General features: G+C 65.6%; 94 protein-coding genes (1 of these 94 only partly in view). 57 read left to right on the top strand and 37 right to left on the bottom strand.

Features of this window, described 5'->3' with window-relative positions:
• The 4 genes from OG804_RS03415 to OG804_RS03400 form a co-directional block, all read right to left on the bottom strand.
• Positions 1-1,929, bottom strand: the 5' portion of a protein-coding gene (locus OG804_RS03415; protein ID WP_328393755.1) for a potassium transporter Kup. The gene continues 9 nt to the left of window position 1, outside the view; the window shows 1,929 of its 1,938 coding nt (coding positions 1-1,929); its start codon is at positions 1,927-1,929; the stop codon falls past the left edge of the window.
• Positions 1,930-2,133: 204 nt separating this feature from the next.
• The gene (locus OG804_RS03410; RefSeq protein ID WP_328393753.1) at positions 2,134-3,576 is read right to left on the bottom strand and encodes an MFS transporter; all 1,443 of its coding nucleotides are present in this window, start codon (positions 3,574-3,576) and stop codon (positions 2,134-2,136) included.
• Positions 3,573-3,812, bottom strand: coding sequence for a helix-turn-helix domain-containing protein (locus tag OG804_RS03405; RefSeq protein ID WP_328393751.1), 240 nt, complete (start codon positions 3,810-3,812; stop codon positions 3,573-3,575). Before OG804_RS03405 ends, OG804_RS03410 begins: the two co-directional genes overlap by 4 nt.
• Positions 3,813-4,157: 345 nt before the next feature.
• The gene (locus OG804_RS03400) at positions 4,158-4,766 is read right to left on the bottom strand and encodes a LysR family substrate-binding domain-containing protein (RefSeq protein WP_328398213.1); all 609 of its coding nucleotides are present in this window, start codon (positions 4,764-4,766) and stop codon (positions 4,158-4,160) included.
• A 483-nt stretch (positions 4,767-5,249) separates the two neighbouring features.
• Here OG804_RS03400 and OG804_RS03395 point away from each other — a divergent pair, with 483 nt between their 5' ends.
• Together OG804_RS03395 and OG804_RS03390 are read left to right on the top strand one after the other, a co-directional pair.
• Entirely contained in the window at positions 5,250-5,492 is a 243-nt protein-coding gene (locus OG804_RS03395) for a hypothetical protein (RefSeq protein ID WP_328393749.1), read from the top strand.
• Positions 5,493-5,726: 234 nt separating this feature from the next.
• On the top strand, positions 5,727-6,182 hold the full coding sequence (locus tag OG804_RS03390) for a GNAT family N-acetyltransferase (RefSeq protein ID WP_328393747.1): 456 nt from the start codon (positions 5,727-5,729) through the stop codon (positions 6,180-6,182).
• A gap of 111 nt (positions 6,183-6,293) precedes the next feature.
• On the opposite strand, the gene OG804_RS03385 is transcribed toward OG804_RS03390, so the two are convergent.
• Positions 6,294-7,067, bottom strand: a complete 774-nt coding sequence (locus OG804_RS03385) for an IclR family transcriptional regulator (protein ID WP_328393745.1) — start codon at positions 7,065-7,067, stop codon at positions 6,294-6,296.
• A 541-nt stretch (positions 7,068-7,608) separates the two neighbouring features.
• Between OG804_RS03385 and OG804_RS03380 the strand changes: the two genes are divergently transcribed.
• From OG804_RS03380 to OG804_RS03325, 12 genes are all read left to right on the top strand, one after another.
• Positions 7,609-8,517 (top strand): hypothetical protein, encoded by a 909-nt coding sequence (locus tag OG804_RS03380; RefSeq protein ID WP_328393743.1) that lies wholly within the window; start codon positions 7,609-7,611, stop codon positions 8,515-8,517.
• Entirely contained in the window at positions 8,510-9,334 is an 825-nt protein-coding gene (locus OG804_RS03375; protein WP_328393741.1) for an MBL fold metallo-hydrolase, read from the top strand. Before OG804_RS03380 ends, OG804_RS03375 begins: the two co-directional genes overlap by 8 nt.
• A gap of 42 nt (positions 9,335-9,376) precedes the next feature.
• Positions 9,377-11,023, top strand: a complete 1,647-nt coding sequence (locus OG804_RS03370) for an ABC transporter substrate-binding protein (RefSeq protein ID WP_328393739.1) — start codon at positions 9,377-9,379, stop codon at positions 11,021-11,023.
• A complete protein-coding gene (locus OG804_RS03365) occupies positions 11,014-12,141 on the top strand; it encodes an ABC transporter permease (RefSeq protein WP_328393737.1) in 1,128 nt (375 codons plus the stop codon). Before OG804_RS03370 ends, OG804_RS03365 begins: the two co-directional genes overlap by 10 nt.
• A gap of 10 nt (positions 12,142-12,151) precedes the next feature.
• The gene (locus tag OG804_RS03360) at positions 12,152-13,069 is read left to right on the top strand and encodes an ABC transporter permease (protein ID WP_328393735.1); all 918 of its coding nucleotides are present in this window, start codon (positions 12,152-12,154) and stop codon (positions 13,067-13,069) included.
• Positions 13,066-13,902 (top strand): ABC transporter ATP-binding protein, encoded by an 837-nt coding sequence (locus OG804_RS03355; protein WP_328393733.1) that lies wholly within the window; start codon positions 13,066-13,068, stop codon positions 13,900-13,902. The genes OG804_RS03360 and OG804_RS03355 overlap by 4 nt, the downstream gene beginning before the upstream one ends.
• Complete coding sequence (locus tag OG804_RS03350; protein ID WP_328393731.1) at positions 13,899-14,675, top strand: ABC transporter ATP-binding protein; 777 nt, start codon at positions 13,899-13,901, stop codon at positions 14,673-14,675. The genes OG804_RS03355 and OG804_RS03350 overlap by 4 nt, the downstream gene beginning before the upstream one ends.
• Before the next feature lie 68 nt (positions 14,676-14,743).
• Positions 14,744-16,468 carry a carbon-nitrogen hydrolase family protein gene (locus OG804_RS03345; RefSeq protein WP_328393729.1) on the top strand — a complete coding sequence of 575 codons (1,725 nt, stop codon included), beginning with the start codon at positions 14,744-14,746 and terminating at the stop codon, positions 16,466-16,468.
• A 7-nt stretch (positions 16,469-16,475) separates the two neighbouring features.
• Entirely contained in the window at positions 16,476-18,644 is a 2,169-nt protein-coding gene (locus OG804_RS03340; protein WP_328393727.1) for an FAD-dependent monooxygenase, read from the top strand.
• Positions 18,641-19,408 (top strand): maleate cis-trans isomerase family protein, encoded by a 768-nt coding sequence (locus tag OG804_RS03335; RefSeq protein WP_328393725.1) that lies wholly within the window; start codon positions 18,641-18,643, stop codon positions 19,406-19,408. The genes OG804_RS03340 and OG804_RS03335 overlap by 4 nt, the downstream gene beginning before the upstream one ends.
• Positions 19,409-19,428: 20 nt before the next feature.
• Positions 19,429-19,755, top strand: coding sequence for a Dabb family protein (locus OG804_RS03330; RefSeq protein ID WP_328393723.1), 327 nt, complete (start codon positions 19,429-19,431; stop codon positions 19,753-19,755).
• Complete coding sequence (locus OG804_RS03325) at positions 19,752-20,417, top strand: isochorismatase family protein (RefSeq protein WP_328393721.1); 666 nt, start codon at positions 19,752-19,754, stop codon at positions 20,415-20,417. The genes OG804_RS03330 and OG804_RS03325 overlap by 4 nt, the downstream gene beginning before the upstream one ends.
• Before the next feature lie 240 nt (positions 20,418-20,657).
• Here OG804_RS03325 and OG804_RS03320 read toward each other — a convergent pair whose 3' ends face one another.
• Entirely contained in the window at positions 20,658-22,073 is a 1,416-nt protein-coding gene (locus OG804_RS03320) for a serine/threonine-protein kinase (protein WP_328393719.1), read from the bottom strand.
• 615 nt (positions 22,074-22,688) lie between these two features.
• On the opposite strand from OG804_RS03320, the gene OG804_RS03315 reads away from it, so the two are divergent.
• From OG804_RS03315 to OG804_RS03300, 4 genes are all read left to right on the top strand, one after another.
• Positions 22,689-25,574, top strand: coding sequence for a helicase-related protein (locus OG804_RS03315; protein ID WP_328393717.1), 2,886 nt, complete (start codon positions 22,689-22,691; stop codon positions 25,572-25,574).
• Positions 25,575-25,577: 3 nt separating this feature from the next.
• A complete protein-coding gene (locus tag OG804_RS03310; protein ID WP_328393715.1) occupies positions 25,578-30,164 on the top strand; it encodes an Eco57I restriction-modification methylase domain-containing protein in 4,587 nt (1,528 codons plus the stop codon).
• Between the two features lie 163 nt (positions 30,165-30,327).
• Positions 30,328-30,924 (top strand): hypothetical protein, encoded by a 597-nt coding sequence (locus tag OG804_RS03305; protein ID WP_328393713.1) that lies wholly within the window; start codon positions 30,328-30,330, stop codon positions 30,922-30,924.
• Complete coding sequence (locus OG804_RS03300; protein ID WP_328393711.1) at positions 30,921-32,366, top strand: hypothetical protein; 1,446 nt, start codon at positions 30,921-30,923, stop codon at positions 32,364-32,366. Before OG804_RS03305 ends, OG804_RS03300 begins: the two co-directional genes overlap by 4 nt.
• A 174-nt stretch (positions 32,367-32,540) precedes the next feature.
• Here OG804_RS03300 and OG804_RS03295 read toward each other — a convergent pair whose 3' ends face one another.
• Positions 32,541-33,224 (bottom strand): GDSL-type esterase/lipase family protein, encoded by a 684-nt coding sequence (locus OG804_RS03295; protein WP_328393709.1) that lies wholly within the window; start codon positions 33,222-33,224, stop codon positions 32,541-32,543.
• A gap of 11 nt (positions 33,225-33,235) precedes the next feature.
• Positions 33,236-34,672 carry a helix-turn-helix domain-containing protein gene (locus tag OG804_RS03290; protein ID WP_328393707.1) on the bottom strand — a complete coding sequence of 479 codons (1,437 nt, stop codon included), beginning with the start codon at positions 34,670-34,672 and terminating at the stop codon, positions 33,236-33,238.
• Positions 34,673-34,734: 62 nt separating this feature from the next.
• On the opposite strand from OG804_RS03290, the gene OG804_RS03285 reads away from it, so the two are divergent.
• Together OG804_RS03285 and OG804_RS03280 are read left to right on the top strand one after the other, a co-directional pair.
• The gene (locus OG804_RS03285) at positions 34,735-35,085 is read left to right on the top strand and encodes a hypothetical protein (RefSeq protein WP_328393706.1); all 351 of its coding nucleotides are present in this window, start codon (positions 34,735-34,737) and stop codon (positions 35,083-35,085) included.
• 67 nt (positions 35,086-35,152) lie between these two features.
• Complete coding sequence (locus OG804_RS03280) at positions 35,153-35,476, top strand: hypothetical protein (protein ID WP_328393704.1); 324 nt, start codon at positions 35,153-35,155, stop codon at positions 35,474-35,476.
• Positions 35,477-35,633: 157 nt separating this feature from the next.
• Here OG804_RS03280 and OG804_RS03275 read toward each other — a convergent pair whose 3' ends face one another.
• Entirely contained in the window at positions 35,634-36,806 is a 1,173-nt protein-coding gene (locus tag OG804_RS03275; protein ID WP_328393702.1) for a molybdenum metabolism regulator, read from the bottom strand.
• 219 nt (positions 36,807-37,025) lie between these two features.
• Between OG804_RS03275 and OG804_RS03270 the strand changes: the two genes are divergently transcribed.
• Positions 37,026-37,472, top strand: a complete 447-nt coding sequence (locus OG804_RS03270; protein WP_328393700.1) for a DUF4265 domain-containing protein — start codon at positions 37,026-37,028, stop codon at positions 37,470-37,472.
• Between the two features lie 67 nt (positions 37,473-37,539).
• Here OG804_RS03270 and OG804_RS03265 read toward each other — a convergent pair whose 3' ends face one another.
• A complete protein-coding gene (locus OG804_RS03265) occupies positions 37,540-38,058 on the bottom strand; it encodes an Imm21 family immunity protein (RefSeq protein WP_328393698.1) in 519 nt (172 codons plus the stop codon).
• Between the two features lie 474 nt (positions 38,059-38,532).
• Here OG804_RS03265 and OG804_RS03260 point away from each other — a divergent pair, with 474 nt between their 5' ends.
• The 7 genes from OG804_RS03260 (at position 38,533) to OG804_RS03230 (ending at position 46,808) form a co-directional block, all read left to right on the top strand.
• Entirely contained in the window at positions 38,533-38,781 is a 249-nt protein-coding gene (locus OG804_RS03260) for a hypothetical protein (RefSeq protein ID WP_328393696.1), read from the top strand.
• 43 nt (positions 38,782-38,824) lie between these two features.
• A complete protein-coding gene (locus OG804_RS03255) occupies positions 38,825-41,110 on the top strand; it encodes a DEAD/DEAH box helicase (RefSeq protein WP_328393694.1) in 2,286 nt (761 codons plus the stop codon).
• A gap of 376 nt (positions 41,111-41,486) precedes the next feature.
• A complete protein-coding gene (locus OG804_RS03250) occupies positions 41,487-41,858 on the top strand; it encodes a hypothetical protein (RefSeq protein WP_328393692.1) in 372 nt (123 codons plus the stop codon).
• Positions 41,855-44,416 carry an ATP-binding protein gene (locus OG804_RS03245; RefSeq protein WP_328393690.1) on the top strand — a complete coding sequence of 854 codons (2,562 nt, stop codon included), beginning with the start codon at positions 41,855-41,857 and terminating at the stop codon, positions 44,414-44,416. Before OG804_RS03250 ends, OG804_RS03245 begins: the two co-directional genes overlap by 4 nt.
• Before the next feature lie 208 nt (positions 44,417-44,624).
• Positions 44,625-45,752, top strand: a complete 1,128-nt coding sequence (locus OG804_RS03240; protein ID WP_328393688.1) for a hypothetical protein — start codon at positions 44,625-44,627, stop codon at positions 45,750-45,752.
• Between the two features lie 58 nt (positions 45,753-45,810).
• The gene (locus OG804_RS03235) at positions 45,811-46,374 is read left to right on the top strand and encodes a hypothetical protein (protein WP_328393686.1); all 564 of its coding nucleotides are present in this window, start codon (positions 45,811-45,813) and stop codon (positions 46,372-46,374) included.
• Positions 46,356-46,808, top strand: a complete 453-nt coding sequence (locus tag OG804_RS03230; RefSeq protein ID WP_328393684.1) for a hypothetical protein — start codon at positions 46,356-46,358, stop codon at positions 46,806-46,808. Before OG804_RS03235 ends, OG804_RS03230 begins: the two co-directional genes overlap by 19 nt.
• 62 nt (positions 46,809-46,870) lie before the next feature.
• Here OG804_RS03230 and OG804_RS03225 read toward each other — a convergent pair whose 3' ends face one another.
• Complete coding sequence (locus tag OG804_RS03225; RefSeq protein ID WP_328393682.1) at positions 46,871-47,677, bottom strand: DUF3048 domain-containing protein; 807 nt, start codon at positions 47,675-47,677, stop codon at positions 46,871-46,873.
• A gap of 295 nt (positions 47,678-47,972) precedes the next feature.
• Between OG804_RS03225 and OG804_RS03220 the strand changes: the two genes are divergently transcribed.
• From OG804_RS03220 to OG804_RS03210, 3 genes are all read left to right on the top strand, one after another.
• On the top strand, positions 47,973-48,305 hold the full coding sequence (locus tag OG804_RS03220; protein WP_328393679.1) for a WXG100 family type VII secretion target: 333 nt from the start codon (positions 47,973-47,975) through the stop codon (positions 48,303-48,305).
• 418 nt (positions 48,306-48,723) lie between these two features.
• The gene (locus OG804_RS03215) at positions 48,724-49,494 is read left to right on the top strand and encodes a hypothetical protein (protein WP_328393677.1); all 771 of its coding nucleotides are present in this window, start codon (positions 48,724-48,726) and stop codon (positions 49,492-49,494) included.
• 89 nt (positions 49,495-49,583) lie between these two features.
• Positions 49,584-50,285, top strand: a complete 702-nt coding sequence (locus OG804_RS03210) for a hypothetical protein (RefSeq protein ID WP_328393675.1) — start codon at positions 49,584-49,586, stop codon at positions 50,283-50,285.
• A 225-nt stretch (positions 50,286-50,510) separates the two neighbouring features.
• On the opposite strand, the gene OG804_RS03205 is transcribed toward OG804_RS03210, so the two are convergent.
• Complete coding sequence (locus tag OG804_RS03205) at positions 50,511-50,636, bottom strand: hypothetical protein (RefSeq protein ID WP_328393673.1); 126 nt, start codon at positions 50,634-50,636, stop codon at positions 50,511-50,513.
• A 545-nt stretch (positions 50,637-51,181) separates the two neighbouring features.
• Here OG804_RS03205 and OG804_RS03200 point away from each other — a divergent pair.
• From OG804_RS03200 to OG804_RS03190, 3 genes are all read left to right on the top strand, one after another.
• Positions 51,182-51,322, top strand: coding sequence for a hypothetical protein (locus OG804_RS03200; RefSeq protein ID WP_328393671.1), 141 nt, complete (start codon positions 51,182-51,184; stop codon positions 51,320-51,322).
• 644 nt (positions 51,323-51,966) lie between these two features.
• Positions 51,967-52,284: a hypothetical protein gene (locus tag OG804_RS03195; RefSeq protein WP_328393669.1), complete on the top strand. Its 318-nt coding sequence runs from the start codon at positions 51,967-51,969 to the stop codon at positions 52,282-52,284.
• 129 nt (positions 52,285-52,413) lie between these two features.
• A complete protein-coding gene (locus OG804_RS03190; RefSeq protein WP_328393667.1) occupies positions 52,414-52,692 on the top strand; it encodes a hypothetical protein in 279 nt (92 codons plus the stop codon).
• A 63-nt stretch (positions 52,693-52,755) separates the two neighbouring features.
• Here the strand turns inward: OG804_RS03190 and OG804_RS03185 are convergent, their stop codons facing one another.
• From OG804_RS03185 to OG804_RS03165, 5 genes are all read right to left on the bottom strand, one after another.
• Positions 52,756-53,298 carry a Pycsar system effector family protein gene (locus OG804_RS03185; RefSeq protein ID WP_328393665.1) on the bottom strand — a complete coding sequence of 181 codons (543 nt, stop codon included), beginning with the start codon at positions 53,296-53,298 and terminating at the stop codon, positions 52,756-52,758.
• The gene (locus OG804_RS03180) at positions 53,279-54,424 is read right to left on the bottom strand and encodes a hypothetical protein (protein ID WP_328393663.1); all 1,146 of its coding nucleotides are present in this window, start codon (positions 54,422-54,424) and stop codon (positions 53,279-53,281) included. The genes OG804_RS03185 and OG804_RS03180 overlap by 20 nt, the downstream gene beginning before the upstream one ends.
• Complete coding sequence (locus OG804_RS03175; RefSeq protein WP_328393661.1) at positions 54,421-56,244, bottom strand: hypothetical protein; 1,824 nt, start codon at positions 56,242-56,244, stop codon at positions 54,421-54,423. The genes OG804_RS03180 and OG804_RS03175 overlap by 4 nt, the downstream gene beginning before the upstream one ends.
• A 527-nt stretch (positions 56,245-56,771) precedes the next feature.
• Positions 56,772-57,533, bottom strand: coding sequence for a hypothetical protein (locus tag OG804_RS03170; protein WP_328393659.1), 762 nt, complete (start codon positions 57,531-57,533; stop codon positions 56,772-56,774).
• Between the two features lie 110 nt (positions 57,534-57,643).
• The gene (locus OG804_RS03165; RefSeq protein ID WP_328393657.1) at positions 57,644-58,372 is read right to left on the bottom strand and encodes a Crp/Fnr family transcriptional regulator; all 729 of its coding nucleotides are present in this window, start codon (positions 58,370-58,372) and stop codon (positions 57,644-57,646) included.
• Positions 58,373-59,572: 1,200 nt separating this feature from the next.
• On the opposite strand from OG804_RS03165, the gene OG804_RS03160 reads away from it, so the two are divergent.
• Together OG804_RS03160 and OG804_RS03155 are read left to right on the top strand one after the other, a co-directional pair.
• Complete coding sequence (locus tag OG804_RS03160) at positions 59,573-59,938, top strand: hypothetical protein (RefSeq protein ID WP_328393655.1); 366 nt, start codon at positions 59,573-59,575, stop codon at positions 59,936-59,938.
• A 915-nt stretch (positions 59,939-60,853) separates the two neighbouring features.
• Positions 60,854-62,344, top strand: coding sequence for an HNH endonuclease signature motif containing protein (locus tag OG804_RS03155; RefSeq protein WP_328393653.1), 1,491 nt, complete (start codon positions 60,854-60,856; stop codon positions 62,342-62,344).
• A gap of 81 nt (positions 62,345-62,425) precedes the next feature.
• Here the strand turns inward: OG804_RS03155 and OG804_RS03150 are convergent, their stop codons facing one another.
• The 4 genes from OG804_RS03150 to OG804_RS03135 are packed head-to-tail and all read right to left on the bottom strand — an operon-like array spanning position 62,426 to position 70,531.
• The gene (locus tag OG804_RS03150; protein WP_328393651.1) at positions 62,426-66,478 is read right to left on the bottom strand and encodes a TIGR02680 family protein; all 4,053 of its coding nucleotides are present in this window, start codon (positions 66,476-66,478) and stop codon (positions 62,426-62,428) included.
• On the bottom strand, positions 66,475-67,731 hold the full coding sequence (locus tag OG804_RS03145) for a TIGR02678 family protein (RefSeq protein WP_328393649.1): 1,257 nt from the start codon (positions 67,729-67,731) through the stop codon (positions 66,475-66,477). Before OG804_RS03145 ends, OG804_RS03150 begins: the two co-directional genes overlap by 4 nt.
• A gap of 25 nt (positions 67,732-67,756) precedes the next feature.
• A complete protein-coding gene (locus tag OG804_RS03140) occupies positions 67,757-69,289 on the bottom strand; it encodes a TIGR02677 family protein (RefSeq protein ID WP_328393647.1) in 1,533 nt (510 codons plus the stop codon).
• Positions 69,290-69,334: 45 nt separating this feature from the next.
• Positions 69,335-70,531 carry a TIGR02679 family protein gene (locus OG804_RS03135; protein ID WP_328393645.1) on the bottom strand — a complete coding sequence of 399 codons (1,197 nt, stop codon included), beginning with the start codon at positions 70,529-70,531 and terminating at the stop codon, positions 69,335-69,337.
• A 409-nt stretch (positions 70,532-70,940) separates the two neighbouring features.
• On the opposite strand from OG804_RS03135, the gene OG804_RS03130 reads away from it, so the two are divergent.
• Together OG804_RS03130 and OG804_RS03125 are read left to right on the top strand one after the other, a co-directional pair.
• Positions 70,941-77,297, top strand: a complete 6,357-nt coding sequence (locus tag OG804_RS03130) for a DEAD/DEAH box helicase (protein WP_328393643.1) — start codon at positions 70,941-70,943, stop codon at positions 77,295-77,297.
• On the top strand, positions 77,297-79,519 hold the full coding sequence (locus tag OG804_RS03125) for a 3'-5' exonuclease (RefSeq protein ID WP_328393641.1): 2,223 nt from the start codon (positions 77,297-77,299) through the stop codon (positions 79,517-79,519). The genes OG804_RS03130 and OG804_RS03125 overlap by 1 nt, the downstream gene beginning before the upstream one ends.
• 403 nt (positions 79,520-79,922) lie before the next feature.
• Here the strand turns inward: OG804_RS03125 and OG804_RS03120 are convergent, their stop codons facing one another.
• Positions 79,923-80,792: a LysR family transcriptional regulator gene (locus OG804_RS03120; RefSeq protein ID WP_328393639.1), complete on the bottom strand. Its 870-nt coding sequence runs from the start codon at positions 80,790-80,792 to the stop codon at positions 79,923-79,925.
• 123 nt (positions 80,793-80,915) lie between these two features.
• Here OG804_RS03120 and OG804_RS03115 point away from each other — a divergent pair, with 123 nt between their 5' ends.
• The 11 genes from OG804_RS03115 to OG804_RS03065 all read left to right on the top strand — a co-directional run bounded on the left by OG804_RS03115 (position 80,916) and on the right by OG804_RS03065 (position 92,099).
• Complete coding sequence (locus OG804_RS03115) at positions 80,916-82,253, top strand: LLM class flavin-dependent oxidoreductase (protein ID WP_328393637.1); 1,338 nt, start codon at positions 80,916-80,918, stop codon at positions 82,251-82,253.
• A 243-nt stretch (positions 82,254-82,496) separates the two neighbouring features.
• Positions 82,497-83,864 carry an ABC transporter substrate-binding protein gene (locus tag OG804_RS03110; protein ID WP_328393635.1) on the top strand — a complete coding sequence of 456 codons (1,368 nt, stop codon included), beginning with the start codon at positions 82,497-82,499 and terminating at the stop codon, positions 83,862-83,864.
• Complete coding sequence (locus OG804_RS03105; RefSeq protein WP_328393633.1) at positions 83,861-84,973, top strand: ABC transporter permease; 1,113 nt, start codon at positions 83,861-83,863, stop codon at positions 84,971-84,973. The genes OG804_RS03110 and OG804_RS03105 overlap by 4 nt, the downstream gene beginning before the upstream one ends.
• The gene (locus OG804_RS03100) at positions 84,970-85,905 is read left to right on the top strand and encodes an ABC transporter permease (RefSeq protein WP_328393631.1); all 936 of its coding nucleotides are present in this window, start codon (positions 84,970-84,972) and stop codon (positions 85,903-85,905) included. The genes OG804_RS03105 and OG804_RS03100 overlap by 4 nt, the downstream gene beginning before the upstream one ends.
• Positions 85,889-86,677: an oligopeptide/dipeptide ABC transporter ATP-binding protein gene (locus OG804_RS03095; protein ID WP_328393629.1), complete on the top strand. Its 789-nt coding sequence runs from the start codon at positions 85,889-85,891 to the stop codon at positions 86,675-86,677. Before OG804_RS03100 ends, OG804_RS03095 begins: the two co-directional genes overlap by 17 nt.
• Complete coding sequence (locus OG804_RS03090) at positions 86,674-87,732, top strand: ABC transporter ATP-binding protein (RefSeq protein WP_328393627.1); 1,059 nt, start codon at positions 86,674-86,676, stop codon at positions 87,730-87,732. Before OG804_RS03095 ends, OG804_RS03090 begins: the two co-directional genes overlap by 4 nt.
• Complete coding sequence (locus tag OG804_RS03085) at positions 87,729-88,859, top strand: LLM class flavin-dependent oxidoreductase (RefSeq protein ID WP_328393625.1); 1,131 nt, start codon at positions 87,729-87,731, stop codon at positions 88,857-88,859. The genes OG804_RS03090 and OG804_RS03085 overlap by 4 nt, the downstream gene beginning before the upstream one ends.
• Before the next feature lie 3 nt (positions 88,860-88,862).
• On the top strand, positions 88,863-90,005 hold the full coding sequence (locus OG804_RS03080) for a CaiB/BaiF CoA transferase family protein (RefSeq protein WP_328393623.1): 1,143 nt from the start codon (positions 88,863-88,865) through the stop codon (positions 90,003-90,005).
• The gene (locus OG804_RS03075; RefSeq protein WP_328393621.1) at positions 90,002-90,715 is read left to right on the top strand and encodes an enoyl-CoA hydratase/isomerase family protein; all 714 of its coding nucleotides are present in this window, start codon (positions 90,002-90,004) and stop codon (positions 90,713-90,715) included. Before OG804_RS03080 ends, OG804_RS03075 begins: the two co-directional genes overlap by 4 nt.
• A complete protein-coding gene (locus OG804_RS03070; RefSeq protein ID WP_328393619.1) occupies positions 90,712-91,305 on the top strand; it encodes a hypothetical protein in 594 nt (197 codons plus the stop codon). The genes OG804_RS03075 and OG804_RS03070 overlap by 4 nt, the downstream gene beginning before the upstream one ends.
• Positions 91,302-92,099, top strand: a complete 798-nt coding sequence (locus tag OG804_RS03065; RefSeq protein WP_328393617.1) for a lysophospholipase — start codon at positions 91,302-91,304, stop codon at positions 92,097-92,099. Before OG804_RS03070 ends, OG804_RS03065 begins: the two co-directional genes overlap by 4 nt.
• 98 nt (positions 92,100-92,197) lie before the next feature.
• On the opposite strand, the gene OG804_RS03060 is transcribed toward OG804_RS03065, so the two are convergent.
• Positions 92,198-92,506: a DUF6802 family protein gene (locus OG804_RS03060; RefSeq protein WP_328393615.1), complete on the bottom strand. Its 309-nt coding sequence runs from the start codon at positions 92,504-92,506 to the stop codon at positions 92,198-92,200.
• A 214-nt stretch (positions 92,507-92,720) separates the two neighbouring features.
• Here OG804_RS03060 and OG804_RS03055 point away from each other — a divergent pair, with 214 nt between their 5' ends.
• Positions 92,721-92,927 (top strand): hypothetical protein, encoded by a 207-nt coding sequence (locus OG804_RS03055; RefSeq protein WP_328393613.1) that lies wholly within the window; start codon positions 92,721-92,723, stop codon positions 92,925-92,927.
• Positions 92,928-93,157: 230 nt separating this feature from the next.
• Here OG804_RS03055 and OG804_RS03050 read toward each other — a convergent pair whose 3' ends face one another.
• The 11 genes from OG804_RS03050 to OG804_RS03000 form a co-directional block, all read right to left on the bottom strand.
• Positions 93,158-93,772: a TetR/AcrR family transcriptional regulator gene (locus OG804_RS03050; RefSeq protein ID WP_328393611.1), complete on the bottom strand. Its 615-nt coding sequence runs from the start codon at positions 93,770-93,772 to the stop codon at positions 93,158-93,160.
• On the bottom strand, positions 93,772-94,620 hold the full coding sequence (locus OG804_RS03045; protein WP_328393609.1) for an oxidoreductase: 849 nt from the start codon (positions 94,618-94,620) through the stop codon (positions 93,772-93,774). The genes OG804_RS03050 and OG804_RS03045 overlap by 1 nt, the downstream gene beginning before the upstream one ends.
• Positions 94,621-94,672: 52 nt before the next feature.
• Positions 94,673-94,882, bottom strand: coding sequence for a hypothetical protein (locus tag OG804_RS03040; RefSeq protein WP_328393607.1), 210 nt, complete (start codon positions 94,880-94,882; stop codon positions 94,673-94,675).
• A 389-nt stretch (positions 94,883-95,271) separates the two neighbouring features.
• The gene (locus OG804_RS03035) at positions 95,272-96,903 is read right to left on the bottom strand and encodes an ABC transporter substrate-binding protein (protein ID WP_328393605.1); all 1,632 of its coding nucleotides are present in this window, start codon (positions 96,901-96,903) and stop codon (positions 95,272-95,274) included.
• Between the two features lie 29 nt (positions 96,904-96,932).
• Entirely contained in the window at positions 96,933-97,757 is an 825-nt protein-coding gene (locus tag OG804_RS03030; protein ID WP_328398211.1) for an MBL fold metallo-hydrolase, read from the bottom strand.
• Positions 97,758-97,759: 2 nt separating this feature from the next.
• The gene (locus OG804_RS03025) at positions 97,760-98,611 is read right to left on the bottom strand and encodes a hypothetical protein (RefSeq protein WP_328393603.1); all 852 of its coding nucleotides are present in this window, start codon (positions 98,609-98,611) and stop codon (positions 97,760-97,762) included.
• Positions 98,612-99,275: 664 nt separating this feature from the next.
• On the bottom strand, positions 99,276-100,061 hold the full coding sequence (locus OG804_RS03020) for an IclR family transcriptional regulator (protein WP_328393601.1): 786 nt from the start codon (positions 100,059-100,061) through the stop codon (positions 99,276-99,278).
• Positions 100,062-100,759: 698 nt separating this feature from the next.
• Positions 100,760-102,490, bottom strand: a complete 1,731-nt coding sequence (locus OG804_RS03015) for a CocE/NonD family hydrolase (protein ID WP_328393599.1) — start codon at positions 102,488-102,490, stop codon at positions 100,760-100,762.
• Between the two features lie 131 nt (positions 102,491-102,621).
• The gene (locus OG804_RS03010) at positions 102,622-103,383 is read right to left on the bottom strand and encodes an SDR family NAD(P)-dependent oxidoreductase (protein WP_328393597.1); all 762 of its coding nucleotides are present in this window, start codon (positions 103,381-103,383) and stop codon (positions 102,622-102,624) included.
• Complete coding sequence (locus OG804_RS03005) at positions 103,380-104,195, bottom strand: enoyl-CoA hydratase/isomerase family protein (RefSeq protein WP_328393595.1); 816 nt, start codon at positions 104,193-104,195, stop codon at positions 103,380-103,382. The genes OG804_RS03010 and OG804_RS03005 overlap by 4 nt, the downstream gene beginning before the upstream one ends.
• Positions 104,192-105,811, bottom strand: coding sequence for an AMP-binding protein (locus OG804_RS03000; RefSeq protein ID WP_328393593.1), 1,620 nt, complete (start codon positions 105,809-105,811; stop codon positions 104,192-104,194). Before OG804_RS03000 ends, OG804_RS03005 begins: the two co-directional genes overlap by 4 nt.
• A gap of 123 nt (positions 105,812-105,934) precedes the next feature.
• Here OG804_RS03000 and OG804_RS02995 point away from each other — a divergent pair, with 123 nt between their 5' ends.
• The gene (locus tag OG804_RS02995; protein WP_328393591.1) at positions 105,935-106,612 is read left to right on the top strand and encodes a TetR/AcrR family transcriptional regulator; all 678 of its coding nucleotides are present in this window, start codon (positions 105,935-105,937) and stop codon (positions 106,610-106,612) included.
• Between the two features lie 196 nt (positions 106,613-106,808).
• Here OG804_RS02995 and OG804_RS02990 read toward each other — a convergent pair whose 3' ends face one another.
• Both OG804_RS02990 and OG804_RS02985 read right to left on the bottom strand, forming a co-directional pair.
• Positions 106,809-107,276: an NUDIX domain-containing protein gene (locus tag OG804_RS02990; RefSeq protein WP_328393589.1), complete on the bottom strand. Its 468-nt coding sequence runs from the start codon at positions 107,274-107,276 to the stop codon at positions 106,809-106,811.
• 31 nt (positions 107,277-107,307) lie between these two features.
• The gene (locus OG804_RS02985) at positions 107,308-107,709 is read right to left on the bottom strand and encodes an ArsR/SmtB family transcription factor (RefSeq protein WP_328393587.1); all 402 of its coding nucleotides are present in this window, start codon (positions 107,707-107,709) and stop codon (positions 107,308-107,310) included.
• Positions 107,710-107,793: 84 nt separating this feature from the next.
• On the opposite strand from OG804_RS02985, the gene OG804_RS02980 reads away from it, so the two are divergent.
• The 5 genes from OG804_RS02980 (at position 107,794) to OG804_RS02960 (ending at position 113,029) form a co-directional block, all read left to right on the top strand.
• Positions 107,794-108,675 (top strand): NAD(P)-dependent oxidoreductase, encoded by an 882-nt coding sequence (locus OG804_RS02980; RefSeq protein ID WP_328393585.1) that lies wholly within the window; start codon positions 107,794-107,796, stop codon positions 108,673-108,675.
• Between the two features lie 430 nt (positions 108,676-109,105).
• Entirely contained in the window at positions 109,106-109,534 is a 429-nt protein-coding gene (gene arfB / locus OG804_RS02975) for an alternative ribosome rescue aminoacyl-tRNA hydrolase ArfB (RefSeq protein ID WP_328393583.1), read from the top strand.
• A gap of 641 nt (positions 109,535-110,175) precedes the next feature.
• Positions 110,176-110,919: a class I SAM-dependent methyltransferase gene (locus tag OG804_RS02970; protein WP_328393581.1), complete on the top strand. Its 744-nt coding sequence runs from the start codon at positions 110,176-110,178 to the stop codon at positions 110,917-110,919.
• A gap of 213 nt (positions 110,920-111,132) precedes the next feature.
• The gene (locus tag OG804_RS02965) at positions 111,133-112,140 is read left to right on the top strand and encodes an acyl-CoA dehydrogenase family protein (RefSeq protein WP_328393579.1); all 1,008 of its coding nucleotides are present in this window, start codon (positions 111,133-111,135) and stop codon (positions 112,138-112,140) included.
• Between the two features lie 586 nt (positions 112,141-112,726).
• A complete protein-coding gene (locus OG804_RS02960) occupies positions 112,727-113,029 on the top strand; it encodes a hypothetical protein (RefSeq protein ID WP_328393577.1) in 303 nt (100 codons plus the stop codon).
• Here OG804_RS02960 and OG804_RS02955 read toward each other — a convergent pair whose 3' ends face one another.
• The gene (locus OG804_RS02955; protein WP_328393575.1) at positions 113,030-114,676 is read right to left on the bottom strand and encodes an MFS transporter; all 1,647 of its coding nucleotides are present in this window, start codon (positions 114,674-114,676) and stop codon (positions 113,030-113,032) included.
• 115 nt (positions 114,677-114,791) lie between these two features.
• On the opposite strand from OG804_RS02955, the gene OG804_RS02950 reads away from it, so the two are divergent.
• On the top strand, positions 114,792-115,286 hold the full coding sequence (locus OG804_RS02950; protein ID WP_328393573.1) for a MarR family winged helix-turn-helix transcriptional regulator: 495 nt from the start codon (positions 114,792-114,794) through the stop codon (positions 115,284-115,286).
• The last annotated feature ends 57 nt before the right edge of the window (positions 115,287-115,343 follow it).

Below are 115,343 nucleotides of genomic sequence, written 5' to 3'. Positions count from 1 at the left end.
GACCTGCGAACCCATGATCACGGTCCGCTCGCGGGGCAACCCGAAGTAGTCGGCGGCATCGGAGGTGATGAGGGAAGTGGTGATGAACAGGCGTTTTCGCCAGGCCGCCATGGTGTCCGCGTCGCCTTTCTTCAGTTCGATCTTGGACAGGAAGTAGGAGGCGTCGTCCACCGAGATCGGTCCTTCGGTGTGGGCCGGATCCAGCCCACGCAAGATATGCGGCACCTGCGGGGTTTCCATGTAGCCGTGAGAGACGGTGACGTGGATGATGCCGTCCTCGGTGTAGCCGAGCGCGTCGATGCGGACGCGGTCGGGTTCGGCGACACGGGGAACCGGGAGAGTATCCAGCGACAGGATCACGACGTGTTCGTGCAGTACATGGTTGTGCTCGACGTTGGCGCGCATCGCCAGAGGTGTGGTCCGGCTGCCGCGGTTGAGGAACACGGCGGTGCCGGGGACCCGGGTCAACGGTGGTTCACGGTCTCGGAGTCGATCGACGAACTCACGCAATGGCCCCTCGGCTTTCTCCCGTGCGGCGGTGACGACGACACGTCCGCGGGCCCAGGTGATCATCACGGTGAACGCGGTGACGCCGATCAGCAGCGGTAGCCACGCACCGTGCACCAGTTTGGTCAGATTCGCCGCCAGGAACAGTGCGTCGATGGCCAGCAGTGGGATCGCGCCCAGCAACACCAGCCACAGCGGGGTGCGCCATTTCGTGTGGGCCACATAGAAGAACAGCAGTGTCGTGATGGTGATCGTGGCGGTCACCGCCATACCGAAGGCGTAGGCCAATGCCGCGGAGGACCGGAAGGCGAAGACCAGCGTCAACACCGACACCATGAGCAGCCAGTTGATCCAGGGAACGTAGATCTGGCCGATCGTCGACTCGGAGGTGTGGGCGATGCGAAGCCGCGGCAGATATCCCAGCTGCACCGCTTGAGAAGCCACCGAGAAGGCGCCGGTGATCACCGCCTGGGAGGCGATCACCGTCGCGGCGGTGGCCAGCAGCACCAGCGGCAGCCGCGCCCAGCCGGGTGCGAGCAGGAAGAACGGGCCGCTGACCGTGGCCGGGTCGCCCAATATCAGTGCGCCTTGCCCGAAATAGCTCAGGGTGCAGGCGGGCAGCACCAGTCCCAGCCATCCCCGGGTGATCGCCTTGCGTCCGAAATGGCCCATATCGGCATACAGCGCCTCGGCGCCGGTGACGGCGAGCACGATGGCGGCGAGGGCGAAGAACGCGATGTGGAAATGCCCGATGGCGAAACTCAGCGCATACGTCGGCGACAGCGCCTTCAGGATCTCCGGATGATGGACGATCTCCGCGACCCCGAGCGCACCGATTGCCAGGAACCACAGGATCATCACCGGCCCGAACAGTCGCCCGACCGCGGCGGTACCGCGGCGCTGCACAGTGAACAGGGCGACGATGATCACCACCGTGATCGGAATGATCAGGCTCTCCAGGTCGGGTTCGACGATCTTCAGTCCCTCGACCGCGGAAAGCACCGAGATGGCGGGCGTGATCATGCTGTCGCCGAAGAACAGGGCGGCACCGAAGATTCCGACGCCGGCCAGCACAGCGGCCGCGCGGCGGCCACGCGTTCCGCCGAGACGCCGCAGCAGCGTGATCAATGCCATGATCCCGCCTTCACCATCGTTGTCGGCGCGCATCACCAGCGAGATATAGGTGAGGGTGACGATGACCATCACCGACCAGAAGATCAGCGACACCACCCCGTACACGTTGGCAGTGCTGACCGGTACGGGGTGCGGATCCTCCGGATTGAACACCGTCTGCAAGGTATAGATCGGGCTGGTGCCGATATCACCGAACACCACACCCAGCGCACCGACGACTATCGCGGCGCGCACCGGCCCGCGACCCGCGGTGTGCGTCGGCGAACCAGCCTGCGTCTCCGTAACCATGTGCCGTGCTCCTCCTCCGACCGGGCTCGCACCATATCGTGCCGTACGCACGTTCGGAGTCGGCATCCACACCGGACCGGACCCACCGGATACCGACCGCTGAAGACTCAGCATCACGTCGCGGGAAGATGAACCGCCACTCGCCGCAGTCGGTGGTCTCGAACGCCACGTCGGTCGGCTGGATCGTCAACTCGCACCGGGTGATCACCCCGCGTGGACTGCTGGTCGAGGCGGGGTGGCGCGTTGCTGGATGGAGCCGAGGGCGAGGGCTATCGCGATACTGCAGACGGTGAGGCCGGTGGCCGCCCAGGCGGCGGTGGTGTAGCCCTGCCCGTCGGGTGCGAAGTGCCCGGCCGGGGTGTACAAGGCGAGGACGAAGCCGCTGACAGCACTGCCGATGGAGAACCCGACGGATCGAACGACCTGGTTGACGCTCATGGCCGAAGCCGTTTCCGCAGCGGGGGTGACGGCGAGGATCGCCTGCGGCATGGTCGCGGAGAACCCACCGACCCCGAATCCGAGGACACCCATCGCCGCGACGGGCCAGGCCACACCCGATGTCCGGGTGGCGGCGAACAAGCAACAGCCTGCGGCGACCACGACACCGCTGGCGGTCAACAGCGCGGCAGGCCCGAGGCGCTGTTGTAGCCGCGGGACCACACGGCCGGCGAGAAACCCCAGCAGGGAGAAGGGCACCAACACCAATCCGGCCTCGAGTTCGGTCAGCCCGTAACCGTATCCGGATTGCGGCGGGGTCTGCACATAGCGCGTGATCAGGGTGAACAGCATGTACATCGCGATCCCGGAGACTCCCATGATCAGGTTCGCCCCGGCGACCGCCGGATGCCGCAACGCCCGCAGATCGACCAGCGGTCGCGGCGTCTGTCGCTCCACCGCCACCCAGCCGACGAGGACCGCGATCCCGGCGGTGAGGATCGCCGCGGCCACGAACGGGTGCGCGGTCCAGAGTGCAGTTTCGCTGGTGACCAGCAGTATCGCCACCAGGCCGAGCGACAGCAGGGCTGCACCCATCCAGTCCACCGCTTCGTCCCGGGAGGTCGGCGGTGCATCGCGGGGCAGTTGCACGATCGCGGCGATCAGTGCCGCTACGGCGACGACCACGCCGAGCAGATAGGCGGCACGGACTCCGCCTATCTGAGCCAGGAGTCCCGCCAGCGGATAGCCGACGCCGACGCCGACCGTGGAGGCCACCGACAACAGTGCGATCGTGCCGGGCGCACGCTCACCGAGATGCTGCCGGGCGGTGGCCATCATCAACGCGGTCAGACCGAGCCCGACACCCTGCACGGCCCGCCCGGCCAGCAGCACCGCGAAAGGTGCGGGAATCACGGTGGCCACACTGCCGACGACGACAGTGACAAGGGTGACCAGCACTACCGGTCGCCGGCGCCGATCGGACCCCAGTCGGCCCAGCAGTGGGGTGGCTACCGCTCCGGAGAGCAATGCGATCGTCAACGTCCACTGCGCAGCCCCCAGCGACACCTGGTAATCCTGAGCGACCGCGGTGATGAGGGGTGCGCCGAGACTGCCGATCGCGGCGACGACCAGCGCGATGAACAGCAGCGTGGCCACCAACGGAGTATTACCGGCCGACCGGGCGCCGACGGAGGTGGCCGAGGAGTTCACCGGTTGTTCTCCTCGGTCGGATGATCGAACAATCCAGCCTGGATACGAGTCAGGAACAGCTCTTTCTTCGTGCCGAACAGCCGGAACACATAGGTCTGAGTGATCCCGGCACGACGCGCCAACGCCTCGGTGGATGTCCCGTGCAGGCCTGCCCGGGCGAATTCCGCTGCCGCCCAAGCTGCTAACTGCTCTCGTCGTTGCTCCCGCGACATCCGCTCGATCGTCACTGCCTTCACAACGGCGAAGTTATCAGATACTAGTTACTAACTACAAACTAACGCAGGGTGTGCTGCGGGCCACCAGTTGCGCCAGGTCGGTGCGCATCCGACCGGGCGTCTCGACGGCCCGCTCGCTCGGGTGTCGACCAGCACAGTGTCGGCGGCGGCCATCGTGTCGGGACCGATGTAGTGCTGGTCGATGTGGTGCAGCGGGTCCCGAGTCAGGGCGTCGGTTCCGGAGACACAACCGGTGTGCGGCCGACGTTCACGAACTGCACCCACAGCAGCGCGGCGACGGCGACGCTCAGATCTGCGACGCGGACGCTGGTGTCCGCCACGTGGGCGAAGGGAAGCGATAACGCCCTAATCGCCGACGGCATGACATGCCTCGATCAGTGCGCGCAACTCTTTCCCGGGCGGCCGGGGCCGGACCGCGAGGAAGCTCGGCATCACAGGCTCGGGATTGCGCAGCGGCCGCCAGACCACAGTGGGAAATGACAGCTTGGCGGATTGCGCCGCGTAGTACACCGTCCAATTCGGCGCACCGTAACCGATGGCCGCCAATGTGTCCTGGTCGGTAGTGAATTCCGGACCGAAGACCGGGTCGAAACCGGCTTGCCGACAGCAACCGATTATCAGGTCGTGCAGCGCTCGGTTATTGGAATGGCCGACCACACGCAATGGCAGTTCGGCCGGCCACGCGACGTCGATCTCGCGCTCTACCGCCAGACTGTGCCGTGCAGGAATCGCCGCCACCAGTCGGTCCGACCACAAGGGAAGCAGTTCGAGTCCCAGCTCGTCGTGGGCGCCGCGCACCACCGCGGCGTCCAGTTCTCCGGACTGCACGCGTTTCATGCGCTCTTGCACATCGGCATTCACGAGTTCGAGGTGCGTATCCGGGGCCGAACGCGCGAATTCGATCAGGAGGTTTTCCAGTCGGGCGCCCAATCCGGTGCTGGTACCCAACCGAATCGTGGTAGCACGTTCGGCGCAGCAACCTCGAGAGCGTCGGCACGGATCTGCCGGAAGTCATCCGGAAGTTGGGTCTGCACCGGCCGATCGCGGTGGGTTCCTCCCTCGCTGCCATATTCGCCACCGAACTCGCGTTCTCCCACCCGGACCTGCTGAGTGGTGTGGTCGCGGTGGGTGGTACGGCCTACGGCGCGCAGGATGTGCCGCTGCCGCGGATAGTTGCCGATTTGCGGTACCGCCGGACTGAGTTTCTCAGCGAATGGGTGCCCCAATGGTATGCGCCGGGAACCTCCCGGACGCGCATCGATTGGACGATCCGCCAGATTCTCGATTCGAGCGTTTACATCGATGACCAGTTCTCTTGGCTTGCCACCTATGGTTATGATCCGCGGCCGCGTCTGCCCCGACTGCGTACCCCGATCCACTATCTGCACGGCAGTCTGGATACAGAGATCCCGGTGGAGGTGCCACAGGTGCACCGCTATGCCGACGGCAGCACCACTGCTCACCGGCCTCGCGTCGGCCGTGTTCTACCTCGGTGTCTCGGCTGCGCCCCTGGTCGGGCAGGCCGGGATGGCATGGTTCGGCGCACACTGGCTCGGCGCCGTCGGCGCGGTGTTCATCGCACTCGGCCTCGTAGCGGCGGAGGCAGCGCACGCCGTCATCCGCCGACGCGGGACCGACGAGGTGCCCGCGGCGCAGGCGCAGCCGTTACCGACCGAGTAGCGCACAGCCACCGACACCGCACAGAAAGCAGCCCAACCCGTTCTCACAGTGGGTTTCCGGCCCGCGGCGGCTCGAACAGATCGACCGGCGCACTACTGCGGCCCTCACCCCGGCCGCCGAGCTCGGCATCGAGTGTTTTTGAACAGTGCACGATGATCGCATAGCGTCCAGCACGTGCGTTGTTCCACTCTCGTCAGACCAGCCGCAGCGACGGACCAGGATTTCTTGTGGACGATGCTGTTCGAGGCGTCCCGCGCCGGCGACCAGGGGTATCACACACCCGACGACATCCGGTCGGTCCCGAAACTGGCCCGATATGTCGAAAACTGGGGTCGATCAGGGGACTTGGGTGTAATCGGTGAAATCGGTCAGCGCTCGGCCGGGGCGGCCTGGTTGCGGCGCTTTCCTCCCGAGGACGCTGGCGACACCTACATCGACGCCGACATTCCCGAGCTGGCGATCGCTGTCGACTCGACAGCACGGGGAACAGGGTTGGGAACGGCGCTGCTGACACGCCTGCTCGCCGAGGCCGCGCGCAGCTGTTCGGGGGTCTGCCTCAACGTACGCACCGATAACCCCGCCCATCGGCTGTATCGGCGACTCGGCTTCGTCGATATTCCCGGTTCACAATTGACCAACTGGGCCGGAACCACCAGCGTGAACATGGTGTTGCGGTTCCACCCCTGCTGATTTCGGGTTCACGGCCGTTATTCGGTCCGGGCTTGCGGCGAAGAGCTGGTTCTTGCGGTGCCGAAGGCAGGACACCGCACCTCAGGTGGGATGCTCCCACCGCCGACTCCGTCAGTATCCGTCAACGAGACGACCCGAGATCTCCTCCGCGGCGCCGATGATCAGCCGGGTCAGCTCCGCGCGACGTTGCTCGGTCAGCCTGGACACCGGCGCCGCGGTACCGACCGCGGCAATCGGCCTGCCCGCGCGGCGGATCAGCGCGGCGGTTCCCCAGATACCCTGATCGATCTCCTCACTGGACTGACTGAAACCGGCCTCGCGCACCACCCGCAGCGCCTCGTCGGAGATCAGCCGTCCATGCGTGGCTGCGAGTAGTGGCCGGGTCCGGTCGAGATACTCGCCCCGCTCGGGTCCGGGCATGGTGGCCAGCAGCAGCCGGGGGATGGAGCCGGAATGCAGTGCCATCGGCTGTCCCCGGTCGAACTGCAGAGAGACCGGGCGGGTGGATTCGACCCGGTCGACGCAGAAGGCGAAGTCGCCTCGGCGCCGGGCGACGAGGACGGTCTCGTCGACAGTGTCGCGCAGCCGGGTGATGATCGGGCGCGCGACTTCGACCAGGGTGTTTCGTGCTTCGTCGTGCGCCTCGGCCAGGGCCAGGACCTTGTCGGTGAGCCGGTAGCCGCCACCCGGGCAGGTCTCCAGAAAGCCTGTTTCACGCAGGATTCCGATATAGCGGTAAGCGGTCGATTGCTTGTACCCGAGGTGGTCCGCGAGTTCGGTGGCAGTCCAGACCGAGTTCGCTGCGGTGAACGCGCCCAGGGTGGCCAGAACGCGGCGTCCACTCTCCGCCCCTGCCACCTGACCGGACTCCCGAGGTCGAACCATGCTCATCCCCTCATTGCTGATTTTTCATTATGTGAGAAGAATACATGGAGGTTCGGTTGCGCGACAGCCGAATTCCGCACCAATTCCCAGCCCCCACTTCGAAGACATGAACCTCGCCGCAGCCTCGAGCAACCGACCGCCCAGTTACCGCCAGCATCGCACAGAGAAAGCTGTCTACCAGGTAATACTTCGAATCTTCCCGGGACAATCGAGAACTTCGAAGCGCGTTGCGGCGACAGGGACTCGCCGCAACCTCCACGAAACACGTGATTAACACCTCATCATCTTCTTGACGACCCCCCGCGCTTCACATAATCTCATTCCCACATTGCAGGTTCTTCTCTCTCACAATATGAGAGATGAGATTCGGGCTGGGCCGGCGGCCCGCAGCACCGGGCAGGCTCCGATCGGAGCGCCCAGCGTGTGAGTACCGCTCCCACAACAGCTCCGCCCCCTGAGATGTGACGGCCCGGTCATCCCGCGGCCGGTTCTCGGATGCGACTTTCGGGTGTCCCGGATGCCGCACAAGAAAGGACGATCCATGCCTACTCGCTCCACGACGGTGGCTGCTCCGGCAGTCGAGCTCGTACCGGACAGGCTCTACCGGCTGGGCGGTGTAGTGCCGATCGACGGCCGGCTGAGCTGGCGCCGCCCGGAGGTCACGGGATTCGAACCGATCAGCGCCTACCTCCTGCTCGCGGAGAACAACGCGCTCCTGGTGGGCACCGGGGTCAAACTGCATCGCGAGCTGATCATCGACCAGGTCCGCGAGCTTCTCGGTGACCGTGCGCTGCACCTCTACGCCGACCGCAACGAGGCCGACGAGATCGGTAATCTCGCGGCGCTCGTCAGCGAGTTCGACGTCGAGCACATCTGGTTCGCCGGTGCGGGCCATCTGCTCAAATGGTTCGAACACGACGACTTCGGCGGATCCGCACCGGGCGCCGACCGGGTGACCGTGCATTTCTTGATGCCCGCCGACAACCCGGGCCGGTCGCTGATCCGGGAGTTGAACCGCCCCAGCGAAGTGGCCTTCGATCCGGGCCACCAGTTGACACTCATGAACACGCGGCTGACGGTGCTCGGGTTCGCGTGGCTCTACGACCGCGGGACCAGGACATTGTTCTGCAGTGACTTCTTCTCCGAAGGCAAACTCGACACCCCCGACCGCTCCCCCGTGATGTCCGCCGACGAGCGACTGACTCTCGACGAGGTACGCGATCACATCCACACCCGGTTCGAGTGGATGGCCGACGCGGATACCGGGCCGCTGATCGAGGACCTGCACAAGTTCTTCGACGGCGTCGAGATCGACCGTCTCGCTCCCTACCACGGCACGGTCATCGAGGGCGCGGATCAGGTCCGTCGTCACCTGCGGATGGCACTCGATGTACTCGCCGCACCCGCCGCGGCCCCGACTTCGACGCAGGAGACCACCGACCATGCCTGATCTCGACGACCTGCTCGATGTTTTCGGCACCTACTTCGTCCACGAGCGGTTCCCGCGGCCGATCGCCGACGGCGTGCAATGGATCGGCGGCTGTTCCGCATTGTTCATGGACAAGGAACGCCAGGACCTCGTGCACTCGGCCCTGAACACCTACCTGATCACGGGGTCCGATAAGACCCTGCTGGTCGACACGGGACACCCGGGGTTGTGGGACACCTACCTCCCCGCGCTCGAAAAGGCACTCGGCGGACGCCCGCTCGACTACGTGATGCCCACCCACCCGGAGATCCCGCACGGTGGCTCGTTGTCGATGCTCTACGACGCGCATCCCGAAGTGAAGGTGGTCGGCGACGTACGCGACTACTTCCTCTACCACCCGTCGGTGCCGGATTCGGCGTATCAGGCGATGGCCCCGGGGACGAAGCTCGATCTCGGCGGTCGTGAGTTCGAGTTCGTCGACTCGGTGTTCCGTGACCTGCCGAACACGATATGGGGATTCGACCACGGATCCCGGGTGCTGTTCCCCGCCGACGGGTTCGCCTTCTTCCACTGGCACCGCGAGGACACCTGCGGTTTCACCGCCGAGGAGTCCGGTATCGCGCCGACCGCCGACATGTATTCGGTGATGACCGAGATCGTCAGCGGCATCGGGCATCTCGATGTCGAATCCCGGATCCAGTGGTTCATGGATCTGATCGAAGATTTCCGGCCGTCGATGCTGGCCCCCGCCCACGGCACGGTCGTCGCCGATATCCCCGTGGCATTGAACTACCTGACCGCGCTGCGCAATGACAGCCGCGCCGGCACCTCGAAGTGATCGGCCACCCCTTTCTCCGCTGAGCTAGACCAAGGACAATCCATGTACGCCAGAACTTCTCGTCGCGCCGGGCTCGCGGTGGCCGGTGCCATCGCCGCCGCGGCCGCGCTCCTGTTGTCCGCGTGTGGCGGTGGCGGTGGTTCCGCCACGGGCGGCGACCTGCCGGGATCCTCCACCTACGTGATCGCCATCCCGCAGGACTTCCAGGGCGTCGACAGGGCGAGCTACTCCAGTGAGGCTTCGAAGGTTCTCGCCGATGTCATGCAGAGCCGGCTGCTCGAGTTCGAGACCGACGCGAGCACACCCACCTCCTGCCTGTCCGAGGTACCCACCCCGCTGAAGCCGCAGACCGCGCTGGTCGAGAAGTGGGCGGTGACCCCGGACGGCCTCGGTATCGATATCACCCTCCGCAACGGAGTACTCAGCTCGGCAGGCAACACACTCACCGCCGAAGACGTGTCGTGGACCCTCGATCGGGCCGTGGCCATCGACGCCGGAGCCCAGACCCTGTTCTTCAAAGTCGGCGGCTTCGACCGGGCGAAACCCGTCACGGTGCTCGATCCGGCACATCTGCGGATGAACCTCGTCGCGCGCAACGCGATGGCACCGTATGTGCTGGCCAGCGTTGCGGGCATCATCCTCGACAGCGCCGATGTGCGTGCCCACGCCACCCCCGCGGACCCGTGGGGCAAGGACTATCTCACCGATAACACGGCCAACTTCGGCCCCTGGAACCTGACCGCGTTCACCTCCCAGCAGCTCACCTTCGACCGGAACCCGAACTTCACCGGCACGCGTGGCAATATCGACCAGATCCTGCTCCAGACCGTCGCCGACGCCTCGTCGCGGATCCAGCTGCTGCAGTCCGGGCAGGTGGCCGAGGTGACCAATCTCGACTACACCCAGCTCGAGCATCTCCGCGACAGCGACGCCGTCAACCTCGCCGAATGCGCCAACCCCGCCCGGGACTGGCTGGGACTCAACGCCGCCGACCCGATCGTCGGCAAACCCGAAGTACGGCAAGCGATCTCGTACGCCCTCGACCGGAACGCGATCAACCAGGCCGTCTACCGCGGGTTCGCCCAGCCGTCCGCGGGCGGACTGTCGGCCCAGTTCGGCGCACCGGCACCGAATCCCGACCCGTACACCCGCGACCTCGACAAAGCCCGGAAGTTGCTCGCCGCGGCGGGACATCCGGACGGTTTCACGCTGAATCTCAGTGTCTCCCCCGCCCAGCCCGGACCGCATTCGGCGAACCTCGCCGCGATCGTCCAGCAACAGCTCGGTGAGGTGGGTATCCGCGTGAACGTGGTGACCGTGCCGTCCGCGGTGCAGTTCCGTTCCGACGGCTTGGCGCACACCATGCAGTCCTGGCTGCTGGCGGAGACCCCGGCGTTCGCCAACGCGGGCTATTCCGGCTGGCTGACCAACGGTTGTGCGGGTCTGCAGAACTACGCCGGCTACTGCAATCCCGAGTTCGACGCGCTGACCGCCGAACTGATGGCCGACAGCGCCGGACCCGAGGCCCGGGCGACGACGGACGCCGTCGCCGCACTGATCGCCGCACAGCAACCCGCCGTATATCTCGCCGACCGCTCCACGATCAACATCCGCAGCGTCTGCGCCGAGCAAGTGCCTGCCTCTTCGTTCGGCACCGACTACACCGAGGCGAACACCCGATGCCAGTAGAGACCCAATCCGTATCCGCGACCTCCGACGGGACGGCAAGCACGACCGTACCCGGACTGTCTCCCGCGGAGCCCGCACAGGGCTCCGCGGGGGCGACCCGCCGAGTTCCGGTGTCGATGCTGCTCGGTCGGCTCGTAGCCATCCCGGTGTCCATCTTCGCGGTGGCGACGCTGGCGTTCTGGCTGGTCCGGTTGCCGGGCACCAACGCCGCGGCCGCGATCGGCGGCGAATACGCCGACGCGGAGGCCATCGCCCGGATCGAGGGAGAGCTCGGCTTCGACCGGCCGCTGTGGTCGCAGTACACCGATTTCCTCGCCGGCCTCGTTCGCGGTGACCTCGGTGCGTCGTATTTCACCCGCCGGCCGGTCTCCGAGGAGATCTTCGGACGGCTGCCGCTCGATCTCACCGTCGGTCTGCTCGCTCTCGTGGTGGCGATCATCGTGGGCGTCGGTATGGGAGCCGTGGGCGCCTATTACCGCACCCGACCCGCCGATCACACGACCAGGGTGATCGTCAGTGTGCTGCAGTCGCTGCCGGAGTATGTGTTCGCCCTCGTCCTGGTGTACGTGTTCTTCTACCTCCTCGGTGTGGCACCCGCCCCGGTCGGTCAGGTGTCCATGCGTACCGCAGTACCGGACGGCCCGACCGGGGTGGTGGTCATCGATGCGCTCTTGGCCGGCGATACAGCCACTTTCGGTAAGGCCGCGCAGCAGCTCGTGCTCCCGGTCCTGAGCTTCGGACTGGTGCTCTCCGCGGTCTTCGCCCGGGTCACCCGGACGAACTTCGCCACCGTGCTGGCGTCTCCGCAGATCCACTACGCGCGGGCGTGCGGACTGACCCCGCTACGGGTGTTCTGGTCGGCGTTCACGGTCTCACGAACCGCTGTTCTCACCACGATCGCTGTGATCACCGGGGCGATCATCGGTGGCGGCGCCATCATGCAGAAGATCTACAACCTCAACGGCGCGGCAGCGTTCGGCGTCGATTCCATCTTCAAGTTCGATCTACCCGTCATCCAGGGAATCGTCATCGTGCTCGGTGGCCTGACCGTGCTGACGTTCCTCGTCATCGACATCGTCATCCTGCTCCTCGACCCGCGCGTCCGTCACAAGTCCTGAGGCCTCCACCATGACCAGCCATAGCGGGGCGGGCACCGCCCCCAGCACTTCATCGGATACCACCGCGGCCGGCGGGGTTACCGATCCGGCCGCCGACCGCGCGGACCGGGCGCGGAAGAAGGACCGCCGCCGCGGACTCGCCGGCGCGTATATCGGCGCGGGGATGCTGGTGGCGCTCGCCGTCGCGGCGATCGTCTGCCGGTTCTTCCTCGACGCCGGCCGCATCGACCCGAAGTCGGTGCTCACCGCGCCCAGCGGCGAGCACCTGTTCGGAACGGATTCGGCGGGCCGCGACGTTCTGTTGCGCACTTTCGCCGCGGCCGCGGCGGATCTGCCGCTGGCTCTCGGCGGTACCGCCGTCGCCATGATCGTCGGTACCGCGCTCGGCCTGCTGGCCGGTTCGGGTGGCCGCGGCTCGGGCTACATCATGCGGATAGTCGACGGGTTCGACGCTTTCCCGCTGCTCATCCTGATCCTGGTGATCGTGCAGATCAGCGGTGGTGGCACCGCCATCCTGCTGGCGACCATCGCGATTCTCAATATCCCCCGCTTCATCCGGCTCACCCGCGCCGAGTCGATGCACCTGCGGGAGTCACGCTACGTGTTCTACTCGCAGGTGATCGGTACCTCGGTGTTCTACCGGCTGCGCACCCATATCCTGCCGAATATCTCGGGCACGATCCTGTCGCAGGCCAGTACCGGTGCGGCACTGGCCCTGTCGGCGGTCGGTGCGATGAGCTTCCTCGGGCTCGGTATCGCCCCGCCGATCCCCAGCTGGGGATCGATGATCCAGGCAGGGTCCGCCGGACTCACCACCGGCCAGTGGTGGCCTATCGCTTTCCCCGCGCTCGCATTGGTGTATTCGATCATCGCGTTGAACCTGATCTCCGACAGCCTCGACGCCCACTTCGCCAAGGAGGTCAAATGAGCACCGCCACAGCACCGCCGTTACTCCAGGTCACCGATCTGGCCGTCGAATTCGGCCGCGGCGACACCGCCGCCCGGGTCGTGCACGATGTGTCCTTCGAGGTACGCGCGGGCGAGTTCGTCGGCATCATCGGCGAGACCGGGTCGGGCAAATCCGTTTCCCTGCGGGCGGCGCTCGCGATGCTGCCCTCGACCGGCCGGATGGTCAACGGCCGGTCCCTGTTCCAGGGCCGCGATCTGCACGGGCTCGGCAAGCGCGGGCTGCGCGCGGTGAAGGGCAACGATATCGGATTCATTCCACAGCAGCCCTGGAGTGCGCTCAATCCCGTGCAGTCCATCGAGAAGCAGTTTCTCGCGGTCGGTCGTTCACACGGTAAGAGCAAAGCGTGGATCCGCGATACCGCGCGCCAGATGCTGCGCCGGGTGGAGATCGCCGACCCGGAGCGGGTACTGGCCGGCCACTCCGGCAATCTGTCCGGTGGTATGGCGCAGCGCGTGGTGATCGCCCTGTCGCTGATGCTGCAGCCCGATCTGGTGGTCGGCGACGAACCGACCACCGCATTGGACGTGACCGTGCAGAAGGAGATCCTCGATCTGCTGAGCCGCATCTGCCGGGAAGACGGCAAGGCCATCTTGATGGTCACCCACGATCTGGGCGTGGTGTCGACCTACTGCGACCGGATCTATGTCATGCGCGACGGCCGGGTGCTCGAGAGCGGATCGACCCGCTCGGTGTTCTCCGACCCGCAACACGAGTACACCCAGCTGCTGGTCGCGGCGTCCACCCGATACCTCGACGAACCATCTGCTGCGGCGAAAGCCGGTGTGGCATGAGCAGGCTCGAAGTTCAGCATCTGCACAAGGTCTACGGCCGGGGCGATCGGAGCGTCAAGGCCGTCGACGATGTCTCGTTCTCCGTCACCGCCGGCTCCACCCTCGGGCTGATCGGCGAGAGCGGTTCGGGGAAGTCGACCCTGGGCCGCATATGCCTGGGCGCCGAGGCCGCCGACAACGGCCGGATCGTGATGGACGGTACCGACTTCGCCACGCTGGACAAGGCCGGTCTCGCCCGGTGGCGCCGGCGTAGTTCGATCGTGCTGCAGGAGCCGGAGCTCGCGCTCAACCCGCGCAGGACGATCGGGCAATCGGTGTCCGAGCCACTGGATGTGCATTTCAGGGATATGTCGAAGGCCGACCGCCGCGCACGGGGTGAGCAGGCGTTCGAACTCGCGCATCTGAGCCCGGCCCTGTGGGACCGGTACCCGTCCGAACTCAGCGGTGGCCAGCAGCAGCGGGTCGGCATCGCACGCGCCATGGTGACCGAGCCCGACTTCGTAGTGCTCGACGAGCCCACCGCCTCGCTGGACCTGTCGGTGCGCTCGCGGATCCTCGACACCCTGTGCGAGGTCCAGGAGGCGATGAACGTGTCCTACCTGTTGATCACCCACGATATGTCGACTGTCTCGGCGCTGGCCTCCGACGTCGCGGTGCTCTACCGCGGACGCGTGGTCGAGGCCGGTCCGTGGCGTGAGGTCCGGCGGGACCCGCGTAACCAGTACACCCGCCGGCTGCTGTCGGCGGTGCTGACCGTCGATCGAAGTGTCTGACGGGCCAGGACAGTCGACCACCTACTTCGGGCAGTTCGCCCGTACAGCGGAAGGTCATGTGACACAGCATGAAAACACTGGACAGTTGTGAACGCGAGGGCGACGTCGTGCGCGTCGCCGCCGCGCAATTCTTCTCGGGCCCCGATGTCGCGGCCAACACCGAACTCTGTAGCGGCTACATTCACGCCGCCGCCGCGGCCGGCGCGCAATTGATCGTCCTGCCGGAGAACAGCAATCGGGTCCGGGACTATGCCGATCGCGCCGAATGCTTCGAACGCTGCGAGGAACTCGACGGCGAGTTCGTCACCGGTGTGCGGGCGGCCTGCCGCTCGGCGGGTATCCATGCCGTCGTCGGCGTGGACCTGCGCACCGCCACCGCACCGGAGGTGCGGATCGCCTCGGTCCTGATCGGACCCGACGGCGAGATCCGGCACATCCACCACAAAACCGTTCTCTGGGACTACGAATACACCCTGTTCGTTCCCGGACACCGGGCCCTCGAGGTGGTCGACACCGCGATCGGCCGGCTCGGCCTGCTGATGTGCGCCGATGGAATCGTGCCGGACGTACCGCGAGTGCTCGGCACACTCGGCGCCCAGATCCTGTGCAACTCCCTCAACTCCCGTGGCCCGGACGAGGTGCGGGTGCACGTTCCGCTCCGGGCCCTCGAGAACCATGTCTGGCATATCTCCGCCAACACCGTCGGCGGGCCCGCCGACGCCTACCCGTGGATGGGTGGCTCGCAGATCGTCTCCCCACGCGGTGAGGTGCTCGCCGCGGCCGGCGAGGTGCAGGAGGGGCTGGTCTGGGCGGATATCGAACCTGCCGCCGCCGACGACAAGAACGTTCCCGGGTTCGCCGATGTCATGGGCTGGCGCCGACCGGACCTCTACGGCGACCTGACGACCCCGCACGAAAGCCTTCCCGTCGCAACCATGCTCGGCCCGGACGACCCGGAGACTCCCGCCGAACCACTCGATGTGGCCACCCTGCAGGTGTCGTGGTTCCACAACCAGGACTGGACGATCACCCGCGCCCTCGGGCAGATCGCCCACGCGGCCCGCCAGGGCGCCACGCTAGGGGTGCTGCCGGAGCTGTTCTGCTTCCGGCCCGGCGAGGTCGCCGAGGATCCCGCGGCCGCCGCGGCCGTCTCGCGACGCGTGCTCGACAGGATCTGTGAGTCGGCGCGCGAGCACCGACTGTGGGTCGTCGTCCATCTCGTCGAACGCGCGGACACGGCTTTCCACTCGACCGCCTACCTGATCGATGCGGGCGGCGAGATCGCGTTCACCTATCGCAAGACCCACCTCGATGCTGCCGAATCCCGGTGGGCGACTGCGGGTGACGCGATCGAGGTGGCCCATACCGAGATCGGCTCCATCGGCTTGATGATCGGAAACGAGGTGTGGGTGCCGGAGGTGATGCGGCTGCTCACCCTGCGCGGTGCGGAGATCGTCGCCCACCCCACGAGCTGGGACCGTCCCGAAGCGGCGGATATGGCGGCGACCGAGCGCACCGAGGAGAACCGGGTGCATCTGGTGTCGGTCAACCGGCTCGACAGTCCCGCGAAGGTCGGCAGCCAGATCGTGCGGGCCGATCCGTTCGTCCCCGGACAACCGATCGCGTTGATGCGCTACCCGTCTGCCCAGTGGACCCGCCACGGGTTCGAGGAGCAGCTGATCCTGCGCCTGGACCTGCGCGAATCGCATAACAAGATGATGGGGTACCACCTCGACCCCGTCGGAACCCGGCAGCCGAAACTGTACGGCCCGTTGCTGACCGAGAAGGCGTGAGACGACCATGACAGACCCCGATACCGCCGGGATGAACACCGTGGTCGTGGCCGGTATGGGCCCGGTGGGAATGGTTGCCGCGCTCACGCTCGCACAGCTGGGCCACCAGGTCCTGGTACTCGAAGCCGGTAGTGGACTGTCCACCGAGGCGCGCGCCTCGACCTTCCACCCGTCCACCCTCGAACTGCTCGAGGAACTCGGGGTGGTCGACGCGCTGCACGAGGTCGGCCTGAAGGCACCGGTGTACCAGTACCGCGAACGCAGCGGCGCCGTGCTCTCCGAGATGGATATGGGGCTGCTCGCGGCGGAGACGAAGTACCCCTACCGATTGCAGAGTGAACAGGACAACCTCACCCGGATCATCCGCGACGTGCTGGTGACGATGCCCAACGTCACGCTGCGGTACTCCGCGCCGGTCGTCCGGGTCGAACAGGGCGATGCCCACGTGCGGATCTTTCTGCCCGATACCGATCGTGACCATCCGATCCGGGCCCGGTGGCTGGTCGCCGCCGACGGTGCGAGCTCCACGATCCGGAAGTCCCTGGGGATCTCGTTCGAGGGACGCACCTACGACGAGCGGTTCCTCGTCGCATCGACCACCCACGAATTCCGCGACGATTTCCCCGACCTCGCCTACGTGTCCTATATATCGGACCCCGAGGAATGGGGTGTGCTGTTACGGACACCGAAACACTGGCGGGCACTGTTCCCGATCCGCGACGACGAATCCGACGAGCAGGCGCTGGACTCCGCGTCGCTACAGGCACGTCTGCAGCGGGTCGCCGCACAGCCCGGCGCCTACGAGATCGCCCACGCGAACGTCTACTCGGTGAACATGCGTGTCGCCGCGACTTTCACAGTGGGTCATATCCTGCTCGCGGGTGACAGCGCCCACGTCAACAACCCCCTCGGCGGCATGGGGATGAACAGCGGTATCCACGACGCGTGGGCCGCCGCCCGGTGCATCGACGCCGCCCTCACCGGCACCGACGACACCCATGTGGGCCGGCTGTACAGCGAACTGCGCCGGGACGCCGCGCTCAACCATGTGCAGGCGCGCGCGCAGAGCAACTACGACGGTATGCGGCAATCGGATTCGGCGGCCCGCGTGGCACGGGCCGAATCGTTGTCGGCCCTGGACCGCGACCTGTTCGACAAACGGGAACATCAGCGGCGGGCCGCGATGTTCACCTCGCTGCGTATCACTCGCGGGCGACTCGCGCGGGAACTGCGTGCGGTTCCCGATGCGGCCCGCCCCGCCGGGCGGCGGCTGTCGGAAATGCTGTGCTACGGAACGGTCGCCGCGCCCGGCGTGTACGACGGTGTGACGGTTCGCGCGGCCCAGGCAGCAGGTTTCAGCGCGGCTTATGTCTCGGGCGCCGCCGTATCGGCTACCGCGCTGGGCCGGCCCGACCTCGGCTATCTGGGTCTCGCGGAGATGGCCGAGCAGGTGCGTCGGATGACCGCAGTCAGTGACCTACCGCTGATCGTGGACGCCGACACCGGCTACGGCGGAATCCTGCAGGTCGAGGAGGCGATGGCCCGATTCGAAGCGGCCGGGGCCGCGGCGGTGCAGTTCGAAGATCAGGTTGCGCCCAAGCGCTGTGGGCACCTCGCCGGGAAACGGCTCGTACCGGTCGAGGAGATGATCGCCAAGGTACAGGCCGCTGTGTCGGGACGGACCTCGGCGTTGGTGATCGCGCGCACCGACGCACTCGCGGTCGAAGGCGAAGCGGCAGCGCTCGATCGTGCCCGCGCCTACGCCGCGGCGGGTGCGGATCTCCTCTTCGTCGAGGGGGTGTATTCGGAGGGGGCGCTACGGCGGGTGCGTAACGCCGTCCCCGGTGTCCCGTTGCTGGTCAATCTCTCCGAGGCCGGTGATCACTCCGAGCTTCCCCCGACCGAAGTCCTCGCCGAATGCGGTGTGGCCTTGATGATCTACCCGGTCGCGCCCCTGCTGGCCGCGGCCGAAGCGGTCGCCGATACCTATCGCAGGATCCGCGCCACCGGTGCGTCCGGCCGCAGTGGTGCGCAGTGGCAGGCCCTGACCGAACTGCTCGGCCACGGCGATCGGCTGGCGGCCGCCGAGTGCGCCGCCGCCGCCGCGGACGCGTTGTCCGGTGATGCAGCCGGCCGTATCCCTTCCGGTATCGACGATCAGAGGAGCCTCGTATGACCGCACCGACCCTTACCGGCGCGGGCTCGCCCACCCGCAAAGGGCCCAAGTTCGCACTGATCATTCCCTCCACCAACACCTCGGTCGAGCGCGAATTCCACCGGCTACGCCCACAGGACTGCTCCTGGCACACCGGCCGGATCATGATCAACGCCGTAGCCCTGGACTCGGCCGACGCCTTCGGCAGGTTCCGGGAGAATCTCAACGCGGCACTGCCGTCGGCACTCGAGACGGTCATGACCGCGCAACCCGACTACGTCGTGATGGGGATGTCGGCCGAGACCTTCTGGGGTGGAGTGGCCGGCAACGCCGAGTTCGAAACGCGGGTGCGCGCGCTCACCGGGCTCGAGGTCACCACCGGAGCAACCGCGGCCGGCCGCGCGCTACAGGCGTTCGGCGCGAAGAAGATCGGTGTGGTCACCCCGTACCAGCCGGTCGGCGACGAGCAGGTGGTGGCCTACTTCACCGAACTCGGTTTCGAGGTCGCGGCCATCCACGGCTTGAAGTCGGCGTCCGCGACATCCATCGCCGACGAGACCCCCGGCGCCATCCGGGCGGCTTTCCTCGCTGTGGACGGCCCCGACGTGGACGCACTCATCCAATGCGGCACCAACCTCGAGGCCGTCGCGGTCGCCGCCGAGCTGGAGCGCGAGTTGGGCAAACCGGTGATCGCCATCAATGTCGCGACGGTATGGCACGCGCTGCGGGCCAACGGGATCGACGACAGGATCGTCGGTCACGGTTCGCTGCTCAAGCGATTCTGACGAATCGAGAAGGAGAAGTCGTGTTCAACCACGTGGGTCATCTGACACTGGTGCCCGAAGCCACCGACGCGCAGATCGAAGGAATCGCCGACGCGCTGCTCGCCCTCCCGGACCGGATCGATGGACTGGTCCGCGCCGAGGTCGTGCGCGATGCCGGACTGTCCGACGGTAACGCGTCACTACGCTTCCACCTGCGATTCGTCGGGCAACCGGCATGGGAGGCGTACCGCGCCCATCCCGCGCATATCGCCGTGATCAGCGACCACATCGCGCCGGTACTCGCCGCCAAGGCGTTCGTGCAGTACGACGACGACACGGTACGCACGCGCGAGACAGAGGTGGCATGACCGACGCCCCGCTCACCACGACGCTCGCCGCGGACGACGCGTTCGGGGGGCATCTCGAACCCGGTGCGCGACCGGCTCTCGTCGTCGTCGACCCGGCCCGCGCGTACACCGATCCGGCCTCACCGTTGTATGCGGGCGTCGAGGAGGCCGTGGCGGCCATGCTGGAGTTCCGCGAGCAGGCCGCCGCGACGGGAATTCCCATCTACCTCACCCGGGTCCGCTACGACCACGCCGATGACGCGCTCGGCGGACTGTTCTTCCGCAAGGTCCCGAGTCTGATGTGCTTCGTCGCGGGCAATCCCCTCGCGGAGTTCGTCGACGGTTTCGCACCACGCCGCGGAGAAACCGTCGTGACCAAGCACTACCCGAGCGCCTTCGCGGGCACATCCCTCGCGGCGTCGCTGACCGCGCGGGGAATCGACACCGTCCTGATCGCGGGCCTGTCGACCAGCGGGTGCGTCCGGGCGACCGCCCTGGATGCGCTGCAGAACGGCTTCGTCCCGATCGTGGTGCGCGACTGCGTCGGAGACCGCCATCGCGACGCCCACGCATCGAACCTGCGCGATATCGCCGCGAAGGTCGGCGAAGTCTATTCGCTGGCCCAAGCGTCCGATTATCTGAATTCTTTGTCAGGAGACGCCGGTCCAGCAGACTCGGCGTAGCACACCTGCGCTGGCCCAGCGGCGACAGCGCGGCGGCCGGCGGGCCAGAAGTTCGGCTATCCAGGGTCCGCGCACACGGGGTCATCGACATGACCTTCAGCCGGGACGGGGCTTGCGTGGCAGGGTCGGCGATATTCGACGCACATGTGTGGGTAACCGAGGAGCACTTTCCACAGCCCGGCGGACGTCCCTTGGCTGGTCGGGGCGCAGCGCCTTCTATGGTGGCCGCAGCCTGGGGGATCACGACCGGATAGCCGCTATGGTTTCCGCCAGCTCGACCACCCGACGATCCGAATCTCCATATCGCGCCTCCATGTGACCGCGCAACCGCACCAGGCGGTCGAGTGCCTCCGTTTTCCTGCCGAGGTGGAGGACGCATTCGGCGAGCCGCCGCTGGCAGACCATGACCTGGTCGTCGTAGGGGCCGCGCTCGGACGTCAAGTCATCGATGAGGACGCGATACAGGTCGGCGGCCTCGGCGTAGTTCTCGGATTCGAAACGCAGGCCCGCCAGCTCGACCCGAGCGTCCACCACGTCCGCGTCCCGTGCGCCCAGGACGGGTACCGCCGCGTCGACAAAGGTCTTGAGGTGCCGGATGGCCGGGTGGTAACGCGACTCGTCGGCGAGACTTCGGGCACGCTCGACCGCTCGGTGCAGGTCGCCGCGGCTCAGATCATCGGTGGGGAAACCCGTAGCCGAGGGCCGCTGTCCGACCTGGATCGTTTCGGGTGGTGTGAGCGCAGCGGAAAGGTCCGGTCCGGGAGCGGACGCGCTCACTGCTACGGCGTACATGCGGGCGGGACTGTCCACATCGTCGACCAATCCGCCGAGCTCGGCCGCATGGCGCATCAGTACCGCGTGGACGATATTCGCTGCGGCCGGTCGGCTTTCGGCCTTCTTCTCCAGCATGCACATGATCAGTCCCGCCATATCGGCCGGGATTTCGGGCCGTTCGTCCCGAATGTCCGGTGCGGCGGCCGACACTTGCTGATTCCACACCGTGTAAGCGTTGTCGCCGACGAATACACGTTCGCCGGTGAGCATTTCGTGCGCGACGAGTCCCAGCGCGTACAGGTCGGTCTGCGGAGTCACGTCCTGGGATTCGACCTGTTCAGGTGCCATGTATGCGGGTGTTCCGAGGGCCTGTCCCGTGGTCGTGTAGCGGCTGAGCCCTGAATCGAGTGCGACGGCGAGGCCGAAGTCGAGTACTTTCACGGTGCCGTTGTCGCAGAGCATGAGGTTGGACGGTTTGAGATCGCGATGGTAAATGCGGTGCCGGTGTGTTGCCGCGAGTACCGCGGCGATCTGCGCGCCGAGTGCCGCCACGGCGCCGACCGGTAGCGGGCCTCTGCGGGCGAGCAGATCGTCGAAGGTGACGCCGTCGACGAACTCCATGACGAGGAACGGGCGCGGTACCGGCTCCTCGGTGGTGCCGGCGTCGTAGATCGCCGGCGTACCCGGATGACTCACCGTCGCCATGAGTTCCGCTTCGCGCAGGAAGCGTCTGGTCCAGTCGGGGTCGGTGTCGAGGTTGGGCTGCGTCACCTTCACTGCGATCCGGCGTTTGAGGTTTCGGTCGAATCCCTCGTACACCTGGCCCATTCCCCCGGCGCCGACCTGGCGGATGAGTTCGTATCGGCCTCCTAGAAGCTGCACCGGCACCTCCGTGATCTGTCGAAACTAGTCGCTGGTCCCCGGCCGCAGCCGGCCGGTGGCCAGCCCCCGGTGCCCGAGGCGTACCAGATGCTCGATATCGGCGCGGCGTTCCCCCCAGCTTGCTTCGAGCCTACGGAGTCGCGCGAATTCCGCTGCGCAGCGACGCTGTTCGGCCAGCGGTAGCCGCGGGATCCCGACGGTGTGCAGGTCGATATCGCGACCCTGTTCGTCGTCGATCGCGGCGCGCAGAACGGCTGGTGGCCGCGGCAGGCGAGCACGCCGCCGTTCGCCCGCTCCTGTGCCTGAGCAACGACCGGCTCGAGGTCGAACTGCCGGGCAGCGATCTGCGGTACACACTGTCGGTCCCTGCGCTCGTGAAGCGGCTGTCCCGTCCGACGCGCAACGTCTGTCACCGCATGACCCGGGACCGGGTCGACGGTCTCGAGCGAGCGCTGGCGTCCGTGGGAATCGCTCCGCCTGGACACCTGCTGCCGACAGAATGGCCTGCCGGCGAACCGATCCCAAGATTGAATGGAATCGCGTAGAAACAAAAGAGGTGCCGCGAGCGGTACTAAGTTGATTCGTCCGGCCGTCCACAAATCAGGAGCACCCTCGATGACCCTCGTGCACCCGCGTGACGATCTCAACGTTGCCCCCGGCTCGATTGTCGTTGTCCGCGACGAGGAATGGCTGGTGACCTCCGCCGAGCAGGGGGCCGACGGGTCGCTGCTGCGGGTACGCGGCCTCTCCGAACTGGTCGCGGACACCACCGCGACCTTCTACGCCGCACTCGACGACATCCAGGTGTTGAACCCGGCCGACGCCGAGGTCGTCCCCGACGGTTCCTCCGGTTACCGCGACTCCCGCCTCTGGCTCGAAGCGCTCCTGCGCAAAACCCCGTTCCCGTACGGCGACCAGACGCTCACCGTCTCCACCCGCATGCTCGCCGATTCCCTCGGCTACCAGCGCGCCGCGGTCGCCAAGGCCCTCGACCCCCGCCTCATCCGCCCCCGGATCCTCCTCGCCGACGCCGTGGGCCTGGGCAAAACCCTCGAGATCGGCATGATCCTGTCCGAGCTGGTGCAGCGCGGCCGCGGCGAACGCATCCTCATCGTCACCCCCCGTCACGTCCTCGAGCAGATGCAGCACGAACTGTGGTGCCGCTTCGCGCTCCCGTTCGTACGCCTGGATTCGGCCGGTCTCCAGAAGGTGCGCCAGAAACTCCCCGCAACCCGTAACCCCTTCACCTACTACAAGCGCGCGATCATCTCGATCGACACCCTCAAAAGCCCCCGCTACAAAGCACATCTGGAGCGCCAGCACTGGGACGCCGTCGTCATCGACGAATCCCACAACCTCACCAACGTGGGCACCCAGAACAACGAACTCGCCCGCGTCCTCGCCCCCAACACCGAGGCCCTCATCCTCGCGTCGGCGACCCCGCACAACGGCCGCGAGGAATCGTTCGCCGAACTCCTGCGTCTCCTGGACCCCACCGCCGTCGCCGCCGACGGCTCGTTCAGCTCCGACGACGTCTCCGCCCTGCTGATCCGCCGCCACCGCCATCACGACGAAGTCGCCGCGGAGGTAGGCAGCGATTGGGCCGAACGCGCCGACCCCGTGCACAGCCTGGTCCAACCCTCGCGCGCCGAGGACGCGGTCGCCCGGGAACTCGCCCAGGTATGGCTGCACCCGAATACCGGCACCTCCCCGTACTCCGGCGAAGCGAAGTCCCTGTTTCCCTGGACCTTGGCGAAAGCGTTCCTCTCCTCCCCCGCCGCCCTACGCGAATCGATCGACCAGCGCTGCCGCAAACTGACGGAAAAAGGCGGCCCGCACACCCCCGAGCAGCACACCGAACTCACCGCCCTCGAAACCCTCACCGACCTCAACGACAAGGCATTCACCGAATCGGCCGGTAAACAGGCCGCGCTCATCCAACGGCTACGGGAGATCGGCGTAGGCCCCAAGTCTGATCTGCGCGCAGTGGTCTTCGCCGAACGCATCGCCACCCTGAAGTGGCTCACCGAAACCCTCCCCGACGCACTGGGCCTGAAACCGGAGAACATCGCCATGCTGCACGGCGGCCTCTCCGATATCGAACAGCAGCAGATCGTCGACAGCTTCAAACTCGAAACCTCCCCCATCCGCGTCCTCGTCACCGGCGATGTCGCCTCCGAGGGCGTGAACCTGCACGCCCAGTGTCACAACCTGATCCACTTCGACATCCCCTGGTCCCTGATCCGCATCGAGCAGCGCAACGGCCGCATCGACCGCTACGGCCAGCGCCGCCCACCCGTGATCTCCTCCCTGATCCTGGAACCCTCGGACCCCGAATTCTCCGGCGACCTCCGCGTCCTGTCCCGCCTGCTGGAGAAGGAGAACCAGGCCCACACCACCCTCGGCGACGTCGCCTCCCTGATGGGCAAACACAGTGTCGGCGAGGAAGAGTCCGCGATCCGCGATGTCCTGGCCCGCAAAACTACTCTCGACGATCAGGTCCGCAGCATCGACGACGTACTCGACGGCGACGATATCGACGCCTTCTTCGCCCAGATGGACCTCGAAGCCGACGAGGCACCCGAACTCCCCGAACAACCCCGCCAGAGCCTGTATCCCGACGACATCTCCTTCCTCGACGAAGCCCTGCGCGCCGCCTTCAACGACGTCCCCCACGCCGACCCCGCCGCCGGCGGCGTCGGCTGGACCGTCCACCGCGACCACGGCATCGCCGAACTCGTCCCCCCGAAAGACTTGCGCCAGCGCCTGATCCAGCTCCCGCAGAATTACCTCCAGCACGGCCGCGTCCTCGAACGCCTCAAACTCGCCACCTCCACCCAGGTCGGCGACGCCCAGCTCCGCGCCGCCAAACAGGGCAAGGGCATCGACAACACAACCTGGCCCGAAGCCCATTTCCTCGGCCCCCTGCACCCCGTACTCGACTGGGCCAGTGACCGCGCCCTCAGCGCCCTGGGCCGCAACCAGATCTTCGCCATCCGCGGCACCCTCGACGCCCCCGCCGTCCTGCTGATGGGCACCCTCATGAACCGCCGCGGCCAGCTCGTCTCCCGCGTCTTCTCCACCGTCGTCTTCCCGAACCCGGCCAGCCCGACATTCGCCCTCGTCAACACCCACTCCGACCTCGACTTCCTGCTCACCGACACCGGCCTGCGCCCCGGCACCGCCAACCCCGGCGCCCTCGAAAACCCACAACGGTTACGCGAGCTGATCCCGATCGCCGTCGACAAGGCCGGCGACTCGATGAAACTCGTCCTCGACCAGCAGGAAGCCACCGCCACCGAACGCCTCGCCGCCTGGCGCCGTCGCGCCGACCGCTGGTATTCCGCCGCCGAACAACTCGAACTGTTCGGCAGCCAGAAAAGCAAGGTCGACAAACTGTCCCGCCGGATCGCCGAAGAGCAGCGCCTCGCCGAATCCCTCGCCCCCACCCAGCAACTGGTACGCCCGCTGCTGGTGATCGTCCCCGAACAGGAGCAGTAACCCGTGGCTTCCTTCGATTCCATCGTCGTCGGCGAGGACTGGATCAGCGAACACTACTTCACCACCGATTCGGTGAAGGAGTCGTTCCACGGCAAGGTCATGGAACTCCGCAAAGGCTGGGACGCCGAAGCCAAGGAGGGCCGCGACACCGTCCGCAGCCGCTTCCTCACCGCCGCCCGCGACCTGCAAACCGCCCTCGCCGCCCTCACCGAAAACCCCGACGCCGCCCCCAAAGCTCACGCGCACCTCCGCACGGTCTTCGGCTACCCCGGCGAACTCACCGACTTCACCACCGAACGCGCCGGCTCCGACCTCCTCATCCCCGCCGCCCAACTCGCCGGCACCCCCGACATCCTCTTCCTCCAAGCAAACCCGGCCGACTCTCTCGAAGACCTCCTCGATCCCGACACCGGCCACCTCATCACCCCCGCCACCGAAGACGGCAAACCCATCGAATCCCTCTCGAAAGCCGTCTCCGCCGCCTTCCGCTCCGACACCCCACCGGCCTTCATCGTTGTCCAGGCTGGCCAATGGCACCTGCTGGCCGAAGGCGAGCGCTGGGCCGAGGGGCGTTACCTCGCCGTCGACCTCCTCGTGGTCGCCGAACGCAAGCACGAAGCCCGGGGTGGGGAGGTCGACCGAACGGCCGCGATCTTCGGCGTGCAATCACTGAAACCGGACGCCGACGGGAATATCTGGTGGGCCGGGGTGCTGGAGGATTCCGTCAAGCACACGGTCGGGGTGTCCAAGGACCTGCGCGAAGGTATCCGGCTCTCCATCGAAATCATCGCCAACGAGGTGGTCCGGCGGCGTCGCGAGCGCGGGGAAACGATGGACAGTGTCGACGCGAACGAACTCGCCAAACACTCGCTGCGGTTCCTGTATCGGATCCTGTTCCTGCTGTATGCGGAAGCGTCCCCGGAAATGCAGGTCCTGCCCACCGGGGCTGCCGAATACGAGGAGGGTTACGGTCTCGACCGGCTCCGCGAACTCACTCTCACCGAACTGGTCTCCCACCGTGCCCGCACCGGGACGCATCTGTACGAGTCGCTGAAAAAACTCTTCGACCTGGTCGACCAGGGGCACACTCCTGCGGTCCGCCAGAACATCACCGACGATCCCGCGCCCGGTCTCCAGTTCAATCCCCTCCGCGCCGACCTGTTCTCACCGAAAGCCACCGCACTCATTGACAAGGTGGGGCTCGGCAACGAAGCAACCCAGCAGGTCCTCGAACACCTCCTGCTCACCAAGGAGAGCAAGTCCCGCAAGGGTGCCGACCGAGGGTTCATCAGCTACGCCGAACTCGGCATCAACCAGCTCGGCGCGGTCTACGAGGGCCTGATGTCCTACACCGGGTTCTTCGCCGAAGAAGACCTGTACGAGGTCGCCAAGAACGGCGACCCGGAAAAGGGTTCCTGGGTAGTCCCGGTCGACCGCGCCGACCACCTCTCGGAATCCGATTTCGTCCGCGCCGAAGACCCCACCACCCACGAACTGAAACCGGTCGTCCACCGCAAAGGCACCTTCGTCTTCCGCCTCGCCGGCCGCGAACGCCAACAGTCGGCGTCGTACTACACCCCCGAAGTGCTCACCAAGTTCGTCGTCTCCCAAGCACTCGAAGAACTGCTCGACCAGAACGACACCCGCACCACTCCCGAAGAAATCCTCCAACTCACCATCTGCGAGCCCGCCCTCGGATCAGGGGCATTCGCTATCGAGGCTGTCCGGCAGCTCGCCGCCGAATACCTGACCCGCAAGCAGCACGACCTCGACAAACGAATCGAACCCGACCGATACCCGGTCGAACTGCAAAAGGTGAAGGCGCATATCGCCCTGCACCAGGTGTACGGGGTCGACCTGAACGCCACCGCCGTCGAACTCGCCGAAATCTCCCTCTGGCTCGACACCATGGTCGCCGGCCTCCAAGCCCCCTGGTTCGGCCTGCACCTGCGCCGCGGCAACTCCCTCATCGGCGCCCGACGGGCTGTGTACCAACCGACCCATCTCGCGAAGAAAGCCTGGCTGAAAACGGTGCCCGCGGATATCCCGCTGGGACAGGAGATCGGCGCGGGTATCCACCACTTCCTCCTCCCCGCCGACGGCTGGGGCGCGGTGGTGGATACCGCCGAAGCCAAAACCTACGCACCGGAGAAGCGAGAAGAACTCCGGTTGTGGCGCAACGATATCCGCAAGTTGCCGTCGAAGGGGATCACTCATCGGCTGACAGCGCTGGCGCAACGAGTGGAAACACTGTGGGAGCTGACACTACGACGGCTCACCATCGCCGAAGAATCCATCCGCCGCGACCTGCACCTGTGGGGTGGAGAACCCGTCGACCCCGGGCCCGGCGTCAAACGGGAACAGATCGAAGCGATCCTGTACGACGAGAACGGAGCCTACCGCCGACTGCGCCGGGCTATGGACGCCTGGTGCGCATTATGGTCCTGGCCAGTGACCACTGATGTGGCTGCACCGGACTGGGATCAGTGGGTCGGCGGGCTCGAAGCTTTACTCGGCATCGCGCCGAAAGCCGGGAAATTCGAGAAGTACGGGCAGATAAGTATCGCTGGAGATCTGACCTGGTACGAACTGGATTCTGCGGAGGACACAGACCGCACGTTCGCACAAGGGAAAACGATCGACGCGGCGGTCCGGGAGTTTCCTTGGTTGGGCATGGCGATGGATATCTCCCGAGGACAAGGGTTTCACCATTGGGAGCTCGACTTCGCTCCGGTATTCAGACGCGGCGGCTTCGATCTTCAGGTAGGTAATCCGCCTTGGGTACGCCCTGACTGGGATGAGGCGGCCGTGCTCGCAGACTTCGATCCCTGGTGGCAGTTGGCGAACAAGCCATCGGAGTCGGTCAGACGGGAGAAACTCGCAGAGGTACTGGCCGCACCCGCTCAGCGCACGACTTTCCTGGAGGAACGCACGAACCAGGCGGGACAGAACGAACATTTCGGCTCGGCAATCGACCGGCCCGTCCTCGACGGACTGCAGCCGGACATGTATCGGTGCTTCATGGAACGCACCTGGCGATCCACGGCCCCGGGTGGCATTGTTTCGCTGATCCATCCGGAAAGCCATTTCACCGAGTCGCGTGCACATACCCTACGCCGGGAAAGCTATCACCGGTTGCGGCGACACTGGCAGTTCCGCAACGAACTGCGGTTGTTCACAGAAATCCAACACACCCGCCCGTATGGAGTCCACATATACGGCGCGCACTCGGTGATTCACTTCCTACACGCCGGGGTTCTATACCACCCGGATGTCGCGGTCCGGTCATTGCGACACGATGGTAATGGCCCCGCTCCCGGCGTGAAAGACCCTGATGGTCGATGGGATACCCGCGCGCATGCCGAACGCATCATCGAGGTCACTGGAGCCGAACTCGCTGCCTGGGCCGCCCTAATCGACGAACCTGAAACACCCACCACTGAAGCGCGCATGCTGTATCCGGTGAACCGTGCCAGTTCCGAGGTGCTGGAAAAGATCGCCGCCGCGCCCCGCCTCGCAGGTGTCCGCTTCCAATGGACCGCGGGCTGGCATGAATCGGCAGACCGGAAGCGCGGATACTTCGAGTCCAGGTCCGCAGTCCCCAACTGCTGGGCAGACGTAATCCTGCAGGGCCCGCACCTGACGGTAGCGACTCCGATCAGTCAGCAGAGCAACCCAACGATGCGCGGCGGATTGGATTACTCACCGATCGATCTGGACACCATGCCCGAGGATTTCATTCCCCGAACGAACTATCAGTTGGCACGCCCAGCGCCAGAGTATTTGACCGCCTACCCACACTGGGATGACGAGCCGAGTTCAGGTTACTACCGGCTCGCCTGGAGAGAGATGTGTGATTCGGCAACAGTCCGCACTCTGCACACTGCAATTCTTCCCCCTGGACCAGCACACGTCGACGCTGTACGTTCGCTAACTGTCGAGGACGCCGCCGATCTGGCCTCAATCGCCGGCACCACGAGCTCTCTCATCGCCGATTTCTTGGTCAAAACGATGGGCGTAGGGCACATCAAGGTGTCGACCCTTGGCAAGATCCCACACCTGCGCGGCCACGTCCTCGAGCAGCACCTCATCCTTCGCACCCTCAGACTCAACTGCCTCGTCCGCGAGTACGCTCCTCTGTGGTCCGAACTCTTCGACCCAAGATGGCAACACGACTCCTGGACACCAGGACTGAATGCACATGGCCCATTCGGACTCTCACTGGGCGATGTCCAGCCCAACTGGTCAGCACATACACCACTTCGCAGCGACGCCGACCGGCGAATCGCCCTCATCGAAATCGACGCAATCGTCGCCGTCATGCTCGGCATCACCGCCGACGAACTCCTGACGATCTACCGAACCCAATTCCCCGTCCTCCAAAAGTACGAACGCGAAGCCCTCTACGACACAAACGGCCGCCAACTCCCCACCAAACTCGCCTCCGAATACCGCAAAAGGGGCACCCTCCCCACCTCCGACCTAACAGTCGATGGCATCACCTACGAAGAACCCATCAGAGGCGTCGACCGCGAACATGACATGCAAATAGCCCACGCCCACTTCTCCGCCTTAAATTCATCACTTTGAATAACTCGCTCGCCGTACGATTCCGAGCGCTCGACGAACTACGATAACCTATTTTCGACGCGGCCAAAATACTCTGAGTATTCGACTCGCAGACAATATTCAAATCAGAATCAACCTTATCCAATGAGGCACCGAACAACTCCGAAAGGTATATGCTTCTACTATGGCAGGGGAAACCGAGCACGCAAAGGGGGCGGATGGTACATGGCTTGCAAAGCGGTGGCTGGAGCGCACTACACGAGCCCAAGTTCGATGGGAACAGCCTGACCCCATCGCCGTACGGAAGCTAACCTTCGAGCGGCCCGGAGGAAAATTCTCCTTCGATATCGGAGGAAGCCTTGTTGGCGGCGAGGTCGATAGCCAGGACTTTTTTGCGGAAGTCAAAAAGTACAAGGACGCACAGGACCAACCTACCCTGTTCAGAGAATTTTTAGCTAAGTGTTATCGGGCTTATGAGCAACGGCCGGAGCGATGCGATAATTTCATGTGGATTACCTGGGCCCCGTTCAATTCGACAGACTGGTCGAAGCTTGATAAACCTGAAAAAGTCCAATCCAGTGTGCGAGAAAAATGGAAGTATAATTTTATATCCGAGGATGAAGCAATGAAAGCTGAACTCGACGGGTACACAATCAAAGAAGTGGCCGATCGAATATGGATCCTAGTCCTCTCAGATAGACAGGTCTACCACCTTTCCATGAGTGACGACCATCTTTCAGTAATTACACGGTATGAGACTCTAGAAAGGGCGAAGAGATGACTTCCGAGGCAGCCGCGAAGTTGAACAGCGCCTTCTTGATTGAAGACGGAAATGAATCGGTTCGGCGAGTAAAGGAAATTATCAATGATACCCTGGTCGTCGCCGACCCAACCGCCAGGATTGTAAACACTGAATACTTCAATCACTCTTACATTCCTGATCTCGTTTTGGAGTGGCCGTCTCGAGGTAGTAACGAAATCCGCAAAGTCTACCTCCGCCCTACCCAAAATCCAGCCAAGATTGAGTTAGACGTTAAAGAACACGCCTCAGAACATCCGATGTTTGTATTTCTCTCGAATCTGATACATATAGACGAAGCCTCCGTTGAGCACATCAGGTTTAATGGACTATCTGAAACTGCACATGAGTCAGAGACCCTTGTGACCGAGGTTGGCGCGTTTGAGCAGATGACACGACAATCATCCGCGCCTGGTTCTACGCTGCTACCTTCCTCGATCTTGCGAGGCGGGAGAGGTTTACTGGAGGAAGAGACCGCCGACGATACCGCGGCGATCGTTAGCCGTGGGTTCACCGGAGCAATGGAGGCCGATCGCGTTCCCACTGCACTGGCACTTGAGACGATAAGTGAGGTCCTCGATCGTGGCGTAGCAACCGAGATGACGTCAATCTTGGAGACGATGTGGATAGCCTCGGGCGGAGATCCATTACAGTTTCCGGGAGAGAACCGCAATATTGGCTTTGATATCTCGCCGGATAGGCTCACAGCCTTGCTCCGAACTGTCCCACAAGAGCTTGATTCCTTTTGGAGCCGCGTTGGCAGGAGCGTCTCGTTGGAGACATTCCGCACGCTACACCTGGTCGGTCAGCAGACAGCTTTACAATCCATCCTGTCGACAGCAATAAACCAACTTGCAGCTAGGACATGCCGCGTAGAGGGCACGATTCATGCGGATCAGGATATCGATCCGCTTATTTGGCAAGTTGAGGATGGGAACCTCTCCCTTCGCGGCCTTGGCCGGCAGGCCTGGGTTGGCCAACGAGTTAGCGACCTGCCAAATCGAACCAGAAGCGCTGACGTACTTCCTTCTCCGCAGCAATTGCTCAGAAGATCGAAGTCTTCGAGTATTCCGGTCACTTCTGTCGAACTGGTCGGCGGAGGACGAACTGTTACATATGGGTCTGCAGACAATGCAGATATATCCGAGGATGAATCGGTCGGGTCGTTCGATGATTTACTCGGACCTGATTCCGTCGTGAACCGCGCAACAGCATTGGCGGGCAGTGGTCAGCCTCTAACAATTGATTTTTCAGGCAGTATCTCCTTCGGAGCCCCAACTGCCCGATTCGCGCTGACTAGCCTTGTTTGGGTTACCTGGTCAATGACGCAAGATCAGTCCACTCAGCAGAGAGACACTCTTAGTAACTTCCTAGGCCCGTTTGAGTCTTCCAAGAATTACGATGCCGAAAGCGAGCCCTCTTGACCGGTCGCCATGATGTGGTCCACCGCTTGTGAGACCCGGTTATCGCGGTGGGTGCGGGTCGCAGCGTATCCCGCTCGGGTTCGGTAGCCAAGTGCGGAAAGTCCTCGGTGGTGGTTGTATTCGTGTTTCCAGTCCCTGACCACAACCCGGGCTCGGGGTGAGACTGCTGCACGGTCAGGTGGCACCGCCATCTGACCGCGCAACAGCCTCATTTCGCGCTATCTCTTTGGCAATCAGTCTTGCAAGCGGTTCGTGTGAACCACGGCTCAGATGCGCACCATCGCCACCCGCACAAGCGACAGTTGCCGCGTCCACGTACATAGCACGGCGCTTGTACGCAACACGGCCTATGGCCGCAGCGAGTTCGCGCGACTTGCGCGCGGAGCCAGCGTCGTATTCTGAACTTTGCTCGGCAAACGCCGGCTGGTCGGCATCCAGATGAATCGGACTGACCAGCAATGTCGCGGGTGCTCCGCCGGTGCGTGTCCAAGCAGTGCGCTCGATATCGTCGATATAGCCTTCGAGCGCGGTAGCGACAGCACCTACTTCTCGACCGAACTTGGTTTTGAGATCGTTATTCCCCAGCATGATTACCACCATGTCCAAGGGCGAGTGGCTGCGTAGGCATGGTTGGAAGTACGTGCGACCATTGCGATCCTCCCGATCTGGGTCGTTGAGATCGGTTGTTCGGCCGCCGAGGCCTTCCTCGAGAATGGCGTACTCGGTACCCAGTATTTGTTGCAGCCGCCCAGTCCAGCGCACGTCCACTGGCCATCGGCCGCGCTCTTCGGCAGGCTGACCGAAGGTGTTGGAATCACCGAAACACAGGATAGTAAATGCGGTTGGGTCAACGATCAAGGTCGAATTCCTTAAGCTCGTATGGATGAACCGAGATGGTCGGCCACTCCAAGAAGGCCACTCGCCTGAAGCCGACTTCGACGATTCATCAGTTCATTCGTCAGCTCGTGAGCCAGTGGTATGTGGCCCACGAATTCTGGCGCCATCGAGCACGCTCGACGAAGCGTATCCACGGCCCCTGCATCATCTCGGCTGCCGATCTGAGCATGGGCGACATTGATGAGCCGACGGCTCTGCAGTGTGGGCGGGATACCGGTATCACCGCCGCTGATTACACTCGCTAGCTTCAGAGCTTCACGCGGCCGATTCGCCGAAACCTCGTTGATGACACCGAAGCTAGCGGCCGAGGTGCGCCCGAACACATTGGACGCCTCAGGCCTCGTACCATAGTCGTCTTCTAGCTGCGTCCCGGCAGATTCGCACAAACGAAGGAATCTTCTCGCTTCGCCGTAGTCTCCCGTTCGAGAAGCTGCAAATGCGGCATAACAGAGAAGCTCGCCCCAGATCGCCATATGGCGCGGTGTGGCGGTGGACAATCGCGGTTCTATGCCAACAGCGGCCACCTCGGCATACGCGGCCGCATTGTCGTACAGTCCGCTTTTCGCCAGAATCCACGATTGTGATCCTTTAATCGCAGCCTGTGTCAGCTCGTCTCCGCTTTCTGCGGCTAACGCATCCGCACGCGCAAGCGCGAGGGCTGCCAAGTCCGCATGCGCCACGTATCCAAGAAGGTTGGCAGAGGCATGCAATAGTTGCGCGAGCAGAATATGTACCCGCCGGCGCCTCTCTCCGGTTGACTCCTCGGCGGCACTGTATGCGCCCGCCAAAACGGCAGGAAGCGTTCGCTCCATTTCGCCCAACCGAGCGGAAAAGAATAGATCCCAAGTGCCCGCTACCGCAGCCGCCATCTCGGCCTCTTTGACTGGCGGCGTATCTGGGATGCACCCCATAAGCAGCCGCCGCAAGGTCGAAATGCTGTCATCGCCGGAGCCTCTGCGCGAACCATCCGAGGCGCCGCCACTCGGCCGAATCATCACCATAGGTGACCGCGAGCAACCCGTCGGATCTCCCGCAGGCCGCGGGAATACGTCAGCTGACGCCTTTCGCTGGTCCTGGTCGAGCGCGGCCTCGAAACGCGCCCGCTGCTCGTCGTCGAGTCTCCTGCGGGCGGTGTCCATGCACTCGGAGTACTTCGCACCCAGCGTGATGTCCGCGCCCCTGCGCTCCCATTTGCCGACCGACTCTATCGAACAACCGATCCGGTCGGCGAACTGAACCTGCGTGTCCCGTAGCGCTGTGCGCAGCGCGGCGACCTCGATCCCAGTCCACTTGATAATCGTCATCTTTCGGCGTTCTCCCCTCCGCTGCGATACCGCCAGCGTACGGCCTCCGTACAGGTTCAGTGTGTCCTTCTGCCGCAAGAACACAGCAATGCTGAAACCAATCATTACCGCAATCCGCAGAGGCGCACGCTCGACTTTCGCCCCGACAGAACCCGGAGCCGACCGTTATGCCCGTTCCTTCAACCGAAACCACCGTCCGCGATCCGGCCTGCGTGGACCCGATCCCTTCCGGTACCGCCCCGATCGACGACCACCTGCGTCAGGAACTACCGAAACTCCCCACCAGACGCGCGCACAACCAGTCGATGGCGGCCACCATCCGACTCTGGCACACCCGCAACCGCGACCTCCTCGAGCGCGTCGCCGCCGGCCTCCGCCACCTCGACCACCCGGCAGCCTGCAAGAGCACCGACCCCATCCGCGGGCGAGCACACGCCATCCACCTGATGGCCGACCACACCGAACACAACTGCCCCCGCTTCCGGCTCGCAGCCCAGTACATCGAGGCCCAACAGTGACCGCCGAACCGTGGGCCTGCGGCCCGCTCCCGGTACGTCCATGTCGAATCGTGGAGGGGCAAGCACTGTGACGGAACCGGACGCACCGACACGGGCGGTTGCCCTCCTGCACAGCACCCACAACCCGGCCACCTATGAAGCACTGACGCGGAAATACCGGCTGGTCATCGTCCACACCGTCCACACGGATGCCGTCGCCGTCCTGGCCGCACTGATCGCCGTCCAGCACGCCCTGGAACACGCCGCGGACGCGGTCGTGATCCCCCACCTCGGCACCCTCGAACCCCGCACTCCGTGGTGGGTGGTCACCCGAGCCGCCGGCCTGATCACCGGAACGCAGGAGTATCCCCTGGGGTCGGCCATCACCACACAGCACCGGACCGAGCAGTGATCACGCTCGGATTCGCCATCGCGATCGGCCTGCCACTCGCCGTGCTGATCTTGGCGGTGACGCTGCCCGAACACCGGGACAAACGATGAACCATCCGCGTGCCGAGAGGGCGGGCACAGCCACCGGACGACCGGCCGCCCCTGTGACCGGCCGGCGGTCAGATCAGCTGTCGGATGTCGCCGCGGACTCGGTAGAAGAAGCCGCGCTCGGGCTCGTCCACGTCATCGACCACATAGCGGGCACCGGAACGCCACAGGTCCTTGGGGAACTGGACCTCCAAGGACAACACGTGATCAGGGGAGACGGCGATTACACACTGCTCGCCGTTCTGCAGCACGCATTCGACGACAACGCCGCTCCCGGCATCGGAGGTGACCTCGACGGTGTTGCCGGGCACCACGGCGGAGATCTCCGGAGCCGTCACCGACACCGTCTCGGGCAGCACACCCTGCTCGGCGTCGCGGAAGGCGGCCTCGCTGACGTCGAGACAGGCGAGGGTTCCGGTGGTGGTGACCAGGTACAGCTTGTCGTCGTGGTACTGCATGGAAGAGGCCGAGCCGCAGCCGGTGGCCCATTTCCACGCACCGCATCGCGACATGTCCCAGCAGTACACCGAGGAGCAGTCGTCCCCGGCGAAGACGCGGCCGTCGGGGGCGGTGGCGCAGGACTGTACCGGCGCATCGCACAGGTAGCCGATCCCCGCCCATTCGTTCTTGCCGACCACCTCGACAGAGTTGTCATCGGTGCCGGCATAGAACGCGTTCTCGTCCTGGCAGCCGGACAGGACCGCGCCATCGGTGTCCTCGTGACACACGCGGTATCCGGCTTCCAAGTCATATCCGGTGACACCGGCGGAATGCCCGTGGTAGACGGCGTGCGAGTCGATCTGGATCACCCCGCCCTCGTCGCCGGGATTACTCCACAGCAATTCCCCGTTCCAATCGATCGCGGTGATGACACCTTTCCGGTCGGCGACACAGAGGCGGCCTTCATGGATGTCGAGCGAGTAGACGTCGATCTCGGCCGGTATTTCGTAGGCGACTCGCGGCACCGTGCCGGACAGGTCATAGACCTGGTTGTCGGCGCACGCGGCGTAGATCCAGAAGCCATCGGCCACAACGCATTCGACTGCACTCGGCAGCCGGAATCGGCCGGTGACCACGCCCTCCGGCGTCACAGTGAACACGTCACCGCTCTCGGTGCCCACCCAACAGCCCCGTTCGTCCACGACGACACCGGAAGCGGCGGCGCCGGAATGAAAACTCCACAGCACCGGCGCGGACTTCACATCCTCGGACTGTTCGAAACCGATGTTGTTCCCGATTGCCATAGTTCGCCTCGTCGCTTCGTCGGATCAGAACGCGACAAGTTAGCAAGGGACACCGACATTCGGAAGCCGGTCACCTGGCCGGCTGCCCGTCAGAGGCCGGGGCGTGCAGCCGGCAAGATCCGGTGCTTCATCCGGGCTCCGAAGTCCGGCGCAGTAGATGCGGTGGATGATGGTTCGATGACCGACGTCCGTGACGACCATGTGAAGGTCCACTTCCGAATGGACATCGACGAGGACGGTTGGCCACCGGCTAGCGTCGAGAGCCTATGGGCGGTGAACCTCGTTGACGGTACGGCGCGGTTGGAGAATACGCCCTGGTTCGTCCGCGGAGTCGCCAACGGGGACATCGTCACCGTGGAGCTGGATGACGAGGGTGTTCTCTGGGCCGGGGAGACGGTCCAGCGGTCGCGGAACTGCACTATCCGACTGATCGTGCTGAAGGACGACGGCTCGGCTGCCGCCCGGCAGAGTGTGCTCGAGATCTTCCACCGCCTCGGCGCGACAGGCGAAGGCCTCGAGCGGTACCGGATGGTCGCCTTGGATGTGCCGCCGGAAGCGAACCTGTCGAAGATCCGCGAGCTGTTGGAACACGGTGAAGAAATGAAATGGTGGCACTGGGAGGAAGGGTGCGTTACCCCGGCATGGGCAGCCACAGCTCGAGGGTGAGGCAGCGGGCTCCGCGGCGATCAGGACAGTGACTTCGAAATGGCTTCGACCCTGCTGGATGGCGACCTCAGCGGGCTTCCGCTGACTCGGTGTCGCCGATGATCTGCTGGAGCCGAACAAGGATCATCCAGTTACCCGAGTCCCGGAGAGAAGTTGCCCGGACTCGGTAACTCCCTGGATCCAGGTCGACGAGGAGTTGATTGTCGGGCTCGATCTCTGCTCCCGCCCATGCCGAGTCGAAAAGCACGACGGGTTCTCGTACTTCCCAGACAAGGTCTTCGTCCGGATCCCACGTGATGTCTCGCAGTACTCGCCGCACCACGTCGGAGCCGGCTGCCGCCCCGCGCAGGAACACCCGCTCACCGGGGAGATAGGTCGTGCGAGCGGGTTGATCGCCGAGAACCAAGGCCTGCTGGGAGCCGATCGCGACCAGGCCGATGTAATTCCGCACCGAGCAGGCTCGGCCGTAATCGCCCCACGTCTCCACCGGCCCATCCATATCCTCGGCGCCGCCCCAGTGACCGAGTTCGGATTCAGGGGCGATGAGCAAAGGGCCTCCGGCGGAGTGAACCCAGGTGTATGGCATGACGGCTCGCTCGTTTCGTTCGGTCTGCTCGCTTGCGCTCACAATTGTCGACTACCGGTTCCTCGGGCTTCGGCCGACCACCGCACCGGCGGTCCCGGACGGCGCGCTGCGGGACAGCTGACCCCGGCCACGAACCGCTGCCATCAGATAAGTCGACGCTTCACCGGAGCGATAGCCGAACCGCCCGGTCCACCGTGATCGCGACAGCAGGCGGAGTAGTGATCACTACCTTCCCAGGAGGAAGATGCCGTGGAAACGCCTGACCCCAGCATCGCCGAACCGACCGAGTCGGTGATCGGCGTCGCCGAAGGCGCAATGCGCGACTACTAGATATACCCGGTCGCCATCAGGAAGAACCAGTGAGTGCGCGTAACACGAGATCGGCCGAGTACGAAAGCGTTGTGTCCAGTAGTGATCAGTAGAAACTGCCCTGGCACAACACAACTGATCACATATCATTCCGACCGGAGAAATATGCTCGGCTTCGCAACCATCGACAGACAGCCGTCCACCGACGCCACCGCAGTGTGGCTGACCACCCGTCTCGGCCCCGATCTCGTGCGCAACACCAATGCGGTAGTGATCCGGCACGACGACCCTGATCACGACGAGAAGGTCTGGGCGCTCACCGCCGACCGCTCGGTGGTCCTCACCGAGAACACCGAGCCGCCGATAACAGTCCCACCATTGCGGAATTCCCAGCGGGATTCGCCGACCGCGTGAAGCCGGAACCACTGAGCAGACGAAGAGAGCCTCGGTACGACACATGACTACCACCGAAAGCGCCGAACTCACCTTCACGGCGGAGTTCACCGAGGCACTCTCCCGCCTGCACCGCGGCGACAGCCTCTTCCTGACCGGCAAGGCCGGCACCGGCAAATCCACGCTGATCCGGGAATTTCTCGCCACGACCGAAAAGAAGGTGGTCGTAGCCGCGCCGACCGGTGTCGCCGCCCTGAATGTAGCCGGCCATACCATCCACAGTCTGTTCTCGTTCCGGCCCGATACCACTCTCGACGAAGTCCGCAGCGGCCGATACTTCCCTATACGATTCGCTCCCGTCCTGCGTGAACTCGACACACTCGTCATCGACGAAGCATCGATGATCAGGGCCGACCTGTTCGATAAGCTCGCCGCCGCGTTGCAACGGTACGGCCCGCGGCGCGGCGCCCCGTTCGGCGGAGTGCAGGTTGTACTGGTCGGTGATCTGTTCCAGCTACCGCCCGTCGTGCCGGACAGCGAAGCGGAATTCTTCACCACACACTACGAGTCGCCCTATTTCTTCTCCGCCGACTGCTACACGCGGGAGCGATTTCCGACCATCGAGCTGACCCGAGTGTTCCGCCAAGTCGGCGACGCGCGCCTGCTGGAGATCCTCGCCGCCATCCGCGCCGGCACCATCGACCCACCGCTGCTGGCGGAACTGAATACCCGAACCGAAGCGGACTTCCGGCCTCCTGTCAACGAGTTCTGGCTGACCCTGACCACCACCAACAAGAGCGCGGACCGACGGAACCGAGACCAACTCCTCCAGTTGGAGCAACCCGAAATCACCCATCGCGCTGCGGAAACCGGGCAGCTGGACGGTTTCGACCGGCCGACCGAACGGGAACTCGCCTACAAGGTCGGCGCGCAGGTCATGCTCCTGACCAATGACGGTATGGGCAGATGGGCGAACGACACGATAGGCCAGGTTGTCGCACACCGAATCGAAGATCGTAAACCTGTCGTCACGGTGAAACTGCCCTCCGGCGTCCGTGTGGATGTCCGTCCGCACACCTGGGAGATCACCCGCCCGGTCGTCGAGGCCGGTGTGCTCCACAGTGAGGTCGTCGGCACCTTCACCCAGCTACCGTTCCGGCTGGCCTGGGCCATCACGATCCACAAGGGACAGGGCCAGACCCTGGACCGTCTCGTCGTCGACCTCACCGGCGGAACCTTCGCCGACGGGCAACTGTATGTCGCGCTCAGCCGTTGCACATCGATGACGGGCCTGGTACTGCGGCGGCCCGTTGCGGCCAAGGACCTGAAGACCGACCTGCGGGTACGGCGATTCCTCGCAACAGGAGAGCGAGCCCCGGCCTGCCTGGGTCCGGTGTACCTGGGCGTCTGCACGGTCGGCGAACAAGGGTGGCGAGATCATCCGAGGCCGGTGGAAATCGCCTTGATCACCGACGACGGCAGCGAGATCACCACCCTGATAAACCCGGAACGCGATCTCGGAGCCGCCCGCGCGGACTACGCCATCGCCGCCGCCGACGTACTACTCGCACCGACCCTTCCGCTGGCCTGGGCCGCGCTCGCCCCGTACCTGGCCGGACGGACCCCCATCGGAGCAGATATCGACCACAACCTCCGCTACATCGACGCCGAACTCAAACGCAACGGTCTCGCCGTCGCCATGCCCATCGGCACCGACCTGAACCCGGCCGAACTCGCACCGGCGGACCGCGACCGCCTCGACGCACCTCGCGCCATCGACCGCGCCCGCGCCGTCCGCGATATCGTCGTGCGCCGGCCGGGGCCGCCGCCGAGTGCCGGCATATTCCCACCCGCCGCTCCTGTATCTGGATACTTGCTGTGCCGGGGCGGCGGGCCGGACTGTTTCCGCGCCGACGGCATACCTCCCGCGGACAAGACCAGCGAACAAGTCCTCGCCGAACACCTGCACGCCACGACCGCGAAGATCAGGCCCGACGACGACACCCGAGCTCTGCTACGTGACCTCGAACGTAGGCTCGGCTATCCCCTCCTGGCCCCCGAGCACGCCCAGACCTCGGACGATATCGCTGTAGTCCTGGTACCCGGCGCGCGGGTCTGTTTCACCGGAAGATTCACAGACGACACCGGAAACCTCTGGGACCGAACCGAGCTGGAGCTTCTGGCCCAGCAGTACCGACTCGTACCCGTCGCCACCGTCACCAAGACGAAATGCGAGGCGTTGATCGCCGCCGAGGTCGGCACGCAGTCCGGGAAGGCCAAACAGGCGGTCAAATTCGCGAAGCCGATCTTCGCTGCCCAGCAGTTCCTCACTTGGGCACAGAGCCAATAGCCGCATTGTGGCCGACCGCGTCGTGTGGCGTGCACCGGCACTCAGGAGTATCCCCTGGGGTCGGCAGTCACCAGACAGCACCGCACCGAACAGTGATCACGCGGATTCGTCATCGCGATCGGCCTGCCACTCGCCGTGCTGATCCTGTCAGTAACTCTGCCCGAACGACGGGAAAGCCATGAGCCATTGGCGCACCGGAGACGCAACCACAAGGCCCCTTACGTAAGAAGGCACCAGGTGTGCATCATTGGACCATAATGCACACCTGGTAACCATCTTCACGACTTGCGTTGTTCGGTAATGTCATTCGATGTGGCCGGATCTCTGAAGCCACTCGGTCGTCTACCGTGTCTACACGGTGTTGGGAGGAGCAGGCGTGGATCCGTTGACCGTTATCATAACGGCGTTGATCGCGGGGGCAGCTGCGGGTGGCCAGGATGCTGTATCGGCGGCCGTCCGTGACACTTATTCGGTTTTGCGGAACCGGCTCACCAGAGGAAGCGATCCCGGCGCTGTCGCAGTGATCGAAACGAACGAAACAGCACCGGGTTCCAGTATCGATGAACTCGAAGATATGCTGCGGCGCGCCCGGGCGGCCGAAGACAGGGAGTTGCGATCGGACGCGGAGGCTTTGTTGTCGCAGTTGCCGACAGGTCGGGTCGACGACGCTCGCAGCAGGATCGATCTGAGACATGCTCAGGGGGTGCAGATCGGTGATCACGGCGTCCAGCACAACAGCTTCGGATGAACAACGACGCTCGTGATACCGGTCCGTCAATATGTGGCGCGGCCGACCAGACCGACGCCGGTTCGGGCCAAGTGGATGCGCGGACAGCGCAGGGTGTTCAGGTCGGTGATCACAACACTCAGGTGAACTACCATTACCACGACACGTGCAACGGCAGTATGGCCCCGACCTCGTCGACGATGGTCACGGGTGAGCCGATCACAGCGGGCATTCCGCCGACACCACGTATTTTCGTCGGCCGTGAGCGCGAGCTGCAGCTCATTCTCGACGCCGCCGCCCAGGACACTCGACTGATGACGATCTATGCGATCGACGGCATGGCCGGGGTGGGAAAGACCGCCCTCGCCATTCGTGCAACCCACGAGTTGGCCAGCCGGTTTCCCGACGGCCGGTACTTCGTCGAGCTCCATTCTCACACTGTCGGCCAGAAACCGGCGAGTCCGTTTGACGTGTTGGGCGGGCTGCTCAGCAGGCTAGGTATGGATCCGCATGACATACCTGACGCGCTAGTCGAACGCCGGGATCTGTGGCGCCACCACACCGCCGACAAGGCAGCCTTGGTAGTCCTAGACGATGCCGCCGATCGTCACCAGGTGGAGCCGCTTTTGCCCACCGGTCCCCGCTGCCTGACGTTGGTCACTAGCCGCCGCCGGCTGATCCTGCCGGACATGCAACCCCTTGAAGTGAAGGCCTTTACCCCTGTCGCAGCTGCAGAGATGTTCCGCACCCTCGCTCACCGCCCCGACCATGCCGGGGAGTGGGCGGTGGCCGAACGAATTGCCCGAGTATGCGGGTATCTTCCGCTCGCCATCGGGCCGGTCGCCGGAAATATCGCCCATCACCCGGCCTGGACGGTCACCGACATAGCCGAGCACGCGGATCAGCTTGCCGCGGCGGCGGACCGATTGGCCGCCCTGGATCTACCCGGCGATCCGCGAGTGCAGGCAGCATTCAGACTGTCCTACGAGGCCCTCCCGAAATCTCGGCAACTGCTGTTTCGGCGGCTCGGTCTACACCCTGGCCCCGAACTAGAGGCCAACGCAGTCGCCGTACTTGCTGACGTTGACCCTGATACTGCCCGTCAGGAGCTGGAGGCACTCTACACAGATCACCTCATCGACGAAGTGGCACGGGGCCGGTACCGGTTTCACGATCTGCTACGCGAATTCGCCCACGCGCTCACACCTACGGACCCGGCGGCCGAAAACACACGGGCGGTCGGCCGACTGCTGGACTACTACCAGCAAACCGCAACCCCGGAGTACCGATGGGAACCAACCGCTCCCGATGCGGCCGCTACAGGGGATCTCGACAGGGAGAACTCCGCAACTCGACTGCGGTTGTTGACATGGATGCGTATCGAGCAGACAAATCTCATTGCCTGCCTGGACTACAGCGCCGATAGGGATCCGTCCCGGATGGTCCAACTAACCGCGGCCATGGCACCTCTGCTTATGGAGGACGGGCCTTGGCCTCTCGCCACACAACTACACCAGCGCGCCGCTGACGCCGCAAACCATCTCGGTAATCGCCTCGACGAAGCCAATGCCCTGAACAACATCGGCCGCATGCGTTGGGGCACCGACGACTACGAGGCCGCCGACGAAGCATTCCAGAAGGCCCTCGACCTCTACCGCCAGATCGGCAACGAACTCGGCGAGGCCAACTCCCTTGCTGACCTCGGCCGCGTCCGAAGGGCCCTCAACGAGTACAAACCCGCGGCCGAACTCTTACTGAAGGCCCTCGCCCTCTACCGTCGAATCGGCAGCCTTGTCGGTGCAGCCGACGTCCTCAACCTTCTCGGCGAGATCTGGGAGGCAAATGGCGGTCACGAGACCGCCGAGAAACTGTCTCGGCAAGCTCTCTCCTTCTACCGCAAGATCGGCATCCTCCGCGGCGAAGCAGAATCCCTCGACACACTCGGCCGAATCCGACAGGCCGCCGGAGATCACAAGGCTGCCAACGATCTATTTCGGCAGGCCCTCAAGTTTCACCGCCAAATCGGTAACCGGTCCGGTGAAGCCTACGCCTTGAGCAGCCTCGGCAAAGTCCAAGCGGACACCGGCAATCAAAAGGCTGCCGACGGACTGTTTCAGCAAGCCATCGCCCTTCATCGCCAGGTCGGGAATCCCTCCGGCGAAGCCAGCGCTCTGAGCTCTCTCAGCCATGTTCGATTGAACGCTGGCAGCTACAAGGCCGCCGAGGAGCCTGCCCGGCAGGCACTCGCCCTCTACCGCCGGATCGCTGACCGTCCCAGCGAGGCTCACATCCTTCATGTCCTCGGCTTCATCCGGCGCGGAACCCACGCGTATGAGGCTGCCGACGAGTTGTTTCAGCAGGCCCTCGGCCTATACCGCGAGATCGGTCACCGCGTCGGAGAATCCGACAGCATCAATCTTCTAGCTCAGATCCGACTTGACACCGGCGACTACGGAGCCGCCGTCGAACTGGCCGAGCGAGCCCTCGCTATCTATCGCGAAATGAAGAATAGCCGCGGAGAAGCCAACACCCTCAGCTTCCTCGCCCATGCACGTTCGCTCATGTCTGACAATCAATAATTGGCACGCGGTAACGGCCTCTGAGGTTCCCCCAGCCCCGGCCGGACCTCTCGCTCCCACGACATCGAAGTCGATAGCCGGAGCGGATATGATCTTCGGGTGTGCGCATGGAGGGGGAGCATGACCACCGCGAAGACCCATTGTTATGGTGTGTCGCACATGACCGGAGACCAGCTGCCGAGAGGTCGATCCGCGCGGGCGGCCCATCATGCCTGAGCTGTCGGTCGATCTGTCCGCACTCGCGGGGTTCCGTCTCGACATCGGGGATATCGGAACCATGTTCTCGACCAGCAGCACTCGCACGCTCGACGGACTCACCCTGCCCGCCAGCACCTCGGGACTGCTGGCCACCGTGACGCCCATCCTCACGGACTTCCGGACTGCGTTCGGCGTGCTACACGGGCAGGACCGGACCACTCTCGACGCCTACGCCACCAACTTGGCCGACAACGCCACCCGGTATCAGGCCACCGACGGATCCACCGGGCAGACCCTCGTCCAAACCGGTCAGCAGCTGACAGGAAGCACCGGCGCCACGGTCGAGGGCTCCGACGGTGGGGTCACCCGATTCACGGGATTGTCCTTGTCGGTCCCCACCATCGATAACGAACCCGCCTACGCCATCGCCCGAACCCTCACCAGCGTGGTCGAAACCATCGGCCCATACGACGACGTGCTCGGCAGTGCTATCGGGATGAGGCCGGCGACAGACTACCTCACGCCCCTTATCGGCGACTGGGAAGCACTGCAGGGCATCGCCATACGCATCCGCTCGCTGGGTATCACCGACTACCTCACCGCACAAAATCTCACCAACGGCGCCACCTGGCTACAGCAGTTCTGGACAGGGGACGCCGCCCGGGCTTTCGCCCTCACAACCACCCAGTTCGCACAAGCGGTGGATACTCGCAGTCTCGACCTCGACATCGTCGCGAAGATCGTCGAGTACGCCGGACGTGCTCTCGAACGCCAGGTGTACAACCTGGCTCTCACCCTGGCAGCCGCAGTCGTCGCACCCATGACCTTCCACAACATGACCCTGCCCCTGGCCTCGTGGGCAGGCTTGATAGACAAGCCGATCGACGAGTCCACACGCTCCGATATCACCGCGGCAGTCGACGACCTGAAACGCACAGCAGAATCCGGAAAGAATGCCGTGACCACACTCATCGACCACATCACCCGGGCCTTGAACTACCGTCCCGGGCAACCCGCACCCACCTACAATTCCACCGATTTCGACATCCCCGACAAGGTGACCGTCGATCTGGGCACACACCGCTACGGGTTCGGCGGAAACACGTGGTGGGAGGATTCCATTGCATCGGCCGGCTGATCCTGCGCTCCCCGCGGACCGTGCGGTCCACGGTTCGAGGACCGGTGTCATCGACAAGGTGCAGGCCGCCAGGTACAGCAATGACGCCGCTCTGGCTATGGGCTTTTTCAAGGCCAGGGGATTCGACTTCGCGGCGGATATCTTCTCCGCCTACCTCGACAACAATGGGCCGGACTTCGTCTACGAGATCAGTCCGTCCAACGTCGAACGGATCATCGCAACGAGCGGCGCGAGAGAACAGGTCGCCAAGTGCCTGGAAACAATCAAGGACCAGGCGCGGCGCGACCCCCAGACCGGAGTCACACGAGAGCTGACCTCACCATGGCTGGGGGCAGAGCCCGAGGAGGGCGATATCGGCTACGCGGTAGGGCATTACGATGTTGCTGTCGGCAGCGACACCACACTGTATTCAGAAGACGGTGGACTTCGCGCAGAGATCATCTACCGTATCTACATCTACGAGTTCTACAACTTCGACCACAAGAAGCAGGACACGTTCCGATTGAATATCGGAACGAACATCAACAACGAGATGCGGGAACTCGAAGAATTCGGCTGGGCCCGGAGTTTCCGTGTCCACGGTGAAGCGCCACGACTCGAGCGATGGATCGGAAAGCTTTGATGCACCGGATTATTCGACGAGCAGCCGTCGGTGTGGCGGCATGCATCGTTGTGTCGACTGTCGCGGGGTGCTCGACCGATGAGGAAGAGGCTCGCGACCTGGTTGAATGCGCCGGCATTTTCTTCCCTGAGGGGATGGATGCTTTGTGGTCGTGGACCGACAACGCCTTTCGCGAGGCAACCTCGGCAGCAGTAGTCGATATTCCCGCCGACTCGGTCGGTGAATTCACGCGGTTGTCCGGGTTCGGTCGGTTCGAGCCCGGAGTTCCTCCGTCGTGGCAGTCTTACTGGCAGGACAGCGGAATGGCCGACGTCCTCTCGGTCGATACGGGAAACGAACACTCGATCGACGAATACCGCGATCCACGCCGATACGTTGTCATCCATGACGGAGGCGGTGAAACGCGCCGGATCTTCGTGCGCACCGACTGCTGAACCTGGATCTACCGATCCGGTGATGGGGACTGCCTGTTGCCATGGTGGCAGCGCGGTCCCGGTTACCAGAGCTGCGCTGGAACCAGGACTGTCCAGACCTGCCCCGGCGCGAACGGGATGGCTGTCCCGGTGGGGGTCGTATAGCTTGTGCCTGCCTGTGGGGAGGGCCGGGACCACACGGCCGGGAACGATTGACCGTCGCGAAGTACGAGTGCCGGACCGCTACCGGTCGTCTTGGCCAGGGGTGAGACGCTGCCCGCGACATCGCTGACGGCCGAGTTTTGCACCTGCACACTCTGCAGCACGACCGTACTCGCCATGACCTGCCCGGTATCGGCCTCGGTGTAGGCAGCACCGTCCATGGACACCAGCCACCGCTGATGGACGGGTGACCAGTCGAAACCGATCACGGTGTCCTGATACCGCGCTTCCCGATATTGCGTGGGCTCGCCACCGGCGGGCGCAGGACCGAAGTGCGGTTGCGAAGACGCCGGCCAGCCGCCGCCTTCCGGCAGCTGATCCGAGCGGACGAACATGTTGTGCGGAGCGACGCGACTGTAGTCGCGGAAGTACGCCGCAGGTTGCCGCTCGGCCGAGGCGTTCAGGAGCGAGGACTGATCGACAGCGGCAACCAGCTCAGGAGCGGCACCAGACGATGCCAATGTCGGGTTGCCGAACTGGTCCAATAGCGTCAGATCCGTTTCCCGCGCGCTGCGGACAGGTCCGATCACGGGGGGTTTGTCGGCCGAGAACACGGCGGCCAACCGGCTCAAACCGCCCTCGACAGGCTCGACGTAGACCAAATCGGCAGCTCCGAGCCCTACCGGTGGCCGTGCCTCCGGGCTGTTGTCTATCTTCGCGACCAGCACAGACTCCCCTCCCCGGGAGGATGTGTCCGGAGGACCGCGCTCGGGCCGGGGGCCACTGCTGCATGCGAACGTCGCGCACATCCCCAGCGTCGTCAGGAACGCGGCTATCCACACCCACCATCGCTGTTGCATAAGGGTAACCCTTTGACACACCCAATCCTACGCCCAACTTGACCAGGGCAGGAGTGGCCGAGCCGACCCCTGGATGAGGCTTATGCCCCCGCAAGTTCACGAGACCTGATATGCGCACCGGACTCAGCAGGATCAGCCGTATGGTTTCTGCTAATTTCGTACCGTGGTCGACCCAGGGGGAAGCCCGAACTCAACTGATTCCATTACGGTCGTGCCTGACGAAGTGCGGGCGGTGGGACAGTTCGTCGCGAATATCGCCCGAAACTTGCGGTCGGGTCTGGATTCGGCCGGCACAGAGGTCGATGCGCTGCTCGCCGACGGGTGGCGCGGTGACGCATCCGTCGAGTTCGGCGGCGGCTGGACCGAGCTCCGCGACGGCGGCATCAAGATCCTCCAGGCTCTCGAGGGGATGGCCGCCGAACTCGGCGTTCAAGCTGCGAGTTACGAAACTACCGACGATTCCTATTCCCAGCAGTTCCCGAGTCTGAACCTATGAGTACCGAATTCACCGTCGACGTGAAACGCCTCGACGATCTCGTGTCCCGTCTGACCAACCTGTCCGGCTATCTCACCGAGCAACTCGACCTGATCGACGACAAGGTCGCCACCCTCGACGGAGCTTGGGAAACCGTCGCCGCCAATGCCTACCGCGACGCCCACCGCCTCTGGTCGACCGGCGCCCGTGAATTCGCGTACCGGCCTGGCCGATATCAGCGACGCGGCTCGCACCGCGCACACCCGCTACACCACAGCCGCCGAGGTCAATCGGAAGATGTTGCAGGGTGGGTGAGCCATGACCTGGGTCATCGACTCCGGCATGTTACGCCGCCGCCGGCAAATGCCACCTGCTGGCCGGAGATATCAGCCTCGCGCTGGGGCCGCTGCACAGCACACTGCTGCACGAATGTGGCGGGATGGCCGGCGACCACGAGTCATCCGAGGCTTGGACCACCGGCTACGACAAACACGCAGCCGAGATCATCACCCTCGCCGCGACCTTGGCCAATGCCCTGCAACGCTACGGCGATGTGCTGGCCGCCAACGGATACAACTGGTGGCACTCCAACCGTGCCACCGCCAGTGGCCCCGCGCCCGACCGCCCGACCGCCTCAGAGCCACTCTACGACTCCGGGATGGCGCTGCCGACTTCCGCCAAAGGCGACAACGGGCCCGGCCTGGACGAAGGCCCGATCACCGGACTTCTCAAAGAGGTCGGCAGAATCCCCAACGGCGATGTCACCGCACTCGGCAAGGCCAAAGACGCCTGGCAAGCGTTCGCCGATCACGCAACCGTCACCGGCGCGGCCACCCGGATCAGAGGCATCAATGCCGCCTTCGCCGGCAGCACCGACCCCAACATCACCGAGATCGAGAACAAACTGGCCACTCTCACCCAGGCCGCCGAACTCATGGCCCAGGCCTCCAAGGCCCTGGCCACACCAGTGGGCGAGCACCGGGACGCGCTCCAGCAGATGCGCGACGAGATTCAAGCCGCGGTCACCGACGCCGGCAAAGAGATGGCCGTCGCCATCGGCGTCACCGTCGCCCTTGTCGGAGTCGCAGCATTCCTCAGCGCCGGACTCGCTGCCCCCGCAGCCGCCGTGGCGGAGTCGCCGTCACCGCCCAGATCGTCACCACCACCGCCAACGTCATCAAGAACACGGTCACCATCAGCCGTCTGCTGATCATCTTCGGCTCGGTAGTCGTCGCCGGAACCGCCTCCGGCGCCTTCACCGCCATCCCCGACATCACCAACAATGCAATCAACGCTACGTTGGCCTCCATCGCGGCGGTGACCGTTCACACCGTCGAAGGAGACGAAGCAGCGAACAGCAGCGAGGACGACGCAGGCTCCACCGCTGCCGCCGCACCGGAAAATGCTGCCGAAGTCGAGTCGATCGTCAACTCTCGGACTGCCCCGGGCAAGACCGAGCCGCATCGGCAGATGGGAACCGACGAAGAGATTCGTGACCTCTATCAAGAGCTGACGAAAAATGGCGAAGCAATGGATGTGGGAAAGTACCCAGGTGAGGGAATGCGCCTGCCCGACGGAACAGAAATCCGCATGAGAGAGGGGAGTAAATCGGGCGGTGTTACGCTCGATATGTGGGCACCGATCGCAACGTTCGACGGGATGGTGGCGCGAATTACTCCTGACCACTACTCACGCGAGAACGTCTTGGCGGTACTTCGCGAACTCGCCACCAAGGGCTATATCCGATTCGGCGCGTTTCCGGGGGGAGGTCGGACGCGGGAACCCTGGGATGCATCCATAGATGAGTCAATCAACCGAATTTCGTACGGATACAACGATGTTCCCGGTTATTTGAGGTTATCTGACGAAGAGGTCGGATCCAACGAGGTATTCCGGGCAGATCTACTCGACGCAGGCGAAGAGCGACTCACGCGACTGGTTAACTCTTATGAGAAGTACGGGGATCCATGGAAAAATACGCACCGCCGTGTCCACGACTGAATTCGAATAAAGAAGCGGTGTCGAGGTTGCTTTTGGGCGATTCCGCTTCGCGGCACCATCCCTCCTCGGAGGGAGAGTGCGTGCAGACAGCGACGAACCTGGAATGCGAGGGCACTTCCTTCATCAATTTCCGGGACTTCGACTTCCTGCAGGGGGCAATCTCCCGCGGCAGTGGATCGATATCAAGCGGTTCACGATCACCGCGCCTCAGGTGATCGATGCGAACTACTCTCCGCGCTGATCGGCGATCAACATTTCCGTGACGACTACATCGGCGGCGTAGTGGACCCGGCGGGCACCCGCCACGGCCCATACCGGATCGACCGGATTACCCCGGACTCCTACACTCACGCCTCGGCCGACTCCGTCATCGCGCTGGTGACGCATTGGGTCGATCAGTGCGGTGTCGTCCCGGATGCGCTACGCCAGGTGATCGACCGGGAAGTACTCGGATCCCGCTCGCACTGCCACGGACATCGTCACGCTGCCCCGCCTCGACTCCTCGGCGGTCAACGACTACGGATTCATACACACCGAGTTCCATGAGATCGCCACGACAGGCGGGACGCTTCGACTCATTGTTGCCGCTGACGATTAGTGGGCGAGAGGGCTTCCAACCGCTCCCCACATAGGCTCGACGGCACGGCCGGTAAGACCAAGGAGACGCGATGGGTAGTACCCCGATTCAGCCGCGGCCGCTGACCGACCTCGAGGCCGCAGTCATAACGAAGATGTTGTCGGCGGGTCGGCACGGCTCTGCCGAATACCGTGCGCAAATCCCATATGCGCAGGTCGTATCGACCTGGGGTGCCGGATCGCCCAGCGTTGATGTTGAGGTACGCCCTGGCCCCGCCCCGGCGGGCGGTGTCACGGACGGGATCGTCGCGAACGGAGCTGTGACCGACCCCGTGGGAAGGCCGATCGGTGAGATCATCCTCTGGGTCGAAGCCGGCCGGCTGAGCGGGATCGAATACGCCTGGTATACCGACGAACGCCCCACACAGCTACCCGAGCCTGACCAGATCGATCTCGTGTAGTCCGGCAGTCCTCACCGGCGGTGACGCAGTCCTTCCGCCACCTGGTCGCCCCACGCAATGATCTCTTCCCCCGCCCGAGACGGGCCGTGAATTCGGGGGCCGCACTGGCATCGGACGGCGCGATCGTCCGCGTACGCCAGTTATCGCGCTCCGGCACACCGGTTGGACGGGCATTGCGATTCGGACGGCCGATCCCCTGCTCGAACCACGCGCGTCCTACACCAAGGCCATTACCCAATAGCTACAACTTCAAACGTACTGGCTTGTAACGTGCATCGCGCTCATCGCTATTACCCAGTGCTCAGCATGAATTGCGGTGGCCAATCCACTGCATAGCCGCCTGCACAACCCGAGGTACGCAACCATGACCGCCCCGCCCCTCCCGCCTTCACCGATGCCTCCCGGATCGACTCACGGCCTCTATCCGGGTTCACCGGCAGCACCGATCAGGCAGCGGAACACGCTGGGGCTCATCGCGATATTCGTCGCCGTGAGCTGACCGTTTCCGGCAGACCACACCACACCCAGGGCCTCCGCCGGACAGCGTCGGCCCCGGTCCGTCGATTCACGACCCAGTCAACTGGCTGCGGTCCGATCGCCGATGCCGGATTCGACCCTGCCGACCTATCGAAAGATTTCGGCCCATGACTCGCTCGACCACGACGATCACGATCAACGGCAACCCGGTTCAGATCAGTGACGAACAGATCTTCCTCGCCACCCGTGACCAGACCCCAGGAACGCCGCAGACCTATGCCGTGTTCGTCAACAACGCTCTCTGGCCGCCGACCCAACTCATCGGATTGGCCACCGGGGTGCCGGGAAGGTCCGGCGAGACCTATAATTACAACTCGCACGCCACGCTGAAAGCACTGAACGAGCTGGGCTTCGCCACCTTCGAGCGCGTCGAGTACGACACGCTGGGGACCGTAGTCGTGCGCGAAAGCCGGAAGCGCACCTAAGCGATGAGCCCCCAGTCCGTTCCGGGGCTTTTCATGCGCAGAACGCGCGCCGCGATGTGAAACTTGGCAAGACCGGCCTGCCGCGCCGGCTGCCAGGCTGCTAGGAGTGAATTGGGCATAGACATTGTCGTGCAGAACCAGGTACACCAGGCGATCGAAACGATCACCGGCCCAGCTGGATCGGCCCTTCCCGACATAGTTCTTCGAGATCCTAAGAAGCCTATGATGCAGGGAATCCATAAATATGCGGATACCATGTTCAACTCGTATCAGCTGCAATTCCTGCTGGAGGAGTTGAAGGATTTCGAACCGAGGAGCGAAGAGGAAATAGCGACTATTTCATCGCTGCGACAGGCGGCGGAGCTTGCGATACGAGAGCACGGCTACCTGTGGTTCAGCGGCGACTGAGAACTGTTCTGCCGATGCGGTTTCCGGGTAGAAGACAGTCGCGGGAATCGTGGGAGGTCACCGTCAGAGTGACGCCACGAAGGTGCTGCCGGTGGCGACGGCAGCGGCCAGGACTGCGAGTACCGCGAGGTTCGCGTAGCGGAACTTGCGGTGGGCGATCCGGGAATTCGTCCACACCTGGGCCGCGACCTGAGCCAGCAGCTCATCCGGGTCACGGGTGAGTGCGGCGAGGCGGTGCCGGTAGGTTTCAGCGGTCAGCCCCGGAGAACTCGCGATCGACCCGAAATACAGCAGGTTCGGCGTGGAGCCACGTAACGATGTCCGGGGCCAGAGCACACAGCCCGAACAGATTCCGGCGACGATCGCGGCGGCGCCGGCCGCGACCCCGCACCCGGCCGCGACGGCCGGTAGCGGGGTGCGGAACAGCACCACGAGAATCTGGCCCAGGACTCCCGCGGCGGCCAGCGTTGCGACGGCCTTCAGTTCGGCGTGCCGGATGAGTCCCTGGACGTGGTCGAGAATGCGCCAGGCCTGTTCCGCGTGCCGAAGATCGTCGGCGTCAGGGGCTCGGTCGCCAGGCAGCCGGTTACTTCTCCATGTCCACACTGTGCACCTCATCCACCGTTGACTCGCCGGCCTCCGCGGGGCCGGCTGCGGGAAGTTCGGCAGTGGCGGTGGTGACCAGCGCCGCGCGCAGGCTCTCGAAGAGATTGCCGAAGACGGTGTCCATGACTTCCGGATCGACCCCCACGGTATCGACCACTCCGCGGTTCACCATTGCCTCGAGTACATCCAGGTGCCGGCGGCGCAGCTCGACCGTTTCCGACCACCTCTTTTTCTCCCGTTCGGCCTGGTGACGGTCGACGGCCTGCCGGTGGTCGAGTAGCCGTTCGGTGAGATCGGCGGGACTCAGCTCCTCCCTCACCAGCGCGAGAATCAGCGCCCGCTCCGGATTCTCCCCGATCTGGTCCGCCAGCCACCGGACGGTGCCGGCTTCGACCTCGGCGAGTTCCCGTTTCCGACGTAACGTCTCGTCATCGATACTCGAACTCAGCCGCCGCCGCTTCGACCACAGCTCGTATTCGTGCTCCACCGTCCGCAGTGCGAGAGCGTGCTCGAAGTCGTCCGATTCACCGGCGAACGCACTGTCCCGGCGTAGCGCGCGGCGGCCGGACTCGGAAGTGGTCACTTCGGCCGGTGGCTGAATCGCCACACTCGAGACCGTGATCCGCATACCGGGTTCGGCAGGTGGATTCCGGTCGAGCAACTCCGCGATCTCGGCACCCAATCGGGCTCTTGCCGGCCCCACCTCGTCGACAGTAAGCCGATGTCCCAGCGCGGGTATCCCGGACAAGCTTCCAAGGTGGGCGGCGAGCGGCACTGCCGCATTGCTGCGTCCGTCGCGTACGACGGCCACCGGGTCGGTGACGGTGCACCGGAACATGACCCGCACCGTGAACATTCCGCCGTCACAAGCCGACACCCGAAGATCGACCTCCAGCGGTTTGTCCACGCTCAGATCGACGAGACTGACGTGGGTGGCGTCGAGTACGGTGCGATCGTTCGCACCCAACGCACCGTCGTCGAGAACGAAATCACCGTGTACCCGGTACACCAGCACTTCGTGGGCGGCGGGAAACAACAGCTCGTACTCGGTTCTGGTTCTGCGGCGCAGTCCGCGCCGGGATACTGGACGGAGCACGCTCTGGGCAGCAATGGGATACGGTCTCATGCCGGAACTCCTGACAGCGAGGGTTGGGTGAGCCGGGTGGTGAGCACGGCGTACAACGGCTCGATATCCGCATCCGCCGGTGCGCGGCCGCGTCGGCGGCGGAGCCGGGATTCGAGATCGCGGCGCAGCGCCCGCCGTTCACTGTCGCGGAGGGTAGCGGCCAGGGCATCGGCGAAGACGGCACATGAGTCCGCGGGGTCCACCGCGACCGCCGCGACAGTGGGGACGGCGTCGATCAGCAGGTCGAGACTTTCCGCCCGCTGCGGCCGGTACCGCAGCAGCGCGGCCCAGAGTTCACCGAGGATATCGGCGTAGGCGTGGTCGGCGCAGTGTACGACGAAGACCGCTGAATGCTCCGGGTACATCCGGGTGATCCCCAATATTATCCGGACGGCGGCCAGGACCCGGTCGCGCTCCGGTCGGCCGGGTGGGCATTCCCGTATTCGCCCGGCCAGCATCCGCAGGACACGAGACGCCGCGGCGGGTTCGCCCGATAGTTGTTCGAACAGTGCGCCCAGGGCGTTGCCGGGGAATCCTCGCAGCGCCGTGGTTCCCGAGATCAGCAGTATCTCCAGGCGGTCCACGGCCTCGACCGGATACCTTGTCCCGAGATCGAGAGCGAAGGCCAGAGTCGCCGACCACTGCGCGCGCCAGACTCCTGAGGCCACCCACTGGGTGGCGATCCGTAGTGCAACCGGGGCCTGGGCGTCGTCGCGACTCATCGCCATCAGCACCTCGGCAGCCATACTCTGGGTCCGCATCAACGAATATCCCGTGGACCAGGGCTCGAGGAAAGACCACCGGACCTCCGTCGGCGCCACGGCCGCCATCGCGACCACACCGTCCGCCAGGCAGGAAACGGTCGGGCCGGGCAGATCTGCGGATTCTGCGGCGATCTCGTTCAACCACTCCCGGACACCATCCCAGAATCGGGAGTCCCACCGCGCCCACAATTCCGCTGCGGTGTACCCGCGGTCGGCCGCCTCCCGAAACTGCACGATCTGGCCCTCGGCCACGTCCGTGGAACCGGCCGCGCCGACCCGGCCCGGCACAACGGTGATCAGGCCGCCGTCGGCTATGCGGACCAGCCGATGCTGTCGCGGCGGCCCATCCACAGCGCCGGGCTCGGCACCGGCCGCAGGGTCATGCGGCACCGTATCCTCGGCCAGTGGGCCCAGCAGCCGGACGCGCAGCAGGTCACCCAGCCGGCCGGACAGTTCTTCGAACTGCCGCAGCCCGCAACCTGCCAGGAACAGCAGCGCGGTGATCTCGGCCAGCGCGTCGAGGGAGGAACATCTCTCATCGAACCATGCGCGTACCCGCTCGCATGCGACGCTTTTCTCCTGCTCGACGATCACCTCGCCGGGCTCCGCACCCGCCTCGATACCGGCAATGACCTGTTTCCACACCTGCATCCCGAACCGCGCGGTGCCGGGTTCCCCGGCACATTCCAGCACCCGTTCGACACTCGGCTCGTCCAGCGCGGAGCTGCGCCGCAGGAAGAAGCGGAGGTCCGGGGGCTGCCATTCGATTGCCGGGACCGGGTCGACACGGCCGATCGTCCCTGGTTCGCCGATCACGACCAGATGTGCATCGGCCGCGCGCACGCGGTCGCGCAGGACGGTCCAGCCGAAGTCGTTGCGCGCGGACTCCGACCCATCACGGATATCGGCGAGATAGCCGTGCCCGCGCCGATACGGCTGTGTGCCGAGCTCGGTCAGGGACAAGGCCGGCGACAGGGTCTCCAGCGGACCGTCGGTGCAGTCGCGGAGCAGGCACAGCGCCCCGGCCCGGCGGCCGGCACCGGACCGCCCCGCCAAGACAACAATATGTCCGTTCGAGAGTTCGACGCGCGCCGCATGGTATCCGGCAGGCGGTGCATAGGTGCGCTGAACACCGGTGACAAGCTGTTCGTCCACCCTCCCGGTCAGCGGGGGACGGTCCCGGGTTCCCTGGGGAACCTCGGTGCCTCCGTGGGAGGCTCCGATCGTGCCGTGCTCGATATACACCGGCGCATTGAATACAGGACTGATCCGATGTCGGGTCAGGATCTCCGCTCCGAATTCGGTCGCCACAGATTCGTCGTGATCTGGGGGTACCGGAGCGCCGTCCTTCGCCTGCTCGCCCACCGGATCCGGGGATCCGGTGCTCCCGATCGTTCCGGTCCCCGTAGCAGAGTCGGGTTCCGCAACGCCTTCGGACCCGGCTGCGGGGTCCGGACCGGCCGAATCCGGTGGCCTCCCCCCATCGCGAGCTCCCGCGCCGGGCGCCGCGTGGCCGGCGGCCGGTCCCGCACCCACCGGACCTGGCGCGACACTCGGATCGGATGGCGCCTGCCGGTTCCCTGTCATCGCTGGACCCAAGAGTTGCCGATGGTGCCGTTCTCCACGGTCACCGAGCCATGGAAGGTGTTGTTACCGGTCTGCATATGGGGCCGATCACCGCCGCGCGAAGCCTGCCGGGACGGTTCCGGCGCAGTCGGGTCGCTATCGACATGAGAGGTGTCCGTCAGCGGCATCTCGTTGACGTCGTGCCCGGGAACAAAGAGGAACGCGTCGTCATCGAATTCCTTGGACCGCACTCGTACTCGGCGGAATAACCGCGGATCCAGATCGGTGTACCGCTGCACCACCGAATCCGCGAATACCGTATTGGACAGCACGACAACCAGGTCCGCGTCGTCGTAGAAATCCAGGGCGCGTTTGGCCTGCGCACAGTCCACCAGCCGGCTCACCGCGACGGTGGCCTGGCCGGACAGGCCGTTCTCGTCCTTGGCGACCACGCCGAAGTGGATCGCCAGTCGCAACCGTAGCCGCTGCGCACCCCGCAGACCATGATTGTGCTGGGCCAGCGCGGCGTTCAGTTCCCGGACGAAACCATCGATCAGGACCGGTTCCGCCGCGGCGACTGTAGCGGGTAGAACCGCCAGTTCACCGTCCCCCTTGTGCTGCCGGTCCCAGGCCGAACGATCCAGTTCGGCGCGGTCCGCCGCCCGATCCAGTACCCCGAAGATACCGGCCTGTATTGCCCGCTGCCGCTGATCGTTCGAGCTGCCGAACCCGCGGGCATCCACCGAAACCACCAGCTGCCGGCCGAAATCGCCACCCATGTTTCCACCACCGTTCTGTACGGGACGCGGTTCCGCGCTCCCAATCCCTTGCGCTTCAACAGTGGCAAGGCAAAGCCGGCCGAACACCCGAAAAATCGGCAATCCGCAGCTCAATCGGCATCGATATAGCGTTGCAGCCCAACGAGATCGGTCAGAACCAGGCTGCGGTAGCCGGAAATCACCAGTCCGGCCGCACGCAGATCACGCATCGCCAGCCCGATCGCGTCGGGCCGCGCACCGATGAGCGCGCCGAGTTCGGCCTGCGACAGCGCCACACCGAGATGATGGCCACCGCGGACCATACGACCGTGCCGCTGCACCAACTCCAGTAGGACCCGCGCCAGCCGGTTGGTTACCGGATACCCACCGAAATCGAGCTGCCGCCGGTTCGCCCATTCGAGCCGATCGGCCAGCATCCGGCACAGCACCTCCCATGCCTCCGAATGGGAGCGCAGGAAGTCGACGAAAACTCGGCCAGGGATCCGGTGGACAACAGCATCGGTACAGGTGGTGACCGTCGCCGATCGGCCGGCATCGCGCAGCGCCGCCAGTTCGCCGACGATATCGCCGCCGACCCGGATACCGAGCAGCGTCTCGGCCCCATTGGATGCCGTCGCGGTGACCTTGACACACGCGGTGGCGCCCGTGGGCCCCGACCGCAAAAGGAAAACCCGGCCACCCCGCTCGCCCTGGCTGATCAGGACTCGACCGGCGGGAACCCGGTGCGGCCGGGCCAGCGCCAGCAGATCGTGCCGGGAACGTTCGGTCAGCCCGGACACGAAGGTCCGGTCCGGCCAGTTCTCCCGGGTACCGCCCGTTCCCGTGGTTCGCACCGCCATCGGTTCCCCTCCTTCACCGGCCCGTACCACCTGACACGGCAGCCGTATCGCGCGCCATTCCGATACTTCTCTGTACACAAGAACTGTTGTGACAGCAGCTATTCCGAAACACTCGGCCCGGCGGTCACGGATCTGCACGACAGGACCTCGCCAGCGCATTCAGCCCACTTCGGGCGCCGAGCCCGGCTCATTCGACCTGAACCGAGCGCTCTGGCCTACACACATCAGGCGACGGAGGACCCGCGTCCGGCTCAGTTGAGACATCGATCCGATCTACCGCTATCAGCGAAAATGCGGTAGATTTCGAACTGCATTCGGGGGGATCGCAATGGGCGGTGGACTGGTCGGAACGGTCTCGTCGGTGGTGGGATCGATGGCGGGGGCCTGGGTATTCGGAAACCTTGGATCTCGGCTCGGCGAGGCTGTCTGTTGACGTCGGGAGCACACAGCTACTTTCCGCTACCAGAGCAGTATCGTAGTGGCTTGACCTGGATGGAACGCACCTCGTTCGTACTCGTGGGCGTTGCGTCGCTTTATCTGTTCAGCCTCGTAGTGCAAGGTTTCGGTTCGGAGCACACCGGCGGGGTCGTGAGCGGGTAACGATCGACGGCACCCGCGTGGGTTGCCGCGGTGGCGAACTGATTGCGGAGCACTCACTCGCCCACACGGCAACACTCACCCTGATGGCGTTATCGGGAGCGATGGTCGGGGTCCTGATCTGCCTCGGCTCCCCTTCCGAGGATGCCGTATTGCCGATGAACAGCGGCCAGCGGTGGATATTCGCCCCAGTAGCTGCCTGCTGTTCAGCACTGATGCTTGCCTATGCGGTGCTCTATGTTGCGCGGCAACGTTCACGTCGGCTAAGGCTGTCGCCGAGCGGGATACAGGTCCCGAAGGTTGTCTCGTTCCAGTCCGGTATCAAGTGGTCGGACCTGAAAAGCGTCGAAGCCGAACACCGAACGAACGCCACGGGAATCGTTCGATTTGGAATCCAGAGGCCGTCAGCCGTCCGAAGTTGTCAAGAACAGGATCTACGCCGAACGGCTGTCCATGGGCGCGGCAGCAACGTACTGGCTGATCCAGTTCTACCACCAACACCCCGAACTCCGTGCAGAGCTATCTGACCAACGGGCACGTGAACGCCTGCTTTCGTATGGGGTCGTAGAGCAGAAATAGAGGTTGAGGAGTCCGATGTGACCGATGATCCGTACGCCGGTTCCCGGCACCCGCGGTCCGATCGTGTTCCACCTCGCCTGCGGCGAACGACTGGAGATCGTCTACGACACCGAAGAACTCGGTGAGTGCATCACCGATCCGTGCTCTTTCGGTTGGATCTCGCACACCACCCGCCCGGCAGCGCTGGAGCACTGGCTCGAGTCTCCCTATCACTCCGTCGATTTCGGTGCGGATGAGGTGGACGGCCGCGCACTGGCGAAGATGATGGTCAACACCTTGCGCGACTTGGGCGTCGGCTCGCCGAAGGACCTCAGCCTGACCGACCGCGCACAGCAGGTCGGCGATTGCGACATCGAGTACTACAGCCTCACCCTGCAGGAGAATCCGTAAGCGCCCGGAGGAGGCCTGGTAGTTGAAACGCCTCGCCCTGACTTCGGCCGCAGTCGTTGTAGCGGGCTCCATCTCTGCTGTTTTTCTACTGGTTGCAGCTCCAATACCATCCATGCGTAGGGCGCTTCTGAAGGAACAGGATTCACCATGGTAGAAATCTGCATCGATCCTGAATCGGGCCCGGCAGCCCGGGACGGCCGTTGATCCCGCGAACGCCGGCAGGCCTCAGTCGCCGGACCAGGAATTTTGTCGAAACGCACGGGCTTCGTGTTCCGTGCCGGGATATCCGCCCGTACCGTGAGGCTTGGCTCGAGCATGGGATACCCGCCGCGGAGATCGATCGAGTCGTGGCTTTCCAAGAGTCCTGGGGAGGCCTCGCCCTGCCGCCGGCCCCCGCGTACGAGGGCGGACCGCGTGTTCTGGAGGCCGACGTCCCCGAAAGTCCGGGCACCGACGGGTGGTACTTCGGGGCGGGCGACGACCGAGTATCCATGGCCTACGGATTCATGATCGGGCCCGGTGGCGAATTCGGAATCGACGCCGACCGTTGGACCCCTCTGCATGCCGGCATACAGGGATGGGTGGAAGCTCTCGCACTGGCCTACCACGCCAATTATTGGGCCCAAACCATCACGAAGATCAAGGGCGAGGCCGTCGGACGTCTGAACCTCGACGGATTCGAACCGGTACCCGAAGTCCAGGGACTCACCGACACATGGTGGCGGGGCGAAGACTCACTCATCGCCATCTACAACGGTGAGGCTGTCGGCCTGCACGCGCCGCAACGCCGAGAAGCCCATATCTACGGCGGACTCGACGCATGGGTCTCAGCGGCCACTGATCCCGAGCGCCGTGGCGCAGTTGAGTCATCGACTCGCTCTACCGCTACCAGCGAAGATGCGATAGGGTTCGAACATGCATTCGGGGGGATGGGGAGAGGGTGGCGAAACCACCGGCGCACTGCACACGACGGTCACGCGTCTGACCACACTGCCACTCACCGCGCTGTCGGATGACGAAGTCCTCGCGGCTATACGGGAGGTGGAACGGTGCGCCCGGCTGCTGACTTCGGTGCAGCATCGCTTGCTGGTGGAAGCCAGTGAGCGAGCGTTGCCTGCCCGGCTCGGCGCGAAGTCGCTGAAGAACTTCCTGATGCAGACCCTCCGGCTGGCCGGCGCGGACGCCGGTGCTCGGGTGCATCAAGCAGCATGGGTTGCCACCTTCCACGACATGGCCGGTTATCCGGTACCGCCCCGATTGCCGCATACCGCAAAGGCATTGGCGGAAGGGGAGATCTCCGCCGACCACGCTCGCGGGATCGCCTCGGTGGTGAACCGGGTCCCGCGCGGTGCCACGCACCAGGACAGGGAAGCGGCGGAGCAGATTCTGGCCGAGTTCGCCCGCTCCGGTTCACCGGACGATATCGGCAGGATCGGTGATCGGATCCTCGCGTATCTGGACCCCGATGGCCGACTCACCACCAACACAGACCGTGCCCGGATGCGCGGCATCACCCTGGGCAGGCAACGCCCCGACGGGATGAGCCCTATCCGGGGAGAGATCGACCCGGTATTGCGGGCGCTGCTGGATCCCGTACTGGCCAAATACGCTCGCCCCGGCATGTGTAATCCCGACGACCCCGCCGGTCCACAGGTCGATGCCGATCGCGCCGACCCGGCCGCGCCCGCGGACGCCACAGCCCGCGACCACCGCACTCCGGCACAGCGCAATCACGACGCGCTGAAAACCCTTCTGCACTCCGGTGTCATCGCCGACCGGCTCGGGACGCACCGCGGAGTGCCCGTCGCGACCATCCTCACGATGAAAGTCGATGATCTGGAAAATGCCTCCGGGGTGGCGACCACCGCGACCGGTGGCACTGTGCCGCTGCGGGATGCATTGGCCTTGGCCGAACGGTCACAACCCTGGCTGGCGGTGTTCGATCATGCGGGAATGCCGCTGCACCTGGGGAGGGTGAAACGCCTCGCCTCGCCCGCACAACGTTTGGCGTTGATTGCCGCGCTGAAGGGCTGTTCTCGGCCGGGCTGCAACGCCCCGGCGAGCCTGTGCGCCGTCCACCACGTCCTCGAGTACCGCAGGAACGGGACTACAGACGTCACAAACCTGACTCTGGCCTGCGACTCCTGCCACGCGTTGATCCACGACGGGCCCGGCGGGTGGAAAACGAAGACAGAAGGGCCCCGGTCCCCGTATGCGGGACGCACCGTATGGATCGCGCCACAGCATATCGATCCGGAGGGGATCCCACGGATCAACCACAGACACCGGGCCGGGGAGCTCCTCGCCGAGACGCTCTTACGAATCCATGCCCGCGAGGAGCACGCCCGGCAAGGACACCGGCGATGGCTGCGAACGCACGCACCACCCGCACCTACCGCAGCGTGAATCCGGCGGCGAGTACCACGTGCCGCCGGTGACAGCGGGCTCGCGCAGCTGCCGAGGAAAACGGGCCGGCGCGCCTGTTCACTATTCAGGCGCGTCCGGAAGTAGATCGGGGATCAGCTTCCGGCCGTTCCAGGTGAACCGGGCCGTGGTCACGGCCTCGTCGCCGTCGCCGCCCACTATCTGGTGAATTGCGATACCGCTCAGCTCCTCGTATGTGCACCATTCGTGGTCGGAGGTGAGGACGAGGTCCAGGTCGAGCGCTGACAGCAGAGCGAAGATCTGACCACGGTTGGCGGCGTCGACACCGACGAACACTTCGTCCAGCAGGATCACCCGAGGCGCTTGTGGTGCGGCCTGGTAGTGGGCGGCCACGGCAGCGAACAGCGGTAGATGCAGGGCGATCGCTTTCTCGCCGCCGGAGAGTGCGCCGTGCAGTTTCTTGGTCAGCTCCTGGAATCCGTCGCCTTTGCCGCGGTCGATCTTCACCACGAAGTGATGCCAGGCGGTGTAGTCGAAAACCTGGGCAAGCTGCTGCTCCCAGCTGGTCGCCGTCCCGTCGGCTTTGGCTTCCTCGATGCGGCCGCGCAGGAAACGGTGCAGCGATTCGCGGTCCGCGTCGCCGAGGCCGGCCGGGTCCTTCAGCAGGAGGTCGCGGGCAGCTTTGGTGCCGGGTGGCAGGTCTTTGCCGACCTGCCATACCAGCTGGACAGCGACGTTCGAGGAGGTACGGACCTGCCGGAGGCGGGTGTTCATCGCGTCGACGAGTTCGTTGGCCTGACGGATACGGGCCGCGAGGTGCCGGCGGGTGTCACCGGTCAGCGTCCGGTCGAACAGCAGGCGTTCCTGTTCGGTGATTTCCTTCTTGCTCTCCTGCGCTTCCGCGGTGAGGATACGCAGCAGTTCGCTGCTGCCGACGCGGATTCCGTCGACCACGGCGGCGAATACCTGAACGTCCTCATCGGTTTCCAGATCGAGATCGGCGCGGCCGCCGAGCCCGGTGCGGCATTCGTGGACAGAGTCGTTGAGGCGGCGCGCGGCGTCGTTCAGGTTGGCGGGTTCGTACGGGATGGTGGGCCAGGCTGCCGCGACGAGCCGGGCCGCATCGAGCGCGGCGCGGACGCCGTCGGACGCGGACAGGGTTTTCCGGAATGCGGCGAGGTCGGGCAGATCGCTGTCGGCGGGCAGGCTGCCGACAGCGAGATGACGGAAGCGCCGGGCGTGCCGATCGCGGAACTCGGTGGCGGTGCTGAGATCGACAGTTTTGCTCTGGCAGAGCTTTTCGAGGCCGCCGATCTCGCCGGCAAGTTCGACGAGAAGCTGCCGATGCGCCTCGATACTGTCGTTGTACTCGTCGATCTTCCGCTCCAACCGGTTGATCTCGGCGAGCACGTCACGGTATTCGCGGCCGACCGACTGCTCGACGCCCTCGCATTCGGCCGCCGCTTCCCGGTGTTCGGCCTCGGCGCGTACCGCATTCTCCGCGTCTCGGGCGGCCTGGGTGGCCGAACGCTGGGCATGTTCGGCGCGCGTGGCGGTCAGCGCACGAGCGGAATCGGCGTCCCGGTGCGCGTCGAGCCAGGCCGTGGCCTGACCGTTGAAGTCTTCCAGCGCATCGCGCAAGGTAGTGAGCGCGGTGGTGTCGGTGGGTAGTCCGGTTTCCGCGGCCAGCGTCGCCAGAGCGTGCAGGACTTGTTTGACCGCGGTCTCCTTGCGAGAAAGGGTCGCGACTCGTTCCCGCACCTGGTCTTCGGCGGCTTTCAGATCCGATTCGGCGCGGATCAGCCGGCCCTCGGCCGCGGTCAGCCGGTCGAAGCCCGGGCAGCCGCCCACCTCGGACTCGAGCAGTTCCTGCTGCGCGAACAACCGCTGCAGCTGCTCGTTCGCGGCGTCGACCGCGGCATCATGTTCAGCGATCTCGTCGGTGAGCTCTCGGATGCGGCGCTGCCGGAACTGCTCCCGGACGGCGGCGCCGATATAGGTGGGCTGATCTTTTCCGGCGGTGCCGGTCAGGTTACCGAGCCGCCAGCTGCCGTCCGCGCCTACGCCGGCCACGGCGCCGGGCGGTACCTGCGCACCATAGGCGATAGCTGCCAGCAGTTTCCGGACAGTCTCCGGCGGTACCCCGGCGCCGGATACGGCGACCAGCACATCGGTCAGGTTCGTGCCGGCCACGGCCGTGAGCGCAGTGGGATCGGCGAAGATATCGTGGCCGTCCACCACCCCACCCGCGCTCACCCAGGCATCCAGTAGCCCCGCGGCTTCCAGCGCAGCCTCGATGCGGGCGGCGGTCGCGGGAGCGGTCGCTGGGGCGAAATCGATCAGCCGCCACAACGGGGCCCCGAGCATCCTGGTTCGATCGGTGGTACGCCATGCCGGTGCGGCCGGTTCGATATCGTGTTCCGCCCGAAGCCGGTCACGTTCGGTAGTCGCCGCGGCGCGCGCTGCGTTCACCGCGGCTTTCAGCTGCTCATGGGACGAGGCTTCTCTCGTGAGCTCCTGCAGACGCAATCTCGCCGCCCGGTTCACGGCGTCGACCAGGTGCGATTCGTGCTCGGCCAGTTCGACCAGTGTTTCGGGATGCTCGAATATCAGCACCTTGCATCCCTGCGCCCATTCCCTGATGCGGTCGCGCAGCACCTCGAGTTCGCGCTCGCGCTCCGCGGCCACCACAGTCACCTGCTGGTCGGCGGAGGTGGCCCGGGCGCGTCCGGTCTCCAGGGCTGATTCGGCGTCATCTCGTTCGCGCACAGCGGATTCGCGGGCACGCAGCACCCTCTCGACCTTGTCGAGTTCTTCGGTCCGGCTGCGTACCGCACCGCGCAACAACGGGCGCGCACCTTCTGCGACCGGGCGCTGCGTCAGTTCCCGGTACACGCTGGTCATTCCGGCCCGGTGCGCGGCATTGCGGGCTTCCTCGGCGGCCACCGAGGCGAGCTGCTCCAAGCTCTGCTGATCGTGCAGAGCCTGCTCATGTATTGCGGCATCGGACTCCGCGAGTGCCTGCGTGCTGTGCGCTGTGCCCGCGGCAGCCTCGGCTCGGCGCTGCGCCTGGCGCACCTGTGTGCGCAGCTCTTCCAGCCGCGAGCCCGCTTCGTAAGCCTTCGATTTCCGATGGCCCTCCAGCCGGCCCCGCGCTTGCCGCATGCCAGCAGTCTCGGCGGTCTTCGCCTGCTCGGTATCCGCTTGTTGCTGCACAGCATGCTCGTAGTCCTCGGCCGACTTCTTCGCGGCCGCCGAGAACTTGTCCATCTCGCTGGTCGCCGAGATCAGCTTGGCCGCATGTGCGCGCAGCACCCGCCTGGCGTAGGTCTGCTGATGCCGGGCCAGCGTCCGGGTCGCGGTCACTTCCGCGTCCAGCCGAGCCAGTCGTTCCCGCTGGGCGTCGAGACGCTCGAAACCTTCGGCGAGATCGGCGATATCGCCGTGGCTCAGCGGCGGCAGTGCACGGGACAGCAAGATCGACAGCAGCGACGGGTCGAGCCGCTGGGACAGTTTCGGCGTGCGCAGCTGCAGCAGTGCGGTGATCATCGCGTCGTAACGCTGCTCGCTCAGCGTGGGGAAGAGGGTGGCGCGCAGGGTCGACCGGTAGTGGCCGGCGTCGTCGTGCACCCGGCCCGGACCGTCGAGTCGTTCGCCCAGCGCAGCGCGGGTCAGGGGGCGGTTGTCCTGCGTCAGCTGCAACGAGCCGGCCGGGCTGTCGATCCCGACTCGCTGCCGGGTGGTGAAGTAGTCCGGGTGCACCGAGGTGGTGCGGCTGGTCGCCTGCAGTCGTGCGCCGCAGGTGAACCATTCCTCATCTGCGCCCGGGCAATGGAATTCGAGCCAGACATAGCCGACTCGGGTAGCACCGGGGTTGCCCTCCCCCATCATGTTCCAGTGCATGGTGCGTTCACCGGTGCCGAACGTGGACAAGCGGTTGGGGCGCAGGCTCGCGTCGAAAAGGAACGGCAGCAACAGTTCGAGCGCCTTCGACTTGCCGCTGCCGTTCGGGCCACGCAACAGCAACCGGCCCTCGTGGAACTCGAAAACCTCGTCGTAGTAGCGCCAGACATTCAGAATACCCGCGCGGGTAGGTATCCAGCGCGGGGAACGCTGCGCCTGCCCGGTTCCTTCGGGATGGACGGTGACCGTCACGGCGTGTCCTCACTGCTCTCGGTCGAGCGGATTCGGTCGACCCGGTATCGCGCCGCGGCGGGTAGCGGTGTCACCAGGCCTGCGGTGGAACGGCGGGCGAGTCCGAACGAGATCAGCACCGCGACGGCATCGCCGGCCAACTGCCGGGCACCGTCGTCACCGCGATAATTTTTCGCCCAGCGGGGGAACCTGGTCAGGATCTCGGCTGCCTTGCGCTGGAGCTGTTCTTCGGTCGCCGGACCGTACATTCCATCGAGGAGCAGCAGGGCGGCGACCTTGGCGGTGCCGGAGTCGTCCGGGAATTTGGTATCGGTCGCGATCGCCTCCGGATCCACCAGCAGAATTCCCTCAGCGCGCTCCTCCAGGACGAAACCGCCCTGATCCGCGGCGCGGCGGAGCAGCTGCCGGCCGGTGGGTGAGGCGAGGTAGGCGCGTTCCTCGGCGGTGAGGTCGTCGAAGTAGACGACCGGGTCGTCGACCAGGCGGCGGAATACCGTGTGCCGTAGCCACAGGTTGCGTTGGGCGTCCGAGTACCCGCCCGGATCGGCGTGGCGGCCCGGCCGCTCGCCCGCGAGGCCGTACCGCCGTTCCCGGGTGAGTTCGGTGAGGATATCCCCGAAATGCAAGGGCACCTCGTCCGCGGGCACGGCCAGCCGGGACGGTCCTACCGGCGTGGCCGGGAGCCGCAGCAGCAGGGTGGTGTCGACCCGGAACAGGACCTTCGCCTTATCGGAGTCCAGGAAGGCGTCGGCCGTGCCGTCGATCGTATCCAGCACACCCAGCGACTCGAGAAAGCGCACCACGTCCACGAATGCCATCCGCTCCGCGCGGCTGCTGCTGTCGAAATTCGCCAGCACCGGGTCTTCGGTGGTAGCGGCACGCACCCGGCCGGCGAGCAGCCCGATCGTGGTCACCGGTGCGGTGAACAATTCGGCTGCCACCACACACAGCAGGACATAGCGGCGGCGGTCGAACTCCGCACGGCTCGAACGGAGCCGGCGCGCCGGGCGGGTCGGGTCGGTGGCGCAGCGCACCTTGATCAACCGGGCATAACCCAGGCGGGGTTCCACCACTAGCGCCCAGCCGGTGTAGTAGTCGAACCATTTCGCGATCGGCTCGCGCCGCCGGCGGATCACATCGAATTCCAGTGGGGCGGCGCGTTCGGTGATCAGCGGTTCGGCGAGCAAGCGGCGGATACCGTGCGCGATTTCCTCGCGCTCGGCGATCACCAGCTGGTTGGCGAGTTGACTCATGCGCGGATTCCTGAACAGCCGACGATCATCCGGTTGCTTCGCTTCGCCGCGCGGGGGAGCCTGGTGCGGAGACTTCCACGAGATAGTCGGGACCACGGAACACTCCGTGCGGAGTGGTCAAGGTCGCGGTGGCCCCGTCCGGCGGCGGATGTAACACGATCTCGACCCGGCCGTCGCTGGTCCGGCCGCGCCGGGCGCCGTCGGATGTGGGAGATGCGCCCAGCGCCCGACCGAGGAGATCCAGCAGTCGTTCGAAAACGTCGTGGTCCAGCGCGTCGAAGGCCGACAGCCGGACCACGCCACCGGTGTCGAGCATGTCCCAGGCCGCTTCGAGCTGCGCACGTTCGGCGGCGGCGCGAGCGGCGCGGGCCGCTCGGACGGCGGCGATATCCCGCAGTGCGGCGGTCCGGCCGATGCGTTCGGTACGCCCGGCCGACCGCAGCAGCGGCGATACTTCCACCGCCGGCGCGGTATTCCAGGATTCGCTCGAACTCACCAGCTCGGGGTCGGGATGCGCGAGGTGCGCGTGCCGGGCAGGGGACAATCCGAAAGCAGTGGACCACAACCTGTTCAGGTCGTCCCGGTCCGGGAGCACTGTGAACCAGCGGGCCAGCTCACGGAAATCGGCGATCGCATTGCTCGAGCGGCGCCGAGATTCGGTGATCCGGTCGAGCACCTGCAACAAGCTGACGACCGCCTTCCGGCCGACATCACGTAACTGCTCGATCCGTGGTTCGGTGCCGTCTTCCGGAAGGAACCACGCGCGGATCCCGTCCCAGCGTGCCCGGCGTTGCGTCAGCCAGGCCGCATGCGGATCCGCACCGCCCAGCTGCGGCAGTTCGGCCCCGCGCAGGGCACGCTGATGCATCTGTGTCACGCCGTAGTCTTCGATCAGCCGGACTCGGGACGCGATGGTGCCGGACCGGAATTCCAGGTTGGTGAAGAATTCCTCGAGGTAAGCGACCGTGGCGCCTTTTACCTCATGGAAGACGGTGAAATCTACGCCCTCGGCGCGCAACAGCCGCTGTAGTTCGCCGTTGAACTGCTTGGTGTTGCCACGCAATGCCTCCAGGTGCGACTCCAGTTCGGTCAACGCCGTGTAGACCCGGCGGTCCGAGCCGGAGTCGAGTTCTCGCGACAGATCGGCCAGCCGGTCGGCGATCGCATCCAGGACGGCGGTCTGCAGCGCACCAGAGGAGGCGAGCATGGTCATCGCGTGGACCACGCCGGCGAATGCGGCCTCACCCTGACGGGTCACCGAGTACAGCAGATTACGCCGCTCGTATTCGACGGCCGTACGGTAGTTCTCCGCGTGATTCTGGATGACGCCCAGCAGTTTCCATTCACGCAGCTGGTCGAGAGCCGCGGTCAAGGTGTCGTCGTCGATCGGTTCGAGCCGGCCCACCGATCGCAGGCGTGCTCGTACATCGTCGATTCCGAGGGTTGTCTCCAGCCGGTCGTTCGCCTCGGCGAAGGCATGCAATACAGACACGTACAGGCCCGCCCGATCACCGCTGGTGAATCGGAACATTTCGGGAGGTACGCGGATCGGTTCCATCTGTTTTCCTCGGTGTACTCGGATGCAGTCCAGCGTAGTTGCGCATTACGGGGCGATATCGGAGAACAACGTGTCCGCGACTCGTTCCTCCGGTACCGCACGCCCCAGCCGGACCATATGGCCGGCCAGCTCCGGATCCCACGGCACGGGCTCGACCCTGCCCACGGGCGGGCCCTCCGGGACGAACGCCGCCAGGTAATCCGCGCTGGACATCCGCCAGGGCCGCGCACCCAGCCGGGCTACGAGATTGGCGGCGATCCGCAACCCGTCACCGTCGAAATCACCGTGGTACCACAGGCCGGCGCCGGCATCCGCGGCTTGCCGGAGCAACTCCACCGCGGCGCTGCTCGGCCACCCGGATATGCAGATCATCGGCGGGCAGCGGTCTCCGAAACGTTGCAGCGCCATAGCCAGAATGCTGGGATTCTCCACCACGAACACCCGCTCGGCCGCCGCCGGCCACCGCGGTGTGCGCCGCAGCTGTTGCAATGTCAGGACGGCCGCGGTACCCGTGCGGGCACAGGTACGCAGAATTTCGGGGACCGGCCCGGTCGCACCGTGCACCGGGACACCGGCCAGTAGCACTGTCGAGGACAGCTCGTCGTCACTGATACCCGCGCAGGCCCACAGCTGACGGAGTTCAGCGGCGCCGGTGGGAAGCTCCCGGTCGTACAGAATTGTCAGCGCGCGAACGATCATCGTCTGCAGCCGGTTGCCTTCGTCCAAGGCGTGCGGGTCACCCACCGTCGATTCGGCGAACACCGGCAGCGGCGAGCCGGTGGCGGGGATTGCACGCAGGACCCGCAGCGCACAGTCCAATTCCTGCCTGGTCCGCTCGACCGATCCGCCTACCAGACCGGCCCGCCGCATGGCTGCGGCCCACGCGCCCAGTACGGGCTGGGCGCGGATGACGTCGTGCCCGGCGAGCCACTCCCACAGCGCGGATCGCTCCGCGGCCGCCGCACTGCGCTCGGCGGCCCGGTTGCCGACCGGGCCGAGCAATTGTTCGACAACGGTCCGCCCATCGCATCCGATCCTGTCGAACAGCACATCGTCCAGGCGCGAAAGACCGATCGACCAGTACTCGCCGGGTAGCCTGACGTCCCCGAGCAGGTCGGCGACCGCGGTGCGCTGCGCGTCGGTCAACGGACCGACTTTGATCCGGTGCACCGGACGCCCCTCGGATATCCGCCGATGCAGCACTTCCCACACTGGCTGCAGGTCGGGTGACAGGCGGTGCACCGAATCGATTGTGTGCTTGTTCGCTGCACCATCCGGGGCTTCACATCCGCTGTCCATCGGTTCATTTTCCGGTACGAGTCACACCCAAGGTGGCCGCGCTACTCGTTGCACATCAATACGATGAATACCGCCCCGCCACACCGCCGTCGACTCAGATCTGCACCTGTAACTATTCGACGCACCGGAACGACCATCAGGTTGCCTCCTCGCAGCGTGTGCGCGGCGTATATCGACGCGGGGAGTGTGGATGTTTCCAGCCGGTGCGCAGTTCGGCCGGGAGGTAGCGATCGCGGGGCACCCGATCGGTACCTGAGCTAACATCCGAAGCGATGCCCGACGGCGAAACGACTGGTCAGCGGGCTGAGTATCCGCCCGACCCGCCGCGTCGACCGACAACTCAGGAGCATTTGTGGGGGCTCTCCTACCGACCTTGCAGGCCAACCGGCTGCGTGAAGGTTTGACCGATTACCTGGCGACCACCTTCGCGCTCACCGACCCGGATACCCAGGCCGCGCTCACCGATTTCGTCGGCGACGCCAAGGACGGCATGTTCAAGGGCCCCTACGTCCGGTTACGTCTGCCCTTCGCCCCGGCCCGCGGCAACTGGGGTATGCACCTGGATTGGCTGCCGGACGAGTTCGTACCCTACGGCCATCAGGCCAAGGCATTCGAGCGTTTGTCGACCAAGTTCCAGGCACGCCCCCAGCCGACACTGGTGACCACCGGCACTGGTTCCGGTAAGACGGAATCGTTCCTCATCCCGATCCTCGATCATGTCGTGCGCGCCAAGAAACAGGGCCTCGCGGGGATGAAGGCGCTGATCATTTATCCGATGAATGCGCTGGCCAACGATCAGGAACAGCGGCTGGCGCGGCTGATCAGCGCGCATCCGGAGCTGTCGGGTGTCACCGCGGGCCTGTACACCGGTGAACAGAGCTCCGGCGGGCGCACTCTGGTCTCGGCAGAGGGTTTGATCACGGATCGGCGGCTGATGCACGATTCGCCGCCGGATATCTTGCTCACCAACTACAAGATGCTCGATCATCTGCTGCTGCGCCCCGACCGTGCCGCGATATGGCGGCAGTCGGCGGAATCGCTGCAGTATGTGGTGCTCGACGAGTTCCACACCTACGACGGCGCTCAGGGCACCGATGTCGCGATGCTGCTGCGTCGTCTCGGGCTGGCCGTGAAATCGTATTGGACCGAATCGTCACAGGTCGCCGACGAAGACCGGGCACGGCCCCTGGGGCAGATCACGCCGGTGGCCACCTCCGCGACCCTCGGCGGTGGGGGCGAACCGACCGCCATGCTCGAGTTCGCGCACACCGTGTTCGGTGAGGTGTTCGGGGAAGATTCGCTTGTCGGGGAAACTCGGGTCGAGCTGCGGGACTGGCTGGCGGATCGCGATGCCGGGCTCGATCGCCGCTATGTCCCGATCGCCCCGTCCGCGGAGCAGGCGGTCGACGACCTCGACGCCTTCAGCAGCCGCTCCCCCAACAACGCGTATCTCGCGGCCGCGGTCCTCGCGACTCTATTCGAGCGCACCGGCGACGAGCACCCCACTTTCGCGGAGCTGGCCGCCGAACTGCGCCGCCTCGACGAGACCGAACAGCTGGATCTGCTGAAGAAGCACCACTGGTTCGCCCGGCTACTCGATCGCTCGACCGAGGCCATCTCCTTGGCCGAGCTGGCCGCGAGAACCTTGTCCGTGTCGTCGGCGGAACGCGATAACCAACGCGGCCGGGCGATCCGGCAACGGTACCTGGACTATGTTTTCGCGGCGCTCTCCCATCTGCGGGCCGAGATCGGACGTTCGGCGCTGAATGTCGATGTGCATCTGTGGATCCGGGAGCTGTCCCGGATCGATCGGGAGGTTTCGGCCAACACTCGGTTCCGCTGGGCCGATGACGGCGATACCGAGAGCGGCGGTGCCGAGTATGCGCCGGCGCTGTTCTGCAGGCATTGCGGACGCTCCGGCTGGGGTGTGCGGCTGGCACCCACCGGGTACGCGCTGGACCCGGACCAGTCTTCCGTCCGCACCCAGCACCTCTCCGGCAATGCCAGGATCCGTGCCTTGATCTCCGCTCCGGTCGAAGCGGAGCAGGACCCGCCGGTGCAGGATCTGCGGTGGCTGCGCATCGAGGACCGTGAGGTCGGCGACGAGGTACCGGATCCGGAGAGCACGGAGGTGCTGGAGGGGCGAGTGCTGCCTGTCCTCGTATTGCACGGGCCCGCGGCCGACGACGATTCCACGAAGGATGTGTGCCCGGCCTGTAATACGGCCGACGGGATCCGGTTTCTCGGTAGCGCGGTCGCCACCCAGCTCTCGGTGGCACTGTCGACCATGTACGGGGATGCCGAACTGGACGCCGACGAGAAGAAGGCGCTCATGTTCACCGACAGCGTGCAGGACGCCGCGCATCGCGCGGGTTTCGTCCAGGCCCGCTCGCACACGTTGAGCCTTCGGTCCACGTTGCGAAACGCGCTGGGCGAAAGGGTCACCGGAGCAGAATTGCTCACACTCACCGAACTGTGTGACGCGGTGATCGACCGAGCGGGCGACGACCCGACCCGGCGATACCACCTGCTCGCGCCCGATATCGTCGAGCGCGACGAGTTCGAGGCGTTCTGGCAGCTCGAGGCGACCGCGGCCAAGCGCCGGGAGGCGACGAAGAAGGTCCGGCGCCGGGTGCAGTTCGATATCGACCTGGAATTCGGACTGCAATCGCGACTCGGCCGCACCCTCGAGCTCACCGGGAGCGTGGTCGCCGAGGTCGATCTCGGCTCGCCGGGCAGAGTGGCCCGGCTGGGCGCCCACGCGCTCGACAACACCGAATACCAGTTGACGCTGGCGGATATCGACGCAGCGGCGATCAGCCGATGGGTCCGGGGCACGGTCGAACGGATGCGGATCCAAGGCGCGATCCGGCATACCTGGCTCGACGAATACGTTCGGCACGACGCCAACCGCCGCTGGGTATGGGGCGGCCGGCCGCGAAAAGCGCGCAATGAGGGTATGCCCGCATTTCCCAAGGGCCGCCCCGCTCCCGCATTTCCGGCAGTCGGTGCCCGCGCCGTTCCGGAGGGATTCGACGCGATCACTGCGCCTTCGTCGTGGTATGCACTGTGGGCGTCCCGGTGTCTCGGTGTCGCACCGTTCGACGGCGGATTCCTGGCCCGCTCACTGTTCGCCGTCCTCACCGACGAGCGCATCCTCACCACCGTCACCACCGAGAAAGCGCTCACCGCCTACCAACTGAGCGAGGACGGCATCCGGGTCGGCGCGCCGAGCCTGGAGGATCTCGAGGCGGGCCGGCACCTGCTGGTCTGCGGTGTCTGCCAGACACAGAATCCGGGTACCGCCGCAGTGGTCGATCAACTCGACGGAGCGCCGTGCCTGCTCAGCCGCTGCCCGGGCACCCTGCACCGCGCCCCGAGATCCGGCAACTTCTATCGCGGCCTCTACGACCGCTCGGAGATGAAGCGGGTGGTGGCGCGCGAGCACACCTCGCTGCTGCCGCCCAAGTTGCGCCAGGACTATGAGACCAAATTCAAGCAGCGCAGTGTCGACCCCACAGCACCCAACGTCCTGGTCGCCACGCCCACCCTCGAAATGGGTATCGATATCGGTGATCTGTCGACGGTCATGCTCGGCTCGCTGCCGCGTACTGTCGCCTCGTATCTGCAGCGGTGCGGCCGGGCCGGGCGTCTCACCGGCAATTCGCTCATCCTGGCCTTCGTCCGCGGGCGCGGCGAGCATCTGCCGAAACTGTACGATCCGACCTCGGTCATCTCGGGCGAGGTCCGTCCACCCGCGACCTTCCTCACCGCAGAGGAAATCCTGCAACGGCAGTACATCGCACATATCGTCGACCAGTTGGCGCGGCGGCCCGGCGCCCAGGATCCGATCGAGGCCCGCGCGGTCCTCGGCAGTTTCGACGAAGGCACGTGGATGGCCGGACTGATCGGACTGGCCGATCTGAAAGCCGACGAACTCGTCGAGGGCTTCCTGGACCAGTTCGGCAGCCTACTCCCAGAGGCACCCCGCGAGACGTTACGCACTTGGGCGGCACCGACAGAGCTGGGCGAGCCCAGCGCGATGGTTCGTCAACTGCGCGAAGCCGTGCACCGGTGGAACCTCGACGTCACCGAGATCACCGAGCGCCGGACGGCGGTCGACGCCGCGCTCCCCGAGTTCGAGCAGCGCGCCAACTCCCCCGCGGCCACCGACGACGACAAACGCGATCTGCGCTCGGCCCGGGCGACCTTGCGTCTGCTCGGCAAACACCTCCACGACCTCACTCGGGAACACTGGGTCGGCGTACTCGAACGCTACGGAATCCTGCCCAACTACACGCTCCTCGACGATTCGGTGACCTTGGATGTGGGCATCACCTGGTTCGATCCGGAGAGCAAGGAGTACCAGGGTGATACGGAGAGTTACCGCCGCGGCGCCCGGGTCGCGCTGACCGAACTGGCACCCGGTTCCACCTTCTACGCACAGGGCCTGGCGGTGAAGATCGACGCAGTCGACCTGGGCGCGGGCGAAGCGAATATCCAGCTCTGGCGGATGTGCCCGCAATGCGGCTGGGCGGGCAGCAGCGTGGCCGCGGAGAGCGCACCACCGCCGAGCCGATGCCCACGCTGCGGCACCGCAGCCATCGCCGATGTGAGCCAGCAGTTGCAGGTGGTGGAGATGGCGAAGGTGTCGGCGGAAGTGCGTCGCGACGAGGCCGCGATCACCGATGCCCGCGACGAACGCCAACGCGAAATGTATGCCGTGGTCACCGCAGCCGATATCGACCCGGACACTATCGCCCGCCGCTGGTTCGCCACCGAATACGACTTCGGCGCGGAATATCTGCGCCGGATCGATATCCGCTGGCTCAACCTCGGCAGGCGCACGTCGCAGGGCGGGCGGCGCACCATCGCCGGATCCGAGATCACCACGGGGCTTTTCCGCGTCTGCTCGGGCTGCGGACAGCTCGATCGCGTTGCCGGTCGTAACGATCCGCACGAACACCGCAGCTGGTGCAGGTACCGCAAGGCCGCCACCGAGGACCACGTCCGCGAGATCGCCCTGGCGCGCACACTCCGCACCCAGGCCGTGCTTCTGCACGTACCGGCCTTCCTGCGCTACGACTCGTTCGCCTACCCCAGCCTGAGCGCGGCGATCCTGCTCGGGCTGCGCCAGGTGATCGGCGGATCACCGGAGCATCTGGATGTCGTCGCCATCACCGATGCCCTGTACAACCGCAACCAGCAGGCCCTGCTCATCCACGACACCGTGCCCGGCGGAACCGGCTACCTCGCCGAATTCGCCGATCCGGAGAAGGTGTGGGCGGCGCTGCGCGCTGCCCGGGAAGTCCTGCACAAGTGTTCCTGCGCCGACGAAGCGCGGCTGGCCTGCCACAACTGTCTGCTGCCGTTCACCACACCGCACGAGCTCGACAAGGTCTCCCGCAGAACCGCGGCCAAGATCCTCGACTTCATCCTGGGCGCACAGGAGGCGGACCCCGTATGGGAGACGTGGCGGGAATCGATCGTCGAAGAGACACCGGCGAAACCGGCGGCGAGCTCGGAGTCTCCACTCGAGCGGGAGTTCTACATCGCCTTCCTGAACCGATTGCGCACCCTCGGGGCCACCATCAAAGAGACACCCGGCACTTACGCCAACAAGGCCACGATCACCGTCCCCGGTAGGAAGATTCGCACCTGGACGCTCACCCCGCAGGTCCAGATGGGCAACAGTGTGCCCGATTTCGAGCTGAAGACGACCGATCCGGAGATCCCGGTGATCGCAGTGTTCGCCGACGGGTACGCCTATCACGCCACGGCAGAAAACAACCGGATCGCTGACGATGCCCGTAAACGAGCGATTCTGCGGTCGGGTGGAGTTATGGTCTGGTCGTTCGGTTACGAGGACCTGCAACGGTTCACCGGGCAGAAGAAGCAGGTCGCGCCATCGTGGCATCTGGACAATCTGGCCAAACTCACTATGAAACAGGGCAATCTCCGGCCCGCGGTATTCGACCTCGTCAAGTCCGACCCGATCACCCAGCTGCTCTACTTCATGGACGAACCCGAACTCGAAGCATGGTCCACCGTCGGCCGCTGGTTGCCGTTGATGTTCATGCGCGACAGCCGCCACAAGGGTGACAGCGACGAACTGGCGAACTGGGCCCTGAATCTGCTCGACGACGCGAACGCGCAGATATCGGCAGGCCAGTACGCCTGCTGGTCCTACACCGACGGACCTCTGGCCGTCACCGCCGCCCTGCGCACGGACAACGGCACGGGTGCCGCGGTGCTGCTGCTCGACGACCGCGACGACGGGCGCGCGGTCGACCGGCGATCCGCCTGGCAGGAATGGCTGCGGCTGTCGAACTGGTTCGGGTTGTACGACGCCCACCTCGTCACCAGCCGTAATCTGCTGACCGATGAGACGCCCACGCCGACGACAACCACCGAGGCCGATACCTCCGACCTGAGCCCACAGTGGCAAGCCCTGTACGCCGACAGCATCTCCGATCGAGAGCGATCTCTCATCCGCGAGCTGGCGTCGGCCGGAACACCTCTCCCCTCACAGGGTTTCGAGACAGACGACGGGGAAGTCATCGATATCGCCTGGCCGGGGCCACGTGTCGGTGTGCTGTTCGATGATGTGGCGGCAGCCGCCGATACGATTGCCGACCAAGGGTGGACCATCTGTGGACCGGAGATCGCGCCGATCATGGCGGCCCTGACTGCGAACGGAGTGATGTGATGGCGAATATCGTCATGGCGAACCAGAACAAATCGCTTCGCGGCATCGACGGGTCTATCGCCCAGCGGGTGTTCGGCTTCCTGGAGAAGCTGCAATCCGACGATACGACGCCCGGCCTGCACATCGAACCGATGAAGGGTGCCGCGGACCGGCGAGTACGGACCGGCCGAGTCGACCTCAACCACCGCGCCGTGCTGTTCCGCGTAGACCCCAAAGAAGGAGGCACGACCTACGTCTACATGGGCACCTGGCCTCACGACGAGGCGAACTCCATCGCCGAACGCGCCATCCTGCGGGTCAATCCGGTCAACGGAATTCTGGAGGGCATTCTCACCGAACCCGGAGCGGGAACTGCGCCCGCCTCCCCCACCGCGCCGATCGAGGAAAAAGCCGGCGCCGACCGCGGATTCCTCGCCCAAGCGGGTTTCACCTTCGCCGCGCTCACCGAGCGGCTCGGTCTCGATCCAGCGATCGCCGAACGCGCACTCGCCGCCTCCGACGACTACGTGATCAACGATATCGCCGCAGATATCGGCGGCTGGCAGGCCGACGCGCTGATGGAGCTCGCCTGCGGAGCGGCGATCGATGAAATCCGGGAGAAGTACCTCTTTACCGACGTACCGGTCGATACCTCGGTGGACGAGGACGACCGGATCATGGAGGCGCTGGATCGCCCCGCCTCGCAGATCCAGTTCACCTATATCGACGGCAACGACGAGCTGCGCCGGGTCATCGAGGGCGGCGACTTCGCGGCCTGGCGGGTTTTCCTGCACCCCGAACAGCGCACCTACGCCGAGAAGGATTACCACGGGCCGTTCCGCCTCTCCGGCGGCGCGGGCACCGGCAAGACCGTGGTAGCCATCCATCGGGCGCGGAACCTGCTGCGCCGCAATCCGGACGCGCGCATCGTCTTGACCACCTTCAACAAAATGCTCGCCAAGAACCTCGAGGGCGATCTGCGCGCACTGGATCCCGGTATCGAGATCGCCGACCGGCCCGGCCGGCGCGGGATCTATGTCGAAGGTATCGACAAGCTCGCCAGCGATATCGTCAAACTGGCCGACGATATCGGCCCGGCGGTGGAAGCGGTACTCGGCGCCCGTACCGAGGTATCGACGGCCCGCACCAAGCAGGACCGGATGTGGCGGGAGGTGGTGGACTCCGTTGCCGGCGGGCTCGACCCACGACTGTCCACCCCGTGGTTCCTCGAAACCGAGTACACCTCGGTTATCCTCGCCAACAAGATCACCACACTGGAGCAGTACGCACGCATCGCCCGGCCCGGCCGGGGTGTGCGGCTGACCCGGCCCCAGCGGATCGCGGTGTGGAAACTCGTCGAGGCCTACCGGCGCCGGAGCCGAATGGACGACACCTTCAGCTTCCCCGAGGTGCTGGCCGTCGCCGCGGAACACCTGCGCCTGCGCGCGCACTCGGGAGCCGGCCAGCTCGCCGACCATGTCATCGTGGACGAGGCGCAGGATCTGCACGCGACCCATTGGCGAATGCTGCGCTCTTTGGTTGCCGAAGGCACAAACGATATTTTCATCGCCGAGGATTCGCACCAGCGCATCTACGGACAGCCCGTTGTGCTGGGGCGTCTGGGTATCAAGATCGTGGGTCGGTCCCGGCGGTTGACCCTCAACTACCGGACGACCGCGCAGAACCTGCACCTGGCCATGAGCATCCTCGACGGCGCCGACTACCACGACCTGGAGGAAGGCGAGGAGTCCACCGCCGACTATCGCTCGGCGCGCAACGGGCCGAAGCCCGATCTGCGCCAATACGATTCGTCCGGCGATGAACTTCAGGCAGTGGCGGAACAGATCAAGGAGTGGCTGCAGCCGGACAACGATGCCGACCGCGACACCATCGCTGTTCTCACCCGCAGCCTCAACGACCGCAACCAGATGGTGCGCGGACTCGCCGAACGCGGGGTCGAGGCCCGGGCTCTGGACGACAACCCGCCGGTCCCCGGATACGTCCAGGTCATGACGATGCACCGATCGAAAGGGATGGAGTTCTCCCGAGTGGTCCTCGCCGGAATCGACGAAGCCCATGTGCCCGCACGGGCCGGCCTCCACGGTGTTCCGGAGGAGGAGCGCGGCGAAGCGGACCTGCGGGAGCGGTCGCTGCTGTATGTCGCGGCGAGCCGAGCTCGTGATCAAGTGGTGGTCACCTGGAGCGGGCGGCGGTCCGAGCTGCTGGGCCGGTACACGAAGTAGCTTCCGCCGAGCCGATCACACCGCTGCACCTGTCCCGCAGCAGCGTCTTCGACATCGCCTCAGCTTGGCCTCGTCCAACCCGGCGAAAGACCACCTCACTGTTCACCCGGCGGACCGGCGTCGCGACGGCCGCGAGGGCACCGGCTGGTAAGCGGAGGAGCGACTACCTCGCCACCTGGTTCGGGATGAGTGCAGCAGATGGCTTCACAGCGATGCCGGCGCACATATTCGTCATATTCGTCGACTTCGAGAACTTCGCGCAGATTTGTGCCGACCCTGCGATTCTCCTGACAAGAGGTAAAATCGCGATGATTTGAACGAATTAATTCAGGTCTTCGGAATTCCCGTTCGGGGAATCGGGCTATTCGAATCATCATGATTTCATCGGCGGCCGCAACGGGACTCACGCTCCCGCGGCCAGCCGAAGCGGTGGTGAGAGCAGCGGGCGCAGTGCGTCGGCTGCAATCTTCGCCGTCGTAGCCGGCAGACCTGGCCGAGTGCCCACGGACAGGCGCAACGGCTGCGCGGCGGGGAGGTCGGCGCGCGGAACGAGCCCTTCCGGCGTCTGTCCGAGCGTGGCGAGCAGTGCTACTCCCACCCCGGTCGCGACTGCCGCATGCACGCCGCCCAGCTGGGGCGCCTCGGCGCGGATCGATGCCGGGAGATCGACCCCGGACAGGGTTTCCAGCGCGCGGCTACGCAGTGCGCAGGGGCTGTCGAAGGCGACGATCGGCACGGGATCCGGCCGCGGCGGGAGCTGCCAGCCCGGAGCGGAGTACCAGGTCAGCTCGAGTTCTCCGACGTGGATCGCACTCGGATCGTCGCTGTTGAGCAGCAATGCCAGATCGATGCGCCGGCTCGCGAGACCGTCACGTAGAGCCAGACCGCGGTCGATTCGGAACCGGCACGAGAACTGCGGGGCCGCACCTTCGAGCGCGGCCGCGAGAGCCGGCAACAGCTGCGCGGCAGCGTGCTCGGTGGACCCGATCGTGAGGGTGCCCGCGGTCTCCGTGCCGAAGCTGCGCAGTGCGTCGTCGTGCAGGTCGAGGATGCGCCGAGCCAGGGAGAGGAGTTCGTCGCCGTCCGGGGTGAACCGCGAGCCGCGGCCGTGCCGCTGCACGAGTTGCCGGCCGACCGCATCCTCCAGTCGGCGCACATGCTGGCTGACCGCACCCTGACTCAAGTGCAGATGTGTCGCTGCCCGCTGGAAGCCGCCGCAATCCGCGATTGCGACGAAGCTCCGTAACGGAGCAATGTCGAGGTTCTTCTGCATGATTCTTACGATTATGCACCCTCTCATTAGGAATCATGATCGTTCTCATCACGAATGCTCGTTGGATAGGTCGTGCCGATTCCCGTAATTTCGATGAGGCGGGAAACAATGGGACGGAGCGGCGTGCGAAGCAGACGGCAGATTCATTTGGGCGCCATCCCCTATGGAACGGGTGGCCCGGGCAGCCACACCCTCTGGCTGGATCCGGACATCCCCGGCGACGCGAGCGTGAACATCGACTGGTTCACCGATATCGCGCGACGTGCGGAGAGCGGCCTGTTCGATCTGGTGTTCATCGTCGACAGCCAGTTCATCACGCCGTATTCGCCGCCGCACTACCTCAACCGCCTGGAGCCGTTGACGCTGCTGAGCGCGCTGGCGGTGCAGACCAGCCGGATCGGCCTGGTCGGCACGGCGACGACGAGCTTCAACAGCCCGTTCAATCTGACGCGAAGGTTCGGATCACTCGACCTCATATCGCGCGGCCGCGCCGGATGGAACGTCGTCACAACCGGCGATGCGGGCACCGCACGCAACTACGGGCTCGACGAGCACTACGACTACGACACGCGATACGGACGAGCGCAGGAGTACGTCGAACTCGCTCGGGCACTGTGGGATTCCTACGAAGACGACGCCTTCGTACGAGACCGGGAGACCGGGCGGTTCCTCGACCGCGCCAAGCAGCACCGGCTGGACCACGACGGCGCCTTCTTCCGGGTCCAGGGTCCGCTCAACCTGGTTCGCTCGCAGCAGGGGCACCCCGTGATCTTCCAGGCGGGCGACTCCGACCAGGGGCGCGACCTCGGGGCGCGCGTCGGCGAGGGCATCTTCACCCACGCCGCCGACATCCCCGCCGGACAGGCGTTCTACAACGACATCAAGACCAGGGCGACACAGCGGTTCGGCCGCGATCCCGACCAGGTGCTGATCCTGCCCGGCGTACAGGTCGTGGTAGGCGATACCGACGCGGAGGCGCGGGAGATCGAGGCCGCGAACCACGCGGCGGACCACACGTTCACCGCGGCGCTCGCGGAGTTCGGCCGGCCCTTCGGTTGGCACGATTTCACGAACTACGATCTCGACGCGCCGTTCCCCGCCGAGGCGCTCGAACACGGTGAACGCTCCTTTTACACCCAGGCCAAGGCGATCACCGAACGAGCCCAGCGCAATGGATGGACCCTGCGGCAGGCGGTGGAGGCCACCCGCGAGCGGCGTAAGAGCGAGTTCGTCGGCTCCCCGGCGACGGTCGCGGACAAGCTCATCGAATGGTGGGAGGCGCGCGCGTGCGACGGCTTCAACATCGCCGTCGACCACCCCGCCAACTTCCACCGGATCATCGACGAGGTGGTGCCGATCCTCCAGGAACGCGGCGTGTTCCGCACCGAGTACACATCGGAGACCCTCCGCGGGCACCTCGGCCTGCCGATTCCGCCGAACCGATACAGCGTGGATATCTGACCAGTCCGGATACCCCGCCGCCGCCCCGAGAAGGAACCAGTCCTCCCCATGTCTCTCAGCGTTCAGCGGACCGACCGTTCCGCCTCCATTACCGTCAGCCGACGGGCGATGCTCCGCCTCGGCCTCGGTGCCGGTGCTCTTTTCGCTCTCGGAGCCTGCAGTGATGCGGGTGCCGGCTCCGTCGGTGGCGGCGGTCCGGGTACGGTCTCGTGGGCCTGGCAGTTGCCGACCACCTGGGATCCCGTGACCTCCTCCGCAGGCTCCGATGTCACGATGCTCGCCCTCGCCTACGACGCCCTGACCGCGCTCGACAGCGACGGCAACGCGGTCGGCTGGCTCGCCGAGCGGTGGGTCTACGACCACGACGGCACCCGCGTCACATTCACACTCCGCCCGGGGCTGAAGTTCTCCGACGGGTCGCCACTGGACGCCGCGGCGGTGGCCAAGTCCATCGAGCGGGGGCGATCCGCGCCCGGCTCGCTCATCGCCCCGCAGATCGCCGACATGAAAACTGTTGTGGCACGTGGCGACCGGGATATCGTCATCGATCTGACCGGCACCAACTATCAGTACCCGCTGCTGCTCGCCGGGAAGACGGGCATGGTGGTGAACCCCGCGGTGTTCGAGAAGGACGCGCAGGCCCTCGCGACCCGGCCCGCCGGGTCGGGGCCGTTCACGCTCACCTCCTACGTCGACAACGACCACGGGGAACTGCGGAAGAACGAGCATTTCCACCTCGCGGATCAGATCGGGATCACGCGGTTCCTGCTCTACCCGGCGGCCGATCCGGCGACCGTCGTCGCATCGGTGGCGTCGGGGCAGTACGACGTGGCGCGGATTCCGGCCTCGGGCATCAAGGCGGCCCAGGCGAGCGGTCTCGAGGTGCAGGTGCTCGACTCGATGTATGTCGCCGTGCTCGACGTCAACACGTCGAAGCCGCCGTTCGACAACCCCGCGGTCGTCGAGGCGATGAAGTACGGCATCGACCGCGAGGCGATCAAGCAGATCGCCAACTTCGGCATCGGCGACGTCGACTACCAGCCGTTCCCCGAGGGATATGTCGGCTACAACGCGGCGCTGGGAGGTGCGTTCGCCTACGACCCCGCCCGGGCGCGGAAGGTCCTCGCGGATGCCGGGCTTTCCGGCGGAGTGCGCTCCACATTGTCGGCGGCGGCCCCGATCCCGGCGGCGGTGGAGCAGATCCAAGCCCAACTCGCGGAGATCGGGATCGAGCTCACCATCGACCCCGTGCCGCGATCCCAGTGGACCCAGATCGTCTACCTCAACCGCGCGAAAGCCCTCGGCTACGACGGTTTCGCCGGCCGGGAGTCGCCGGTGCAGGCGTTCCAGGTCCTGTTCAGCGCCACCGGGCTGATGAACCCGGCGCGATCCAGCGACCCGGAATTGACCGCGCAGCTGGCGAAAGTCGCCGCGACCCCCACCGACGACCCGTCCTACCCCGCGGCTCTGCAGGAGGCGACGCGCCTCGCGGTCACCCGTTTCCCCAACACCTTCCTGTACGAGGTACCGAGCATTCTCGTCCGGCGCAAATCGCTCGCGCCGCTGAAACAGAACCCGAGTCTGATCCGCTGGGAAGGGCTGCCCGCATGACGGAAGCGACTGCGGTACACAGTGCCTCGTCGGCCGCACCGTGGCGCACGTCCATCGGCCTGTCGGCGGCCCCGCTACGCAGCTCGGCGCGCCTGCTCCTCACCTCGGTCACCGTGCTCGTCCTCGCGTCGCTGATCACGTTCGCACTGGGTGCGTTCAGCGACAACAACCCCGCCGCCGTGGTGCTCGGCGAGACAGCGACGCCGGACGATATCGCGCGGCTCGACCACGAGTTCGGACTCGACCGGCCGCTCGTGGTGCAGTACCTCAGCTGGGTCTGGAACGCGCTGCACGGCGACCTCGGGCAGTCGTGGTTCACCACGGTTCCCGTCTCCCAATCGATTCGGCTCGCGTTCCCGGTGGATCTCTCGATCGCGCTCTACGCGCTGCTGCTCGCACTCCTGCTCGGCCTCGGCGCCGGTGTCACTGCCGCCCACCGCCCCGGCGGGGTGGTCGATCGGATCATCACCGTCATCTGCTCGGTGCTGGCCACGATGCCGCCCTTCGTCATCGGCATCGCGCTGATCGTGCTGCTGGCGGTGAAGGCCCGTATCTTCCCGGCCGGCGGCTACTCGCCGTATGCCGTCGACCTGCTGCAATGGCTGCGCTACGCCACGCTGCCCGCACTCGCTCTGGGGCTCGAGGTTGCGGCGAATATCGCGCGCCAACTGCGCACCACCCTGGTGACCGCGCAGGCGGAGAACTACGCCGTCGGCGCCCATATGCGCGGATACAGCCGGGGCCGCGTGCTTTTCGGCCATGTGCTGCGCAACGCCGTCGCACCGACGATCGCCGTCGTCACCAACGCGCTCCCGCTGATCATCGGCGGGGCCGTCATGACCGAGAAACTGTTCAACCTGCCCGGGGTCGCCCAGTTGGCGTTGCAATCCGCCCAGCGGGGGGACGTGCCCGTCGTGCTCGGCACGCTGCTGGTCACCTCCGCTGTCGTCCTGCTCGGCACCCTGGTGCTCGGCGCGCTGCAGATCCTGCTCGACCCGGCCGCACGCCGCGGCACCGCCTTACGGAGCACCGACAACCGACAATCGCGCAGCTGGTCCTCGGTGCGACCGGGTGCGGGTGTCCCGCAGAACACAGGAGTCCGACGATGACGACCCTGCGCAGACTCCGCTCGATCCCCAGTGCACAGGTCTGCCTGATGATCCTGGCCGTGGTGGTATTCCTCGCCGTCTTCGGGGAGGCGCTGGCCCCGTACGACGCGCTCCGCCAATCCCCGCAGATCCTGCAGGGCCCCAGCGCCGGCCACCTGCTGGGCACCGACTACGTAGGCCGCGACGTGCTCAGTCGCCTGATGGCCGGGACGCGGCTGTCGGTCGTCGGCGCGGTGGAGGTGGTCCTCGTCGGGTTGTGCCTGGGCGTGCCCGCCGGCCTCGCCTCGGTGTGGGCGGGACGGGCCGGCGAGTGGTTCGCGCTGCGCATGGCCGAGACGCTGACCGTGCTCCCCTTCACCGTCTTCACGATCGCCGTGGCCGCGACCCTCGGAAACGGCATGAACCAGGCCATGATCGCGGTCGGGATTCTCTCCGCCCCGACCTTCTTCCGTATCAGCCGCGCCGTCGCCCTCGGCCTGCGCACCACCCAGTACGTCGAGTCCGCCGAGCTGATGGGTGCGTCCACCTGGTGGATCCTGCGCACGCATATGTGGAGCAAGGTCCTCCCGAACGTCGCCGTGGCGGCAGCGCAGGCCACCGGCGCGGCACTCCTGGTCATCGCCTCGCTCGCCTTCCTCGGCATCGGCGTCACACCGCCGGCCCCGACCTGGGGCGGCATGCTGGCCTCCGACCTCGGATACCTGGAACTGCAGCCGTGGGCGCCGCTGTTCCCGGGCATACCGATGCTGCTCACCGTCGGCGCCCTCAACATTCTGGCCGACTGCCTCCGCGAGGCGGGCTCCGATACACCCCGAGCACGGCGCGGACTGTTCACGCGACTGCTCGCCCGCAACCCGTCGCGCCCGACCGCGACCGCCGCGGTGAATCCCGCATTCCCCCCTCAGGAGTTGCACCGTGTCACTGCCCGATGAACCGACCACCGGCACCGACCACCCGGTTCTCCGCGTCGCCGGCCTGAACGTCGATATCGCCGACGGCCGACGAGCCCTGCGCGACGTCTCCTTCGAAATCCGGCGGGGTGAAACCGTCGCACTGGTCGGCGAATCGGGGTCCGGCAAAACGCTGACCTGCCGCGCCGTCCTCGGGCTGCTCCCGCCCGCCGTCGCGATCGAGAGCGGCACCGTCACGCTGGGCTCGGACGGGTCCGCGGTCGAACTCACCGGCGCCCGCCCCGCCACCTGGCGGCGGCTGCGCGGTACCCGGCTCGCCGCCGTCTTCCAGGACCCCGGCTCGTACCTGAACCCCTCGCTCACCATCGGCTACCAGGTCGCCGAGCAGTTGCGCGTGCGTGGGGGCCTGGCCCGTCGTGCCGCGCGGGACCGCGGCCGAGAGCTCTTGCGCGAGGTGGGAATCCACGATGCGGAGCGGGTCGATCGGCTGTACCCGTTCCAGCTCTCGGGAGGCATGCTGCAGCGGGTCCTCATCGCCGTCGAGGTATTGCGCAATGCGCGCCACCCGTACACGCAGGCCCTGCTGCGCGTCGCGTCGCTGGGCGACTGGTCGCGGCGCACTCTGGAGACGATCGACGGGCAGCCACCGGCCGCGGGCGAGGAGATCACCGGTTGCCGCTTCGCCGCCCGATGCGCGCACTCCGCGCCCGGCTGCGCCGACGGTGTGATCCCGTTGCGTGAGGTCGGTCCGGGACATCACGCACGGTGCATCCGGGAGCGGGTGGCCGCATGAGTACCGCGACCGCCGCGCCGCTGCTCCGGATCACCGACCTGTCCGTCACCTATGCGGTGCCGCGCCGGGGCGTGGGTCTCGGCACCGGCGCGGCGTTGCGCGACGCGAGCCTGGAGGTGTACCCGGGCGAGATCGTCGGGATAATCGGCGAAACCGGCTCCGGCAAGACCACATTGGCCCGCGCGACCGTCGGACTGACGGCTCCGGCAGCCGGCACCATCGAGTTCGACGGCCAGGACTTGACCACTCTGCGCGGCCGCGACCTGCGCAATTTCCGGCGGCAGGGCCGGATCCAGCTGGTATTCCAGGACCCCCTTCGCTCGCTCGACCCCGACCTCACTGTCGCGCGCCTCGTCGCCGAACCGCTCGAGGTGGCGGGCGGCCTCGACTCCACCGCCCGCCACGAGCGGACCGACCGCGCGCTGCGCGAGGTCGGGCTGGATCCCGAGGCGGTGCGTGACCGCCGCCCGCGCGAGCTGTCGGGAGGGCAGCGGCAGCGGGTGTCCCTCGCGCGGGCCATCGTGACCGAACCCCAGCTGCTCATCTGCGACGAGCCGGTCAGTGCCCTCGACGTCTCCAACCGCAACCTGGTGCTGAACCTGCTCGACCGGTTGCGGCGCGACCTCGGCCTCGCCGTCGTGATCATCGCGCACGACCTCTCCTCGCTCGCCGGTATCGGCGACCGGGTGGCCGTGTTCTACCGGAGCCGGCTGGTCGAGCAGGGCCCCCTGCACGAAGTATTGACGCGACCAGCCCACCCGTACACGGCCCTGCTGGTCGCGTCCGCGCCGAGTGTCGGTGAACAGTCGTCGATCCGGCCCGCCGACGTCCGGATCGACCGCGATGCTGCCGGTTCGGCGGACCCCGACAGATGCGTGTTCGCCGACCGATGCCGGTTCGCGTTCGCCGACTGCGCCACCCAGCCACTGCTGCTCGAGGTGGGTGAGCGCTGGTCCGCCGCTTGCCATATCGCTGCCCGGTGGCCCGACAGGACACCTGATAGCACCCACACCCGGCCGGGCCCCACCGGCTCACTCACGAAGGGCGACCGATGAGCTACGACGATATCGAGATCCTGGGCATGATCGGCACTGCCGACGCCTCCGAGACGCGGGCGGGCGACGGCGCCGTGATCGACCCCGACTACACGATCCGGTTCGCCCGTGCCCACGAGGACGGCGGATTCGACCGAGTGCTGATCGGGTACGGCTCCGGCTGGCCCGAGGGCTCCCAGGTGGCGGCCGCCGTGGCCGCCCACACCGAACGACTCGGACTCCTCGTGGCACACCGGCCGGGGGTCGTGCACCCCACGCTGGCCGCGCGCATGTTCACGACCCTCGACCAGTTCTCCGGTGGCCGCGTGGCCCTCAACATCGTCACCGGAAGCACCGACGCGGAGCAGCGCCGCGAAGGGGACTACCTCCCGCACGACGAGCGGTACGCGCGTACCGACGAATACCTCCAGATCTTGCGCGCCGCATGGGATACCACCGGGCCCCGCGACTTCGCGGGCGACTACTACCGATTCGAGGGTTTCCACCCGCACGTCCATCCCTACCAGGACAGACATCTCGATCTCTTCTTCGGCGGCAGCTCCCCGGCGGCCTACACGGTCGGCGCCCGGCACGCCGACACCTATATGCTCTGGGGCGAGCCACTGCGCGAGACAGCCGAGCAGATCACCACCATCTCCGACCGCGCGGTGGCGGCGGGCCGCGACCGCCGGCCCCGGATCTCGGTGTCGTTCCGGCCGATCCTCGGGGCCACCGACGACGCCGCCTGGGAACGCGCCCACCGCATCCTGGGAACCCTCACCGCCGGTGTCGGCGCGGCACACACACTGCGCGCCAACCAACTCCACCCGCACGGCGTCGCACCGCAGAACGCGGGCTCGCAGCGGTTGCTGGCCGTCGCTGAGAAAGGCGAGCTGCACGACCGATGCCTGTGGACCCCCACCGCGAAGGCGGTGGGCGGTGGCGGCAACTCCACCGCGCTGGTGGGTTCGCCCGAGACCGTGGCGGCCGCTCTCCTCGACTACATCGAGATCGGGGTGGACACCGTTCTGATCCGTGGGTACGACCCGCTGCAAGACGCGATCGACTACGGCCGGGACCTGCTGCCGCTGGTGCGGCAGGAGTTGGCCCACCGTAAGGCGACCCGTCCCGACCGAGCGGCGGTGTAGCGAATGCGACCGTTACACGGTGTGCGCGTCGTGGAATTCGCCCACGTCGCGGCCGGCCCGTTCGCGGGGATGCTGCTCGCCGACCTCGGAGCCGACGTGGTCAAGGTGGAACCGCCCACGGGCGACCAGATGCGCGCGTGGCCACCCTTCGCGGACGACGGTGACGAGCGGTTCAGCCACAACTTCGCCTCGGTCAACCGCAACAAGCGGTCGGTCGTCGCGAACCTGCGCGACCCGGATGACCTGGCTCGGGTCCGCGAGCTGGTCGCCGCCGCCGATGTGCTGGTGGAGAACTACCGGCCGGGGGTTCTGGACCGTCTCGGCGTCGGCTACGACCAGGTACGGCATCCCGGGCTCGTGTACTGCTCGATCTCCGGCTACGGACTGACCAGCCCGTTCGTCGACCACGGGGCCTACGACGTGGTGATCCAGGGGATGTCGGGACTGATGAGCGTCACCGGCGACCCCGACGGCGGGCCGGTGAAGGCAGGGGTCCCGGTGGGTGATTTCACGGCCGGGCTGTACGCCGCCTACAGCATCGCCGCCGTACTCCCCCAGGCCCGCGCCGAGGGCCGGTCCATCCGGCTGGACTGCCCGATGCTCGACTGCCTGATCGGCGTCTCGGCGCTACAGACCAGCGAGTTCTGGGGCTCTGGGGAGGAACCGGCCCGGCTGGGGACCGCACATCCCCGCAACGCGCCGTACCAGGGGTTCACCGCGGCCGACCGTGACTTCACCGTCGCCGCCGGCAACGATCGGCTCTGGGCGGCGGTCGCCGAGGTGGTCGGGGCACCCGAGTTGGTCGACGACCCTCGATTCGTCACCCAGATGGACCGGGTCGCGCACCACGCCGAACTGGCGGCGATCCTGCAGGACCGATTCGTGAGCGAGAAAGCCGGCCATTGGATCACCGAACTACGCGCGCGGGGCGTGCCGGCCGGACCGGTCAACTCGTTCGGCGACATCCTGTCCGGTGAGCACGTGCACAGCACCGGATTGGTCGGTTCGCTCGACGTCCCGGTCGCCGGGCCCACCCCGACCGTCGTCTTCCCGGTGCGGATCGAGGGCCAGGACGCACGTCTCGACCGAGCGGCACCCCGCCTGGGCGGCGACGACGACGTCTTCGACGAGTGGTGCGGCGCGTGACCCTCGCCGTGCATCGCGGCGCCGACTGGAAGATCCGGCTCGATCGCCCGGAGGCGGCCAACGCGCTGTCTCCCGCGCTCGTCGACGCCCTGCACGATCTACTCGACGAGGCCGCGGCAATACGCCCGGAAGCCCTGGTGCTCGAAGGAAATCCACGGCACTTCGCCGCCGGCTTCGATCTGAGCGGGCTGTCCGGCGAATCGGACGCGTCCCTCGCCCATCGATTCCTGCGGATCGGGTTGTTACTCGAACGCCTGGCCACCGCGCCGTACCTGACGGTGGCCGTGGTCGAGGGCAGCGCGGTCGGGGCCGGCGCAGACCTGGTCGCCGCATGCGATCACCGGCTCGCCGGACCGGACGCCCGCTTCGCCTTCCCCGGCGCACGTTTCGGTGTGGTCCTCGGGACCTCCCGCCTGCGCAGCATCACCGATCCCTCGGTGTTCCTGGGCGGCGACACGGTCGCCGCCGCGGCCGCGGGAGGACTGGTGACCGGTGCACCCGGCGACCTCTCCGGAATCCTCGAAACCTGGGCGCGCGTCGATCCGACGGCTCGGCCCGCGCTGCTGGCCGCGGCGCGGCCGGTGCACGACGCCGACGCCGCGCTCGCCGCACTGACCCGATCCGTGACCACGCCCGGCCTGCACGACCGCCTGACCGCATACCGACGGCGCGCCCTATCGCACCGATCCCACAGTGAGGAGCTGGAATGACCCGACCCCCGATCGTCTCGGTGCAGACCGACGTACCCGAGTTGGCGGCGTTCGCCGACACCGTTACGCACCTGATCGGCGATATCACCGACGAGCGCGCGCTGACCGCCGCCATCCGCGACGAGCTCGCCGCCGTACTGGCCGCCGGATTCGACCTGCCGACGGACAAGACGCGACCCGATCCCGACCACTACGTCATGTACCCGCTGCACGTCGCACCGGGCGGGGCCTTCTCCATCGCCAGTGCGGTATGGAATGTCGGCCAGGGGACCCCGGTGCACGGCCATGAAACGTGGGGTGTCGTCGGGATCCACCGCGGTACCGAGATCGAGACCCGGTTCCGGAAGCCGTCGGCCGAGAACACACCCCTCGTCGAAGCGGGCACCTCGGAGTGGACGACCGGTCAGGTGACGGTGTGCTGCACCACCGATGACGACGTGCACCAGGTGCGCTGCGGCGGCGACGAACCGGTGGTCGGAATACATGTGTACGGCGCCGACATCGGGACCTTGCCACGGCGGTCCTACAACCCGGAAACCGGTGCGGTGCACTGGTTCACATCCGCATGGGCGGAAGGAGCGACCGAATGACCACGAGGCAGACACACACAGCCGCCGGCGCCTGGGACGAACCCGAGGGCGCCACGCCACGCGGCACCGTCGTACTGCTCCCCGGGCGCGGTGAGACCGCCGCGTCGTACGCACGTCTCGGCCGTCGGCTCTCCGCCGACGGGTACCGGGTGCGGTACGTGCGGGTGGAGCTCGGGGACGTCGCCGGTGCCCGCGCAGCCGTCGAAGAGCTGTTGGCGGACGAGTCCCTGCCCGCACCCCGGGTCCTGCTCGGCTCGGACAGCGGTGCCGCGCTCGCGGCGCAGCTGGTGCCGGAGCTGCCCGTGGAAGGTGCTGTGCTGGCGGCGATCGCACTCCCGTCCGCGCTACAGGGCTCGGCGACCGCCGCGGTGGGGGCCGATTGGGCGGACGAGGTCGACGCCCGCACCGCGTGCCCGGTGCACCGCGCGGTGATATCGGCGGACGAGGAATTCACCCGCGGCGCGATAGCCTCGCCGGTGTCGTGGGAGACGGGCAGTGTGGGGGCGCAGGACCGGCCGACGCTCGCACTACACGGCACCGACGACCGCGTCACGCCGCTCGCTCCAGCGCTCGAGGTGTACGCGCAGGCGTCGCGCACCGATGTCCGCCTCGTGCAGGGCGGCCGGCACGACGTGCTCAACGATGTCGCACATCGTTCCGTCGCGGCGACGATCGTGCTGTTCCTCGAATCACTGAAACTGGGACCCGATGTTCCGCCGATCGTGACCGGGCCGGCTCGAACCGCCGAGTTGTCGACGGCAGCGGTTTCGCGGTCCGGGTCAGCCGCCTTGTAGCGCGCCGCAGGAGCCGGAGCGGATGACTTCGTGAACTGTGTATGTCGACCGGTGCGGACGTATCGGTGCCATCCCGCTCCGTGCGGCCGACGCCCCGATCACTCCCCCACTTTCCCCTGATCGGTCTGCCGCCAATCGCCCGTACCATCCGGATTGCGGTGGTATTCCCACGCCGTGTAGTCGCCGTCGTTCTCCACCACGCTCAGCCGGTCGGCGTAGCCGTCGAGATCGGTATCGGTCCAGACACTCGTCGAATCGGGGCCGGTGGTGACGAAGGTGTCGAGGATGCCGTCGACGACGAGGTCCTGGGTCGGTGATTCCATTTCCACCGGCCCCATGCCGTCCAGCGACGAGGACGCCTCGAAACCCGGCATACCGATACCGGGGAACTCTCCTGATGTAGGCATGGATTCTCCTGAGCTCCACTGGTGACCGCGGGAATATTCCGGTCCATCTTCCCATCCCCGACGCTACAGCGCAGCCCCGTTCCCGGGCAGGAACGGGGCTGTTGGCGACTATGGGGCACAAACCCGAGGCACTGCCCTCGCGAACAGCGAATCCTACGGCTGGTCAACATAATTCAGGAGCGAAACCGTAGTCTACCGCTCTAGACTTCCCGCCATGATGAAGCATCTGATCACTGGGGCGATGATCGCGGCCTTCACCTTCGGCGCGGCCGGCATCGCGGCGGCCGATACAACCGTTGGCTACTACCCCTCACAAGGGGCATGTGTGGCGAACGGGGTGAACAAATTCGGTGGAGAAGGGCTGGGCAAGACCTGGTTCTGCCGTCAGTCCGGTGACCAGTTCGAACTGTTCACTCGCTGACCGGAACGAACGCCTCCGCCACCCGGGCGGAGGCGGAACCGGCACCGAAGGGCTCGGCGGTGATCGATGAGCACAGCCGCGGTCACATCGTTGAACAGCAGGTTGGTCAGCCGTCGGCCGGTGAGCCGCTCATAGCGTTCGATTGTCTCGTCACGTGACGGCGGCCCCGGTGCGATCGCCGTGGTTGTCCGAGGTCCGGTTCGGATACTCCACCGTCCCTGCCAGATGTATCAGGCGGTCAGACCGGCGCTGACCAGCCAGATGTGTTCGCAGGTCGAGGATGCCTTCTGCAAATTCTCGCGGGACTCCTGCGAGGCGTGATAGAAGGTGCGCTCGATCATCCAGCACAGGGCGTGTGCCATCGCCGACGCTTGTTCCGGTTCGGTGCCCGCCTGAATGCCGGCTCGTTCCAGGACAGCGGCGATGGCTGTGATGAACAAGTCAGCGGTACGGCTCCACAGCGCGCCGATCTCCGGCACGGTCAGGGACAGGTCGATCGCCGCGCGCATGACCAGGCCGTGCTCGTTCCACAGCTCGACCGTGCGCCGCATGGCTGCCGCGATGGCCTGGCGCGGCTCATCGGCCTGCGCGGTGACCCGGGACCGCTCCCACAGGTGCTCAACCGTCCGGGCCACGAGCGCCGTGACCACTTCCTGCTTGGAGCCGAAGTAGAAGTACAGGGCGCCGCGTGTGATACCGGCACCCGCGGCGATGTCGCCGACGGTCATGGCGTCGTAACCCTTCTGCGCCAGCAGAGCTTCGCAGGTGTCCAGAATGGCCCGCTCTCGGACATCGCCCTTGCGTTCGGCGCCGCGTCGGCTTCGCGCAGGCTGGTGGCCGGGCATCAGAGCTGAGCACCCTCGGCGAAGTCGGTTGTACGGGAGAGCGTCTCCCATGCGCGAATATCCTCGTCCACGGCCGTACGTGCGGCGGTGACCAGTCGCAGAGCGTCCGAGCCCAGGACAAGGTGGGCCGGCGGCTGGTCTACCGACGTGATGTGTACGACGGCGTCCCCGGCCTTGGCCGGGTCGCCGAGTTGGTTCCCGCTTGCCTGCTGCCTCGCTGCGCGGATGGGGGTGAACAGCTCGGCGTAGTCGTCGATGGACTGCGCGACGCGTGTCATGGACCGTCCGGCCCAGTCGGTGCGGAAGGAGCCGGGCTCGATCGCCGTCACGTGGATCCCGAACTGCGCGACCTCCTTGCCCAGCGCCTCGAGAATGCCTTCCAGCGCGAACTTGCTGCCGCAGTAGGCGGACATGCCGGGCACGGCCATGAGCCCACCCATGGAGGTGACGGCCATCAGGTGTCCGCGGCGGCGCCGGCGCATGTGGGGCAGTGCTGCCTGCAGGGTGGCCACTGTCCCGAGTACATTGACCTCGAATTGCCGCCGCACCTCGGCCAGCGACGTCTCCTCGAAGGTGCCCTCCAGGCCGTAGCCGGCGTTGGCGATGACGACATCCAGAGCTCCGACGCTCTGCTCTACCTCGGTGATCACATTCGAGACGGCATCGCCGTCCGTCACATCCAGGATGCGGCCGTGAGCGTGCCCGGGTTCGAGCTCTTCGAAGGCCCGCAGGTCCTTTTCCGAGCGGACCGTACCGACGACGGTGTGCCCGGCGGCCAGGGCCGCCCGGGCGAAGGCACGTCCAAGGCCCGTGCTGACGCCGGTGATGAGCCACTTCTGTTCCTGCATTGTTCCTCCAGCCAGGACCCGGAAGGAGCCTGGTCACTCCCTCGCCAATATTCTACACAGCGTCGATTTTTATCATCGCCATGCAGATTATCGTCTCCTTGCGCTCGCCGCAGTGCCGACACCGATCGATGCCGCGCGAGAACGGGTCGAGTTCCGGTACCGGCGCGGCGCGGGCGCCGGTGATCCAGTCGGCGAGGTCGCGGCCGCGATGTTCGGTGACGATGCGGGCGAACCTGCTCACCAGCTCCGCGAGCGCGGTCATGTCCGGGCAGGTCGCCGGCAACTCGGTGCGATGAGCGTGCCGCTGCCCGCCTCAGCCCGCTGGGGCGGGGCCCTGCGGGCCCAGGCGACAACAACACTGATCAAGCCGTACTGAACCCTGGGTACGTCACGGAGTTCGCCGGGCGAGCTCCGGCACCCAGCTTTTCGGAGCCCTCAACGGACCTGCCCCGACCGCGACAGAGTCGAGTCCCGCGCGCAATGCCTCCATATCTACACCGAACGCCGTTTCCGGGACGTCGACCGCGTCAGCGAACAGACTCAGTCCTCCGTCGACGGCCTCGATCTGCCCGGTGACGAAATGGCTCGCCGCGCCGGACCGGCGAACCGCGGCACCGATGTGCGGGCCGTTGTTCGCCGGGCTCCGGTTGCTCAGCAGGCCACGACTGCCTTGGTGTAATCAGTTCCGAATGCGGCAGTCGGTACCGACTCCGCACACCGGCTGCGGACGCTGATCGTGGAACGGTCGATCAAATAGATCGCCGGCTGATCCCGATCGATGATCTGCGACAGTCTCTGTTGCTTCTGCGCCGCATCCGCGCTCTGCGAGTTCACCATCAGCTCGGATGCGACCGCATCGAGTTCTGGATTGCAGTAACCCATGTAGTTCTGCAGGCCGGCGCAGCCCGCCGTCAGCCAGGCCGAGTAGCCGGCGTTCGCGAAGGCAGGAGTCTCGGCCTGTAACCACGCCTGCATCTTGTGCGCAAGGCCGTCCGACTTGAACTGCACCGCGGAAGGCACGTTGACGATTTCCACCTTCAGGCCCACGTCGGCGAGCTGCCGCTGGATGAGGACCGCGAGGTTGGCGGAGTACGGACCGGGCTGAGCGGCCGACACACTCAGGCGGAAGCCGAACCCTTCGGGGACGCCGGCCTTCTCCAACAGCTCACGGGCCTTCACCTTGTCGGTCTCGTAGTTCGATCCTGCCTGCGTCGCGAACGCCTGGGACAAGCCGGACTCGGACGGACGCGCGAAATCGCGGTAGACGGCCTGTGAGATGGCCGTACGGTCGAGAGCGAGTGAAATCGCTGCACGCACCTCTGGCTTGCCGAGCACGGGATCGCTGCCGTTCAATCCCAGCCAGTCTCGCGCGGGCGATTGACATTGGACCAGACCGACCCCGCTGGACGACTTCAGCTGGGCCAGCTGCGAGTAGTCGAGACCGTTGGTCTCGGACACTTGGGCCGACTGGATCAGCTGAATACGGGTCGACGAATCGGAGACCGTCTTCAGTACCACTGAATCGATATTGCCGCGTTCCCCTGCATAGTTGGGGTTCCGCGAGAACGTCAGCTGCTGAGAATCGAAGCCGGTGAGATCCCACGGCCCGAAATTGGCGGTGTGGTCAGTAAGGTACTTCGTTGCCCACGGATCGTCGGCGGTGGCATTCGCCTTCGCAGCGGTGCTGTCGAGAATCAGTGCGGAGTTGCCGGCGAGGACATATGGCGATATGGCACTGGGCTTCGTGAGATTGAAGGTGAGTTCGGTCGGGCTCTTCACCGTTACGGTGTTCACTCTGTCGAACCCTCCGACGTTGAAGAACAGCGTCTGTGCGCCTGTGTCGATTGCCTTGGCGCGATCCATTGTCCATACGACATCGGCCGCAGTGAGGACATTGCCCTGCGCACTTCTCACGCCAGGCTTCAGCGTGATATCGATCCCCATACCGTCGTCTGTCACGTGCCACCTGTCGACGAGGGGCGAGCCGGCCTCGATCCGGGTGGGAACATCGGACATGCACGACGTGGGCGTCGTTCCGTCCGTCGCCAGTTCGAGCAACCGCGAATGCATCACGTCACCGATGGTTTTCGCCGCCTCACTCGAGTAGGACGCGCGGTCCACACCCTGAAAATCCTGAGGGATGGCATAAACGAATGTCGCCGACTCCGGTGCATCGCCGGATCCCGAGGTGGAAGTACCACCACAAGCAGTCGCGAACAGGCCGATCGACATGGCTGACGATACCCACACGAGTGCGCTCCAGCGGCGTCTATTGATCTTCATGCATTCTCCCGAATTTCCAGCTTCGCGCGCTAACGGCGGACGACGCTGGGGCCACTGATACTGATCTGATTCTCTTCGACGACTCCGATCGCACGCTCGGTGATCTCGATCTGCTGCGCACCCGCCTGGGGGGCGCCGTGCGCCGAACAGATCATCGAAACCGGATGCCTTCGGGTGAGGTCCCGGAATCGGGATACTCCCCCGGCCGTGTCGTGGTACTTCATCCCCACAAAGGGCAGCGCAAATCGGAGTATTCCGAATTCCACCGCATCGGAAGGTGTTTCACTCGGCAATAGTCCGCAGACGTCAGGCGAATGCTCATGGTAGTAGCCGAGACCATCGGCGGAGAACAATGCCTTCGCTCCCGTGTCGTACCCCCACATCGTGCCGCTGAGGTCGAACCACACTGGCGCCAGTGTGATGAATTCGCGGTCGCCCAGATCGAGTCGGTGCCCTGCCGCTGATCGCTGCAATCTCGCGGTTTCGATCTCCGGAAAGTACAGGTGGTATTCGCGAGTGTCACCGACCACCGTCGCGTTCGGGTAGGCGCGCATCAACCGCCCCAGATTGCCCGCGTGCGGAATCTCCTGGTGTGTCGGGAACACATAGTCGAGTGTTCGACCGTCGAGGGCCTGCTCGAGCTGTTCATGAAACGAATTCCAGATGGAGAAGTGGCCGGTATCGACGAGGAGAGTCCGCTCCGATCCGATGATCAAATAGCACGAGAGATGCTCGTGCCGGACATCTTTGCCGGCACGTCCCGGCCACGCGCCGCTGTTGGAGCACGCTCCCAGCCAGTGGATTCCCGGTACCACCTCGCGCGGCAACAGGTTGGACACCGGATATGCCGTCATCGTCACAGGTTCTCCTCTGTCCGGGCAATGAGTGAGGTGAGCGCGTCCCGGGTACGGCGAAACATCTCGGCCACTACGTCGGCACCGCTGATCACGCAACCGTGGACCGGCGCGATCCGGTCCACTCGGTACGCTGCCACGACCGCGTCGTAGGCTGCGAGCACCTCGTCGCAGTGCGCTCCTGGAATCCAGTTGAAGCGTTGGGGTATTTCCCTGGCAATTTCAGCAGCAGGCGGCAAAAGTGCGATATCGCTGCAGACCACGGCGGCGTTTTCGTCGTCGGTATGCACCCAACCGAAGAAGTCACTGCTGAAGAGAGTGGCCGACGATTCCTCGTAGGCCCATTGCGTCAGAAACATCTGCTTGACCGGCGCATCGATCCAATGGAAATGCAGATCTTCACCGAACGTCGTCTCCATCCCGTTCAGAGCGGGCACGATTTCGCGACGGCCGAGGAACGAACTATCTTGCATCTCATCGACGTTCGGGTCGCTGATCCACTCGAGAATGCCGCCGCCGCCGCCGAAGAGCAGCGCGGTGTTCTCTGCGTGGGCAAGAACGGTTCCGAGATTCCCGATGCAGTCCGGCTCGTTGCGCGACGGGAAGACCGAGACGCGCAGCTGAGGCGCCAACTGCCGGAGAGCTTGTTCGACCTGTCGACGAGCTGATCGGACTCCGGTGTCGAGGAACACGGCGTCGCGTTCGGTGACCAACACGAAGCAATTCAGCGGCTCCCACGAATCCTGAGAGTCGGCCGTCCAGGTCAGGTTTCGCCGACGTACCGAGATGCCGACCCGGTAGAGAAGTCCCGCACTCAATGCGAATACCGCATCGTCCAGGGATGAGAAAGCCACGTACCGGCCCCTTCTGTCCAAGGGCTGGAGAACCAGCCCATCCGCCGCCGCCTCGTTGACACCCTCGCCGACCACGAATAGGCAGCTACGGCACTCGACCTCAGCGCAATTCCCACATTGTGCGAATGCGAAATTCACTACGTGGAGGAACGTTAGAGAGGCTAGGTGCTCCCGTCAAGACCGGAAGCCACTTTCGAAATTTTGTAGCGTGTCGGTTACATGCCGATGCGGCGAGGCCCCGTAGCACCCCCACCTGGGCCATCGTGTGAGCTGCCCACGGAAGCTCCACTCACACACCAGCAACGCACGGAGCGACCGACATCAGGAGCTCTGCCCAGACGGGCACTACTCGGTCAGCTCTTCGGCCGCACCCGCACCGCTCTCGCAGTGAGGCCGCGTGCCACATGGTTCCGGCCACAGAGCGAACGCAGACACAACGAAGAGCCCCGTTCGCTACATCCCGATCAGGTCCGGGACGCAGTCAGCACGCTCAACCACGACGCTGATCGTCAGGTGACCCGAGAAGTCGGCGTCCGGACCTCACCGGCCGTCGTGAATCCCGCCCGGTCCGAGACCCGGATCCGGCGACGGCCTCATCCTCGATCGAACGCAGTGTTCCAGCCGACGCTCCGCTCACACGGGCCGTCGAGCAATCCTGGTGAACTCAATCGCTCGACGCCCAGTGCCGGTCCACCTCGACAGAAATCTCCTTCGCCGCTTGCCGAATCAGCTCGATCATCCGATCGCGGCACGCCTGATCCGAACGGAAAATGGGAGCGGCGGTGCCGACCGAGGCGATGACCGCACCTTGGGACGTGATCGCCGCCGCGCAACCCCAGATTCCCTCGTCGACCTCCTCGAAGCTCTCGGTCCAGCCCACCGCATGGGCATGATCGAGCACCTCGTCGGTAAGCATCGCGGTACGGGCCGCCGACAGGGTCGCAAGTACCGGTTCCAGGTAGCGCGCACGTTCGGAGGTGGACATCGACGCCAGCAATATGCGCGCGAGCGAGCCCGCGTGCAGCGACATCGCCTGACCGCGGTCGAACTGGAGGCGAACCGGGCGCCGGGACTCGACACGGTCGACGCAATATGCCGACGCGCCCCCACGCCGGGCGACGAGCACCGTTTCGTCGATCTCGTCGCGCACTCGGGTCATCACCGGCAGGGCGATCTCCGCGAGCGGCGCCTGGGCAGCCTCACAGGCCCCGGCCAGGCTCAATACGCGGTCGGTTACGCGATACGCGTTCTGGGACGCATTGTCGAGCAATCCCACTTCGCGGAGCAGGGCAACGTATCGATAAGTCGACGTCACCGAGAGATCCAGTTCGGAGGCCAGCTCGGTGACCGTCCAGGTCGGGCGCTCTTCAGTGAAGCACAGTAAGGCGGACAACAGCTTTCGACTGCTGCCGGCACCACTCACCTTGTTCTGCGGGCTGGGTGCTGCCATGCGGCGACTTCCTCTCCTCCGTAATCGTGTCGACTGCAGAAACACGAGAAGGCTCGATGAAACACCGCTCCCCCGATCCCACAATATGCAAGAGCCTACCCATACCGCGGCGCAATCTCCGCCCTCCGGTGGCCCACAACCGCCGACTCATCGCTCACATGATAGAAATAGTTCGACCATATCATGGGAATGGGCGCTCTTGACTGTCGCGGACGTCCCCCTCTCGGCATCCGATGGTCCGCCCCAGCCCATTTCTTCTCCGGCCGCGATGTCGCCGCGGCTGCGCGTAAGCGGTCCGGAGACGCCGCGGTCAACCACAGCACTCCCCCACCACGCCAGTTCGACCTCACCACCGCACCGGCCTTGTACCGATTCATCAACTGCAAAATCTCGTGGGAATCGGCTCATCCGAAGGCCGTGAACCCCATAGCACCCGCCAGCAGGCACCGCTGTCTCCAGCCGGTTGCCGGGAGCAGTTGGCACAGCAGTCGGCTTCGTACTCGACTGCTGGCGAGCAACGTCGTCGAGATTTCGCCGGAACTTGCGTTCCGGTGCTGGACGGGATGGTCTCCGGACCCGGGTCGCCGCTGAGGGGCCACTGGATACGATGTCGAGTGGTCGGTTGACATGCGCGAGTGCGGCGCCTGATACCTCTGGGAACCGGGGTCCGTCGGGACTCCGGTTCCCAGCAGGCCTGCTCAGTTGGTGGTGGGAATATCGACGTAGGTATCGGCGCCATGGTGGACGGTGATGATCCCCGCCGGGGCGTCGGAGGCGATCTTGGGTGCATCGCCGCCACTGAGCGTTATCCGAAGCTTTTCACCTGCTTCGAACTTCCAGTGGGTGTTGCCGAGGTCGATCCTGTACTGGACCGGCTTCCCGACCGGGACCGCGACGGTATGGTCGAGTCCTTCGCGCAGTTGGGCACGCAGGTATCCGGCCTCGATCGGCAGGACCTTGCCGTCGGGGGTGACGACCTCGAGTTTGCTGACGAAGTAGGTGTCAGCGGCCGTGGAGGACGCCCGCAGATTCAAGGTGACGGGACCTTCGACAGAGGTCTCCTTTTCGAAAGCCGGCAGGGTGAATGTGGTGCGCGGATCGACGGTTCCGTAGCGTCCGTGCTGGTTCGGCGGTAGCGACATCTCGGAGGCGGCCTGATTCTGGGACGGGTCGGTCGGCAGGGTGCCCGTGGCATCGACGGAGGGCCCGTCGTTGGGGTTCACCGAGTAACGGCTCTCCCCTGTGGTCGGTGCGGCGGTGGTCAGTGTTCCGTCCGCTGCCGGGAACAGGCGACGGGTCTGTGCGGCGACCGGGGGCCACTGGTCGAATTGTTCCCACTGCCCTACCGCGGCGTCGGAGGTGGATTCGTAGCTGAGCACATGCGAGGGTGGGAGCGCGGCCTCGGGACGGTCCAGGAGCCATCGGTCGAACCATTGCAGGACGGCACCGGTCGGGAGGGCGGCGTTCTCGGTACCCGCGACGCCCGGGATGGCGAAACCGACATTGTGCGTCCACGGTCCGGTGAGCAGCCAGGTCTGGTCGGGCCGTTGCGCGAAGGCGTCGAAGCTGCCTTCTTTGAAGATGTCGAAATATCCGCCGATGTGCAGGGTCGGCACTTGGACGTCACGGAGTTTATTGGTGGTCACGACCTGCTGCCAGTATTGGTCGAACAGCGGATTGTCCTGGAAGCTGGCCGCGGTACCGGCGTGGGCCTGCAAGTCGACGTCGGGGGCTTCGTTGGCCCACCACGACATGTTTCGCCTGGAGGGCACGCCGCCCGGGTAGATCCATTCCGAGTAGATATCCGTGGGCGAGACCATCGGGACGATCGTCGTGAGATGCGGGGGCCGCAGTGCTGCTGCGCGATAGGCGGTGATCGAGCCGTAGCTCGCGCCCATCTGAGCGATCTTGCCGTTGGAGGTGGGCTGGGCGGCCAGCCACTCGATCACGTCGTAGTTGTCCAGGGCCTCCTGGGGCTGGAACCAGCTCGGGTACTGCCCTGGTGAGTCTCCGGATCCGCGGACATCACAGACCAGCACGTCGTAGCCCCGCTCGGCGAAGTACCCGTCGGGCATCGGCGAAGCGGCGTCCTTGTTGTAGGGCGTGAACTCCAGGAGCATCCCCGGGTGTTTGCCGGGGTCGGGTTTTCCATCCTCGCCCGGCTGGGATCGCCTGCAGTTGAGGGCGGTACCGTCGCGGGTCGGTACCGCGACCACCGATTCGATGATTTCGAATTCGGCGGGCCGGTCGTAACTCAGCCAGTCACGCACGGCCTGGGGGGCCGGTGCGTCGACAGCTCGAACGGCCGGCTGTCCCGGTTGCGGGGAATCGGCTGTGGGTCCGCCGCCGTCGGACGAACACGCCGAGAGCGCCAGCGACAATGCGGTGATCGTCGCGCCGACTGTGTACAAAGCTCTTCTTCGAGCCATTTTCATTCCTTCTCAGGGTTGCTCGGATATCCGGACCTCGAACCGACCGTGTCTTCTGGCAGACGATCTGGGTGAGGTGCGGAGTACCGTTCGGTGCGAGGGCGACGCGTGGAAACAGTTTTCGATTCCATCTAGCGAATCGATGACCCGATACCCAGCCCTCCATCCACGTCGAGCACAACTCCGCTGACATATCCGGCGGCCGGTGAACACAGGTACGCCGCGGCCTCGGCGATATCGCGCGGATGCCCGGTCTTGCGTTGGGGCACTTTGGCGATCAGCTTCTCGCGGGCCGCGGTATTCATCGAAGCCAGCATCGGGGTTTCGATGAGGCCGGGCGCGATGGCGTTGGCGGTGATCCCCTGGCGAGCGGTCTCCAGGGCGAGCGTGCGGGTGAGCCCGACGATGCCCGCCTTGGCTGCGACATAGTTCGCCTGCCCGAAGTTGCCGCGCCAGCTCATCGACGAGAACGACACGATCCGCCCATATCCGCGTGATCGCATATGCGGTAGCACCGCTCGTGCGCAGAAGAAGGAGCCCGACAGGGAAACATCCAGTACCGCGTGCCAATCGGCGTCGTCGATATCCTCGATCCGATTGTCGCGGATAATGCCGGCGTTGTTGACAAGGACATCGACTCGGCCCTGCGTGTGGGCGACGTCCTCGACCCAGGCGGTGACATCGCTCGATGAGGTGACGTCCACGACATGGTTCAGGCAGGTGCCCCCGAAATCCTTCTCCAGGCGATCCGCGAGATCCCGGGCGGCATCCTCATTGACATCGGCGATGGCGACAATCGCGCCTTCGGCTGCGAATCGCTCGGCCATGCCGGCGCCCAACCCCTGGGCACCGCCGGTCACGAGCACTACTTGATCGGTGTAGCGGTTCATCATGCTCCTGTCATATGACGGTTCGCGGGTCGGGTTTCGGATTCGGTTGTTCGACGACGCAGGAATTCGGTCAGCGACGCGGGTATATCGTTGGCATTCCAGTGGCCTTCGAAGTCAGCGAGCTCTCGCGCCAAGCCTTCTTCCTCGTTCATGGTGGTCAGGCTGTGCAGCAAGTCTTTGAACGCCGACTGGGCCGGGCCGCTGCTCGCTGCAAGTTCCAGCGCGACCGCTTCGGCCGTAGTCAGCAACTCCGCGCCGGGAACCACGGCATGGAGCCATCCGGTAGCAGTGAGCCGCTGCGCCGGCACCAGCCGACCGGTCAGTGCGAGCCACCGCGCCATGGAATCGCCCACTTTGCGCGACATCCGCACGCTGGACCCGGCCGCCGGCAGCAGGTTGTTGCGAATGTGACCATCGCCGATGAGCGTCGAATCGCTCGCGACGACAACGTCGCACGCCAGTGCGAGTTCCAGCCCACCCGCGACCGCGTGGCCGTGCAGCGCAGCCACCACCGGCAGCCGGCTGCGTTCCAGGCGGGTCACCACCGCCGAGACCTTCCGCAAGAACGGCGTCGGCCCGCCGGGAACCTCGCTCAGACTCAGGAAGTACTGCAGATCGGCTCCGGCGCAGAAGCTCTTGCCCGCGCCGTTGAGAATCAGACACCGAGTGTGCGGGTCTTTTTCGGCATCGGTCAGTGCGCTGTCGAGTGCCTCGATCATTGCCGGGTCCAGGGCGTTACGTCGGTCGGGGCGGTTGAGGGTGAGAGTCCGGACCGGCCCGGATCGGGCGACCACTACCGGCGCGTTCCGACTCACCGATTACCCGCGCTCAGGTCAGCGCTCTCGCGACGCCGGCGCCGGAGTTGGGCTCGCTGGATCTTGCCGCTGGGTGTTTTCGGAAGGGTCTCGACGAAGTGGATCCGGCGTGGATAGGCGTGGGCCGCGTAGTTGTCTTTGACCCACTTCTGCAACTCGCCGATCAACTCGCCGGATTCCGGCGTTCCGGGCGCGAGGACGACGAATGCCTCGACGACCTCGCCTCGCACGTCATCGGGGCCGGCCACCACCGCGCATTCCTTGACCGAGCTGTGTTGCAGCAGAGTCGATTCTATATCGAAGGGGCCGATGCGGTAGCCGGCCATAATGATGACATCGTCGTCGCGAGCCGAGAACCGGACGATTGCGTCGGTGTCGATGGAGGCGATGTCGCCCGTCAGGAAGTACGCGCCTTCGGCTCGGAATCGGTCGCTGCCGACCCCGCCGACATAGCCGTGAAAGGTCATGAACGGGCTGTCGGCGACTACCGCCGCGAGTCGCCCGGGTTGCCCCGGCGCGGCCGGGACGTCGTCGCTCTCGTGCAGGACGGTGATCCGCCAGCCCGGCAGCGCGACTCCCATCGCGCCGGCGAGCACCGGACGCTCGAGCTGCGGGTGATGGGGGAAACCGATCGGCATGCCCAGCTCGGTCTGGCCGTAGTGGTCGTGGACCTCCAGCCCGAGCGCGGTACGGGCCCATTCGTTGACTTCGGGCGTCAACGGCTCCCCTGCGCTGGACAACCGGCGCACCACAAGACCTTCAGGAATCGGGGCGTCCGACGCGCGCAGACCGCGATACACCGTCGGAGCGGCCGCAAAGTCGGTGACCGCCAGGTCTTCGAGCACCTTCCATGTCGTCAGGGCCGAGAAGCCCCCGCGCAGCAGGATCGTCGGTACGCCGGCCGCCAGCGGAGCCACGATCGCGGTGTAGAGCCCATAGGCCCAGCCCGGATCGGCTCCACACCAGAAAACACTGTCCGAACCCGCCCCCAGACCGAACTCCAGATAGCCCTGCCAGCCGGCGGCATACCGGACAGGGTGCACAACCCCCTTCGGCTTTCCGGTGGTACCGGAGGTGAACATATGCACCAGCGCACCATCGCCACCCACGGCCACCGATGCGACTTCGGCAGGATCGGCCGCGGCGAGCCGCGCACTCAGGCCGTCCGATGCCCCGGCGTCGGCGACAATGATCGTCCAGTCTCCTTCGGGCACCTTCGCTCTCTGCTCCGCATCGGCCACGACCAGGACCGCACCGGCATCGGCGAGCCTGGACCCGATCGCGTCCTCCGCGAAGGCGGTGAACAACGGGACATACACCGCGCCGACGCGCCAGACGCCCAGCACGACCGCCACCAGGTCCACGCTCTTGCCCATCACGGTCGCGACGCGATCCCCGCGCCGCACACCTGCCCCGGCCAGGACAGCCGCGGCCCGCCGCGACGCCTCCGCCAGGTCACCATAGGTGTACTCGGAGACTGCCGACTGTTCATCGATAACGGTCAGCGCCTTTGCCGTTGCCGGATGCCGGTCGCACAACAACCAGGCGACATCGGCGCTCGGTTCCCCGAACTGTTCGAGTATCTCCGCGACACGTGAGTCGACATATGCACTCATCGCCACTCCAATGTGGGTACGTAATCTGTGTCCATAGTACCCACTACAGTACCCAAAGCGGATCGGCCTGGGAAGACAGCCGACTCGAAGCTGCATGGGGACCGGATGTGGAACACTCGATCCATGCCTCGGACCAGTTCCGCGCCCCACCCCACGGTGAAGACTCCCCGGAAACGCCGGGTCGACGCTGCGCGCCGTGACGACCTCCTCGTTCGAATCCAGGAGATCTTTCTCAGCGAAGGCTTCACCACTGTCACGATCGGCGAGCTCACCGAGCGACTGCACTGCTCCAAAGCCACCCTCTACAGTGTTGCGGCGACGAAGGAACAACTCGTCGTACTGGCGACCAAACAGTTCTTCGGAGAGTCGGCCGACCGCATCGAAGCCGAGGTGGCCGCGGAAACGGATCCCAAGACCAAGATCGTCACCTACCTCGGCGGTGTGGCCGAGGCCATGCGCCGCAACTCGAAGGCCTTCTACGAAGACATGGCGGCCTTCGCCCCCACTGCCGAAATCTATGCGCGCAACACCGCACGGGCCGCCCAACGTGTACGCGAACTGATCGACGACGGCATCGAAGCGGGCCAGTTCCGGGCCACAGACGGCACATTCGCCTCCCAACTCGTCGCCCTCGCGATCGAAGGCGTCCAGTCGGGAATCCTGCTCGAACGCACCAACATGTCGGCCGCCGACGCGTTCAACGAACTCGCCACGCTCCTACTGAACGGGCTCCTCCTCAGCCCCGAGGCGCTACCGGCGGGGACGCCACCAGCGGATCCGCGCAGCAGCCGGCGAAAATGAGCTGACGAGACACCGGCCCCTCTCCGTACCGAGCCGCGGCGATCATCGATACCTCACAGCATCCGCCGGTAGCGACGCCGGCAACCCGGCGCTCACGGAATCACGACAGTCATACGGTCGATCGACTCCCGCCGGCGCATCGCCGAAGCTCGTGCCGCGCCCGCTCGGTTTCGCCGACTTCGCGAGCCGACGATTGTCAGCCAAGTCGCTCGGCAAGCCGGGTCAGCAATGGCCGCTGGCCGGTGGTCAGCTTGTCGTGCGCGGTGCTCAGATCGAACCATTCGACCCGATCGAGCTCAGGGAAAGCCCGGTACTCGCCCGACCGCGGCGGCCATTCCATCTCGAACGTCCCCGGCACCACCCGAGCCGGATCGAGCTCACCCTCGACCGCCCACACCGTGACCTGCTTCTTGCTCCGCCCGCTGCCGTACTGCACGTCACCCAGCGCGATCCACTCCCCGGCGGGCACCGGCACTCCCAACTCCTCGTCGAATTCACGGCCCGCGGCGACGCGGGCCTCCTCGATCGCCGGCTCGTACTCACCCTTGGGGATCGACCACGCCCCCGAATCCTTACGCGCCCACAGCGGCCCACCCATATGCCCCAGCAGCACTTGCACCTCCGGCTCACAACGAAAAAGCAGAACTCCGGCGCTGTACTTCATGGCATGCAGTATGCCGGAATACATCCCCCGATCAGTGCGAGGCCACGGGCCGTTTCAGCGCCGCGAGCAGTTTCGCGCGGTCCTCGGGCGAACCGGTCCACTTCTCGTCGTCCTCGACCATATCGACCAGGGCGCGGAACACCGCGTCGAGCAACCCCGGGAACCGGGCCTGCAGATCCGCGTAGCGCAGGCGCATCACCCTGGTGCGTCCGGTGACCGTCGTCCGGGTGACACCCGCTTCGCGCAGGACCCGGTAGTGATGCGAGAGCGTGGACTTGTGCAATTCGATGTGCTGGCTGAGTTCGCCGCAGTTCTCGCCCTCGTCGGCGGCCAGGCAGGCCACCAGTTGTAGCCGGATCGGGTCGGACAGCGCGTGCATGACCGCCGCCAGTTCGAGGTCGGCGGTATCCGGATGCGACAACTCGGCGAGCACGAACGCGCCTCCCTCCAACACTTGACAGTTTGACAATCATACAACAATTATTGTTTGAGATTCTTCAAACAATCAGGAGGCTGCATGTCCGGCGAAACAGGCACACCCGTCGCGGTCCTGGGGCTGGGTGCCATGGGTTCGGCGATCGCGAATACCTTCCTGGCCGCGGGGCATCCGACGATCGTGTGGAACCGCACCGGGACGAAGGCCGATGCGCTGGTCGAACTCGGTGCCACCCGGGCGCGGTCGGCGGCCGCGGCCATCGCGCACGCTCCCCGCGTCGTCGTCTCGCTGCTCGACGACGACGCGGTGGGCGCGGCCTTGCGCGACGCGGGTCCCCGGCTGCGCGGGCGGGTGCTGGTGAACCTCACCTCCTCGACTCCCGAGCAGTCGAGAAGGCGCGCCGAGTGGGCCGGACGCCACGGCGCCGAGTACGTGGACGGCGCCGTCATGGCGGTGCCGCAGGGCATCGGCACACCGAGCGCCCTGCTGCTGTACTCGGGTTCCGAAAGCGGTTACCGCGCAGCGGAACCGGCACTGAGCACGCTCGCCGAAAACGGCACCTACCTGGGCGCGGACCCTGGGCGCGCGGCCGCGTTCGACGCTTCGCTGGTGTCGGTGTTCTGGCTCTCCTACTTCGGAGTGGCCCTGGGCATCGCACTCGCCGAGGCCGAAGGGATCCAAGGCAGCGAACTCGTCCCGTTCACACCCGCCGTGGTCTCGCTGCTACCCGAGATGGCGGCGCAAACTGCCGCACAGGTCGAAGCCGGGCACTACCCCGGCGACGACACATCCATTTCCTCGGCCTACACCGCGTTCACCACACTCCGCGAGGTGATCGCGCGCCACGGCATCGACACCGGCATACTCGACGCCACGGGCCAGGTCTTCCAGCGCGCGCTGGCGGCGGGCCACGGGGCCGAGGGGCTCGCCCGTCTCGTCCCGGTACTCGCCGGGGACCGCTGAAGGTTCTTATCGACCTCGACGCCGAACGATTCCCGGAAACCGGTTACCCCGCCCCTGCCCGTGATGACCGCGACACGTAGCTCAGGGTCGTCGGCGAAATCGCGCCATATGTCACTCATTTCGCCGTGGCGGCGCGTGAGCGTGCGGGCTGGGCAGCCCTCGGGCTCGGCGATCGCGATGAGCAGGATCCCGTCGTCTCGTCGCTCGAGGGTCAGCGTGCGGTATTCACCCCAGTCGATCGCGGGCGCAGGTCGTCGACGGGCATGGCATTCTCGCCAAGGGTTGATGTCGTCGCGTACAGCCAGGTCAGCTGTGGCTGCGCTCGGGCGAGCCGTGTCATCGCTATTGTGAACGACACGGGAACCATTCAATCGCGACTGGACCGACGTGGCCAAGGCGACTCGCGAATCGGAGAGAACGGCGTCGGATCATGGCAGAGGACCTGACCGTGACACGGGTGCTGGTGATACCCGCGTCCGAATTACGTGAGCGGTTCTCACGGTCGTCCGGTCCGGGAGGGCAGCACGTCAACACCACCGACAGCCGGGTCGAACTGTCGTTCGACCTCGCCAACTCGCCTTCGGTGCCGGAGTGGCTGCGCACCCGGATGCTCGACCGCCTGGCCACCCGCCTGGTCAACGGGGTTCTCACGATCGCCGCATCGGAGCAACGCGCACAGCTGCAGAACCGCGCCGCCGCCCGCGAACGCCTGGCGTCGTTACTACGTGACGCCGCTGCCGCCCCGCCACCCGTTCGCCGCGCCACCAAGCCTTCGCGCGGAGCAAAGGAACGTCGCATCGCCGCGAAGAAGCGGCGCGGTGTCACCAAACGCAACCGCCGCGCCTCCCCCGACGACTAACAGGGCGTCTCACGTGGGTGCAATCCGTTCTCCCCCGCCCACAGCGCCGACATCAACGTCTTCGGCACGATCGAGGTCGACGCCGAACTCGTCCGGATTCCCATCGAGCAACCACCGCAGTAAGGAGCCTCCTTTGCGGCATGCTTTTGTGCTGAGAAGCATCTCGGTGCCCGCTGAGTCGCGCCGGCCGATCGCCGAGGCGCGGCGCAGCGGCGGGGTGCTGGATGACCCTGGAGGCACCGGCGAGTACGAGATCCTGTGCAGGCTCGGATGAGTAGTCAAATCAATTGAGTCACAGGCATCTCCATGCATGACCTCTTCCAGGAATGGGAGGACTCGCCCCTTGACTCATGACCATGAACACACCAAACTTTGCTTACTCCAGCGCTTCTGGATACATGTCGGCCGACACTGTAAGAATTGATCCGCCGCAGCGTCGCTCCGACGCCGCGGCGGCAACTATCCGACCGCGCGCGTACGGTGGCGCCCGAACAGCTCACTGCTCGCACGGAACGACCACACAGCACCTGAAGTCATGTATTACGTTACGGCCGTTCAGCTTTGGAGGCACCAGCGATGACGATCCGGATCGAGCAGCAGGCGAGCCCCTCTCGAGTCACAGACTTCTCCGGTCGGTCGTGATGACCACTTCCGGGCACATCGCGCGAGAGAACTGGGCAGATGACTTCTTCGACGAAGGCTTCCGCGAAACATTCACCATCCTGGGTAGATACGATGACACCGATAGCGAGATCGAGGCGATTGTCACCCTGCTCGGATTGCCCCTCGGAGCGCGAATACTCGATGTCCCCTGCGGCTTCGGCCGTCACGCCGGACCGCTCAGTCGGCGCGGCTATCAGATAGTCGGCATAGACAACTCGCCGAAGCAACTCGACGACGCCCGCCGTCGTTATCCCGATTGCACCTTCGTCCTAACAGATATGCGAACGCCACCCGCAGGTCCATATGACGCAATTCTGAATCTGTTCACCAGCTTCGGCTTCCTCGACACCCGCGAGGACGACCTTGCCGCCCTCGCGGCCTGGGCCGACGTTCTCGTGCCCGGGGGCAAGCTCGTCATGGAAATCGATACCCTCGAAGGCTTCGAGCATCGTGTACGCAACGGCAGCGAATTGATCAGTACGCAGCGCGTTCAACGGTCCGATCTCGTTGGTCACGCGCGATTTGATTGGACCACCCAGGAAATAACCCAACACTGGAAGCGCCCCGGATGGTCCCGACAGGGTCGGCTCCACATGTATTCCTGCCCACAACTCGAGACAGCAATCTACAAAGCCGGATTCGGCCACGTGGCATTCGCGGGCGACTTTCATGGCCGGCCGGTGGACCTGGACAGCAGGACCGTCATTGTCGCAACCAAGTAGCGCGACACCTTTCACAAGACGGACTGATTGTGATGTTCAGGGAGGTTGTACCAGACGACCCCGTCGGCAGGGGGAGCGTCGGACTGCCGGCGGATCCGACCCCGGCGAGGGTGATTCTCGGTCGGAGTGATCGACAGTGCGGCCGTATCCCGCACGCCTCCAATACTTTTCGCGCCACATCGCTATTTCGAAGTGAATCGAGGACGTTTTCCGATGACGGACAATGAACGATCGTTGATCGAACGCGCGCAGCGTGTGGCCGAAGAGGTGCTGTATCCGGACGCGGCGGCGGTCGATCTGGACGGCGTGGTGCCCACCCGGCACTGGGAAGCACTGGCCGCGGAAGGGCTCTACGGCGCCGCGGTGGCCGGGCTCGAGCCGTCCGACCTTTCGCGGATCATCGAAGTGCTCGCCGGAGGCTGCCTGTCGACGACGTTCATCTGGATGCAGCATCACTCAGCGGTGCGCAGTCTGGCGGACACCGCGAACTCGGATCTGCGCGAGTGCTTCTTCGCCGACCTGGTGAGCGGCCGCAAACGTGCGGGCGCGGCATTCGCGGGCGCGGTCGCGCAACCGGCGAAACTGTGGGCGACTCGGATCGACGGCGGCTATCTGCTGACCGGTGATGCGCTGTTCGCCAGCGGATGGGGAGTCGTGGACCTGCTACACGTGGCGGCGCGGGAGAAAACCGAGGGCGCTGCGGACACGGTGGTCACGGGCCTGATCGAAGCCACCGCCGCCGAGACTCTGTCGGCCACTCCGGTCGGTCTGGTCGCGGGCCAGGCCACCGCGACGGCACGGCTGCGGTTCGACAAACACCTGTTACCCGACGACCGGGTGAGCGGCGTGACGGCCCTCAGCGATTTCTACACCGCCCAGACCATCGGCTCGCGACTCAACGGTGCGGTGGCTTGTGGAATAGCCGAGCGGGCGATCGACCTGCTCGAACAGACCTCCGCGGGTCCCGCATCGCTGCTGCGCGAGCAATGGCACAGCGTGCATGCCGGATTGGACAACGCCGTGCCCGACCCGGACGTGCTGCAGAAGGCACGAGCGGTCGCGCTGCGGTCCGCGGCGGCATTGGTCGCGGCGAGCGGATCGGCGGCGCTCCAGACCGGGCATCCCGCGCAACGGCTGATGCGCGAGGCCACGTTCGCGCTGGTCGCAATGAGCCTCCCGAAAACGCGCGCACTATTGGTCGACGGGTTGGCCGGGGGCTGAACCGCTCGGGCCGAAGCCGGTTCCGCACCGAGATGTCGCAGGTGGGCGGGCCGAGTCGTGTGCCGATCCGGGTGATGCGTTCCAGGGCCGCCACCAAATCCGGCGACCGCTCAAAGCACCGACTCACCGAGTGTCGTTGCAGTATCAACCGACCCGCCGAGCCACGCCTGGGCGATGGTGAACCCGACGAACACGCCGATCGCGAACAAACGGGACCAGGGTGTTCATCTCACCGCCGGACCCCACGAGCAGAACTGCGGCGCCGGCCCCCAGGGCGAGGACACCGTAACGATAGACCCGTCGCGGTGAGGCGACCGCGAATCGGTGCGGCAAACAGTTGTCCTCGGCGAGCAACCGGGTCAGTGTGGGCAGACCTCCGTAGGAGGTGTTGGCCGCCAGCGCAAGCAAGATGGTCGTCGCGAACTGCCCCAGCTTCGCTTCCCGCAGCGGCTACCGCGTCACAGAGATCGGCCTGCGTATTTCGGTCGACACGACTATACGATCGACCAGCGCGCCCTGGCCGCGGCCCGCGCACTTCAGGCCCGCCGGGACCCGCCCTCGACCCGATACCGATCTGCCTGCGGCGGTGAACAGCTACCGGACCGTTCTGCCCGATATCCTCGTGCGGGCCGCGAAATCCGTCGAGGCCCGGTCCTGGTACGGGCTGTCGGTACAGTCTCTGACCCAGGACTCCAACGGCGTCGATGTGACCTTGACCGACGGCAGCACCGGCCGTTATCCGCTGGTCGTCGGCGCCGACGGGTCCGCAGCGGGACCCTGGAACCTTTACATCCCAGGGATTACCTCACCGGCGACACCGCGAACTTCGGTCCGTGGACGGGAGGTCCCCCTGTTCTCTTATCAGCTGGGCGAACAGGGACCTCGGTGATCAGGCGCGTCCCGCAGCCACGCGAGACGGCTCGCCTCCGTGAATCGGTGATTTCGGGATCAGTGCGGTGGCGATCAGGCCCAGCAGAATGAAACCTGCTGCGAGGTAGCCGCCCAGCTCGATGCCGTTGGTCATCGCGATGCGACCGGCCTCGGCGATCGGCGCGGTCTGCGGCTGGGCCGCGAACCCTTCGATCGAGGCGCCCGCGCTGTCGGTGATCGCGTGGGCGTTCTGCTCGGCCCGGACCGTGGGCATGCCGTCCGCGGTCAGGTGTTCGGTGACCTGCGACCCCAGCGTGGTGAAGAACACCGTGGTCAGGATCGCGATGCCGAGTGCGGAACCGAGCTGGCGGAATGTGCTCTGGATGCCGGAGGCCTGACCGTTGTCGCTATCGGGGATGTCGGCCAACACCACATTGGTGACCTGGGCAGTCGCGAAACCGACACCGACGCCGTACAGACACAAGATCAGCGCCAGGGCCCACCACGAGTTGTCCGGCGAGGCGAACAGCGCGAGCCCTCCCAGACCGACGACCTCGAAGGCCAAGCCGACGCGAACCAGGTTCAGGGGCGAGATGTTCTTGTCGGCCAGGCCGAAGCTGGCGCCGCTGGCGATGAAGCTACCGATGGCGATCGGCACCAAGGCCAGACCTGACTGCACTGCGCTGTAGCCGAGGGTGAACTGCAGCCACAGCGGCAACACCGCGACGATGCCGAACTCGCCGAGCCCGATGATCAAGGTGGCGATGTTGCCGTTGCGGAACGACGCCAGCTTGAACAGGCTCAGATCCATCAGTGCCTTGTCGGCGTCAGCGCCGCGGCGCAGCCGGGTCTGACGGCCGATGAAGGCAGCAAGGGTGAGCAGGCTCAGCAACAACGCGATCAGTACCGGCGACGGTCCGCTGTTCCAGCTGAAGCCGCCGATATCCATCGCCTGTTCGGCGGTGATCCAGCCGTAGGTGCGGCCCTCGACCAGGCCGAACGCCAGCAGGCCCAGGCCGAGCACCGACAGCACCGAGCCGATGACGTCCAGCCGTCCCGGCACTCGTGGTGAACGTTCGATACACCGCAGCACGCCGAAAACGATCACCACGGCCAGCGGCACGTTGATGCCGAACGCCCAGCGCCACGACACATGTTCGGCCAGCCAGCCGCCCAGCAGCGGGCCCAGCGCGGCAGCCGCTCCGATCGTGGAACCCCAGACGGCGAATGCCTGACCACGAGCTTTGCCAGTGAATGTGGCGTTGAGCAGCGCCAGCGAGGTCGGCAGGATCATCGCCGCACCCGCGCCCTGTAGGAATCGCGCCGCCACCAGCAGACCGCCGCCGGGTGCAAGCCCGGCCATGATGCTGGTTACGCCGAACACGATGACGCCCGTGACGAAGATCCGCCGCGCGCCGACGATATCGGCGATACGGCCGACCACCAACAGCAGCGCCGCGAACACGATCGCGTAGGACTCCTGAATCCATTGCGCCTCAGTGGAACCCGTATTCAGGTCCTCGATGATCGACGGGATGATCACGTTCACGATCGTGGTGTCGACCACGATCAGCGCGACACCCAGGGCGATGGCGAGCAATCCGAGCCACTGCAGCAGAGACGCCTTCGCATCCGTCGGCGTTTCGCTTCGTATCGTCTCGCCCATTGCCACTTCCTTCCATGGTGGAATAGTTCCATGGTGAAAGTACGTAGGATGTCGTAGGTTGTCAATCGGTGTCGCCGGTATCACGTCGGCGTGCGGATATGGGAGGTAGGCGAGGATGAACGACCCAGTTGTTCACCAGCAAGAACAGGTGACCGAGCGACTGCGCGCCTATGGCGCGACGTTTCGGGAGTTCAGTCGCCGGTTCGCCGCATGGCTGGGCTTGCACTCCACCGACGCCGAGGCGCTCATCGAAATCCTGGCTGCCGAAGAACACGGCAAACCGCTGTCCCCGGCGCGCCTGAGTGAACGCATCGGGCTGTCCAACCCCGCCACCACCGCACTACTCAACCGCCTCGAACAGGCCGGCCACGTCGAGCGCACCCGCGAGCACAGCGACCGGCGCGTCGTCACGTTGCGCAGCAGCGCCGAAGTCCAGGCCCTTGCCGACGAGTTCTTCGGCCCGCTCGGCCAGCAGGTCGGCACCGTCATGGCCCGCTATTCCAGCGATCAGCTCGTGCAGTTCGAGACCTTCCTCGGCGAACTGCTGACCGCGATGTACAACCAGCTCGACCAGCCGGTCCGTCCCGCATCACCTCCCACCACGCCGTAACCGAGCGTGCGACCGAAGGCGAGGTCGCGTATTGGTCGATTGGTTGCGCACCACCGC

Origin of the sequence: Nocardia sp. NBC_00416 (genome assembly GCF_036032445.1) — a bacterium.
Classification (GTDB): domain Bacteria; phylum Actinomycetota; class Actinomycetes; order Mycobacteriales; family Mycobacteriaceae; genus Nocardia.
This window is presented reverse-complemented; position numbering and strand designations above follow the sequence as displayed.

Excerpts from the sequence above, each read along its gene's own strand:
- OG804_RS03395 (WP_328393749.1), top strand. The coding sequence starts at position 5,250 with ATGCCGACGGCAGCACCACTGCTCACCGGCCTCGCGTCGGCCGTGTTC.
- OG804_RS03390 (WP_328393747.1), top strand. The coding sequence starts at position 5,727 with ATGCTGTTCGAGGCGTCCCGCGCCGGCGACCAGGGGTATCACACACCC.
- OG804_RS03385 (WP_328393745.1), bottom strand. The coding sequence starts at position 7,067 with ATGGTTCGACCTCGGGAGTCCGGTCAGGTGGCAGGGGCGGAGAGTGGA.
- OG804_RS03380 (WP_328393743.1), top strand. The coding sequence starts at position 7,609 with ATGCCTACTCGCTCCACGACGGTGGCTGCTCCGGCAGTCGAGCTCGTA.
- OG804_RS03375 (WP_328393741.1), top strand. The coding sequence starts at position 8,510 with ATGCCTGATCTCGACGACCTGCTCGATGTTTTCGGCACCTACTTCGTC.
- OG804_RS03370 (WP_328393739.1), top strand. The coding sequence starts at position 9,377 with ATGTACGCCAGAACTTCTCGTCGCGCCGGGCTCGCGGTGGCCGGTGCC.
- OG804_RS03365 (WP_328393737.1), top strand. The coding sequence starts at position 11,014 with ATGCCAGTAGAGACCCAATCCGTATCCGCGACCTCCGACGGGACGGCA.
- OG804_RS03360 (WP_328393735.1), top strand. The coding sequence starts at position 12,152 with ATGACCAGCCATAGCGGGGCGGGCACCGCCCCCAGCACTTCATCGGAT.
- OG804_RS03355 (WP_328393733.1), top strand. The coding sequence starts at position 13,066 with ATGAGCACCGCCACAGCACCGCCGTTACTCCAGGTCACCGATCTGGCC.
- OG804_RS03350 (WP_328393731.1), top strand. The coding sequence starts at position 13,899 with ATGAGCAGGCTCGAAGTTCAGCATCTGCACAAGGTCTACGGCCGGGGC.
- OG804_RS03345 (WP_328393729.1), top strand. The coding sequence starts at position 14,744 with ATGAAAACACTGGACAGTTGTGAACGCGAGGGCGACGTCGTGCGCGTC.
- OG804_RS03340 (WP_328393727.1), top strand. The coding sequence starts at position 16,476 with ATGACAGACCCCGATACCGCCGGGATGAACACCGTGGTCGTGGCCGGT.
- OG804_RS03335 (WP_328393725.1), top strand. The coding sequence starts at position 18,641 with ATGACCGCACCGACCCTTACCGGCGCGGGCTCGCCCACCCGCAAAGGG.
- OG804_RS03325 (WP_328393721.1), top strand. The coding sequence starts at position 19,752 with ATGACCGACGCCCCGCTCACCACGACGCTCGCCGCGGACGACGCGTTC.
- OG804_RS03315 (WP_328393717.1), top strand. The coding sequence starts at position 22,689 with ATGACCCTCGTGCACCCGCGTGACGATCTCAACGTTGCCCCCGGCTCG.
- OG804_RS03305 (WP_328393713.1), top strand. The coding sequence starts at position 30,328 with ATGGCAGGGGAAACCGAGCACGCAAAGGGGGCGGATGGTACATGGCTT.
- OG804_RS03300 (WP_328393711.1), top strand. The coding sequence starts at position 30,921 with ATGACTTCCGAGGCAGCCGCGAAGTTGAACAGCGCCTTCTTGATTGAA.
- OG804_RS03290 (WP_328393707.1), bottom strand. The coding sequence starts at position 34,672 with ATGATTGGTTTCAGCATTGCTGTGTTCTTGCGGCAGAAGGACACACTG.
- OG804_RS03285 (WP_328393706.1), top strand. The coding sequence starts at position 34,735 with ATGCCCGTTCCTTCAACCGAAACCACCGTCCGCGATCCGGCCTGCGTG.
- OG804_RS03275 (WP_328393702.1), bottom strand. The coding sequence starts at position 36,806 with ATGGCAATCGGGAACAACATCGGTTTCGAACAGTCCGAGGATGTGAAG.
- OG804_RS03270 (WP_328393700.1), top strand. The coding sequence starts at position 37,026 with ATGGACATCGACGAGGACGGTTGGCCACCGGCTAGCGTCGAGAGCCTA.
- OG804_RS03265 (WP_328393698.1), bottom strand. The coding sequence starts at position 38,058 with ATGCCATACACCTGGGTTCACTCCGCCGGAGGCCCTTTGCTCATCGCC.
- OG804_RS03260 (WP_328393696.1), top strand. The coding sequence starts at position 38,533 with ATGCTCGGCTTCGCAACCATCGACAGACAGCCGTCCACCGACGCCACC.
- OG804_RS03255 (WP_328393694.1), top strand. The coding sequence starts at position 38,825 with ATGACTACCACCGAAAGCGCCGAACTCACCTTCACGGCGGAGTTCACC.
- OG804_RS03245 (WP_328393690.1), top strand. The coding sequence starts at position 41,855 with ATGAACAACGACGCTCGTGATACCGGTCCGTCAATATGTGGCGCGGCC.
- OG804_RS03240 (WP_328393688.1), top strand. The coding sequence starts at position 44,625 with ATGCCTGAGCTGTCGGTCGATCTGTCCGCACTCGCGGGGTTCCGTCTC.
- OG804_RS03230 (WP_328393684.1), top strand. The coding sequence starts at position 46,356 with ATGGATCGGAAAGCTTTGATGCACCGGATTATTCGACGAGCAGCCGTC.
- OG804_RS03215 (WP_328393677.1), top strand. The coding sequence starts at position 48,724 with ATGGCCGGCGACCACGAGTCATCCGAGGCTTGGACCACCGGCTACGAC.
- OG804_RS03195 (WP_328393669.1), top strand. The coding sequence starts at position 51,967 with ATGACTCGCTCGACCACGACGATCACGATCAACGGCAACCCGGTTCAG.
- OG804_RS03180 (WP_328393663.1), bottom strand. The coding sequence starts at position 54,424 with ATGAGACCGTATCCCATTGCTGCCCAGAGCGTGCTCCGTCCAGTATCC.
- OG804_RS03170 (WP_328393659.1), bottom strand. The coding sequence starts at position 57,533 with ATGGGTGGCGATTTCGGCCGGCAGCTGGTGGTTTCGGTGGATGCCCGC.
- OG804_RS03165 (WP_328393657.1), bottom strand. The coding sequence starts at position 58,372 with ATGGCGGTGCGAACCACGGGAACGGGCGGTACCCGGGAGAACTGGCCG.
- OG804_RS03160 (WP_328393655.1), top strand. The coding sequence starts at position 59,573 with ATGATCCGTACGCCGGTTCCCGGCACCCGCGGTCCGATCGTGTTCCAC.
- OG804_RS03155 (WP_328393653.1), top strand. The coding sequence starts at position 60,854 with ATGCATTCGGGGGGATGGGGAGAGGGTGGCGAAACCACCGGCGCACTG.
- OG804_RS03145 (WP_328393649.1), bottom strand. The coding sequence starts at position 67,731 with ATGAGTCAACTCGCCAACCAGCTGGTGATCGCCGAGCGCGAGGAAATC.
- OG804_RS03140 (WP_328393647.1), bottom strand. The coding sequence starts at position 69,289 with ATGGAACCGATCCGCGTACCTCCCGAAATGTTCCGATTCACCAGCGGT.
- OG804_RS03125 (WP_328393641.1), top strand. The coding sequence starts at position 77,297 with ATGGCGAATATCGTCATGGCGAACCAGAACAAATCGCTTCGCGGCATC.
- OG804_RS03120 (WP_328393639.1), bottom strand. The coding sequence starts at position 80,792 with ATGCAGAAGAACCTCGACATTGCTCCGTTACGGAGCTTCGTCGCAATC.
- OG804_RS03105 (WP_328393633.1), top strand. The coding sequence starts at position 83,861 with ATGACGGAAGCGACTGCGGTACACAGTGCCTCGTCGGCCGCACCGTGG.
- OG804_RS03100 (WP_328393631.1), top strand. The coding sequence starts at position 84,970 with ATGACGACCCTGCGCAGACTCCGCTCGATCCCCAGTGCACAGGTCTGC.
- OG804_RS03090 (WP_328393627.1), top strand. The coding sequence starts at position 86,674 with ATGAGTACCGCGACCGCCGCGCCGCTGCTCCGGATCACCGACCTGTCC.
- OG804_RS03085 (WP_328393625.1), top strand. The coding sequence starts at position 87,729 with ATGAGCTACGACGATATCGAGATCCTGGGCATGATCGGCACTGCCGAC.
- OG804_RS03080 (WP_328393623.1), top strand. The coding sequence starts at position 88,863 with ATGCGACCGTTACACGGTGTGCGCGTCGTGGAATTCGCCCACGTCGCG.
- OG804_RS03070 (WP_328393619.1), top strand. The coding sequence starts at position 90,712 with ATGACCCGACCCCCGATCGTCTCGGTGCAGACCGACGTACCCGAGTTG.
- OG804_RS03065 (WP_328393617.1), top strand. The coding sequence starts at position 91,302 with ATGACCACGAGGCAGACACACACAGCCGCCGGCGCCTGGGACGAACCC.
- OG804_RS03060 (WP_328393615.1), bottom strand. The coding sequence starts at position 92,506 with ATGCCTACATCAGGAGAGTTCCCCGGTATCGGTATGCCGGGTTTCGAG.
- OG804_RS03055 (WP_328393613.1), top strand. The coding sequence starts at position 92,721 with ATGATGAAGCATCTGATCACTGGGGCGATGATCGCGGCCTTCACCTTC.
- OG804_RS03050 (WP_328393611.1), bottom strand. The coding sequence starts at position 93,772 with ATGCCCGGCCACCAGCCTGCGCGAAGCCGACGCGGCGCCGAACGCAAG.
- OG804_RS03045 (WP_328393609.1), bottom strand. The coding sequence starts at position 94,620 with ATGCAGGAACAGAAGTGGCTCATCACCGGCGTCAGCACGGGCCTTGGA.
- OG804_RS03040 (WP_328393607.1), bottom strand. The coding sequence starts at position 94,882 with ATGACCGCGCTCGCGGAGCTGGTGAGCAGGTTCGCCCGCATCGTCACC.
- OG804_RS03035 (WP_328393605.1), bottom strand. The coding sequence starts at position 96,903 with ATGAAGATCAATAGACGCCGCTGGAGCGCACTCGTGTGGGTATCGTCA.
- OG804_RS03030 (WP_328398211.1), bottom strand. The coding sequence starts at position 97,757 with ATGACGGCATATCCGGTGTCCAACCTGTTGCCGCGCGAGGTGGTACCG.
- OG804_RS03020 (WP_328393601.1), bottom strand. The coding sequence starts at position 100,061 with ATGGCAGCACCCAGCCCGCAGAACAAGGTGAGTGGTGCCGGCAGCAGT.
- OG804_RS03015 (WP_328393599.1), bottom strand. The coding sequence starts at position 102,490 with ATGGCTCGAAGAAGAGCTTTGTACACAGTCGGCGCGACGATCACCGCA.
- OG804_RS03010 (WP_328393597.1), bottom strand. The coding sequence starts at position 103,383 with ATGATGAACCGCTACACCGATCAAGTAGTGCTCGTGACCGGCGGTGCC.
- OG804_RS03000 (WP_328393593.1), bottom strand. The coding sequence starts at position 105,811 with ATGAGTGCATATGTCGACTCACGTGTCGCGGAGATACTCGAACAGTTC.
- OG804_RS02995 (WP_328393591.1), top strand. The coding sequence starts at position 105,935 with ATGCCTCGGACCAGTTCCGCGCCCCACCCCACGGTGAAGACTCCCCGG.
- OG804_RS02990 (WP_328393589.1), bottom strand. The coding sequence starts at position 107,276 with ATGAAGTACAGCGCCGGAGTTCTGCTTTTTCGTTGTGAGCCGGAGGTG.
- OG804_RS02980 (WP_328393585.1), top strand. The coding sequence starts at position 107,794 with ATGTCCGGCGAAACAGGCACACCCGTCGCGGTCCTGGGGCTGGGTGCC.
- arfB (WP_328393583.1), top strand. The coding sequence starts at position 109,106 with ATGGCAGAGGACCTGACCGTGACACGGGTGCTGGTGATACCCGCGTCC.
- OG804_RS02970 (WP_328393581.1), top strand. The coding sequence starts at position 110,176 with ATGACCACTTCCGGGCACATCGCGCGAGAGAACTGGGCAGATGACTTC.
- OG804_RS02965 (WP_328393579.1), top strand. The coding sequence starts at position 111,133 with ATGACGGACAATGAACGATCGTTGATCGAACGCGCGCAGCGTGTGGCC.
- OG804_RS02955 (WP_328393575.1), bottom strand. The coding sequence starts at position 114,676 with ATGGGCGAGACGATACGAAGCGAAACGCCGACGGATGCGAAGGCGTCT.
- OG804_RS02950 (WP_328393573.1), top strand. The coding sequence starts at position 114,792 with ATGAACGACCCAGTTGTTCACCAGCAAGAACAGGTGACCGAGCGACTG.